Origin of the sequence: Parabacteroides sp. 20_3, assembly GCF_964238835.1 — a bacterium.
GTDB lineage: Bacteria > Bacteroidota > Bacteroidia > Bacteroidales > Tannerellaceae > Parabacteroides > Parabacteroides distasonis.
In genome coordinates, this window is sequence record NZ_CAXSNO010000001.1 from 576,715 (window position 1) to 692,057 (window position 115,343).

General features: G+C 46.7%; 91 protein-coding genes, 1 tRNA gene and 1 pseudogene (2 of these 93 only partly in view). 35 read left to right on the forward strand and 58 right to left on the reverse strand.

What is annotated here, in order from left to right; all coding sequences use genetic code 11:
• The 3 genes in view from ACESPU_RS02485 to ACESPU_RS02495 are tightly spaced (at most 44 nt apart) and all read right to left on the reverse strand, a layout consistent with a single transcriptional unit that may run on beyond the window.
• A protein-coding gene (locus tag ACESPU_RS02485) for a substrate-binding domain-containing protein (RefSeq protein WP_211737633.1) crosses the window boundary here: on the reverse strand, positions 1-1,805 show its 5' portion. Its footprint begins 931 nt before the window's first position; the window shows 1,805 of its 2,736 coding nt (coding positions 1-1,805); its start codon is at positions 1,803-1,805; the stop codon falls past the left edge of the window.
• A 44-nt stretch (positions 1,806-1,849) separates the two neighbouring features.
• A complete protein-coding gene (locus ACESPU_RS02490) occupies positions 1,850-2,758 on the reverse strand; it encodes a hypothetical protein (RefSeq protein WP_122267976.1) in 909 nt (302 codons plus the stop codon).
• Between the two features lie 5 nt (positions 2,759-2,763).
• Entirely contained in the window at positions 2,764-4,221 is a 1,458-nt protein-coding gene (locus ACESPU_RS02495) for an MBOAT family protein (protein ID WP_057326649.1), read from the reverse strand.
• A gap of 120 nt (positions 4,222-4,341) precedes the next feature.
• Here ACESPU_RS02495 and ACESPU_RS02500 point away from each other — a divergent pair, with 120 nt between their 5' ends.
• Positions 4,342-4,809 (forward strand): WbuC family cupin fold metalloprotein, encoded by a 468-nt coding sequence (locus tag ACESPU_RS02500; RefSeq protein WP_005855998.1) that lies wholly within the window; start codon positions 4,342-4,344, stop codon positions 4,807-4,809.
• 153 nt (positions 4,810-4,962) lie between these two features.
• Here the strand turns inward: ACESPU_RS02500 and ACESPU_RS02505 are convergent, their stop codons facing one another.
• The 4 genes from ACESPU_RS02505 to ACESPU_RS02520 are packed head-to-tail and all read right to left on the reverse strand — an operon-like array spanning position 4,963 to position 9,884.
• A complete protein-coding gene (locus ACESPU_RS02505) occupies positions 4,963-5,781 on the reverse strand; it encodes a peptidylprolyl isomerase (RefSeq protein ID WP_122144645.1) in 819 nt (272 codons plus the stop codon).
• 39 nt (positions 5,782-5,820) lie between these two features.
• Positions 5,821-7,665: a U32 family peptidase gene (locus ACESPU_RS02510; RefSeq protein ID WP_158532788.1), complete on the reverse strand. Its 1,845-nt coding sequence runs from the start codon at positions 7,663-7,665 to the stop codon at positions 5,821-5,823.
• Complete coding sequence (metA, locus tag ACESPU_RS02515; RefSeq protein ID WP_005855991.1) at positions 7,666-8,598, reverse strand: homoserine O-succinyltransferase; 933 nt, start codon at positions 8,596-8,598, stop codon at positions 7,666-7,668.
• 50 nt (positions 8,599-8,648) lie between these two features.
• The gene (locus tag ACESPU_RS02520) at positions 8,649-9,884 is read right to left on the reverse strand and encodes a 6-bladed beta-propeller (protein WP_005855989.1); all 1,236 of its coding nucleotides are present in this window, start codon (positions 9,882-9,884) and stop codon (positions 8,649-8,651) included.
• Between the two features lie 252 nt (positions 9,885-10,136).
• Here ACESPU_RS02520 and ACESPU_RS02525 point away from each other — a divergent pair, with 252 nt between their 5' ends.
• The 3 genes from ACESPU_RS02525 (at position 10,137) to ACESPU_RS02535 (ending at position 13,172) form a co-directional block, all read left to right on the forward strand.
• Entirely contained in the window at positions 10,137-10,436 is a 300-nt protein-coding gene (locus ACESPU_RS02525; protein ID WP_122144643.1) for a nucleotidyltransferase family protein, read from the forward strand.
• Positions 10,429-10,767 (forward strand): DUF86 domain-containing protein, encoded by a 339-nt coding sequence (locus ACESPU_RS02530; RefSeq protein ID WP_122144642.1) that lies wholly within the window; start codon positions 10,429-10,431, stop codon positions 10,765-10,767. Before ACESPU_RS02525 ends, ACESPU_RS02530 begins: the two co-directional genes overlap by 8 nt.
• A 140-nt stretch (positions 10,768-10,907) precedes the next feature.
• Positions 10,908-13,172, forward strand: a complete 2,265-nt coding sequence (locus ACESPU_RS02535) for a hypothetical protein (RefSeq protein WP_122144641.1) — start codon at positions 10,908-10,910, stop codon at positions 13,170-13,172.
• Positions 13,173-13,292: 120 nt separating this feature from the next.
• On the opposite strand, the gene ACESPU_RS02540 is transcribed toward ACESPU_RS02535, so the two are convergent.
• From ACESPU_RS02540 to ACESPU_RS02570, 7 genes are all read right to left on the reverse strand, one after another.
• Positions 13,293-14,672, reverse strand: a complete 1,380-nt coding sequence (locus tag ACESPU_RS02540) for an efflux transporter outer membrane subunit (RefSeq protein WP_008778263.1) — start codon at positions 14,670-14,672, stop codon at positions 13,293-13,295.
• Positions 14,669-17,833: an efflux RND transporter permease subunit gene (locus ACESPU_RS02545; RefSeq protein ID WP_158532789.1), complete on the reverse strand. Its 3,165-nt coding sequence runs from the start codon at positions 17,831-17,833 to the stop codon at positions 14,669-14,671. The genes ACESPU_RS02540 and ACESPU_RS02545 overlap by 4 nt, the downstream gene beginning before the upstream one ends.
• Positions 17,830-18,996, reverse strand: coding sequence for an efflux RND transporter periplasmic adaptor subunit (locus tag ACESPU_RS02550; RefSeq protein ID WP_008778262.1), 1,167 nt, complete (start codon positions 18,994-18,996; stop codon positions 17,830-17,832). Before ACESPU_RS02550 ends, ACESPU_RS02545 begins: the two co-directional genes overlap by 4 nt.
• A gap of 275 nt (positions 18,997-19,271) precedes the next feature.
• Positions 19,272-19,946: an RluA family pseudouridine synthase gene (locus tag ACESPU_RS02555; RefSeq protein WP_008780327.1), complete on the reverse strand. Its 675-nt coding sequence runs from the start codon at positions 19,944-19,946 to the stop codon at positions 19,272-19,274.
• Between the two features lies 1 nt (position 19,947).
• Positions 19,948-20,694: a 3-oxoacyl-[acyl-carrier-protein] reductase gene (gene fabG, locus ACESPU_RS02560; protein WP_005855977.1), complete on the reverse strand. Its 747-nt coding sequence runs from the start codon at positions 20,692-20,694 to the stop codon at positions 19,948-19,950.
• Positions 20,695-20,714: 20 nt separating this feature from the next.
• On the reverse strand, positions 20,715-21,659 hold the full coding sequence (locus ACESPU_RS02565) for a 3-oxoacyl-ACP synthase III family protein (RefSeq protein WP_005868085.1): 945 nt from the start codon (positions 21,657-21,659) through the stop codon (positions 20,715-20,717).
• Between the two features lie 17 nt (positions 21,660-21,676).
• Positions 21,677-22,270: a TetR/AcrR family transcriptional regulator gene (locus tag ACESPU_RS02570; protein WP_005855975.1), complete on the reverse strand. Its 594-nt coding sequence runs from the start codon at positions 22,268-22,270 to the stop codon at positions 21,677-21,679.
• A 150-nt stretch (positions 22,271-22,420) separates the two neighbouring features.
• On the opposite strand from ACESPU_RS02570, the gene ACESPU_RS02575 reads away from it, so the two are divergent.
• Positions 22,421-22,492, forward strand: a tRNA-Met gene (locus ACESPU_RS02575).
• Positions 22,493-22,688: 196 nt separating this feature from the next.
• Here the strand turns inward: ACESPU_RS02575 and ACESPU_RS02580 are convergent.
• The 13 genes from ACESPU_RS02580 to ACESPU_RS02640 all read right to left on the reverse strand — a co-directional run bounded on the left by ACESPU_RS02580 (position 22,689) and on the right by ACESPU_RS02640 (position 38,585).
• Entirely contained in the window at positions 22,689-24,548 is a 1,860-nt protein-coding gene (locus ACESPU_RS02580; RefSeq protein WP_373133114.1) for a ChbG/HpnK family deacetylase, read from the reverse strand.
• 27 nt (positions 24,549-24,575) lie between these two features.
• Positions 24,576-24,989: a PaaI family thioesterase gene (locus ACESPU_RS02585; RefSeq protein ID WP_005855973.1), complete on the reverse strand. Its 414-nt coding sequence runs from the start codon at positions 24,987-24,989 to the stop codon at positions 24,576-24,578.
• 10 nt (positions 24,990-24,999) lie between these two features.
• Complete coding sequence (gene xpt, locus ACESPU_RS02590; RefSeq protein ID WP_227793762.1) at positions 25,000-25,566, reverse strand: xanthine phosphoribosyltransferase; 567 nt, start codon at positions 25,564-25,566, stop codon at positions 25,000-25,002.
• 6 nt (positions 25,567-25,572) lie between these two features.
• The gene (locus ACESPU_RS02595; RefSeq protein ID WP_373133115.1) at positions 25,573-26,898 is read right to left on the reverse strand and encodes a nucleobase:cation symporter-2 family protein; all 1,326 of its coding nucleotides are present in this window, start codon (positions 26,896-26,898) and stop codon (positions 25,573-25,575) included.
• Between the two features lie 8 nt (positions 26,899-26,906).
• Positions 26,907-28,793, reverse strand: coding sequence for an endonuclease/exonuclease/phosphatase family protein (locus ACESPU_RS02600; RefSeq protein ID WP_373133116.1), 1,887 nt, complete (start codon positions 28,791-28,793; stop codon positions 26,907-26,909).
• A gap of 14 nt (positions 28,794-28,807) precedes the next feature.
• Entirely contained in the window at positions 28,808-29,830 is a 1,023-nt protein-coding gene (locus ACESPU_RS02605) for a low specificity L-threonine aldolase (RefSeq protein ID WP_005868076.1), read from the reverse strand.
• A 76-nt stretch (positions 29,831-29,906) separates the two neighbouring features.
• Entirely contained in the window at positions 29,907-30,221 is a 315-nt protein-coding gene (locus tag ACESPU_RS02610) for a type II toxin-antitoxin system RelE/ParE family toxin (protein ID WP_008778261.1), read from the reverse strand.
• A complete protein-coding gene (locus tag ACESPU_RS02615) occupies positions 30,203-30,439 on the reverse strand; it encodes a hypothetical protein (RefSeq protein WP_005868073.1) in 237 nt (78 codons plus the stop codon). The genes ACESPU_RS02610 and ACESPU_RS02615 overlap by 19 nt, the downstream gene beginning before the upstream one ends.
• A 68-nt stretch (positions 30,440-30,507) precedes the next feature.
• A complete protein-coding gene (locus tag ACESPU_RS02620) occupies positions 30,508-32,190 on the reverse strand; it encodes a hypothetical protein (RefSeq protein WP_373133117.1) in 1,683 nt (560 codons plus the stop codon).
• A 10-nt stretch (positions 32,191-32,200) separates the two neighbouring features.
• Positions 32,201-33,361 carry a DUF4249 domain-containing protein gene (locus ACESPU_RS02625; protein WP_373133118.1) on the reverse strand — a complete coding sequence of 387 codons (1,161 nt, stop codon included), beginning with the start codon at positions 33,359-33,361 and terminating at the stop codon, positions 32,201-32,203.
• 12 nt (positions 33,362-33,373) lie between these two features.
• Complete coding sequence (locus ACESPU_RS02630) at positions 33,374-36,127, reverse strand: TonB-dependent receptor domain-containing protein (protein WP_373133119.1); 2,754 nt, start codon at positions 36,125-36,127, stop codon at positions 33,374-33,376.
• The gene (locus tag ACESPU_RS02635) at positions 36,124-36,816 is read right to left on the reverse strand and encodes a hypothetical protein (protein WP_121960877.1); all 693 of its coding nucleotides are present in this window, start codon (positions 36,814-36,816) and stop codon (positions 36,124-36,126) included. The genes ACESPU_RS02630 and ACESPU_RS02635 overlap by 4 nt, the downstream gene beginning before the upstream one ends.
• Before the next feature lie 38 nt (positions 36,817-36,854).
• Complete coding sequence (locus tag ACESPU_RS02640) at positions 36,855-38,585, reverse strand: ATP-binding protein (RefSeq protein ID WP_121960878.1); 1,731 nt, start codon at positions 38,583-38,585, stop codon at positions 36,855-36,857.
• A 165-nt stretch (positions 38,586-38,750) separates the two neighbouring features.
• Between ACESPU_RS02640 and ACESPU_RS02645 the strand changes: the two genes are divergently transcribed.
• Positions 38,751-39,095 (forward strand): hypothetical protein, encoded by a 345-nt coding sequence (locus ACESPU_RS02645; protein WP_005855952.1) that lies wholly within the window; start codon positions 38,751-38,753, stop codon positions 39,093-39,095.
• 119 nt (positions 39,096-39,214) lie between these two features.
• On the forward strand, positions 39,215-41,386 hold the full coding sequence (locus ACESPU_RS02650; protein WP_158532796.1) for a BT4734/BF3469 family protein: 2,172 nt from the start codon (positions 39,215-39,217) through the stop codon (positions 41,384-41,386).
• A gap of 219 nt (positions 41,387-41,605) precedes the next feature.
• Here ACESPU_RS02650 and ACESPU_RS02655 read toward each other — a convergent pair whose 3' ends face one another.
• From ACESPU_RS02655 to ACESPU_RS02665, 3 genes are all read right to left on the reverse strand, one after another.
• A complete protein-coding gene (locus ACESPU_RS02655) occupies positions 41,606-42,268 on the reverse strand; it encodes a nucleotidyl transferase AbiEii/AbiGii toxin family protein (RefSeq protein ID WP_005868067.1) in 663 nt (220 codons plus the stop codon).
• Positions 42,223-42,549: a hypothetical protein gene (locus ACESPU_RS02660; RefSeq protein WP_005868066.1), complete on the reverse strand. Its 327-nt coding sequence runs from the start codon at positions 42,547-42,549 to the stop codon at positions 42,223-42,225. Before ACESPU_RS02660 ends, ACESPU_RS02655 begins: the two co-directional genes overlap by 46 nt.
• 177 nt (positions 42,550-42,726) lie before the next feature.
• Positions 42,727-42,948, reverse strand: a complete 222-nt coding sequence (locus ACESPU_RS02665; protein ID WP_158532797.1) for a DUF4248 domain-containing protein — start codon at positions 42,946-42,948, stop codon at positions 42,727-42,729.
• 141 nt (positions 42,949-43,089) lie between these two features.
• Between ACESPU_RS02665 and ACESPU_RS02670 the strand changes: the two genes are divergently transcribed.
• Positions 43,090-43,548, forward strand: coding sequence for a DNA-binding protein (locus ACESPU_RS02670; protein WP_195283890.1), 459 nt, complete (start codon positions 43,090-43,092; stop codon positions 43,546-43,548).
• A gap of 41 nt (positions 43,549-43,589) precedes the next feature.
• Complete coding sequence (locus ACESPU_RS02675) at positions 43,590-44,087, forward strand: glucosaminidase domain-containing protein (protein ID WP_005868062.1); 498 nt, start codon at positions 43,590-43,592, stop codon at positions 44,085-44,087.
• A gap of 377 nt (positions 44,088-44,464) precedes the next feature.
• Here ACESPU_RS02675 and ACESPU_RS02680 read toward each other — a convergent pair whose 3' ends face one another.
• From ACESPU_RS02680 to ACESPU_RS02720, 9 genes and pseudogenes are all read right to left on the reverse strand, one after another.
• Positions 44,465-45,412, reverse strand: coding sequence for a YhcG family protein (locus ACESPU_RS02680; protein WP_229036774.1), 948 nt, complete (start codon positions 45,410-45,412; stop codon positions 44,465-44,467).
• A 132-nt stretch (positions 45,413-45,544) separates the two neighbouring features.
• On the reverse strand, positions 45,545-45,772 hold the full coding sequence (locus ACESPU_RS02685; RefSeq protein ID WP_005868058.1) for a DUF3791 domain-containing protein: 228 nt from the start codon (positions 45,770-45,772) through the stop codon (positions 45,545-45,547).
• Between the two features lie 131 nt (positions 45,773-45,903).
• Positions 45,904-47,025: a DUF4249 domain-containing protein gene (locus ACESPU_RS02690; protein WP_005868056.1), complete on the reverse strand. Its 1,122-nt coding sequence runs from the start codon at positions 47,023-47,025 to the stop codon at positions 45,904-45,906.
• 179 nt (positions 47,026-47,204) lie between these two features.
• Positions 47,205-47,594 carry a hypothetical protein gene (locus tag ACESPU_RS02695; RefSeq protein ID WP_057326637.1) on the reverse strand — a complete coding sequence of 130 codons (390 nt, stop codon included), beginning with the start codon at positions 47,592-47,594 and terminating at the stop codon, positions 47,205-47,207.
• 110 nt (positions 47,595-47,704) lie between these two features.
• Positions 47,705-49,468: a RagB/SusD family nutrient uptake outer membrane protein gene (locus tag ACESPU_RS02700; RefSeq protein ID WP_005868052.1), complete on the reverse strand. Its 1,764-nt coding sequence runs from the start codon at positions 49,466-49,468 to the stop codon at positions 47,705-47,707.
• A 35-nt stretch (positions 49,469-49,503) separates the two neighbouring features.
• The gene (locus tag ACESPU_RS02705; protein ID WP_057326660.1) at positions 49,504-52,803 is read right to left on the reverse strand and encodes a TonB-dependent receptor; all 3,300 of its coding nucleotides are present in this window, start codon (positions 52,801-52,803) and stop codon (positions 49,504-49,506) included.
• A gap of 381 nt (positions 52,804-53,184) precedes the next feature.
• Positions 53,185-55,491, reverse strand: coding sequence for a beta-galactosidase (locus ACESPU_RS02710; protein ID WP_158532798.1), 2,307 nt, complete (start codon positions 55,489-55,491; stop codon positions 53,185-53,187).
• 120 nt (positions 55,492-55,611) lie between these two features.
• Positions 55,612-57,255: a diphosphate--fructose-6-phosphate 1-phosphotransferase gene (locus ACESPU_RS02715; RefSeq protein ID WP_005855923.1), complete on the reverse strand. Its 1,644-nt coding sequence runs from the start codon at positions 57,253-57,255 to the stop codon at positions 55,612-55,614.
• A 358-nt stretch (positions 57,256-57,613) separates the two neighbouring features.
• Positions 57,614-62,611, reverse strand: a pseudogene (locus ACESPU_RS02720) (DEAD/DEAH box helicase).
• 471 nt (positions 62,612-63,082) lie between these two features.
• On the opposite strand from ACESPU_RS02720, the gene ACESPU_RS02725 reads away from it, so the two are divergent.
• The 10 genes from ACESPU_RS02725 to ACESPU_RS02770 all read left to right on the forward strand — a co-directional run bounded on the left by ACESPU_RS02725 (position 63,083) and on the right by ACESPU_RS02770 (position 77,485).
• Positions 63,083-64,792: a helix-turn-helix domain-containing protein gene (locus tag ACESPU_RS02725; RefSeq protein WP_121962350.1), complete on the forward strand. Its 1,710-nt coding sequence runs from the start codon at positions 63,083-63,085 to the stop codon at positions 64,790-64,792.
• Positions 64,793-64,911: 119 nt separating this feature from the next.
• A complete protein-coding gene (locus ACESPU_RS02730) occupies positions 64,912-67,815 on the forward strand; it encodes a hypothetical protein (protein ID WP_057326635.1) in 2,904 nt (967 codons plus the stop codon).
• Between the two features lie 14 nt (positions 67,816-67,829).
• Positions 67,830-70,835 (forward strand): hypothetical protein, encoded by a 3,006-nt coding sequence (locus ACESPU_RS02735; protein WP_008780310.1) that lies wholly within the window; start codon positions 67,830-67,832, stop codon positions 70,833-70,835.
• 148 nt (positions 70,836-70,983) lie between these two features.
• Complete coding sequence (locus ACESPU_RS02740; RefSeq protein ID WP_008771781.1) at positions 70,984-72,108, forward strand: TlpA disulfide reductase family protein; 1,125 nt, start codon at positions 70,984-70,986, stop codon at positions 72,106-72,108.
• An 18-nt stretch (positions 72,109-72,126) separates the two neighbouring features.
• Positions 72,127-72,573 (forward strand): OsmC family protein, encoded by a 447-nt coding sequence (locus ACESPU_RS02745; RefSeq protein WP_005855911.1) that lies wholly within the window; start codon positions 72,127-72,129, stop codon positions 72,571-72,573.
• On the forward strand, positions 72,563-74,518 hold the full coding sequence (locus ACESPU_RS02750) for an alkyl/aryl-sulfatase (RefSeq protein WP_373133120.1): 1,956 nt from the start codon (positions 72,563-72,565) through the stop codon (positions 74,516-74,518). Before ACESPU_RS02745 ends, ACESPU_RS02750 begins: the two co-directional genes overlap by 11 nt.
• A gap of 124 nt (positions 74,519-74,642) precedes the next feature.
• Entirely contained in the window at positions 74,643-75,335 is a 693-nt protein-coding gene (locus tag ACESPU_RS02755; protein ID WP_005855907.1) for an iron-sulfur cluster assembly scaffold protein, read from the forward strand.
• Entirely contained in the window at positions 75,328-75,519 is a 192-nt protein-coding gene (locus ACESPU_RS02760; RefSeq protein WP_005855905.1) for a hypothetical protein, read from the forward strand. Before ACESPU_RS02755 ends, ACESPU_RS02760 begins: the two co-directional genes overlap by 8 nt.
• A gap of 9 nt (positions 75,520-75,528) precedes the next feature.
• Complete coding sequence (locus ACESPU_RS02765) at positions 75,529-76,530, forward strand: GGGtGRT protein (RefSeq protein WP_005855903.1); 1,002 nt, start codon at positions 75,529-75,531, stop codon at positions 76,528-76,530.
• A gap of 94 nt (positions 76,531-76,624) precedes the next feature.
• Positions 76,625-77,485, forward strand: a complete 861-nt coding sequence (locus ACESPU_RS02770) for a nitroreductase family protein (RefSeq protein ID WP_022191780.1) — start codon at positions 76,625-76,627, stop codon at positions 77,483-77,485.
• A gap of 137 nt (positions 77,486-77,622) precedes the next feature.
• Here the strand turns inward: ACESPU_RS02770 and ACESPU_RS02775 are convergent, their stop codons facing one another.
• Positions 77,623-77,799, reverse strand: coding sequence for a DUF4250 domain-containing protein (locus ACESPU_RS02775; protein ID WP_005855899.1), 177 nt, complete (start codon positions 77,797-77,799; stop codon positions 77,623-77,625).
• A 163-nt stretch (positions 77,800-77,962) separates the two neighbouring features.
• Between ACESPU_RS02775 and ACESPU_RS02780 the strand changes: the two genes are divergently transcribed.
• The 3 genes from ACESPU_RS02780 (at position 77,963) to ACESPU_RS02790 (ending at position 81,043) form a co-directional block, all read left to right on the forward strand.
• Positions 77,963-78,415, forward strand: coding sequence for a copper resistance protein NlpE (locus ACESPU_RS02780; RefSeq protein ID WP_008771778.1), 453 nt, complete (start codon positions 77,963-77,965; stop codon positions 78,413-78,415).
• Between the two features lie 301 nt (positions 78,416-78,716).
• Complete coding sequence (gene abc-f / locus ACESPU_RS02785; RefSeq protein ID WP_036613701.1) at positions 78,717-80,336, forward strand: ribosomal protection-like ABC-F family protein; 1,620 nt, start codon at positions 78,717-78,719, stop codon at positions 80,334-80,336.
• On the forward strand, positions 80,333-81,043 hold the full coding sequence (locus ACESPU_RS02790) for a phosphatase (RefSeq protein WP_211737609.1): 711 nt from the start codon (positions 80,333-80,335) through the stop codon (positions 81,041-81,043). Before abc-f ends, ACESPU_RS02790 begins: the two co-directional genes overlap by 4 nt.
• Positions 81,044-81,296: 253 nt before the next feature.
• Here the strand turns inward: ACESPU_RS02790 and ACESPU_RS02795 are convergent, their stop codons facing one another.
• A complete protein-coding gene (locus tag ACESPU_RS02795; protein ID WP_005868025.1) occupies positions 81,297-83,024 on the reverse strand; it encodes a tetratricopeptide repeat-containing serine protease family protein in 1,728 nt (575 codons plus the stop codon).
• A 125-nt stretch (positions 83,025-83,149) separates the two neighbouring features.
• Here ACESPU_RS02795 and ACESPU_RS02800 point away from each other — a divergent pair, with 125 nt between their 5' ends.
• The gene (locus ACESPU_RS02800) at positions 83,150-83,875 is read left to right on the forward strand and encodes an MBL fold metallo-hydrolase (RefSeq protein WP_121962376.1); all 726 of its coding nucleotides are present in this window, start codon (positions 83,150-83,152) and stop codon (positions 83,873-83,875) included.
• On the opposite strand, the gene ACESPU_RS02805 is transcribed toward ACESPU_RS02800, so the two are convergent.
• The 12 genes from ACESPU_RS02805 to ACESPU_RS02860 form a co-directional block, all read right to left on the reverse strand.
• Complete coding sequence (locus ACESPU_RS02805) at positions 83,867-85,075, reverse strand: ABC transporter permease (protein ID WP_005855888.1); 1,209 nt, start codon at positions 85,073-85,075, stop codon at positions 83,867-83,869. The two genes, ACESPU_RS02800 and ACESPU_RS02805, sit on opposite strands and share 9 nt — an antisense overlap.
• A complete protein-coding gene (locus tag ACESPU_RS02810; RefSeq protein WP_158532802.1) occupies positions 85,059-86,234 on the reverse strand; it encodes an ABC transporter permease in 1,176 nt (391 codons plus the stop codon). The genes ACESPU_RS02805 and ACESPU_RS02810 overlap by 17 nt, the downstream gene beginning before the upstream one ends.
• 125 nt (positions 86,235-86,359) lie before the next feature.
• Entirely contained in the window at positions 86,360-87,346 is a 987-nt protein-coding gene (locus ACESPU_RS02815) for an HlyD family secretion protein (protein ID WP_005868022.1), read from the reverse strand.
• Positions 87,347-87,380: 34 nt separating this feature from the next.
• Positions 87,381-88,823, reverse strand: a complete 1,443-nt coding sequence (locus tag ACESPU_RS02820; protein ID WP_034531167.1) for a TolC family protein — start codon at positions 88,821-88,823, stop codon at positions 87,381-87,383.
• A 61-nt stretch (positions 88,824-88,884) separates the two neighbouring features.
• Complete coding sequence (locus ACESPU_RS02825) at positions 88,885-90,084, reverse strand: MFS transporter (RefSeq protein WP_057318860.1); 1,200 nt, start codon at positions 90,082-90,084, stop codon at positions 88,885-88,887.
• 339 nt (positions 90,085-90,423) lie between these two features.
• Positions 90,424-90,963: an FHA domain-containing protein gene (locus tag ACESPU_RS02830; protein WP_005868017.1), complete on the reverse strand. Its 540-nt coding sequence runs from the start codon at positions 90,961-90,963 to the stop codon at positions 90,424-90,426.
• Between the two features lie 288 nt (positions 90,964-91,251).
• Positions 91,252-92,820 (reverse strand): PAS domain-containing sensor histidine kinase, encoded by a 1,569-nt coding sequence (locus ACESPU_RS02835; RefSeq protein WP_158532803.1) that lies wholly within the window; start codon positions 92,818-92,820, stop codon positions 91,252-91,254.
• A 141-nt stretch (positions 92,821-92,961) separates the two neighbouring features.
• Entirely contained in the window at positions 92,962-93,843 is an 882-nt protein-coding gene (locus ACESPU_RS02840; RefSeq protein WP_121960891.1) for a helix-turn-helix domain-containing protein, read from the reverse strand.
• 680 nt (positions 93,844-94,523) lie between these two features.
• Positions 94,524-95,213, reverse strand: coding sequence for a hypothetical protein (locus ACESPU_RS02845; protein WP_005868012.1), 690 nt, complete (start codon positions 95,211-95,213; stop codon positions 94,524-94,526).
• 19 nt (positions 95,214-95,232) lie between these two features.
• On the reverse strand, positions 95,233-96,195 hold the full coding sequence (locus ACESPU_RS02850) for a glycosyltransferase family 2 protein (protein ID WP_005868009.1): 963 nt from the start codon (positions 96,193-96,195) through the stop codon (positions 95,233-95,235).
• Between the two features lie 245 nt (positions 96,196-96,440).
• The gene (locus ACESPU_RS02855; RefSeq protein WP_005855867.1) at positions 96,441-97,316 is read right to left on the reverse strand and encodes an NAD kinase; all 876 of its coding nucleotides are present in this window, start codon (positions 97,314-97,316) and stop codon (positions 96,441-96,443) included.
• 15 nt (positions 97,317-97,331) lie between these two features.
• On the reverse strand, positions 97,332-97,991 hold the full coding sequence (locus ACESPU_RS02860; protein ID WP_057318866.1) for a CBS domain-containing protein: 660 nt from the start codon (positions 97,989-97,991) through the stop codon (positions 97,332-97,334).
• An 84-nt stretch (positions 97,992-98,075) separates the two neighbouring features.
• Here ACESPU_RS02860 and ACESPU_RS02865 point away from each other — a divergent pair, with 84 nt between their 5' ends.
• From ACESPU_RS02865 to ACESPU_RS02885, 5 genes are all read left to right on the forward strand, one after another.
• Positions 98,076-98,792 (forward strand): pyridoxine 5'-phosphate synthase, encoded by a 717-nt coding sequence (locus tag ACESPU_RS02865; RefSeq protein WP_008771766.1) that lies wholly within the window; start codon positions 98,076-98,078, stop codon positions 98,790-98,792.
• 49 nt (positions 98,793-98,841) lie between these two features.
• Positions 98,842-99,552 carry a MotA/TolQ/ExbB proton channel family protein gene (locus ACESPU_RS02870; protein WP_005855862.1) on the forward strand — a complete coding sequence of 237 codons (711 nt, stop codon included), beginning with the start codon at positions 98,842-98,844 and terminating at the stop codon, positions 99,550-99,552.
• A 91-nt stretch (positions 99,553-99,643) separates the two neighbouring features.
• The gene (locus ACESPU_RS02875; RefSeq protein ID WP_005855860.1) at positions 99,644-100,054 is read left to right on the forward strand and encodes a biopolymer transporter ExbD; all 411 of its coding nucleotides are present in this window, start codon (positions 99,644-99,646) and stop codon (positions 100,052-100,054) included.
• Between the two features lie 5 nt (positions 100,055-100,059).
• Positions 100,060-100,914: an energy transducer TonB gene (locus tag ACESPU_RS02880; protein WP_008771765.1), complete on the forward strand. Its 855-nt coding sequence runs from the start codon at positions 100,060-100,062 to the stop codon at positions 100,912-100,914.
• 9 nt (positions 100,915-100,923) lie between these two features.
• Positions 100,924-101,469, forward strand: a complete 546-nt coding sequence (locus ACESPU_RS02885; RefSeq protein WP_005855842.1) for a DJ-1 family glyoxalase III — start codon at positions 100,924-100,926, stop codon at positions 101,467-101,469.
• A gap of 127 nt (positions 101,470-101,596) precedes the next feature.
• On the opposite strand, the gene ACESPU_RS02890 is transcribed toward ACESPU_RS02885, so the two are convergent.
• The gene (locus ACESPU_RS02890; RefSeq protein WP_081024217.1) at positions 101,597-102,673 is read right to left on the reverse strand and encodes a linear amide C-N hydrolase; all 1,077 of its coding nucleotides are present in this window, start codon (positions 102,671-102,673) and stop codon (positions 101,597-101,599) included.
• Between the two features lie 99 nt (positions 102,674-102,772).
• Between ACESPU_RS02890 and ACESPU_RS02895 the strand changes: the two genes are divergently transcribed.
• Positions 102,773-103,705 (forward strand): DMT family transporter, encoded by a 933-nt coding sequence (locus ACESPU_RS02895; protein WP_005855838.1) that lies wholly within the window; start codon positions 102,773-102,775, stop codon positions 103,703-103,705.
• On the opposite strand, the gene ACESPU_RS02900 is transcribed toward ACESPU_RS02895, so the two are convergent.
• Positions 103,691-104,581 carry a 1,4-dihydroxy-2-naphthoate polyprenyltransferase gene (locus ACESPU_RS02900; RefSeq protein ID WP_008780291.1) on the reverse strand — a complete coding sequence of 297 codons (891 nt, stop codon included), beginning with the start codon at positions 104,579-104,581 and terminating at the stop codon, positions 103,691-103,693. The genes ACESPU_RS02895 and ACESPU_RS02900 overlap by 15 nt on opposite strands.
• Before the next feature lie 93 nt (positions 104,582-104,674).
• On the opposite strand from ACESPU_RS02900, the gene ACESPU_RS02905 reads away from it, so the two are divergent.
• Positions 104,675-105,076 carry a hypothetical protein gene (locus tag ACESPU_RS02905; RefSeq protein ID WP_005855834.1) on the forward strand — a complete coding sequence of 134 codons (402 nt, stop codon included), beginning with the start codon at positions 104,675-104,677 and terminating at the stop codon, positions 105,074-105,076.
• Between the two features lie 393 nt (positions 105,077-105,469).
• Positions 105,470-105,664 carry a hypothetical protein gene (locus ACESPU_RS02910; RefSeq protein ID WP_005855829.1) on the forward strand — a complete coding sequence of 65 codons (195 nt, stop codon included), beginning with the start codon at positions 105,470-105,472 and terminating at the stop codon, positions 105,662-105,664.
• A gap of 146 nt (positions 105,665-105,810) precedes the next feature.
• On the opposite strand, the gene ACESPU_RS02915 is transcribed toward ACESPU_RS02910, so the two are convergent.
• Entirely contained in the window at positions 105,811-107,175 is a 1,365-nt protein-coding gene (locus tag ACESPU_RS02915) for an MFS transporter (protein WP_005855828.1), read from the reverse strand.
• A gap of 126 nt (positions 107,176-107,301) precedes the next feature.
• Positions 107,302-108,315, reverse strand: a complete 1,014-nt coding sequence (locus ACESPU_RS02920) for a LacI family DNA-binding transcriptional regulator (protein ID WP_005855821.1) — start codon at positions 108,313-108,315, stop codon at positions 107,302-107,304.
• A 200-nt stretch (positions 108,316-108,515) separates the two neighbouring features.
• Between ACESPU_RS02920 and ACESPU_RS02925 the strand changes: the two genes are divergently transcribed.
• The 3 genes from ACESPU_RS02925 to ACESPU_RS02935 are packed head-to-tail and all read left to right on the forward strand — an operon-like array spanning position 108,516 to position 114,191.
• Positions 108,516-111,485: a TonB-dependent receptor gene (locus ACESPU_RS02925; RefSeq protein ID WP_011966504.1), complete on the forward strand. Its 2,970-nt coding sequence runs from the start codon at positions 108,516-108,518 to the stop codon at positions 111,483-111,485.
• Between the two features lie 20 nt (positions 111,486-111,505).
• On the forward strand, positions 111,506-113,053 hold the full coding sequence (locus tag ACESPU_RS02930; RefSeq protein WP_373133121.1) for a RagB/SusD family nutrient uptake outer membrane protein: 1,548 nt from the start codon (positions 111,506-111,508) through the stop codon (positions 113,051-113,053).
• 28 nt (positions 113,054-113,081) lie between these two features.
• Complete coding sequence (locus ACESPU_RS02935; RefSeq protein WP_373133122.1) at positions 113,082-114,191, forward strand: SusE domain-containing protein; 1,110 nt, start codon at positions 113,082-113,084, stop codon at positions 114,189-114,191.
• A 275-nt stretch (positions 114,192-114,466) separates the two neighbouring features.
• Here the strand turns inward: ACESPU_RS02935 and ACESPU_RS02940 are convergent, their stop codons facing one another.
• Positions 114,467-114,688, reverse strand: coding sequence for a winged helix-turn-helix domain-containing protein (locus ACESPU_RS02940; RefSeq protein WP_005855817.1), 222 nt, complete (start codon positions 114,686-114,688; stop codon positions 114,467-114,469).
• A 195-nt stretch (positions 114,689-114,883) separates the two neighbouring features.
• Here ACESPU_RS02940 and ACESPU_RS02945 point away from each other — a divergent pair, with 195 nt between their 5' ends.
• Positions 114,884-115,343, forward strand: the 5' portion of a protein-coding gene (locus ACESPU_RS02945) for an AraC family transcriptional regulator (protein ID WP_008778253.1). Its footprint extends 410 nt past the window's final position; only the first 460 of its 870 coding nucleotides appear in the window; it begins with the start codon at positions 114,884-114,886; its stop codon lies off the right edge, out of view.

Genomic DNA, 115,343 nt, shown 5'->3' on the forward strand with positions numbered 1-115,343 from the left:
ACGTGGATCGAGCCTTTATGCATAAGGACAAATTCCCGTGTCAGATGCAGTCCGATACCCGTTCCCGGAGCATAGCTTTGCCCGCTTGTAAAAAAGCGCTCGAATACGGAGGCTAGGTTTTCCGGGGGAATACCCTCTCCATTATCTTCCACCGATAAGACAACCTCCGTCTCCTCCTCCCGCAAACGAATCGTAATCTTCCCCTGCTCCGGGGTAAACTTAAAGGCGTTCGAAAGCAAGTTCGTTAATATCTTCTCCATCTTGTCCGTATCCACCCAAACAAAAAGAGAATCCATTTCATGCAGGAAGGTATAATCAATTCGCTTACTCTGGGCCAGATTATTAAAATAAGATTTCACCTCTTGGATTAAAAAGACCAAATCCATCTTAATAACCCGCAATCCCATCTTATTATTCTCTATCTTCCGGAAATCCAGCAATTGGTCGATCACACGTTTCAAGCGTTCCGCATTCTTCTTAACGATGCGGATATCATCCGCGAAAGCGCCTGCCGGGGCATCTTGCGCCATCTTGTTCAGAGGCCCGAGAATCAAGGTTAAAGGAGTCTTTATCTCGTGAGATACATTCGTAAAGAACTGCAATTTTTGTGCCGTGACTTGCTCGATACGCTGGTTCGCTACCGAGAGTTCCTCTTTCTGTTGTTGTACCAAACGATTTTTCTCATTCAACAAATGATTCTTCTGGCGCACTTTACGATTAATATAAACCGTGTAAATAGCGGAACCACCCAACAAAAGCGCCAATATCAAGATAATAATCAAGGAACTATAAAGAAAGTTATATTTCGAGAGCAATTGCGACAAATTCGCACGCTGTTTCTCGATCTGGCGTTGATATTCTACCAACCGGTCTGATTGTAAATAAAGGGTACCGGCGTTGGTCTTATCGATCATAGCGGTGCTTAATGCATACTTTTTCGTATAAGCTTGTCCGCTTAAGATCTGCCATGCTACCTTAATAGCCACCCCACCACCTGTCGGATAATAAAAAGAGGCATCCAACTTACCCTGCGCAACCGCCTCCACGCCTAAGCCTCCTCCCAAGAGTCCATCCACGCCTATAAATTCCACGTGCCCCACCAGCGACGAATCTCGCTCCTCAATCGCCTCACGGGCCCCTAAGGCCATCATATCATTATGAGCGAAAACGATATCGACATCCTCTATGGAATCCAGCTTCAAGACTTCCTCATAGGCATTCTTCCTGTACCAATACCCATCCAACTCCCGGATTTTCACATTCGGATCAATAGACATCGCATCGACAAAACCTTGATGTCTTTCTGTAGCGGAGGAAGAGCCTCTCCGTCCCCATATCTCTAAAATCGTTGTCTCCCCCTTGATCAAGGAGCTGATGTACATTCCGATCGAGCGACCGATCTCGTAATTATCCGCTCCAATATACGTCGTATATTCATCGCTATTAATTTTCCGGTCCAATATGATAGTGGGAATACCAGCCCTGTACGCCTCAACAGCGACAGGCGTAACAGGCTCGGTCTCATTCGACGATATAATCAGCAAATCCACCTTTTTCTTGATAAAACCTTTTATCTGGCTGATCTGAGTATCATTATCCTGACTAGCATCCATTACGACCAACTCGATCTCCGGATGATTTAAAGCCTCTACTTCCATATCACGTATCATGGATTGACGCCAAATATCCGTCATCGAGCATTGAGATACACCGATGACATATTTCTTTTCTTTTTTACCGGGCGAACAGGCAAAGCAAAGAATAAGGAATAGCCAAAGCAGGATATAAAGCGGGTTTCCTTTCATGTGGTATATTTAATTCGATCGTTTATTCTACAAATATACGAAAACTATTCCGAAATTACCCCCAAACAAGTCAAGGTATCTTTTAACAACGGGGTAAATCTATGGATACCGATTTCATTCAAATGATCAGCGTCCCTATAGCAAGAATCAGGTAACGGTACAGCCGTATAATTCAAATAAAAGACCGTTTTATCATCCACGTATTCCCGAGCCAAAGAATCCGTCAATTCTCGATAACTCGAAGGAACCCGTTCCATATATTCCGTGGAAACAGGGGCATTGTACAAAATAAGAGACAGATCCCGCTTCTTACATTCCTCTACGATTCGCCCCAACATCTCTTGTTGAAATGAGGATGGCAATAAATAAGCACCCTTATCATCATAGTAATGACGATCGATAATAACGTCTAGTGTTCCCCCGGTCGCCCCCGTGAAAATACGCTCGATCACATTCCTTTTAATCTCAGCTACGCAATTCTTGAACGGAACGCCAAACTCATACGAATACATGACCTCCTTACGGGTTACCGGCGAAACAGCCTCCTGTACCAAGGGTCGCAAATCCTCCCGCTCCTTTAGATGGGGATAAATAGACATATAGGCAGGAAACTCATCTTGATAGGAATCATCGGCCACGGTAAACGTGTGATAACCAAACCCCAATATCACGGTTTTCAAATGGGGAAGGTAAGGCGCTTTCAAGCATAAATCGATATAGGTATTGAAATAATTCTCACTGGATTTAGCGTCATTCCTCGATTTCCCCAGCATATCGGCGGATATCGAATGTAAAGGATGGGAATCTCCCAAAATCAATACCTCTACTTCCGGATCACTCTTGAGGCTGGGTACGCTTATATGAAAATAGGAGCGGATCAACAGACAACTAAGCAACCCTAAACATCCTACCACCCCTAAATACCGGAATATAGCTATAAAGAACCTTCTCATACTTATCAGAATTGAAAATAAATGAAACCTTGTGGATTACTGGCGTCGAAACCATAGATGATAATCAGCAATACCGTATAGATAACATACCGAACCGGAAGGCTCAGGTCCTCTATCATCAACCCATGCGCTTGTTTTCGGCCGATCCATTCCACAATGAACATAAGAGCCGTGAAAAAGAAACATTTCTTCAGCAGGAGTTGCCCGAATCCCAAGCCCACAAGTTGAGGAGCCGAGAATAATGAGGCATTGAACATCCGCTCGAGGTACACAGCCGCTTGAGATATATCTTCCGACCGGAACAGAATCCATCCCAATAAGACCAGTAGAAACGTAACTCCCATCTGTGTCAATTCCTTCACAGAGGGAAGGAAACTGTTTTCCGCCACGGAATCTCTATACCTCCTATTTTGACCCAACAATAGCAATGGCAGAAACAACAACGCATGATACGCTCCCCATGCCACAAACGTCCAGTTAGCCCCATGCCAGAATCCACTTACCAAGAAAATAACAAGGGTATTCCGGAAGCTCTTCCATTTTCCGGCCCGGCTCCCCCCTAGCGGTATATAGATATAATCCCGGAACCAAGTCGTCAACGATATATGCCAACGCCGCCAAAACTCCGCTATATCCCGAGAGAAATAAGGATACTTAAAGTTCTGCATAAGGTCTATGCCAAATAACCGGGCACAGCCGATCGCTATATCCGAGTATCCGGAAAAATCCCCGTAAATCTGTATCGTAAAGAAGAAAGCCCCCAGAAACAAGGTACTCCCATCCAACGTCTGGTAATTCTCAAACACACCGTTCACGAACAAAGCGCAGTTATCGGCAACCACCACTTTCTTGAAAAATCCCCAAAGCATCTGGCGTATACCATCCAACGCCAGATCACAATCGAAATTACGAGGCCGGAGAAACTGAGGCAACAAATGGGTAGCCCGTTCTATCGGGCCCGCCACTAATTGGGGGAAGAAACTGATATAAGCGAAGAATGCCACGATATCATGAGTCGCCTTGATTTTACCTTGGTAAACATCAATCGTATAGCTCAAAGCCTGAAACGTATAAAAGCTGATCCCGACAGGGAGCAAGATATTCAACGTCACGTAATCGGCATCCCAGCCCAATAGGTGAAGGACATTTACCAAATTCTCGGTAAAAAAATCAAAGTACTTAAATACACCCAAGATCGAAAGGTTCAGTAAAATATTACCGGCACTTATCCACTTTTGGACCGACCGGTTGCCAGCGCATTTCTCCAAATAGACTCCACTCAAGTAACTGCATAACGACGTAAACAGGATCAGCAGCAAAAAGCGCCAGTCCCACCATCCGTAGAACAGGTAACTAACAGCTACCACAAATAGATTTTGCCACCGCAAAGACTTGAAAGCAAACCAGTAACCAAAGAAAACCAATGGCAGGAATATAAGGAACTCTATGGAATTAAATAACATAAATATTTAATTTTCAGACTCAAGAATATGTATCATCAAGGCGCAAAGATACGCAATATCAAGCATTGACCAATAAATATTTCGTATATTCGTGGCTCAGAAATACAATAAGATACAGAGATGAAGATAATCAACGAACAATTACTCGACGAGACCCAGGCCAAAGCCTTGCAGTCTCCCCGCCTGCGAATGAACTATAATTTCCATGAGAGATTGGATGATCCGATCAATCGGTTACTGAATGCCATGGAGCCCGGTACGTATTTGCGTCCGCACCGGCATTTAAATCCGGCGAAGGACGAGATATTCTTGTTGCTACGTGGAAAGGTAGCGGTATTCTTGTTTGACGAGGAAGGGAATATCACGGAGAAAACGATACTGAATCCAAAGGAAGGCGCTTATGGAGCGGAGATCAAGGCCGGAACATGGCACGGGCTTCTGGTACTGGAATCCGGATCGGTTATTTATGAGATAAAGCAAGGGCCGTTCGCGCCGCTAGCACCGGAGAACCTAGCGCCTTGGAGCCCCGAGGCGGAAGATACGGAGGGAGTAAAGAAGTATCTGGAATGGCTCGAGAGCCAAATATGATCGATGATACTTTTAGTATAACAAGCTAGCGATCAGCCTCGTATAACAAGAGCTATCCGATGGTTTTAACAATGCCCATTGTAAAGACCTTACGATGCCCATTATAAGGAGCTTACAATGGGCATCGTTACCTCCTTATAATAGGCATTGTTATTATTTCTGGAAAACCTTCGTCGATTTAATCATCACGTCGTGTAAAGGACGATCGTTCTTATCCGTCTTTACCACGGAGATCTTCTCTACGATATCGAAGCCTTCCACTACCTCGCCAAAGATCGTTACCGAGCCATCCAGATGCGGAACGCCACCGATCGTCTTATAAATCTCACGCCGTTCGGCCGGGATCACTACCGGGCCTAATACCGCCAACGTATCTTCCACCAAGATGGACGCACGGGCATGTAACTCATTCTCCAAGGAATCGGCGGCCAAGGAAGGATCTTGCTTTTTCAGCTCATCCCGGAATTTATAGTACAACCAGTTGCGGCGGATCTCATTGATACGAGCCTCTTTCTCCGCAAGCTCCTTGTCGTCCAAGACTTTCCCTTGCACAAAACAGAACTGCGTACCGGCGGAGGCACGTTCCGGATTCACGGCATCGATCTCTTTCGCATCGATCAAAGCGCCTTTCTTATTAAAATGATTGGGTAATATCTCGGCGGGAACGGTATAACCACCATCGCCATCCCCATACAAGACGCCCGGCTCATGCGCTTTACTCTCCGGATCACCACCTTGCACGACAAACTCCTTGATAACACGGTGGAAAAGCATGCCCTCATACTCGTTCGACTGGCAGAGCTTTATGAAGTTATCCCGGTGAAGAGGCGTGTCGTCGTATAGCAGGACGGTGACGTCTCCCATCGTCGTCTTGATTTTCACATATACGGGTTTATTCGGGTCCAAAGGCTTATCCCCACAAGCTACCAACGTGAGCAAGAGCAGGAACAGCGAGAAAATTTGTCGTTTCATACCTGTTTTATTTATCGGATTAAGTAGTTACAAAGCCGGTTATTCCTCCGCATAGATCAACATCTGGCAATTCTTGCAGTCGAAGCGCAAACGCAAGAGCGTTTCCTTATAGCGCAGGAAGTAAGGCTCCTTATAGGGAGACTTCTGCTTCTGGTAAGTAGGGCACCATCCCATACTGTACCGCAGGCAATGTTTCGTGAACATCAAAGGAACATCCTTCCGGGGAGACAACTCGAAAGCGTCTTCCACGGCAGTCACGCCATGCGCCTTATAAAAGGCACCAGCCTTGCTATTGGAGACATTCCCTAAATAAGTCAGACGTTTCTCGGGGAAAGGGATTTCCGTTGCCTCGCCTACACACGGCTTTACCGGACGAGCCTCTTCCCTGCGGTAACGAATCCGCCGGGTAGAGATAAGCCTCTCCACCCCTTGCCTACGCATCTCGGCCAATAAAGAAGAAGGGACAAACCAGTTATCGGACATCGCCACGGTGACCTCCACCGCCTCAAAAGGCGTATTTCCCAACTTAGAGAGCTGGGTACGGATATTCTCCGCTTGATCCCGCCGGGCCGGTTCTTTCTCGAACGGCCGGGTAAGCATGATACGGGCTCCTGTCTCGTCTGTCATACTTAACGTGAAGCCAAAGGCGTTATCTTGAAATTCCATCCGGACAGAGAGCTTCCGCTCGGCGGATGGCTTGGATAGCAGTTTATCAAACTCTTGATCGAAATTCCGGTACAAAGGCATCTTCGGACGGATCGCCGGGCGATCCAGCGTAAAGATCCGGTTCGCCTCCACACGGTTTACCCGGAAGCCCTCCAACTCCCCTTTCTCATTGAAGAAGGTAAGCCCGTCGCCATTATTCAATTGTTTCAGTCCGGCGATCGTGAAAGAGTTTCCTTTCAGTTCCTTCACCGTACCCACCGGCTCCCCCAAGGACTTAGGCGTATCAAAGCTGGTGATATCCTTCGTGCGCTCCTTCCATAAGAAAGGCGTGAAACCCCGGTTGAAGCTTTTCTCCGCCACGGGCTCGAACGTGTAAGTGCTATGCCCGGCCGAGGCACGACGGTATTCCGGCCGACGGGCCAAGATAGCGTCCAGTTTCTTCCGGTACCAAGCCGTTACGTTTTTCACGTAAGATACATCCTTCAAACGACCCTCGATCTTCAAGGAAGAGACACCGGCATCCAACAACTCCTCCAAGTATTCGCCCCGGTTCATGTCCTTCAAGGATAAGAGATGCTTACCCGATACGATCTCCTTCCCGTCCGCGTCGATCAAGCTATAAGGCAGGCGGCAATACTGGGCGCATTCCCCCCGGTTGGCGCTTCGTCCGCTCAAGGCGGCACTCAGGTAACACTGGCCGCTATAGCTTACGCACAGCGCCCCGTGTACGAAGACCTCCAGAGGCACGGTCGTTCGCTCGGCGATCTCCCGTATCTGGTTCAGCGATAGCTCCCTCGCCAATACGACTTGCGTGAAACCTACCTCTTGCAGGAATCTCACCTTCTCCGGCGTACGGTTATCCGTTTGCGTACTGGCGTGCAAGGGGATAGGCGGAAGGTTCAACTGGGTGATACCCATGTCTTGAACGATCAAGGCATCCGCCCCGGCCTCGTAAAGTTGCCAGATCATTTGCTCGGCCTCTGCCAGCTCCTCTTCTTTCAAGATAGTGTTCAAGGCCACGTAAATACGAGCCGAATAGAGATGGGCGTAATCGCAAAGCTGCCGTATATCGTCCAGCGTATTACCAGCGGCGGCACGGGCTCCAAACTTCGGGGCACCGATATACACGGCATCGGCACCATGGTTAATCGCCTCCCTGCCGCAAATCAGATCCTTAGCGGGAGATAACAGTTCTATCGAACGGGGTTCTTTTCTCATTTACAAGCTTCCTAGTTTTTTGATATCTTCCCGGCGGAACGGGGTCTCTTGGTATACGTAATAGTTCAGCCAATTAGTGAACAGCAGGTTCGCGTGCCCCCGCCAACGTACCACCGGGCCTTGCGCCGGATCGTTGTTCCGGTAATAATTACGAGGCTTGTTGATGGGCAATCCCTTCCCCAAATCACGCATATACTCATCATTCAGCGTATAGGGCGAATACTCGGAATGGCCGGTGATGAAGAATTCCCGTCCGCCACGAGCCATCGCCATATAGACGCCGGATTCCTCGCTCTCGGACAATAAGGTGAGCTCGGGCACCTTCATGATATCCTCCCGGCGAATCTCGGTATGACGGCTATGAGGCACGAAGAACTCGTCATCGAACCCCCGGAAGATCGGAACAAACGGTTCCCGGAGCGAATGACGGAAGACACCGAACATCTTGGCCGGCAAATCATATTTAGGCACCCCATAGAAATGGTATAGCCCCGCTTGCGCCGCCCAGCAGATATAGAGCGTGGAGGTAACATGCGTACGGGCCCAATCGAATATCTGCGTGATCTCCTCCCAATAACTAACTTCCTCGAAAGGCATCTGCTCCACGGGAGCGCCCGTCACGATCATCCCGTCGTAGAAATCATCCGCCATCTCATCGAAATCCTTATAAAATTCCTGCATATGCTCGATGGGCGTATTCTTCGGCGTATGTCCCTTGATCTTCATGAAATCAAGTTCCACTTGCAGGGGTGTATTACTGAGGAGACGAACCAAGTCCGTCTCGGTCGTTATCTTAAGGGGCATCAAATTCAATACGACTACCCGAAGGGGGCGGATATCCTGCTCCGACGCACGCAAGGAATCCATCACGAAGATATGTTCCTTCTTCAGCAGCTCGATAGCCGGTAAGTTCTTTTGTAAATTTAATGGCATTTTCTATCTCTGATTATTATATGAGCGCAAAGATAATGAGAATTTTCTCATTATCGCTTATACTTCGCCACCATGATCACGGGGTTATCCTCCTCGTGCATACCCGCGGCGATCTCCTTCAGCTTGCCTTTGAGGTGTCCTTCTTGATAGGCCTCGACAAGTTCGGGGGTATTTATCCGCCACGTGAAGGCGATCTCGTCGTTATTGAAGACCGTGAGGTCGAAAATCTCGTCCACGAGATTGGCGATCGGTACTTCTTTCGTGAAATCATCGTTATACAGGACATACTCAGATACTTCCTTTGTCTCCCTATCGTACACCAAATCGGTTCTCATCAACCGATAGTAGGTATCCATCATCGCCAAGTTCAATTCTTTCTTTACGGTCTGCATAAAACAATAGCGATCCGTAACCACACCCGGGAAAAGAAATATCTCCGGGCTCATGGATTGAATAGAGGGAGTCCTTACGATAAAGGGCTTTAATCCATCAGCGGGCGAATAGGTGTAGACCGTATCGCAAGATGGCTCCGTAAGTAGCCAACGATCCCCGTAAGGGACGATACAAGGGTTATTAACCATACCTATGCCCTTTTCGTCGAACAATACTTGCGACACCTTTTTCTCAAAAGGAATCTTAATCTCCTCTACCACGCTCCCGTCTCGCTTGGATACTATCAAGAATATATTCCTAGGCTCAAGATCCTGATGATCTCTATTGAAATTACGCCCGCTACTAGCGTCTTGGCAGATAAAATGATCTCCGTCTAAATTGAAGATCGCTTTATAATAAACCCATGATTTCGTATCTTCGTCTTCTCCTTCCTTAAACAGGAAACTTCGTTTAAAATTCCCGAACAAGTCATAAGTCATTATCTTTCTTTGCTGCAGATTACCAACAAACATTTCTCCTTTCTCATCGTCCAGATAGATACCATTCGTCGCATAATACTCCTCGTTACCCTGTCCCCTCCGGTTAATCTTTCGTACCGCTTTTCCTTTCCGGTCATAAATAAAAATATTCCCATCAGCAGCAAACATATTCCGTACGATCATCACATCCTTCCCGATCGCCTGCAACCAGCCTAGCGTCACGAACTCGTCGGTAGTCTCCAACGGAATATATTCCACATCAAAAAGATCTTGCAAGATCAGTTCCTTTTTGGGATAATCTTTCGATACGTCCACCACGATAAGATCCTCTTTCTCTTGGGTAGAAGAGGTACCGCAACCAACCATACCTCCCGTTAATAAAAACATTCCCACCGCTATCAAGCTCTGTCTCATAATAGTCTTTTCTTTTAGTTTAAATTTAAGGATAAAGGCAAATAACATTCACTTTGCGCAATATAGGGAATTTTTAATGGCTACACAAAGATTTGTTCGAAAGAATTGGCTTCAGCCTCAGATAACCACGGCAACCGCACCCAAACCATATCCAGCCTCCTATCCTAATAGAATTTGCTCTTGATAGGTAGAGTAATGAGATTTTTCATTATATTTGGAGCGTTGAACAGATTAATAAAAGGATATATAGGCATGAACTTTCCCGGCAATTATCTTCCAGCGATCATCGCTTTATGTAAACGACATAAAGTAAAAAAGCTATTTGCTTTCGGCTCTGTCCTTACCAATCGCTTTAATGAGCAAAGCGACATAGATCTGGTAGTCGATTTTGACAAGACCAACGTAGATGATTACTTCTCTAATTTCTTTGACTTGAAATATGCCTTGGAGAGTCTTTTCGAAAGAGAAGTAGACTTGCTGGAAGAACAAGCGATCCATAATCCTTATCTCAAGGAAAATATTGATACCACAAAGATGTTAATCTATGGATAACTTCATCAAAAAGCATTTACAAGATATAGCTACGGCGATTGACGAGATCGAAAGTTTTTTCGATGATCAGCCCAAGCTATTTGAAAACTTCTGCAAAGACTTACGTCTTAGACGGGCAATAGAAAGAAATATCGAGATTATCGGAGAGGCCATGAACCGGATATTAAAAACGTCTCCGACAATAGCGATCACCAATTCCCGAAAGATAGTAGATGCCCGAAACTACATTATACATGGTTATGACAGTCTATCTGTTGATATTCTTTGGAGTATCGTTGTCAACCATCTGCCTTTATTAAGGCAAGAGGTTGATATTTTACTTGATACATAATTAAAAAATAAATAAAATATGCCCCGTAAGTCAATGGAATGTAATTATGTAAAGGCATCAACATGGCAGCGTCTTAGAAAAGTATAGGTAAGGATTATGTCATCAGATAAGATCTTGAACAGATTATAAGTATAAACGACATGGATATTAGCAATAATTTATTTCAAGCGCTGTTGAAGCAACAGGGGCTGATTGATTTTAGAAGAATTTCCATCCAAGCGGAAGGAGACGGAAAGTTTTTCTATGGATATTTCAAGGATGAACGCTTTCATGTCTGTGACGAAGAACTGAATGAGGTGGATTCCCGCGAATCGTTTCCGAATGACGCACAAACGATGTTGTTGATACAGGATGAAGAGTCTTATCATCTCCGCCAACAATACGATGCCTACAAAGAGGGCTATGAGTCGCCTTGGACAACCAAGCCAAACAACTGGGTGATCAACAGGGAAGGAGATAGGCTACTGAAAGATGTAAGCTATTACCAACCCCTCTCATCCCTTATACAAGTAGTTAAACGGCCTACACGACTGATGGATATCCCCATTGGCACTATTTACGAGTTTTGTAAAGACAACTTGCACTTAGCGGATAACGAAAAGGCGGAAGGACACTCTACCATCAAATGTAATTATAGAGACATCAAAGAGGGCAAGGACAACGTACTTATGAAGGGTAAACTCGAGAAGAGATGTACTTACCTGTTCGCTATGGATGACTTATATTTCTTCAATAAAGATTTCAGCCTCTGGGTCGTTAACAAAGATGGTAATACCGTATTCCTGCAAGCTTGCGAAGTTGTCTGGTATAGTAAATACGGGGTTAAAGTACTAAGCAAGAAAGAAGAGAGCGGAAGATCTGAATGGACGATTCATTCCCTTGACAGGGAAAAGGCCCACTCACGAAGTATGGGCAGAACGCCCAATGATTCTGATTACGAAATGCCTCGTGCGGAATATTTAGGTACGCCGGAGTATCTTCTCTCACATGCGGGCGACAAATACGTTTCAATCATAGACCCGAGTGGTAAAATCCTATTTTATAAATGCTTTTACAATGTAAGGATTACACGATTTGCCAACGACCTGATTACGCTGAGGGATGATAATCAGGACAAAGAGGTCTTGGATGTATATGGCAACAGCCTAGGCTACATAGCTCCTACAGGGCCACGTGGCTATATGGTGTTTAAACGAGAACTTAAACAGCCTGTGTACTTCAACGAGAAGGACAAGACGGCTCATCCATATGAATACGCAAGGGAACTGTATGGAGTACTTCAAATAATGCAGGGCGAGATAATTATACCGGCTATTTTTTCAAAGATCCAAATCCATAGCGGTATGAATGAAACGCTATTATCAATCGTGTCCATCTCGAATAGCGGCGAAGGGAAAGAACAGGTTTATCAAGGGTTATACGTGGGGCGACAACTGATCGTGCCGATCGGATGCGAGGATATAAAATTCATGGAATATGAGGAGCGAAGATATGAGTATCCGCATGATAAGATTAGAAAAAAAGGGAATTATATCCGTTACACCCGAAACGGGAAGCAGGGACTGGTTTATTACAATGGAATAGATATAGTGAACGGATGTGACGAGGCAGATATGCTATACCATGAAAACGGATGCCCCAATTGCGCCCTAGCCTCCCAAAGAGGGAAATACGCGTTCATCTACAGAGATAAATTAATAACCGGGTTTGTCTTCGATAAAATAGAGGCGGCACGCATTACTGGATGGCATGACTCAGACACACAATGGGCAAAGGTCTGGAAAGACGGACAATGCGCAATTTACCGAAACGAAGAGCCAATCATCGGCTATTATACGGACATAAAAGCGATCAAGACCAAGCTATTCTCTCTATCCGAGGAATCCTCTTACTCCAATGTACTATTTATCGTAACCGGAGAAGACGGGAAAAAGGGGCTGTACCGAATGGACGAAAAAGAAATACTTCCGTGCGTCTACGAATCCTTAAAGATCTCCGAAGAGGTTATATACGCCGACGGTCAGTATTTTGATGGCGATGGCTCTGTGGTGTTCGAATGTGAGGGCTATGACTTTCTGACTAAAGCAAAAGGAGGCTATGGCTCATCCTTATGCTACGCAAATCATGAGACCCTCGTATTCGTACAAACCGGGAGCGCAAAAATCCGGGAATATGAGCGTTATAACAACAAACAAACATATACCTTTGGATCTCTTGAGTTCGATTTCAAGAAAGAACGCTTTGTACCTATAGAAGAGGAAAAAACTGATAACGCCCCCGACTATCAAGAGAATGACAATGATTATGAACGTGACACCTATTATGCGCTTGGTGAAGACGATTATGCCAGATGGCGAGACCAAGGAGGGAACCTTGATGACATGATGGACGGCATGGGATACTAAACCTCAGTAATAGTCTACTAAACTCAATGGAACAGATCCCGTAAACCAGTGGAATACGAAGTGGATTCCACTGGTTTACGGGACCTGTTCCATTGAGATAGATTTCCCCGGGAGAGAGTATCAAAACCCTCCCCCTAAAGCCTTATACAGGTATACCACCGACAGCAACTCATCCAGCACGGCATTGTTCAAACCGATCTGGGCGTCCAGCAAACCACGCTGGGCATCCAATACGTCCATGTAGCTGATGACACCGTTGATGTATTGCAGTTGGGCGAGTTCCAGATATTTACTGGCGGAGGCTTCCAGATTCATGCGGGAAGCACGGATCTCCTTCACCTTGCGGACGGTCACGATAGCGTTGTTCACCTCCTTGAAAGCGCCTAATACGCTCTTCTCGTAACTATAGACCTCTTGCTCGTAACGAGCCTTCGCCGCTTTCACTTTCGCCTTGTTCTTCCCCATGGCGAAGATCGGCTGCAACAGGCTTCCGGCAATAAAACCTGCCGGACTCTTCAAGATACTGCTTAACTCATCGCTCTCGAAACCGTAATTACTTGTCAAACGGATCTTCGGGAATAAGTCCGTTTGCGCCACACCCACCTGAGCGTTCGCCGCCCGAAGCTTAAACTCCGCTTGACGCATATCCGGCCGGCGCTCCAGCAAAGAAGACGGTAAGCCGATCGGTAAGGCATCCGGCAGGTGTTGGTCGCTCAAGGAAAGGCCACGGGGGATATCATCCGTATACTCGCCCAACAACATGCTGAGGTCGCTTTCCTTGATCTTGATCTGACGCTCCAGCGAGGGGATCAAGGTCTCGGTACGGGCCAACTCCACTTGGGCTTGGTTGTAAGCCGTCTCGGAAGTAAGTCCGCCCTCATAGCGAAGCTTCGCCAAGCGGACACCCTCACGACGTGCGTCCAAGGTTTGTTGTACGATCGACAACTCTTGGTCCAAGGCGCAAAGTTGATAATAATTGGCGGCTACCTCGGCGATGATGGTCAATCGCAAGGCACGCTGCCCCTCCACGGTCTGCATATAGGAAGCGATGGTAGCCTCGTTCGCCCAGCGGAGGTTACCCCATAAATCCAATTCCCAAGACAAAGTCAACTTCGCCCCAAACTCCGGATCGGGCTTCGGATCATCCCCTCCATAGTTCAAGCGTTCCTTTTGCGCATAGATATTCGCACCCACCTCCGGCAGCATATTCGCGAAAGAGATCCGTTTGGCGGCAATCATCTCCTTCACCTTGGCGGCGGCGATCTTCATATCCTTATTATTATCCAGAGCCTTTTTGATCAAATCTTTCAAGGTCTCATCGGCGTAAAGGCTCTCCCAAGGGATATTCTCCACGGACGCCGTATCGGTCGTATCCGTATAAGCCTCGATCCGGTCCGGCAGGTTCAACTCCGGACGTGCGTACCGCTTTCCGATCTTGCAGGAAGAGAACGCCAGCATAGAAACGACGAAAGCGGCTATATAGAAATTCTTTGTCATCATAATTTTCCGTTTTTGTGTCTCTTTAAAATAGAGGTTACCACTTCTTTCTTTTGAGCGATACGTTCCATCCGCATCTTTCCCTTTATCTTATAGATCAAGACGAAGAAGAAGGGAACCAACACGATACCTACCGTAATCGCCACCAGCATACCGAAGAACACGCCCGTACCGATACTATGGCGGGAAGCTGAGCCCGGCCCGCTAGCCAACACCATCGGAAGCATACCCAACACGAAAGCCAACGAGGTCATCAAGATCGGGCGGAAACGCATCTGAGCGGCATGGATAGCGGCTTTCACCACATCTACCCCGTTATCTACCTGCACCTTGGCGAACTCAACGATCAAGATAGCGTTCTTCGCCGCCAAACCGATCAGGGTTACCAGACCGATCTGGAAATAGATATCGTTCTCCAACCCCGTCACCCAGATACCCAAGTAGGCACCCAACGTGGCGACCGGCAAGGAAAGCAATACGGCGATCGGCACGATCCAGCTCTCATACTGAGCCGCCAAGAACAAGAAGACAAACAAGAATACCAACGCCAAGACAAATCCCGTCTGCCCGCCGGCCTGTTTCTCCTGATAGGAAAGACCGCTCCACTCCAGACCGATATTCTCGGGCAAATGTTCCCTAGCGATCCGTTCCATCGCCGCCATCGCCTCGCCCGTACTATATCCCGGGGCGGCTACGGCGTTGATCGAGGCCGTGGTGAACATATTGAAACGCTTGATCGTTCCCGGACCGGTCGTATATTGGGTCGTACCCAAGGCGGTCAAGGGAACCATCGCCTCATCCTTGCTGCGCACGAAGAACAAGTCCAGATTATCCCGGGTAGCCCGGTAAGGCGCCTCCGCTTGGATATATACACGGTAAATACGGTTAAACATATTGAAGTCGTTCACGTACACGGAGCCTAGATAAGCCTTCATGGTCGAGAAGATATCGGACAAGGGGATGCCAAGGAACTTCGCCCGGTCACGATCCACGTCGAAATACAACTGCGGGATCTCGCTCTGCATAGCGGAAGACACACCTTGAAGCTCCGGCGCTCGCGAGGCGTAATACAGGAAGGTATCCGTGGCGCTTACCAGATTATCCCAGCTAGCGTCTCCCCTAGCCTCCAACTGCATTTCCAGACCACCGCTCTCGCCCAAGCCCGGGATGACCGGCGGACGGTTCACATACGACTTAGCCTCGGGGTAATAATAGAATTCCCGGCGGGCATCGGCCATCACGTCCTCTACCTTCATGCCGGAGGATTTACGCTCTTCCCACGGTTTCAGGATCACCGTCAGCGTGGCACGCCCTTGGTTCGTACCGACACGGGGACTGCTACCCGTTACGTTCTGCACGTAGGCCACGGCCGGATGATGGTCGAGGAACTCGATCGCACGGTCTGTCACGGCACGTGTACGCTCCAAGGTAGTACCCTCGGGCATCTCCAGCTCTACGGTGAAGAATCCTTGATCCTCCTCCGGGATAAAGCTGGTAGGCAACACCCGGTTCAAGACGAAGATAGCCACCAGTACCATCCCGAACCCTGCCAAGATACGGCGGGGATTAGCGATGGAGATACGCAACAACTTCGTATATTTCTTATTTCCTTTCGCCAACCACAGATTGATCTTACGGAAAATAAACGCTTTCTTCTTATGAGACGGACGCAAGATAATGGCGCACATCGCCGGGCTCAACGTCAAGGCCACTACCGTGGACAACAACACGGAAACTACGATCGTAACGGAGAACTGACGGTACAACTGCCCCGTGATACCTCCCAAGAAACTCACCGGCACGAACACGGCGGCCAATACCATGGAGGTAGCGATCAAGGCACCGGATAATTCCCGCATCGCCTTATGCGTAGCCTCACGGGCGGTCACACGCTCCTCGGCCATGATACGCTCCACGTTCTCCACCACCACGATAGCGTCGTCCACCACGATACCGATCGCCAAGATCAATCCCAGCAAGGTAAGCATATTCAACGAGAAGCCGAAGATCAACATGAAACCGAACGTTCCGATCAAGGAGATCGGGACAGCGATCGTCGGGATCAAGGCCGCACGCCAATTCTGCAACGAGAGGAACACCACGAGAACGACCAAGAAGAGGGCCTCGAACAAGGTCTTATACACCTCGTGCACGGATTGGGAGATATACTCCGTCATATCAAACGGGAAATTATACTCCAAGCCTTCCGGGAAGTTCTTGCTGATATCCTTCATCGCCTCTTTCACCTTCGTGGCGACCTCCAGTGCGTTCGCTCCCGGCAACATATAGATACCCAAGATAGCGGCATTCTTCCCGTTGATCCCACTCTCCGTAGAATACGAGGAAGCCTCCAGCGATACCCGAGCCACGTCGCTCATCCGGACGATCGAGCCATCCGGGTTCGCCCGCACCACGATATCCTCAAACTCCTTCACGGTGGACAAACGTCCCGGGGCCGTGATAGGCAAGGTGACATCCACGTCCAGCACAGGTTGCTTACCCAGCTCGCCCGCCGCCGATTCCCGGTTCTGGTCTTTCAAGGCATCCTGCAAGTCCTTTACCGTCAATCCCATATTCGCCAACCGATCCGGATATACCCAGATCTGCATACCGTAATAGCGGCTACCGATATTCGAAACACGGCCTACGCCCGGGATACGGCGCAATACGTCCAACACGTTGATTGTGGCGAAGTTACTCAGATAGATCTCGTCGAACTTCGGATCGTCGGACATCAAGCTCAAGGTCATCAGCTGGCTGGGTGCCTGCTTCTCGATCGTGATACCATTCTGGATCACCTCGGCGGGCAAACGGCTCTCGGCCAGTTTCACACGGTTCTGGATCTCGACAGCCGCCAAGTCCGCGTCGGCGGATACATCGAAGGTCACCGTAATATTCAAGCTACCCGAGTTCGAGCTACTACTTTGCATATAAATCATGCCGGGCGTACCGTTCAGCTCCTGCTCGATCGGGGTAGCGACCGCTTGAGACACCGTCAGGGCGCTCGCTCCCGGATACGTGGCGCTGATCTTCACCACGGGGGGCGTAATCTGCGGATACTGGTCCACAGGCAACAATGCCAATCCGATGATTCCGACAATCACGATCAGGATCGATAAGACGGTCGAAAAGACAGGACGGTCTATAAAGAATCCCGGTTTCATTGTTCTTCCTCCTCTCTAAGCGCTTGGATAGCCTTCTCGTCGCCGGCCTCTACCGCATGTACCTTCACGCCCGGTACCAATTTATGATAACCCTCTACCACCACTCGCTCGTTCTCGCCCAAGCCCCGTTCGATCACGACCTTGTTGCCGATCTCCGGGCCGGTCTGCACGAAACGCTTCTCGGCGATATCGTCCCTACGGATGATATAGATGAACGCACCTCCTTTCTCGATCGAGAGCGCTTTCCGGGGAACAACGATCGAACGCTCTCGGACATCCAGCAGGAGCTTCACTTTCGTGAACTGTCCGGGCAATAATTTCTGGTTCGGGTTGGATAGTTCCGCACGAACGCCAAACGTACCGGTCTTCGGGTCCACCAGCGGATCGGCGAAGTCCACGATACCTTTTACCGGGTATTCAGAGTCGTCCGCTAAGGTAACCGTCACGGTAGGCTGCCACGAACGGGTCGTATCCCGCTCGCCAAACTTCACGTTACGACGCTCGGCACGCAGGTAATCCAAGGCGGTCATCTTAAAATCGACCAATACCGTGTCGCTCTTCACGACAGCCGCCAATTTCGAATTGACACCCGGGCCCACCAAAGCGCCCACATCCACGAAACGCTCACTGATATACCCAGACAGCGGCGAGGTCACTACCGTATAGCTCAACTCCATCTCCGCTTGATCCAGATCCGCCTTGCTCATGGCGATATTCGCCTCGGCGTCTTCCAGAGCGGCCGTGGCGTTATCCAAATCCAGCTGGCTGGCGGCGTGTTGCTCGTACAACGGTTTCAGGCGTTCCACATCACGCCGGGCCTTGGCCGCTTGGGCTTGGCTTTTCTTCAGTTGGGCTTTCGCCTTCTCTACCCTAGCACGATATTTATCGGGATTAATCATAAACAGGGGCTCATTCTGCTTCACCCGTTTACCTTCCTCAAACAACATTTTCTCTAGGAATCCCTCCACACGGGCATGTACCTCGACAAAGCTGGCGGCACGGATACGTCCCACGTACTCACCATAAATCTGCACGTCTTCTTTTGAGGGTTTGTCTACGATCACGATGGGCAATTGCTGCTCTTCCTTATGGTGGCAACCCGTCATCGCTACTACAAGGGCTATCAAGATAACCTGTACTTTTGCCAATCTTTTCTTGCTCATTCTACCTATATAAATTACTTATGTCACATTTGTCATTTAAGAAAGAAAGAATCATTCCATTTTTCTCGAGGACATCGATAATTAACGTTACTTCACTTAATAACAAACCGTATAGCGTTTATGTTAACATTTATACTAAAATTAGGGCATATCCAACTGGGGAATAAATCCACAACCAGCCGGGAAAGTCTACACTTAAAAATAAAAATCCCTTCGAATGAAATGCTTTTTCCATCCGAAAGGATTTCACAGATACCAGATCTTCATCTATTATCTTATTGATCAACCGACAACGCTTTCCACAAATTATCGTCCGGTACGGGAGCGACAATTCGCACGTTCTCTTTTGAAACCGGATGGATAAACTCCGCACTACGTGCGTGCAAGCTAATGCCTCCATCCTTATTGGAACGATCGAAACCATATTTCAGATCTCCCTTGATCGGACATCCCATCTTCGCCAACTGACAGCGGATCTGATGGTGCCGCCCCGTCTTCAAATCGATCTCCAACAGATAATAATGATCCGAATGGGCGATCAATTTATAACGCAGGATGGCTTTCTTGGCATTCGGCCGCTCGGTATCGTAAGCGTAACTCTTATTTTGCTTCTCGTTCCGCACCAGCCAATCCACCAACTCACCCTCATCCTGCGGGGGACGGTTCTTGACGATCGCCCAATACGTCTTGCGCACCTCACCGACACGAAACATCTCGTTCAAGCGAGAGAGGGCCTTGCTCGTCTTGGCGAAAATCACGACCCCGCTCACCGGACGATCCAGACGGTGCGTGACACCGACAAAGACGTTACCGGGCTTGCAATACTTCTTCTTCAGCCATGCCTTCAGCATCTCCGAGAGAGGCTTATCGCCCGTCTTGTCGCCTTGCACGATCTCACGGCAGGTCTTATCTACCGCTATAATATGATTATCCTCGTAAATAACCTCCATATTACATGTTCATACCGCCGTCAACCTGAATAACCTGTCCGGATACATAAGAAGACATATCCGAAGCCAAGAAGGTAGCGATATTAGCCACATCCTCGACCGTTCCACCACGGCGCAAAGGAATCTTCTTGCACCACTCGGCACGTACCTCGTCAGACAGCTGAGCGGTCATATCCGTGATGATGAATCCCGGGGCGATAGCGTTCGCACGGATGCCACGAGAACCCAACTCCTGAGCGACAGACTTAGCCAAGCCGATCATACCGGCCTTGGAAGCGGAGTAGTTAGCTTGTCCGGCGTTACCATGGACACCTACGACAGAAGACATATTGATAATGCTACCCGCACGTTGCTTCATCATGACCGGGGTACAAGCGTGGATAAAGTTGAAAGCGGACTTCAAGTTCACGTTCAACACAGCGTCCCATTGTCCCTCGCTCATACGCATCATCAAGCCGTCTTTCGTGATACCGGCGTTGTTCACCAAGATATCGATACGTCCGAAATCCTTCACGATCTCGGCCACCACGTTATGAGTCTCTTCAAAGTTAGCGGCGTTAGAAGCGTATCCTTTCGCCTTCACGCCCAAGGCCTCGATCTCGGCCTGTGTAGCCAAGCCATTCTCATCGATCACTAGATCCGTGAAAGCGATGTTAGCGCCCTCTTGGGCGAACTTCAAGGCGATAGCCTTACCAATACCACGAGCGGCACCTGTTACGACAGCCACTTTACCTTCTAATAGTTTCATATTACTCAAATTTTTTAATATCAATGTTTAATCAAGCAAGCTCCCGTTGAATAGCCACCGCCGAATACCGTGATAGCGATCAAGTCGTCTTTCTTGAAATTCTTATCGTTCTGGGCATATACCAAGGCCGAGCTTACGGAACCCGTATTTCCCAGCTCCTCGATATTGTGCAAAAATTTCTCGTCCGGCAAGTTCAATTGCTTGGCGATATTCGCCATGATACGCATATTCGCCTGATGGCCGATGAAATAAGTAAGGTTATCCAGCGTATAACCGTTCTTCTCCAACAAATGAAGGACATTCTTAGGCATATAGGTACAAGCTTGGATAAATACGTCACGCCCCTCCGGCATCAAGATACCGCCGTCACGAGGACGCAAGTGAACCGCCTCCATCGCTTTCGACAAATGGCCGAGACCTTGCGTGTAGACCTCTACGATCTCAGCGTCGCCCTCACCGATCCGCTCCTTGGAGATAAAGAAAGCGGCAGCGGCATCACCCCATAAATGGCCCGCCTTCGGGTCTGTCTCATTATAATAAGCGGAGTTCTTATCAGCGGAAAGCACCAAAGCCTTGGAAGCCTTCCCCATGGCGAAATATCCCTCCACAACCTCCAAGGCGTTCAAGAAAGAAGAACAAGCCGAGGATAGATATAAAGCTTTCGCGTCAGCGATAGTATACTCATGTTGAACCGTATGCGCGGCCGTCGCAACCGTATCATAAGGAGAATACGAAGCGGAGACGATCAAGTCTACCTCCGTGATATCGTAAGGCAATTTGGGAAGAGCGTCCTTCACGGCCTCAAGGCTCATGGTATTGATATTCTCCCCCTCTTTCGCTTTCGAGCGGGTATGAATTCCCGTCCGTTGCTCAATCCACTCACTTGTCAACCCGCTCAATTCAAGAAAATGTTGGTTATCTACCCGTTCTTCAGGCACATAAAACCCTGTCGCATTAATAAACATTCCTTAGTGTCTTTGATTTACTTAATCTTTATTCCGTTGAATATTAAATTCATCACATTGTCTCTACGTTTAATCCGCTGGCTGATATTATCACCCATGATCCCCCGGATATAGGGCACCTCCAGCCCTTTCAAGGCATGATGGAGCACGAGGGCGGTAATGTCCGTGTCCGGCATGCTGAATATACCCTCCTTCACGCCATCGTCCAATATTCCCTTTATGATCTCCACTTCCCGAAGGTCGAAGCTCTTGCGTACCTTCTCCACCCGCCATATATCACGGAAGAAGGTAGCCCGCAACGTACCGTTCCGAAACACCAACGCCTTTACAGCGTCCAAGCGGCTATAGATAAACGTCAGCAGCTTCTCGTCCGCCGGCAGATCCTTGCTGGCCACGTCCACCAGCATCTTATGAAGCTGGTCCAGCTCCGACTCCACTACCGCCAAATAGATCTCGTTCTTACTTTTGAAATACGTATAAAGCGTACGTCTCCCCTTACGAGATGCCTGTGCAATATCGTTCATCGTTGTGTTATCAACCCCCATGCGGGCAAACAATTGTCTGGCCACATCCACCAACATGTCACGTGTTTTAGAAACTGTCATCGGCATTGTATTGCACATTTTGATTAAAACTGTGCGCAAAGTACTTAAAAAAGATCGTATCTACCAAGTATATTAAAAAAAACTTGCAATAAATTTGTTTTGTAAGAAAATATCCCTACCTTTGCACTCGCAATCAAGGAATGATAGCAACTATATCGCGGAGTGGAGCAGTGGTAGCTCGTTGGGCTCATAACCCAAAGGTCGTAAGTTCGAGTCTTGCCTCCGCAACTAAAAAAGCCTTCTGGTCATAGACCGGAAGGCTTTTCTTTTTTCGTAACCCAATGGTTTACGGGGTGGGGATCATTGAGTTTTTCCCGCAATCCATTGACTTACGTACCGTAAACCATTCGCTTACGCCCAACAAGTCACATAGGCTTACGTCCGGGGCCTCTTATTGGTTTCCCGGACGTAGGGCCTACATCTCCTATCTCAAGGCAGGCAAGATATATTTCCATATCAAGTCGATCTCGGCCTGCATATCGCCGATATTCGCGGTCATGGCGATTACCGCATCTTGCTCGGGCAATATAATAATGTATTGTCCATTGGCTCCATCAGCACGAACGGCGTTATGGCGGCAACGCCACATTTGGTAACCGTAGCCTTGTAACCAGTCGCTATCTTTCGGCTTCATCTTCAAGTTCTCCGGTCTCATACCGGCGGGCAAAGAGGCTATCTTGGAGGTAGTAGCTTCCTCTATCCAGCTTTCGGGGAGCAATTGCTTATCGTTCCATTTTCCCTTTTGCAGGAAAAACTGACCCATTTTCGCTAGATCCTCGGTCTTGAGATACAAACCCCAACCGCCGCAATTGATACCTTGGGGACTCTCTTCCCAAGTAGCGCCGACGATACCCAGCGGACGGAACAGGCGTGGATAGAGATAATTGATCACCTTCTCCCCCGTCACCTTCTGGATGATAGCGGAAAGCATATACGTGCCGAGGCTGTTGTATACGAAATAGGTTCCCGGTTTATGTACCAACGGCGCCGAGAGGAAGAGCTTTGCCCAATCGGCCTTCTCGTTCCCCTTCTGCCGTACTAAAGCGGTGGGATCGACATCATGGCCGGAGGACATGGTCAATAGGTGACGTATCTCCAGCTCTTTCAAGTAAGGGCTTACCTCGGCCGGTAATTGGTCGGGGAAGAAGGAGATCACCTTGTCCGTGACCTTCAATTTACCCTCCGCGACGGCAAAACCGATAGCCGTAGCCGTAAAGGTCTTGCTAACGGAGTTCAAGACATGCGGCGTATGGCGGTCGCCCTCACCCAGCCATTGCTCCTTTACGACCTTTCCATGCTGGAGGATCATGATACTATGCAAGTCTTGATCCGCCTTTTTCACCGCCCGCAGGTAATTGCCAAACGCCTTATCCAAGGCTTTCGAGGCTTCCGCACGAGGGAGTTCCTTGGTCAGGTCGTTATAGCTGATCAAGTCTATGTTCTTATCCTTCAAGGTTTGCTTCACCTTCGGACTGGTAAAAAGATCGGTCACGCCTTGACGGTCCATCGCCACGTTCTCGTAGCCGATATGCCCGACGGTTTTCATCTCCTCGTTATCCAAGGCCGGGTGATCCAAGAACATATAGCGTTTACCGGGTTCCAGCTTATCCAACATCCGGATGAAACTGGCTTCCTTCTCGGCCGGGGTCTTGGAGGCTCCATCATACCCGGAATAGGTGAAATCGTATTCCTGCATCGCCTCTACCCGATCCACGACCGGCAGATGATATTCCTCGGACAAGCGGCGCATCAGCTTCACCACCTCCGGATCGAAACCGGTCGATCCCATATGGCCGGAGATATGGCTGATCTGGGGAATGTTCTTCAAGGCCATCTCTATCTGGGCCCGGGCCTCCTGCTCGATCTCGGCCAAGCTCCATGTATTCTCCAGAATGGCCAGACCCGGGTAGGCGGGATTCGGAGACATCATCGGCAAAAAATAGCCATTGCTATCGGTCAAGCTGGGACAATGCGTCAGCGGACGCCATTTCACGTTATCCCATTCGCTGGTCAGCGTCAGGTGAAGCCCGACATCTATCCCCGGGTTCTCCCTCAACAGTCGGGCGGCCTCGGGGAACCACGAGGTGACAACCATAACCTCTATACAGGTCTCCACCCCATTCTTATACCCTTCCATACACGCTATATTGGCGGAACGGAACGACCCCATGTCATCCGCACGGATGATCAGGCGGGGATTCGTGGCAGGCTGGCTGAATGCCGGCCACGTAGCGGCGAACAACAGGCAGCCGCAAAGGATTCTTTTTACATTTGAAGTCTTCATGATATTGATAAATAAGTAACATCTTTTCTATACTTGGGGATGGACCACACAAAAGGTGCCGGAAGATTTGCTCACCAACTTATCGTCGCAATAAATCTCGCACTCACAAAAATGTATATTCCGTCCCGCCTTGATCACGGTACCCTTGGCGATCAGCTCATTGCCCCAAGCGGCCCGTAAGAAAGACATTTTCAACTCTGCCGTCAGCACGTCTTTCTCCAGCGGAGTCATCGTATAGGCGGCGAAACCGGCGATCGTATCCGCCAAAGCAGCCAAGACACCCCCATGCGTCACGCCGCTATATTGTCTCTGCTCGTCATGCAAGGGCATATGCGCCTCCACACGACCTTCCTCGATAACCGTGAAGTCGATCCCCAGAAAATTCACATAAGGATTCGTCTTCGCACGGTTAATCAACTTTTCTTTTATTCTCTCATCCATATCTTTTCCTTTAACGAACCGTTATCTTACAATCATCCAGATTATCGATAATGGCGAGGCTCTCCACACGTATGCCCTTTTCACGCAGCAGGTTCCCGCCATCTTGAAACGCCTTCTCTATAATAAAACCCATACCCTCGATCACGGCTCCCGATTGCTCCGCCAACTCGATCATTCCCATGGCGGCGTTTCCGTAAGCCAAGAAATCATCGATAAACAGGATATGATCCTCCGGAGTCAAGAAGTTATTGCTGATACATACCGTATAGTCACGATCCTTCGTGAAGGAATGGACCACGGTAGAGAGCATGTTCTCCATCGTCTTCGGTTTCTTCTTCTTTACGAAGACCACCGGCAGCTGCATGATATAACCTACCATAATGGCCGGGGCGATACCGCTCGCCTCGATGGTCACGATCTTGTTTATCTTACGATCTTGAAAACGACGGATAAATTCCTCGGCGATCTTATACATCAACATCGGGTCCATTTGATGATTGATAAAACTATCCACTTTAAGGATACCGCCGGGATAACAGCGGCCGTCTTGCAAGATGCGTTGCTTCAATAATTCCATAATTTGTTATTCTGTTTGATCTTCTTTTACACGTATAAATAAATTCGCCAGAATGGCCGTCAAGCCACCCGTCGTTATGCCGGAGGAGAAAATGCCACGGATCACTTGAGGAGCGGCCCCTAGAATATCCGGCATCAGCTCCACCCCCAACCCCAAGGACAAACTAACCGCCAACACCAACGTGGCCTTCCGGTTGATATCTTGGGCGGCGATAATACGGATACCTGCCGCCGCCACCGTACCGAACATCAGCAGGGTAGCCCCTCCCAGCACCGGATCGGGCATCAAGGAGAAGATAACGCCGACAACCGGGAATAATCCCAACAGGATCAGCATACCCGCTATATAATACCCCACGTACCGGCTGGCGACTCCCGTCAGCTGGATAATCCCGTTATTCTGGGCGAAGATAGAGTTCGGGAAAGAGTTGAAAATTCCGGAGATAAACGAGTTCACCCCATCCGCCAGCACCCCGCCGGAGACTCGCCTTAGGTAGCCTTCTCCCTCGATCGATTTTCCCGATATCATCGAGTTGGCGGTAATATCCCCCGTAGCCTCGATCGCCGTGATCAGATAGATCAATGCGATCGCCACGAATGAAGAGATATTAAAATCCAATCCATATTTGAAGGGAACCGGGATATTAAACCCTCTCAAACTCTGCGAGGAGACAGCCTCCATATCCACCATCCCCATGGCGAAAGCGATCGCATAACCGATACACAACCCCAGTACGATGGAACTCATCCGCAAATACTTGTTCTTACAACGATTGAAGAACAAGACACTCAACAAGACGCACACAGCTACTCCGACATTACGCAAACTACCGAACGTACCGTTATCCATAGCCGTATACCCCCCGCCGCAAGCGACCACTCCTACCTTGATCAAGCTCAAGCCGATGAGCAACACCACGATACCCGATACCAAGGGAGTAATCACCGAGCGCAGATATTTAAAAGTACGGCTCACGATCATCTCTACCGGAGAGGCGGCGATACAAACGCCGAAAATTAGGGGAAGCCCTCCCGCCAAACCAGCCGTGATAATCGGGCCGATAAACGAGAAGCTGGTTCCTTGGATACATAGCAGCCCCGACCCGACCGGTCCTAATTTACGACATTGAACGAATGTGGATACCCCGGAGGCGAACAGAGCCATGGAAACCAAGAAACCGGTCGTCTCCAGATCCAGTTTCAGCGCCCCGGCGATAATCAAGGGAGGTGTTATGATCGCCACGAAAATAGCCAGCAGATGCTGGATGGCGGCAAAAAGCGTCTCTTTCAAAGGCGGACGGTCATCGATCCCGTAAATCAAATCCGTATTCATCCTGTCTCTTATAGTTTCAAGTCTAATAAGGTCTCCCCTTTTGCGTTCAACACTCGTACACTCATCTCGTCTCCTTTCTTCCGCAATACCATCACCGTAGCCGAATCGAGCTTATACCCCCCGCCTACGATCACCGGGAAGTTATTTCCCAACGAGCCTTTCGGGTGGAAAGCGTATTGATGCGTATGGGCGGATATATTCACGTTGAAAGGGGCTTTCGCCAACAGGCTTCCCCAAAGCTCCGGACAAGGCTCATAGGCATCCCCGTTTCCGTAGATAGGGATATGGTTCAATAAAACCCGCTTCGAGGCTTGCTTAAACTCCTTGCCGTTCAATTCTTTCGAGAGGAAACTCACTTGATCTTTCCGGAGACCGGTGAAATCGTTCAGGCCATAATACACCCATGTGCTATCCGGTTTATCCTCGCCGCAATCCAGCATGACGAAACGGGTATCTCCCCAGCTGAACGCCCCATACGTCTTATCGCCCACATAGTCAAACAAGGCACGTAGGCCGATCGAGTAAGCGTTTCGGATCTCATGGTTGCCTCTAAGGAAGAAAGCGGGGACATGACTGGCGCCCACCTTCCCGCATAAATAAGCCAAATGATACAAAGCTTCTTTCTCATTGGCGGGATCGTCTATACAATCCCCGTTAAATACCACGAAATCATAAGGGATATCACGCACTTGCTCGTATAAAGCGTCTAGGGTCGGGATATGCTTATGCAGGTCGTTAAAGATCAAGGCCGTGAAATCCTTTTGGGATGCGGAAGGGACCTTGAAAGTGTAGAACGGGGATACCGCCGTCTCGCCAAACTCTTTCTTATAGGCTTGGTAAAGCATGATTTCCTGCGAGCATACCCGGTAGTAATAGGTTTGCCCCGGTCGTAGGTCCGTCAGCCGAATCTTATTATGCAAGCCGTTGCATATCACTTGACCGTCCACGATGGTGCGGGCCTTCTTCAAATTCAGCGTGTCCGTACCGTATTCTACCCAACTATACGTAGGGACACGGGTCTGCCACATCACCGTTATGCCGCCCTCCGTAGGATTTTGCAGATAGGGCGCCGCATAAAAGATCTCTTCCGGCCTGGCCTTCAAGCGAACCTCCGTTACGACCGGGCGATGATCCGATGCCACCGCCTCTTCGGGAACCCATGCGGACAAACGGGTAAAGGGCTGTCCATTCTTTACATAGCCCGCTATATAGTCCAAACAGCTATCCGGCGTGGAAGCCGGGAAGGTAGCCTGTTTAGGATTGCTCAACAGTAGAAAATCCTTGCTGATTTCCGTGATAAAGGGGGAATGCGCCGTAGCGTTCCAATCCCCGGCGATAAACAGGGGTTTATGTGCGGAAGCGGCTTCCCGCCGAAGGATCGGCAAGGAAAGCATCCGGTCTTCCGGCGTCAAGGAAAGGTGCGTGCAGCAGAAGATATATCTCTCGAACTCGACCCATAGCAAGACCCGTTCCTCCTCCCGTCCGGGAAGGGCTATATAGCGGTAGCTCACCGGCTTCTCCTTGCTCAGCATACCTACTCCGTATTTACCGCCATCAAAGTCGATGGCCGGGGCGTAGGTAGGGAACATCAGGGTGCGTTCTCCCAGTGTCCGGAGCACGTCGATCCCGCCGCTTCTTCCGGTCACGCTATCTACCTCCTGTACGGCGACTACATCGGGGGCTACCTTACGTATAGCCTCCGCTATACGCTCGAGGTCCGTCACCTCATCCATGCCCCTTCCGTTGCGGATATTATAGCTCATGATACGCAACGTATTCCGCTCGGCATCGCCGCTTTGCTGTGCCAATGCCTTATTTATGGGCAAACATCCGATCATAACGATCGCCCAAATAAACCATTTCCTCATAGGATTCGATCTAATGTTTATATTCATTTTATATCTATACCTTAACCGAATATCTCTTTCAATGACTGCTCGAACTCAGCGATATCCTCGCCGGAAGTATCCCAAGAGGTAACGAGACGGGCCTCGTTGATCTCCTCGTTCCACATATAGAAGAAATATTTATCTTGCAACTTCCTCAACGCCTCGGCAGGGATCGTGAAGAAGAGCTGGTTGGACTCGATCTTCTGCGTAAAATGAATCTCCGGGTATTGTCGTAGCACGTCCGCTAGCTTGGCGGCGCTGATATTCGCTTTCATGGCGTTCTCCAACCAGAGGTTATTTTCCAGATAAGGGATGAACTGGGCGGAGAGATAACGTAGCTTCGAGGCTAGCTGGGCGGATTGCTTCCGGTAAAATCGCAGGTTCTCCGTGATCTCCGGGCGGAACGAGACCACGGCCTCTCCCATCATCATACCGTTTTTCGTGCCTCCGAAGCTCAAGATATCCACGCCTGCGTCTACGGTCACTTGGCGCATCGTGCAATTCAGATAAGCGCAGGCGTTCGCCAAGCGTGCTCCGTCCATATGCAGATACATATCGTACGAATGTAAGAGATCGGCGATCGCTTTCACTTCCTCTATCGTATAGATCGTACCTAATTCCGATACTTGGGAGATATAAACGGCCTTGGGTTGCGAATGGTGGCAAACCCCGAAGTTCTTCAGATGGGGACGGATCAATTCCGGTGTCAGCTTACCGTCCGTCGTAGGGATCGTGACGATGGCGCAACCGGTCATCCGTGCGGGGGCTCCACATTCGTCTACGTTGATATGGGCGGTCTCGGCGCACAGGATGCTATTAAACGGACGGGTCACGGCTTGCAGGGCCACGGAGTTCGCCCCCGTCCCGTTAAACACGAAAAAAGGAGAAGCATCCTTGCCGAACACTTCTTGTATCTTACTCGTAGCGGCCTCTGTCCAAGGATCATCACCATATCCAACCGCATGATTATCATTTGCCTTGATGATCGCATCCATTACCCGGGGATGCACGCCGGAATTGTTGTCACTAGCGAAACTTCTCATCTTTAAATCTGATTTTTCGCCAAAAGTACGGATTTAAGATGAGAATGAGGATATCTTGAATTGTTTTTATTTCATATCAACGACGTTGACGGATGCACATCTCCAACCGCCCGGGACTTTGTCTGCAATCCCAAACAATCAAGACCTCTATTGTACAAGACTTGATTTCATAAAATAAGGCATAGTTACCAGATAGCACATAACGGATATTCTCATCCTCTGTCTTGATCCCCATACGAGGAGAAGAAAGGATTAAACGCATTATCGCCCTAAACTCTCCTAATAATTTAGTGCTGTACGTTTTACTCTTATTACGTTTATTATAATAGTCAAAAATTTCGGTCATATCATTCAAAGCTGATTGAGACCAAATCAACTTTCGTTTACCCATCGCTCCATATATCTATCCAGTCCTTCATCTTCAATAAAACGCCCCTCCGAGATATCTTCTCGCGCATGCTTTATGGCAACCTTTACTTCCGGCGAGAAGCGAAGGGCTTGCCTTTCCTCCATCCTATCAATCAAGCTCTTGATACGATGTAACAAATCATCATCATTTATGAGACTGAGCCGTTGTATCAATGATAATTTCAATTCCAATGTTCCCATAATCTTCAATCCGATTTAATTTCCCATAGTAAGGTTACAAAGATAAATAGAATAATCCATATCGCACGCTATTTTACCTGAAATTGTTCCGTCGCATAGAGGGCCTCGCCGGTTTGGGTCAGGCCTTCGATGGTGATGGTGAAATCACCGGTCAGGTCGGAGGTGGTAAAGGGGATGGATATAGAGGACTCGCCGGCTGTCCGGATATCGGGTCGCCAAAGTAAGGTATGGCGGAAATCCGGAACAGGAGATCGCTTCTCGGCCTCTGTCCGGTAAGCGGGCATATAGAAGATGCGCTGGGCTTGCGTGCCCTCATAATCAAAGAACTGGGTGGAGTTATCGACTACCAGACCCGGGTAATTATGCTCGTAAGAGGAGAAGGAGGCGATACCGTCGAATATCTGCCCACCGAATACGTACTTACCTTTATACACATCGATCTTCCGGATTTTTAGGGGATCGTACTTAAAAATGATCTCGTGATCGGTGATGGGGATACCATCCAATAAAACCAATGAGTTACCGATCGTATACCCGATCCGCTCCTCGGTCAGGACCGCCAACCGGCGAACCCCATCCATCTTACGGAAACGAAGGCCGGGGATAAACTCGATCACGACTTCCTCCATCGTCGTGAAACGGGTGTACTCATCTAAAAGATAACTCCAATCCGGTTGCCACTGGAACCAAGGCTTCTCCGCTTTTTCCCGAACCAAGGAATCAGACCGGTAAGCATGCAACACCTGTAGCCCCACGCTCCGCTTCACCAACTCATCTTGCCAAGCGGGATTCAATCTCAAGGCGGGAAGTTCCTTCTCCGGATGCGTAGCGTAAGGAGATTCGATGTCCACCCGGTAGCGAGAGGAGGAAGGGGATAAAGCCACCGTCACGATCTCGTGCGTCCCAGATATATGTTTCGTAAAGAAAGTCACCTCCCCGGCAGCGCCCAGTTGCCCCCCGAAAAGGCGGATCTCCCCCCCGGAAAAGCCCAATAAAGGCCTCACCGCCTCTTTAGACGAAGGTTCGCCCGTGGACAGATCGATCACTTTCCCCGTCAGGATCGGCCCCTCGTATTCCGCCAAGAATTTATGATCGGCAGGCGATGACCCCGTAGTAGGCATGCTTTGTTTCCAATCAACGATACCGCTCCGGGCGGAAGGTTTATACAAGTCGATCCCGGCGATAGAGACCGATAGAGTCTGTAGATCCGGGGGCAGGCCGTTTATCCGGATCTCCCCCCCTGAACGGGTATCATAGGTCATACGGTCCGGTGATACGGAAACTGGGCCCTCTCGCCTCGTAAAAGAGTAAGTGGGCAATAAAGTATCCGTCAGCAGGGCCTCGTTCGTCACGAAGGTGTTCACCACCGTCAGCGGCTTCTCAAAGAAGACCTCCTCCCCCTCGTTCCGCATATAACGGGTATAGGCAACCAGCCGGTAGTTTCCGGTCGGCAAGGTAGACGGCAATTGCAGGCAACCATTCCCTACCCCCTTCTCCAGCACGAGTCGGGCTTGCACGACCGCCGAGGCGCTATCCAGAAGCTCCACATATCCCACCTTGCTCACGTCGGACAACCGTTGGTCCAAATCCGTGGCAATGAATTTCATCCATACAAGCTCGCCCGACAGATAAAATTGCTTATCCGTTTGCAGATAAACCCGCTCTCGCAATTCCCCTGCGAGAACCGTTTGCCCCGCCCATAAGAGGCAGAGGAGCGACAAGATCCATTGTTTTATCATAGACTTCTTCATAGCAACTAAATTATAAATGACTGGTGGGCCACCAAGAGGGCTTCTGTTTCGAACCAAAACGGCCGCAATCCATACAACGTTTCAGCGCATACGTATTACTCGCCGCATTCATCGGATTATAGGAAACATATCCATAATCCGGATTATTATCATATTCCGATCCCTGTACGATCGTGCTTGCGCAGCCCGTAACCTCGGCCTCATATACCTTCTCTATCTCCGGAAAGAAACGCTTGAGGCGAGTCACTGTCGCTACTTCCACGAAACCGATCACCGGAACCTCCGGGTCCGTCACGCAACGGATATTCCCTTTCATCTCCGAAGGAATAGGGGCAAACAAGCTACCAGACTCCTCTATGTTCTTCTGCAAATTAAAATAGTAGTCGTAAGCCTCCCGGTGCAACGCATATTGTTCCACCTCCGCATGATACAACATCGAGAAACGGCGATCGCTGGGATGATACGAGGCGATACTTTTGTTAGCGATCACGTTCTGCGTCAGCCTATCGGAACTGCCCAGGGAGATCACCTTCGAGCTGTCCTTCCCCCAGCAATAATACCAATTATTCGATGTAAGTAAATCATATATTACGACCGTATTACCCATTTTCTCGGCAGCCATGAAGATCTCCGCCTTCACCTCCCAATTCTCCTTATACATCCAGCGGAAATAAGAGGATCGATCCGGGGCATTATGCGTAGACACACAGAGACGGACCTCCTCTCCCGGCCCCTTCTTCAGCAAGGAGAGAGAGTCGATCGGAGGCGTTATCTCCGGTCCCAGATAGTCCGACTCATACTCCAGCCCATCCAGCGAGATATGTAGCCGGTACCGGCTACCCGGGTCCAGCTCTCCCATATCCACCTTATACTCTCCCTTCCCGGAAGAATTAGCGCAAGTGAAAACAGCTCCATCCTCACGCTCCACCACCACCTTGGCATTATTCACGAACTCATCCTCCGTGAAATCGTCGGTCAGGGCCACGCTTCTCCGGAGCTTTATCGTAGTCTCGCCATTCGTGATGATACCATCCACGACCAACAAATCCCGTACCTGCTCCAAACCCTTCGGCTCGTAATCCGTGACACAGGCGGACAATAACAACAGCAAAGCCCCCAGCCACCAATGAAAGCCTTTTATAGAATCTTTTATCTTCGCTTCTTTCCTCATCTCAACTCCCCCCTAAAATTTAATATTATAAGAGACAAACGGGATAGGCACCCCGAATATCGCCATCTTATATCCCTTTAATTTCCCGTTCTCCGATATATAATACACCGAGTAGGCGTTCTTTCGCCCCGTCAGGTTATAGACTCCGAAAGAGATCGTGCTATGCGTGAGCAACGTCAGGTGGTGGCTCGGCTCGATGTTGAACGAGGCGTCCATCCGGAAAAAGTCCGGGATACGGTATTGATTACGGTCCGAATAGTAGACAAACTCCCCGCCCCCGTAATGATATTTGGAGACCGGCAAGGTGATCGGCCGTCCCGTGCTATAGTCGCAATTCAGCGAGAAGCTGAAACGATGCGTGAACTTATAGTTACCCACGAACTTCAAGTCGTGCGGCTTATCGAAATCGGCGGCGTACCAATCCCCCTTGTTCACGGGAGTGACGATCATCGGATCGTTCTGCCGCAGTTGCGTGCGAGAGTAGGTATAGCTTACCCAGCCGTTCAACTTCCCTTGCGTTTTCTTCACCATCAGCTCCACGCCATAGGCACGCCCCTCGGTCCTCAGCACGTCCGTCTCGATGTGGTGGTTCATCAGCAGCTCGGCGCCGTTCCGGTAATCTAGGTAATCCTTCATCGTCTTGTAATATCCCTCCAAGGAGACCTCGATCGTATTGTTCAAGAAATTCCGGTATAGCCCGGCGGCCACTTGCATACCCGTCTGCGGCTTGATGTTAGCGTCGCTCAACTTCCACGTATCCGTGGGCGACATGATGGTCGTATTGGATAGCTTATGGATATTCTGGCGCATCGTATTAAAGCCGGCCTTCACGGAGAAGTCCTCGGTAAAGGCATAACGGGAGGATACCCGGAACTCCGGCCCGTGGTAAGTCTTGAACGCCCCGGTCTTATCCACCGTACCCGTCACGGTAGCCAAGGAAGGCAGTTGGTCGTCGGCATAGAGATTATAGGTACGGGGCCCCAATACGTTAAACATGGAATAACGGACCCCCACGTTCAAGGAGAGTTGGGAGGTGATATCCCAACGATCGCCCACATAGATAGCGGACTCCACCGCTTTCTCCTTCTCCATCCGGTCCTCCTTCACCAACGACTCCCCACCATAGGGTAGGTATTTCCCCGGCTCCAAGCCGTAGAACAACGAGCTGGCGCCGAAATCCAGCGTATGCTTATCGCTCAGGTAATGCGTGAAGTCCATCTTCCCGTACATCTGGTCGATACGGAAAGCGAGGGAATAAGCGTTCACCGGGTTATCCGTATTACGGGTATTGTAGCCATAATGGTCGTAGCCGGCAGTGAGGACCCCCGTGAAACGATCCGAGAAGATATGCCTCCATTTCACCGAGGCGTTGGCGTTCTCGTAGGCATACCGCTCATCCACGTTAAAGCGGAAACGGTCGTGGCTATAGTAGCCATTCAGATAGAGGTTGTTCCGCTCGTCGAACTTATGGTTAATCGTGGCGTTCAGGTCGTAAAAACCGGCGTTGCCATCCTTATAGCCGCTCTTCTCGGGGAGTTTCTTCAAGATCCAGTCCGAGTAAGTGGTACGTCCACCCACGATAAAGGAGGTCTTCTCGGAGAAGAGAGGCCCCTCCAAGGTAAGGCGGCTGGTCAGCAAGCCGATGCTCGCCGATCCCTTGAACTCCTTCTTGTTACCCTCCCGGCTGTTGATGTCGAGCACGGAGGAGATACGTCCGCCATACTTGGCGGGGATGCTGCTCTTGTACAGCTCCATATCCTTCACCACGTCGGGGTTGAAGACGGAGAAGAAGCCGAACAGGTGGGTCGGGTTATAGACCGTCCCGTCGTTGAAGAGGATTAAGTTCTGGTCCGTCGCCCCACCCCTCACGTTAAAGCCGCTAGAGGCCTCGCCCACCGCCTTCACGCCGGGGAGCGACATGACTACCTTCATGATATCCACCTCGCCGAACGCCATCGGGATATTCTTTATATCCTTCACCTTCAAGCGTTCCACTCCCATCGTCGTATTCCGCACGTTGGCGATCTTCTCGGAGGAGATCGTGACCTCCTTCAAGGTGTAGACCTGTTCCTCCAGCTCTATATCCAGCTTGCCGTCGGAATGGAGCATGATCTGCCGCCGGGTATCCTTCATGCCCATGCCTTGTATGTACAGCTCGTGTCGTCCGGGAGGGAGGCGCAGCGTATAATAGCCATAAGCGTCGGTAGTAGCCCCGATCATCGGGTCCTTCACGAACACGGCCACGCCCACCATCGGCTCACCGGTCTTGAAATCGCTGATATTGCCGGTCACCGTGACCCGGTCCGCCGCCTTGCCCGAGGCGTCGCCGATCTCGTAGACCTTGTTCTCCGAGGTAGCCTTCTGCTGCTTCCGGCCCGCCATCAGGGAGATACCGGAGCCTTCCTCGTCGCCATCGCCCTCTCTCCGCTTCTCCCGCAGGAAGAAGTTCTCGGGCAGGGAGGTCATCAAGGTGTTATCTCTCAATACAAAGAAGGCGCCGCCATACGAGGATACTTGGAAGGGAGTCCCCTCCAACGCATGCCGCAACGCCACCAAGGGCTCTTCCTTCTCACTGTGTACGCTAACGACCATGGAGTCCGTCTCCAAGGGTTGCCGGTAGACGGGCTGTCCGGTCTGCCGCTCGATAGCGTCGAACACGACATTTAAGGTTACTTGCCGGAAATCCAGATCGACCGTCCGCTGCGCCCTCGCCGTCCAGCCGGACAGCAGGCACATTACCATACCGATATATAGGCTCTTTCTCATGGGATCTCGTTTAACTGTTCATACTGTCTCACCACGGCTACGATGGCTTCCTCGGGAGCGTGCTTGAAATCCAGCTTTCGCCGCTTGATATACCGGGCTAACTCCTTTTTCTTGGACTTGAAGACCTTCAACACGGAGCCCTTGCTCCTCACGGTATAGTAAACGCCCTCCTTCCGGATGTAGTATTTTACGGACTGATCGAAGGATTCATCGAGCTTCATATCTTTTATCGTCTTAGATAATATACAAGACCATTTCCCCAGTACGGTACACTTCCCTTCATACAACCGTAGGTAATAGCCTTCCGGCAGGTTGCCCGACCGCTCGTCCGGATACCTGTAGAAGATATCGTACCCATGAAACTCAGCGTAGTCTACCCGATCGCTCGGCAAGACGATATTATAGCGATTGTCCGGAGAGAGCAGTAATAACTCATTCTTGTACAGGTCTAAGCGCATTTTCACGTCCTTGTAGAGAATGCCTTCGAAGCTAAGATCCCCGGGTACGTATTTCTCGCTCTTCAAATAGGGGTGATTTCTTATCGAGGTGGGATATTTTAATTGCTCCTTCCCATGGTAGATCACGGCTTGGCCGGCGGCGGAAGAGACATAGTCATCCACCGCATCTTGTGCCCTAGCCGTAGCGATAGCCAACGCGCATACGCATAAAAACCCCAGAAGCTTTCTCATAAGATACAGATTTAAAGTTTCATGCCAAATATAGGCATTCAATCACAAGCCACCAAATCCCAGCCTTTAAATATCAGTGTTATCAGGCGAAGTTTCGTATTTCCCTTCGTCTCTCTCACTTTAGGATCTTCGGCATAACGTTTCAATTGCCCGGCAGCCTCAGTCCTCAGCGATTCTATCTCCGGGGTGGAGGCGTCACGACGGGCATATTTCACCTCTACGATATAACTATAGACGATCTCCGGTTGATGCAACAAATCGGGCATCATGTAGAAGTCCGCATATCCCTTATTCGCCTCATACTCCGGATGAATTATATAAGTACGGGTCAAGCCCAAGTAAGCCAACAAAAAGCCCTTTACGTGCGCCTCACCCTCGATAAACTCACGGATAGAGCTTTGTCGCTTCAATTCAGAGGCGAAGTACTCAAAGACAGGTTTCCAGTTTCCCTCGTAGGCCATGCTAGCCACGAGCATCCCCAGCCGATCCATCTCGAGGGAAAATAAATCGGCGCTCCGGTAAGCCTCCACCAAATAGGAGTACAACTGCTCACGAACCGTCAAGTTAGGGATCGCCAATAGGGTACTCCCCCATTTAGTACCCCGTATGGTAAGCAGCCCGAAATAATAGAGCAGGCTCTTAAAATTATCCGGTTTTGCCAGATCCTCGGCGGGGAAAGCCGTCTTGATGGTACCTACGGTCTCGCCATTCGTCACGATGTCTTGGATGATAGAGGCGTTCATGCCCATTTTCTTGTCCAAGCGAATCAAATGACGGAGCTTATTATAATCCGTACGGATGTTGTTATCGATCATGTTCTCCGGAACTTTTTTCAACGGAAGATAATGATTCAGGAAATACAGCACCATATCCGAGTTATACATCGGCTCGTGGAGCGAATCTCTCGAGAAACAGTAATTATCGTACCATGGCTTCATCACGCCGATCACCTCATCTACCTCTCCGGCCAGCATATCCACGTCTTTATAATAAGACAACATATCACGTACCTCCCGCTCGCTAAACCCGATAATCCCGTTAAACCGGGGATCGGTGCTCATATTGGCACCGATATTGAATCCACTTGTCACGTCATCCATGGTGACCGGAGAGACTCCCGTGATGAACATACGCTTGATCGGTCCGTTTCCCGTGGCACCTTCTTTCAGCTTATTAAAGAAATAGCGGAAGAACCCCGTGCCATGTGTCAATTTACGGTAATGCTCATTCCCCACATTGGCGAGTATGGCGTTCGTGAAATTATCATACTCATCGATGAACAGGTAGATCGGAAGATCCAGTAACGTAGCCTGCCCGATCAGGTAGTTCAATTTCTCGTCCGCGTTCTTGAGTCTTTTCAATTCACTGGCGAAACCGGGATTGAACATATGTCCGTAAAGCCCGGCGAAAAGATCGAAACGCATCGAGCAATTATCATTGAACGAGGCCAGCAATCGATCCGGGTCCGGATTCACGCCGGCGAAATTAAAATCGAGCACAAGGTATTTCCCTTGCTCCGCCGTAGGATGCGAACCGATATACAGCCCCTCGAAGATTTCCTTGAAACGATCCCGCCTATAGATATCGTAATACCATCTAAGCATGTTGATAAACAAAGACTTTCCAAAACGCCTCGGGCGGATCAAGAAGAAGAAATTGGCAGATTCCTCCAACCACTCGATATAATGAGTCTTATCCACATAATAATACGGCTCTTTCCTAATCCTCTCAAAATCCGTCAGTCCGTAAGGAATCTTCTTTATTATCATAGCGATCTTTGTTTTTATGAGTAATTACAAATATAAGCATATATATCCGGCAAAGCAACAACTTCCGAGGAATTATCACGCAGATAATGTACCTTTGCGACGTTTTTAACTTTAACAATTAATCATATATGAAAAAAAATCAGTTTCCGGGAAGCGGAAACAAGCGTGAGAAAGCTGCTGGATAGTTTGGAAAATGCCCAAAAGGCATGGGTGGACTTGAAAAAAGACGCGAAAGGGGCGCATAAGTTGTTTAAAGACTACCAGCCGGAGGAGGATCTGGTTAAACGGGAGAAGATCATCTACACGGGCTCCGTGAAAGACTTCGTGCGGCTGACGCTGCCCATCCTCGATGACCAACGTTTCCGGGTGAACGGGCAGACGAACCGGGAAGCCATGATACGGGCGCTGGACGAGGTGTTCGAGATACACCCCAACGGCTGCCCGGAGCCAAGGAGCTTCCGGAGCATCCTCTCGACGGCGCAGGAGGAATACGGGAAAGCGCATGAATAAGAAGCTTCCCGTTTTTCACAACAAAAGTTAAAACTTGGGAGGCGTCCCAAAGCGCCTCCCTACCTTAGCGGCATCAAGCCAGAGACACTGGCTCTTTTTTTATCACTTAAAAACATAGTATGATAAACACGTCATTATTCGCCCTTTTCGGACGATACAAGGGAGACGCCTCGCTAGCGGGCGTACTGGAAAACATCCAAAGAGGAACGTACAAGCAGTTCATCGACGAGACGCGGGAGGCGCTAGCGTCGGGCGATAAGGAACTGGCCGCCAAACTAAAGAAAAAACTGCCCGCTTTCACCCCACAGGCCACCTACTCCGGGAAACGCCTCGACCCTCACATCACCCGCTATAACCAATTGGTGGTACTCGACATCGACCACGTAGGGGAACGGGAGCTGGAGCGTATCACCCCGCTCGCCACGGAAGCGCCCTACACCGTGGCGTATTTCCGCAGTCCCAGCGGCGACGGGGCGAAACTCATCGCCTACGCCGCCACGGACGAGACCGCCACGCTGGGTAATCACCGGAGGGTCTACGAAGCCATGAGCCGTTGGTACGCCGCCCGGCTCGGCGTGGAGCTGGATACCTCGGGCAGCGACATCGGGCGGCTTTGCTTCGTATCGGACGATCCCGCCCTATACCTCTCGCCTGCCTACCGCCCTTGGCTGGAGGGTACCGGCGAGCTACCGGAGGGCCTCGCCCCGCTACCCCTTACTTGGAAGGAGGAGGTTAGCGAGACGGCTCCCGGGGCGAAGGAAAGGAAGGTGGCCTCGCCACTGGAGAAGGCACGCCGGACCGCCGAGCGGAAAGGCGCCTACGCCGAGGGCAACCGCAATAACTTCATCTTCGTCATGGCCGCACGGGCGAACCGGCTGGGCGTGAAGCGGGCCGAGATGGAGGCTTACGCCGATACCGCCTTCGCCGACTTGCCGGCGGAGGAGCGCCTCGCCGCCATCGAGAGCGCCTACAGCCACGTGGAGGAGCACGCCGCCGAGACGAGCGCCGCCACCTCCCGGAAAAAGGGCGGGGGCCCGCTGGACGTGGTCGCCGTGGAGAATTATATATCCGAGCGTTTCCTCACCCGCAAGAACGGCGTGAGGGGGTACGTGGAGGTGGCCTCGAAGAAAAAGCGGAACGGTCAAAAGCCGGTCTTCAAGCCGGTGACCGACTACTGGGTGAACTCGCTCTGGCGGAGTCTCCTGAAGGACGGCCACTACTGCTCGCATAACGACATCCGGGCCATACTGATGTCGGACTTCAGCGAGACGTTCCACCCTTTCCGCTCGTATTTCGAGGGGCTGGCCCCGTGGGACGGGGTGACGGACTGGATCGGGCAGCTGGCCGATACCGTGGACACCACCCGGCCCGCCTTCTGGCGGGGTTGCCTCAAGCGCTGGCTTATCGCGCAAGTGGCCGGCTCCATGGAGCTAGGCGTGGAAAACCATACCATCCTGCTGCTGGCCGGCGGGCAGGGGCTGGGCAAGACCTCGTGGCTGCGGAACCTCGTGCCGCCCGAGTTGCGGGACTATCTTTTCACGGGCAATGTCAATCCGTATAGCAAGGGTTTCCCGCAGATGATGGTGGACTGCCTCTTGATCGTCATCGACGAGATGTCCGGCCAGAGCTACGCCGATCTGAACCGCCTCAAGGCGCTCACCTCCACCGGGGTCATCTACCTGCGCCGCCCGTACGGACACTATGCCGAGACGCAGATACGCCACGCCTCCTTCGCCGCCACGGTGAACGACTTGCAATCGCTGCCGGACGATAACGAGTCTCGCCGCTTCCTCTGCTTCGAGGCCACACGGATCGATTACCAGTCGCCCGTGCGACACGCCGACATCTACGCCCAAGCCCTCGCCCTCTTCCGCCGGGGCGAGAAATACTGGTTCTCCGGCGAAGACATCCGAAAGATCAACGAGAACAACGAGACCTTCCGCCAGCGAAGCCCCGAGGAGGAATTGTTCTTCACCTATTTCCGCAAACCGGAGCGTTTTGACACGCCACAGTATCTTACGGCGAGCGATATTATGACGAAACTAAGTGTATTTACACGTATCACGCCGACACGTTCCAATATAGTTACGTTGAGCAAGGTGCTGAAAAAACACGGTTTTAAGCTCACGACAATACGTGGAAAACGCCTATTTGAGGTCGTAGAGATCACTCCGGAACAGGTAAAAGACAATTTTTTGAGCACCCCGGAAGAAAAGGGAACGAAGAAGGAAGATGAAAAGAATCATACTGATAACCAAAACAATACAGCGAATCCTAAACTTCCATTTTAAAGCAGGGGGTGCGCAGGGGTGCGCAAAAAAGAGTGGTTGGAAAAACATTTTAGAAATAAATAAATTTGTATCACACACAGCAGTGTGACACAAATTTACATTTACCAGAAAAGTTTTAGGAAAACACGTAAAGATGCGCACCCTTGCGCACCCCGCTATGTTTCAGCGAAGCTCATAAAGCTCCTCAAAAAGAGTTATGGATATCCTTTCTATTACAAATCAAGACCTTTTTCCCTTCAGAGGAAATGGGAACGAATCAAAGACCTTATCTTGATTTCTAGTCATATCAACCAATCTCCTCTCAATTGCTCTCCAATCGTATTTGCCATTCAGCATAACGATATCCTCATCGAAATCTATATCCTCAAAATAAGTAATGGCCTTGAAGGGCCTGATGACATTTGCCCCCGGAAATTTACGCTCATACATTCCCAACATGGAATTGAAAGGGAAACGGGTGGAGAGGAAAGCGATGTCGATGAAATCCTTTAGCCGTGACCCATCGTCGGCGATGGCAGAGAGCTTCATGGCAATAATATCCTGCATGCTGTACAATCTTATACCGTACTCGATATATGGCTTTTCAAGATACTCATAAGAGTGGGTAATGCAGTCAATCTTTATTCCGTCTATGGAACCTTTCAAGGTGTTCCTCTCCATAAAGCCGGTACGGAATCCATATTTATCCATAAGAAATCTCTCCAATTCCGCCGCATCAAACGGTTTCGGAGTGAAAAGATCTAAATCCACACTTCTCCTATGTCCTAAATACAGGGCTAAAGAAGTTCCTCCCGCCAGATTAAAACGGGTCATCGCATTTTCCGCTTCCAGCTTTTTCAGGAGTTCAAGTGTTTTTCCCGAGACAACTTCCGTGTGTAACATTTTAGTTCCTCCTTTTCAAGATTAAAGACAATACAAACAAAATTCATGTCTCGTGGAGATAAGCTTGGGAGTTCTTTTATTATTTCCCGGAATCCCTCTATACCTCCATATAAATTGAATGCGGCATAAAAATCCTTCAACCATCCTCTTTCAATGACACGCTGTACCACAATCTTCCGGGATTTCCACCAGTCAAAATGTGACAGGTCATACTCCCAAAGCAAGGAGGGAGAGATTGAAGAGTCTCCTGTATATGTCTTATATTCATCAAATATAGTCATTTTCCATCCTTTTTATAATATACAAATCTACTGTATTTTACTGGGGTATACAATTTCCATGCGCTTTTTATTGAGACACGGCTCGGAAACCAATGAGATACGGTCGCTAAGTCAATGGAATCCGTCTTGCGTTCCATTGACTTAGCGCCCCTATTCCACCCGGATACCATCCGGCTCTCACGGCTCGCCGAGCGACTCGATGATGGCCCGCACCATGGCGGGCGAATAGACCCGCTCGCCCTCGTGATAACCCAGCGAGAGGAGGCGACCGGGCAGGCCGGGATAGATCGTTATCCAATGTTGCAGCTTGCGGTGGGCCGAGCGGGGATGCAGATCGGGCAGGTAGGCCTCGGCCAGCTCCATCCGCCCGTATGCTCGTATCTTGAATGTCGTTTCCATATCCTAAAGATAGTGAATCTCCGGCATATATCCATCATTTTCCGGAGAAATAATTCACCCGAAATCACCCTAAGTCACCCAAAGCGACAAAGCCCCCACGCCCTGCCGTATCTTTGTATCAACATTAAAAAACAACACATTATGATCCGCTACAAGAAGTATCAAAACAAGAACGAGAAGAACGTGACAACCTTCAACAAGTGGTACGCCCGTGCCGTATGCGAGGAGACGGTAGACATCGCCGCCTTGGCCGAGCACATGTCCACCCACAACACCCCCTTCTCCACCGGCGCCATCCACGGCATGCTGAAGGACATGGTGAATTGTATCAAGGAGCTGCTGATGGACGGCAAGAACGTGAAGATAGACGACCTCGGCATCTTCAGCGTGGGTATCCGCTCGAAGGGGGCCGTCACGCCGGAGGATTTCTCCACGCAAGGCAATATCATCGGCGTACGCCTCCGTGCCCGTGCCACGGGCAATCTCTCCAGCGCCTCGCTTAAGCTGACGGCCAAGCTCCGCGAGTACACCGAGTACTCGAACGGAGAGGTGACCCCGGGAGGTGGCGGGAGCGATTCCGAGAGCCCGGACGAGATTTAGGGAATTGAAAATTGAGAATTGAAAATTGAAAATTAAGTGGTATGGAGATTTCTGTTTTTATACGTGAATACGCTCCGCTGGCCGGGGAGGCCGGGCGGGCGTTCCGGATCGATCCGGTGGTGATCTTGGCGCAGGCAGCCATCGAGACGGGTTGGGGCGAGAGTACGCTCTGCCGGGAGTATCATAACTTTTTCGGCATCACGGCCTACGGGCTGCCCAACGTATGGTGGACCGGCCGGTGGACGGAGCTGTCGCCCCGCTCGCTACGTTTCCGGATCTACCCGGACGATAAGTGCTCGTTCATGGATTACTGCCGCCTGCTTCGCTCGGCCTATCCCCGGGCGGCCGACATGAGCGCCAATCCTACGGCCTTCGCCAAGGAGATCGCCTACAGCCCCTACATCAGCGAGGTGAACGGCGACAACCGGGAAGCCTATCGTAAGCTGATCGTCCAGCTTTGCCGAAAAATCAGCTCGCAACTATCAATCGTTAATCAAAAGGGCGGGCAGATGCCGTCCCTATCATCAACTGTCAACTAAAATGAAATACCTTGAACTCATCCTCCGTTGCCTCACGGCGCTCCTCCGGGTCATCTTCCCGCAGCATCCCCCTGTTCCCGAAACGACAGACGCTACCGGCGCTGCTCCTTCTCCTGCTAGCCCTCCTCTCCCTCCTCATGCGGGAGACGGAGGTGACGCTAGCGGCGATCGGCGCCTCGCTGACGCTCTTCCGCCACGACGGCACCCCTCCTCCCCACCGCCCCCCGGGGCGGACTGGCTGGGTATCTCCGGCTACACCCTCCTTATAGCGGGGTGCGCAGGGTGCCTCTTGAAGTACTGGGGCTATTAGGGGAAATGGGAATATCAAAGATTAAGTTCTTTTACCGGGCACGAGTTACGTACCCGGTAAAATAGTGTCATATATCTTTCGTTTGTCGTAATTCGGAATAATGCTCCCTTGCGATTGATATCGCTCGCCTCAATTTTTCGGAAAGCACTTTCTTATCGGGTAGTTTTGTGTAATATTGCGCTACCTTTATCGGACTATCTTCGTCAAGCATTAGATATTCGATATGCTCTGTATTGCCTTCCGAACAAAGAATTAACCCGATTGGAGATTCTTCACCTTCTTTTCGCTCGTTCTTGTTCAAATAGCGAAGATATAGTAACATTTGCCCTTCGTATTCGGGCTTGAACTTCCCCAATTTGAGATCGATCGCTATCAGACGCTTTAAGCCACGATGGAAGAACAGCAAATCAATATAGTAATCAACCGCATCTACGGTAATCCGCTTTTGACGGTCAAGGAAAGCAAAATCTGTCCCCATTTCCTTAATGAAAAGCTGTATTTGGGAAAGAATTGCCATTTCGAGATCTTTCTCCGAGAATATATCAGGAAGCCCAAGCATATCAAGAAAGTAACTGCTGCGAAATATAAGGTCGGGCAATAGCTGGTTGTTTTCCTTTATCTCGTTCAGCTCTTTGCGTATCATATCTTCGGGTTTACGGCTAATGGCTGTACGCTCATAAAGTTGACAATCTATTTTTTCATCAAGTGTGCGAGTATCCCAATGCTCCATTCTGCACATTTCCACATAGAACGAGCGAGCTAGCTCATCTTTTACTCCCATAAGCGAACGAAGATGAGTCCAAGTCAATTGGCTACGCACCGCGTATCCAATCTCGTCTTCTGAAAAAAGATACGCACTGCGTACACAATGTTTGAGTTTACCATATCCCCATCCGCTTCCATATTTTACAGTTAGCCGGGTAGCCAATTTTTTGATGACTTGTTTACCATATTCGGCACGCTGATTGTATAGTATATCTTCCTTAATACGTTTGCCTACATACCAATTCGTCATACATATCTCAGTATTCAAATAGGTAGCTACTTTACACGTACTCCATCTATAATGCCACATACATCATTATACAATAGTTCTTCCGATGTGGCTAAATTCAAAATATCATCTGCCATAATAAAAATAAATTAATCATCCCACAGCCCCTCCTTGGCGTTTCATGTACATAGTCATTGATTCCAACGCATCGATGAATCTCAACGTATGCATAATGTCATAATGCTCGTCAACCAAACATATGCCACCATATCGTTTGACATAACGATAGACCTGTGGTATACTTAGCCCATTCCGCTCGGCAAAATGACTGATAAGCGACATCAGATATTCCGCCTTATCCCTCAATATATCACTATTCATACCGATTCTCAATTATACGTTTTTACAAATATAGGTATTTTCCATAAACCCGCTTCTAAAAAGCCATCGGTAAATTTTGATCGAATATATATCTTTTATACCTAATCCCAAGCATATATCCACCTCAATAATCAATAATGATCCGTAGGCCACCAAGAGGGTTTATTCTTGGTACCTCGCCCATCATGGGTACAGTCTACACAGCGAAAAGGAGCATAAATATTTGGAGTGGTTGGTGATCCACTATAAATGTAATAGGTATAACCATCTGGTGCTATTCCTGTTAAGATATTTTTCGCACAGTCATAAGAAGTTTCATAGAAATCTCTTAGTTCCGGCATAAAGCGTTTCATAATCGTTGTATTAGTTACATCCACATAGCCTATCACCCATTCTTTAGGATCTGATACGCAAGATATATTACCTCTTCTTTCCGAAGGAATTGGAGAGAAAATACTCCCAGCCTGTTCTATGTTCCTTTGTAAATTCACAAAATAGTCATACGCTTCTTTACGTATACGGTTTTGCTTAACGTCTATATAATAAAGCATTGTCAATTTATCATGATCACGGGGGATCTCTATCAATTTTCTCTTATAGATAAGATTTACAGTCAGTTTATTTGTCGATTCCAATAACATCGCCTTAGAACTATCACGTCCCCAGCAATAATAAGTATTTTTAGATGTATGCTTCTGAAATAAAGTGAATTTATCATCTAAAAAACCAGCGTTTGCAAATAGATCTACATGGAATTCCCATATCTCCTGATAAGTCCATTTATAATAAGTTGGCTCTACCTTGTTATCATGTGTAGTTACGCAGATATATACAGGAGTTTCTGATGCTGAACTTTCAACAGATATACTATCGATCACCGGAGTATCTAGAGGATTCAAATATTCCGATTTATATTCTTTATTATTCCAATTTATTGATAATCTATATTTATACGCAGGATTTAACTCTCCCATCGGTATTGTATAAACTCCATCTTTACTCACGTTCAACGTTTCAAAAACAGCTCCTTTATCTGATTCAACAAAAACATTCGCATCCGTTATCGACTCCCCTTCCTCAAACTCATCCAACATCCTTACGCTATGGCTCAATCGTATCCGAGTCGTATCATTAGTTATAAAACCATCCACTACCAGCAAACCACCTATTTGGTTCACAATATCAGGCTCATAATCGGAGATACAACCCATGAGTGTTAGTAACCCTGTTATGTACATATATAATCTTTTCATATATACACTTTCTTTGGTTGGGAAAATTCATTAATCTATTGATAAAAAATCATATCAATAAGGCTTATAACAACAAAACTTTAAGTTCTAAAATCATCCTTTTAAATTATAAAGGGACAATTAAGTTTTTATCAGAAATCTTAATCGTCCCTCTTAATTTCAGATATTTTAATATACCATTACCTTATATTTATATAAGTTGTCCCAGCGCCAACCCACGTATTACCATCATAAATATCGCATACTAAACGAGCGCCACCAACTGCATAAAAACTAACCGAACAATGATTTGTCCAAGGTGTTATATAAGCTTGCGGTGCTCGTATACTCCATTCCAATCTAGCACCCGGTATTAAAGGGCTATATTCCAGATGATACTCTTCTTGGGCATAACCCCCATTTAGTGTTACGTTAATAGGGCCTGATATAGTAGCAACTATCCCATTTGCCGCATTAGCTTGTAATATAGACTCTTCTATATTTTCTTTGTCCACGTCAATATTAGTTTGCTGAGCATACATAAACTGCATTGATAATAATGCAAGCATAATAAACAGAACTTTCTTCATGGCTCTAAAAATTTAAATTAATAAATACATATACAACTACAAACTTACTTCAAGCAAGAAATAGGATACTTGCAAATCAAGTATCCTATTCTCAATTCGAAATAAATATTTTATTTCCAAGCATCCGGCTGAACCAAATAAGGTTTGCCGTTCTCGTCGTTACCCATGGTCAATACTTGGTCATCAGGAACAGGAAGCATAGTCTTTGCCGCAGGAAGCACAGAGGCTGCCGCAAATTTCGGAATATATTGCTTTTCGTAATTGATATAAGCGCTCAACTCTGAGGACATTACATCACCACCCCAACGAACCAAGTCGAACCAACGCTCACCTTCCATCGCCAACTCAAGCTTACGCTCCATACGGATCGCTTTGATACAAACATCTTTGCTTGTGAAAGCCGCATGAGATGTAGGATATTCAGCGACCTTATAGTTTGCGGCCGCTTGACCGTTTTCTAACTTAATAATATTCACATCCAAAGCTGCACGTCTACGAACATCGTTTACTTGTGTCATCGCCTCAGATAATTGACCAGCGTCAGCTAAAGCTTCAGCGTACAACAATTTAATGTCACGCACACTAAGATATTGCATATTCATAGCAGAACCCGGTGCCCAACCATTAAATAAGTTCTTCATGCCAGCGGCCTCTTCCGCCTTACTAAACACGTGTTTCTTCGGCATAAAGATACCACCATTTACAGGATTACGAACCCAGTCATCCTTAGGCATACCCCAATCTTTGTAAGGGATTCCATAACGACCTACAGCAAAATCCAAACGAGGGTCTACCGCAATACTATTATCTGTTACGACAAATGGCTCATTTGTTCCCGTACCTTTTCTTGAAACAGTCGCTTTATTTCTATATTCACCATTCAAATAAGGTAAACCTTGCGCGTCCACTTGGAAAGAGTTCACTAATTCGAAAGAAGGTTGATAGAAACCACAGCATCCACCGGGACCTGAGTTATGCGGATAATTCAGACAGAAAGGAGCACCACCAGTGTTTTCGTCAGCAGCAGAATATTGAACAGAGAAAATAGCCTCTTTACCATTCTCAGTCAGCGCATTGAAGTTGTTATCCAGATCGTCCTCCAATCCATAAGCTGCCCCACTACTGGTTGTACCATTATTCACGACATCAGCTAAAACAGTTTTCGCGGCAGCGATGTCTCCTTTATGCATTAAGATTTTACCTTTTAATGCTTTCGCAGCCCAAACATTCGCACGACCAACTTCAGTCTGAGTTTCCGGAAGATTAGCGATCGCATCGTCAATATCCTTCAGTACATTATCATAAATATTAATATCATTATGTACTTTAGGATCATTCTCCGTATAGGTCTCATCAACCCAAGGAATAAATGGACCAAACACACGAATTCCCTCAAAATAAGCCAATGCACGCAAGAACTTCAACTCACCATAGCGGCTTTTACGATCGGTATCGCTCATACCCGGCATACCTTCAGCGCCTTGCCAAGCTTGAAGAGCTAAGTTCACTCGTTTAGCCATTACATAAACCCACGCCCACTTCTGCGCTATATAGCCATTAGTAGACAGAGTATTATACATCTCTATCTCATTCACCACGGATTGGTCACCCGGGTCGGAACCTTTATTGGCGTCACCACCATAAATACCACCCCATACCCAGTTAAATGGAGATGCTTGATAAGGATCATAACCATCCACCGGAACAGCCAAGCCTGCATAGGCACTAACAGTTAACAATTCCACACCCGTTGGATTGGCTAGAGCGTCCGGTGTCAATGCTCCCTGAGGTTCTTTCCCCAAGAAGTCATCGCCGCAAGAACTAAATGAAAGCGCAGCAAGACAGCCTATCGCCAAAATATATTTACTTTTCATAACGATTCTTTAAATTAAATTAAAACATACACACCTTAGAACGCAAAGTTTACACCAAACAAGAAACGTCTTGTTGAAGGCCAACCGCCCATATCAATACCTCTCTTCAAGTCAGCACCGACACCGTTGTCATCCACATCTTTCATTTCCGCATTTGTATACTCGGGATCCAAACCATCATACCCTGTAATGGTGAATAAGTTCTCCGCTTGCACATAAATACGTAAATTAGAGATTGTAGCCTTCTTCATCAACTCCTTCGGAAATGTATAACCGAGAACCAAATTCTTCAATTTCACGAAAGAAGCATTTTCTACATAGTATGAGCTAGAGTTTGTTCCGGAATAGGTATCAAGATAATCCAAAACAGGTAAGACTGCTTTGCTATTGTCAGCACCCGGTTTCCAAGACAAATCTCTCATGCGAGAAGATTTATTACCCTCGAATAACCAGAAATCAGTAAAGTATTTCGTATTGTTGAACAAATCATTTCCGATCGTTGAGTAGAAAAATGCCGTCAAATCCCAGTTTTTCCACGTTACAGTAGCGTTCAAACCGGCGATCAAGTCAGGATGAGGAGAACCGATAAAGGTGCGGTCATTTCCATCCAACTTACCATTTCCATCTGTATCAGCGAATTTAAACTTACCGACCCAAGCCTTAGCGTCCTCCGCACTTTTCACTTCTTGTCCCAAAGGAGGTAACGCAAGTACTTCATCTACGTTCTCATAGAATCCATTCACCTTATATCCATAGAACTCAGAGATAGCATGTCCCTTTGTCGTACGAGTTACATTACCCGAGATACGTGTACCAGCTCCCCACATTGAAGCATCATCAGCCTCAGAGATCTTAACAACCTCATTCTTATAATGAGATAGGTTCAAAGAGAAATCCCATGACCAATCGCCCTTACTGTCTCGATAGTTGAAGTTGAAGTCAACACCCGTATTCTTCATATCACCAAAGTTGATGTACGGTTTTGAAGATTCACCAGCCAAAGCGGAATATTGAGCCGCAATCAACATATCTGTCGTTTTCTTATAGTACCACTCCAATCCGGCACCGAATTTGCCGTTCAAGAATGTTCCATCCAAACCGACATTAAACATTTGGGTGGTCTCCCATTTCGTATCCTCGTTACCAAATTTATCCAAACGATAACCTAAAGAGGTAGAGGTATTAGAACCCGTAAAGTCATAGTTTGTTTTCTTTGGCAATGTTCTATATTCGTAGGCGAAGTTCGTAATACGAGGCACTTCTGAGTTACCGGTAACACCAAAGCCAAAACGAAGCTTCAAGTCATCTAACCAGTCTTTTGTTTTCTCCATAAAAGCCTCTTCAGAGATACGCCAACCAGCAGAGATAGAAGGGAATACACCGTAACGATTATTCTCCGAGAAACGAGAGACACCATCACGACGGATAATACCTGTCAACAGATACTTATTATTATAAGCGTAATCTACACGCCCAAACAGACCAAACAAGGCAAATTCACCTTTATATTTTGATTCTGCGATACGTTGTGCGTTATTCTCACCCATATTCAACTCCCAAGTATTCGTATTATCCTCGTACAAATAATTGTAACGACGACCTTTCAGCGTACGTCCCAAACCATCACGAATAGCCTCGGTACCAAGCAAGACAGTCAATTTATGAACCTCATTGAATGTCTTGTCGTAAGTCAAAGTATTAGTCCAAACCCAACGATAATTAAAATCAGATTGCTCTTCAAAATTGTTTTGGCCCATTGACTCAGAAAACTCAGGGTTCTTCTTTTCCATACGATAATAATAACCATTCGTATAGTCCAAACCGAAATTCGTTCTAAAAGTTAATCCCTTGATAATATCGGCCTCTGCCCATAGGTTACCAAATACGCGGTTATGTGTATAGTAATTATCCTTATTTCTCTTTTGATTGGCAACCGGGTTCTGGAAGTTACCCGTTCCAGCGAATTTTGAACCGGCAAAATTACCTGCGATATCATATACCGGTACATAAGGAGAAGCACGATAAGTCCAAGAATATGGATTACTCTCAGCGCCGCTAGAGTTCAAACCATTATCTTTCGTAAACGCATAAGTTAAATTCTCTCCTACCCGTAACCAATCACGAACATTGAAAGAGGTGTTAGCACGTACTTGATATCTCTGGTAGTAAGAATCAATAACCGTACCATCTTGCTTGAAGTAATTCGCACTTAAATTATATTGTCCCTTTTCAGTACCACCAGATAAGCCAACTTGATGATTTTGAATCATAGCCGCACGGTCTACCTCATCCCACCAATTTGTGTCAGAGAACGGCGCATAAGTCGTACCCGGGTAATTATAATCGCCGGGATTAATATCCGTACGACCACCCGCACCAGCTTGCGTCAAATAATTAGGAATAGAAGGACGTTCACCTGTTCCGAATTGCACGTGTGAAGGAAGTTCATTGGAACCTAACAATGCATAGTTACTAGCCTTTGCGTCCCATTCCAAGTTCACACGATCCATAGAATTCAAAACGTCATAGCGCTTGCCTGTTTTCTGAACACCGACATATCCATCATAAGTCAATTTAGGTTGACCAGACCGGGTACCTTTCTTCGTCGTAATCAAGATAACACCATTGGCCGCCTGCGCACCATAGATAGCGGCGGAGGAGGCATCCTTCAATACCTGCATACTCTCGATATCGTTCGGGTTCAAGGAGCTTAAATCTTGGTTACGTGTTGATACGCCATCAATTACGTACAACGGACCATTATCATTAACCGTATTGATACCACGAATACGAACCATAGACTGGGAACCGGGGGAACCTGACTGACCGATATATACACCGGCAGCCTTACCTTGCAACTGCTGGGTAGCGGAAGATCCGGAAGATGCCAAAAGGTCTTTCGTATCGACTACCGCCACGGAGCCTGTGATATCTTTCTTCTGCTGCGTACCGTAACCTACTACTACGACCTCATCAAGGTTTTGCGTATCTTCTTTCAATGTCACATTTACCACTTCTCCCGAAGCAGGAATTTGCTGAGATACATAACCAATGTAGGAAACGACTAAAATGGAGTTGGGCTCAACTTCCAAGGAATACTTACCGTCAAGGTCGGTAATCGTACCGTTTGTAGTACCTTTTACTACAACATTTACACCCAAAAGGGGTTCACCCTTTGCGTCAGTTACCGTACCGGTAACTTTCTTAGCTTGTTGGGAGATGGACACATTCGCGTTAGACGCGTGGATTGGAGGGGTTACACCCGCACCGACCATAAGGAAACAAAGTGCCAAACCCAGCCCGCTTTTAACAAAAGCCAACTGTTTGTTCATCATAACACAAAAATAGGTTAACATTAATAATTATATCCACTCTTCGGATACGGGTACAAATATAAATTATTATTCTTAATAAACAACAATAGTATGCATATTTTTTTCACATTCCCTTGAACTTGCGGATATGTGTTCGTACAAATAGCTATTATAGACCCAATAAGGCTTATTCTTGTTAACAAAAAGACACCTTCACAAGAATCAACAATATGTTAAAAACCGCATAAAAAAATACAATCTATTCCTAATTTTTCCGAAGACTTTTAAACCTTATTATCAATCTACAGCACGGTAAACGAGTCTCTTGGGCCATATAAAACAAAAGAGGACGCCGTTTTACCGACATCCTCCTAAGCTCTTATCGCATTAGATCCATAAGCCTTACCGGCTGCCGGCTATCGATTTACTCACGATATTCGTTACGGCCTCTTGCATCTTCTCGATGACGCCGCTGTTTTCCATCCCGTATTCGGAGGCGATCGTCTCCAGATTCGGGGAACCGATCCAAACCTTGCCGTCCGCATCTTCCCAAACGGAGATACGTAGCGGCAGCTCCAAAGAGATAGATGGATCTTGCTGCATCAATAAAGTCCCGACTTTCGGTGAGCCGAAGACGATCACCTTATTCGGAGGCAGCTTCATCCCTACCTCGCTAGCGTTTCGCCCATGATCGAACACGGCGAACACGGAACCTCCTTGAGACTTGATAATCTCCTCGATCCGCCGCATCGTCTCATCCACGCTAAACGGGCTTACCGCTTTATCCATCAAACGATTCTTTTTCTCCATGGCTGTAATTTTCTTTAGTTTTGTCAAGACAGGAGTCTTGACCGTCCGTACGCTCGACTTCCGGTCATTATTCAGCTGCTCATAAATAACGATTTTATTCTCTCCTTTGTTCAGCCATACGCCCGGTATGTAAAGCGTTTGCTGAGGGCCGGCGTACCAATAGCGACCGATATTGATACCATTGATGAAAATAATGCCCTTTCCCCAATCCTCCATATCGATAAACGTATCGCCGGTATCGGACAGGTGGAAGGTTCCCTCGTAGAGAACCGGCTTATTCCCTAACGCCGCTACCTCGGGCGAGCCATTCTTATAGACATAAGGTTCGCCGGAGGCCAAAGCCGGCATCCGGTCCATCGGGAGCTTGTACATCTTCCAGTCCGATATCTCGCTGCCGTTAATCTTGACCGGGCTGATGATCCCCTTCGTATTGCGGACGATCTCCTCGCCATAATTGATACGCCCCATGTTCTCCACCAAGATGTCCAAGGTAGCGTTGAACGGGATATCGATCTCCATCGCATATTGGTTGAAACAACGGTTTAACTCGCCGACACGCTCGCCATCCACGTAGATCGTAGCGTAATCACGCAAGCCCGGTATCTCCAGACGGCCTTTCAGGGGTTGGTTGAAATGGGTTGAGTACAAGACGTAGCCGTATCCTTGGTTCAATTGCTCGAACGTGAGAGGTGTCGGAGACGCTACCGGTTCCCCTTCTTTCGCCAAGGCCAACACATCGGCTACCTTCGTCAAGGAGATCGACGGGATCTCGATCAGCGGTATAGGGGCCGGAGCCTCGGGGACGTCATAGGTGACGTATTTCCGGATCACGTTGCGGATCGAGTCGAACTTCGGGGTCACCCAACCCGCCTCACTGATCGGGGCGTCGTAGTCGTAGCTGGTCAAGTCCGGCTGGATATCATGCTTCTTGTCGTAATTGGCGCCACTGGTGAAGCCGAAATTCGTACCGCCATGAACCATATAGAAATTGAAAGAGACATCGTTTTGGAGGTACGTCTCCGTCTGCCTCGCTATGCCGGAATCGCTTATATCGGGGAATGGTTCCGCCCAGTGCATCAGCCAACCGGGATAAAACTCGGCTACCATATACGGGCCTACTCCCCCGTGATACTCGTTCACCACCTTTTTCAAGTTCTCCACGTTGCTCTCCCCGTTCGCCGTAGGCAACGCTCCCGGGGTGGAACCGCCCTCGAACAACCAGCTTCCGTCCGAGGTGAACAGAGGCACGTTGAAACCGGCGTCCGCCAATTGCCGCTTGATCTTGGCGTTGTAGCGGCGATGCTCCTCCAAGGGGATATCCTTACGTTGCGCCACGTAAGAGCCGAACTCGTTCTCGGCCTGCACCATGATGATAGGGCCGCCTTTCGACACCTGCAAGTCGCCGACCTGCTCGTAAAGCTTATCGATATAAAGCTTCGTGCGTTTCAAGAACTCCGGGTTATCCCGGCGGATCTCCATGCCCGGTATATTCTGCAACCACCACGGATAACCGCCGAACTCCCACTCGGCGCATACGTACGGGCCGGGACGGAGGATCACCATCAATCCCTCCTCTCCCGCTATCCGGATATACTCGGCCAGATTCTTGTCTCCCTCGAAATCCCATTTACCCGGTTCCGTCTCGTGCAGGTTCCAGAAGACATAGGTAGCGACCGTATTCAAGCCCATCGCTCGCATCATCCGAAGGCGATGCCGCCAATATTGGTGGGGGATACGAGGATAATGCATCTCACCCGAGAGGATCGGGGTTACCTTCCCGTTTACATAAAAATGACCGTCCTTGATCTCGAACGTACGTTTCTCCTTGGCGAACGAGCCGACAGGTATCAGCATCAAAAGGAGCAATAGATAGGCGATTTTCTTGTTCATGGAATCCATGTGTTATAAAGATTTATTTTTAGGTTTAAGATCTCGTGGCAAATGTATGTAAATAAAAAGAGGATGCCAAATAAATGACATCCTCTCTAGCTTATATATTATATAATGTATAAGTCTGTATTAAGCTTGCTCCAACTGCAAAGTCTTAGTCGGCTGGTCGCAAACCTCCGTCGGGCCGAAGTACTGGATCGGACCCGGGTATACGTAGCTAGTAGTCAAAGCCCACTCGTCACGGTTTGCGGCGAATGCCTTGAAAGGAGCGCCGTCAAGCTTAACCAAAGCCTTCTGGATAACCGGCTTCATCTCGCCATGACGTTTCTCCATGTTCATCATCATAGTAACAGGGATACCACCGGCGATCCATTGATCAGCGGGAGCGGTCGTGTTACGTACGGAAGACATATAACCTGTCTTACCGGCGGCGATCAAGCAAGATGCCGTGTAACCCAAAGAGTAGCAGTAGTCCGCATCGTAGTTAGACGGAGCGGCGCAACGACCCTCGTAACCGAAGAAGTGGTGTTGTGCGGCGAACTTGCCTACGTACTTGCCCTCGGCCTTCCACTCAGCCAATTTCTTGCCAACCATCTCGGACAATAACTTCTCGGTCTCGATCAAAGAAACCTGTACGTTTCCGTGCGGGTCACGGTCCAAAGACAGCTGACGAGCTACGCCCTCCGGAAGAGAAGCGTACAGATCAGAGTTCTCCTTCGTCAACTTGCTGATGATATAAGCACGTTGCTCGCTCTTCTTGATCATCTTGAACTCAGCATCGTGCTTAGCCAAGAAGTCGTTCAACTCGGCAATCAAGCGTTTCATAGCCGGAACGAACTCGATCAAGCCCTCAGGGATCAATACCGTACCGAAGTTGTTACCCTCAGCGGCACGCTTAGCCACGATACCAGCCACGTAAGTAACGATATCGTCCAAAGACATATTCTTCTCCTCAACCTCCTCGGAGATGATACAAACGTTCGGTTGAGTCTGCAAAGCGCACTCCAAAGCGATATGAGAAGCGGAGCGACCCATCAATTTGATGAAGTGCCAGTATTTCTGAGCGGAGTTACAGTCACGTTGGATGTTACCGATTACCTCGGAGTAAACCTTACAAGCCGTGTCGAAACCGAAAGAGGTCTCGATCTGGGCGTTCTTCAAGTCACCGTCGATCGTCTTCGGGCAACCGATTACCTGTACGCCGGCGCCGATAGCCTTGTAATACTCGGCCAATACGCAAGCGTTCGTGTTAGAATCGTCACCACCGATAATAACCAAAGCCTTGATATCAAGTTCCTTCAAGATCTGAAGACCTTTATCGAATTGCTCTTTCGTCTCTAATTTCGTACGACCGGAACCGATCATATCGAAGCCACCCGTGTTACGGTACTCGTCGATAATATCAGCCGTCAATTCCATATATTTATGATCGATCAAACCGCCCGGGCCCAAGATGAAACCATACAGACGAGAATCTGCGTTGTGAGCCTTGATACCGTCGAACAAACCAGCGATCACGTTGTGACCACCGGGAGCCTGACCACCGGAAAGGATCACACCAACGTTCATGACAGGCATAGCCTTCTCCTCGTTACTCTTCTCGAATGTAACGATCGGCATTCCGTAAGTGTTCGGGAACAATTTCTTGATTTCTTCCTGATCGGCTACTGATTGAGTATACTCGCCGTCAACGGCTTTCACTGCACCTTTCAACGCAGCGGGTACCTTCGGTTGGTAAGCTGCTCTTGCGATTTGTAATGCACTCTTTGTCATTTCTTAATTGATTTATTTAGAAATTATTTGATACGTGTTCAAAAGTGACGCGAATATAAGGAAAAAAATCCGTATTAATAAAAAGACAGGGGGATATGTTCATTGAAAAATCACCCTAAAATTGGTTCCGAAGGAATGATTAACACTTTACAAGCCGATTTCCTAAAACAGGTCTGACAATATAGATCAACTCCTTCATCGTCCGCCCCAAATACATAATACTTTATCGTATAAACACACCTTTTTAGCTCCTTTACATAAAGACTTTATATGCATGCAAGCTTTATCCCTAGGTGTATCTCTAGATTATAAAATAATAAATATCAATTCCTCACAAGAAGCCCCTTTTACTATTTCCTTATTCCAACTTTAAATCCGGTAACTTTTTGACTATCTCCATGGTTTGTACGCTCACGTTGATTACGGAGAGTAGCAAGTCCAAGATATAACGGGGGTTATCATGCTCACGGCTCCAGTCATTCGGATCGTTCTTGATCAAGCTACTTGGATCGGTTTTCACTTGATAGCGCTCCATGATCCATTCGATAGCGGATTTACCGTTCACGATGTATTCATACGCCTCATCGGGTATGTTCTCTATACGAATCGAGCTGTTGTAGATAATCGTATCCTTTTGCCCCTTTTTCGGGAATCGCATTTTCTCTACCTCATAGTATTTATAATCCACCTTGACCGCATATAGATCCGTAGTTCCGGCAATCATACGACCATCCGGGGCCTCCTCCTTTTGCCTGTCGCCAATGACAGTCACGCCCTCATACGCAGGTATTTCCTCATAATTCAGATGCAGATTAGCCAGTTGCTTACCCGCATAGGAGAAATCGAGGAAAGCGTCTATATCTTCCACGATCGGGATACGTGGTAAGGATTTCTTCAGATCGGCCGCGAAGGCTTCCCGGTATTTCGGGGAATGAAGCAAGCCATACACATAGTAGAAGATGGTTTCTTTCGTGATCTTCCGGGCATTACCGAAACGGGTACGGACTTCTTTCAGTATCCAGTCGGTGATTCCGTCTCGACGGATGTAATCATCGTTTGATTCGGTATCGAATAAGGACAAGGTTTGCTGCTTGTTCTTGTTTTCTTCGTACCAGTAGAGAGGGAAGCATTGAGTTCCTGCATCCAAACAATTCAAATCTGGGATACAATTTGTAATAAGAGTGCTATTATTTTTTGTTCCCCCAAGACCACTAACACAAATCACTAAATTCTGATGAATAGAAGTCGGGAACATATTAAAAATAGGTCCTACATCATTTAGAACAGTCTTATCAAAATACAAATTTTGCTTTGAAAATGGACGATACAACCCTATAGAGGCATATTTAACATCATAAAAATGCTCTCTATTTTTTTCTACATCTTGTCTATAAGCTCTACTCCAACTTATTTTTAATGGGTCATTGTCAATAAAACTCACAACATCAATATTCGGATTATACCTTTTATATTCTTGATATTTTAATCTTTACTCATTATAGAACTCATTTGATCGTCTCATTGACTCAAGCATTTTTTGTCTCGAATAGTTATAAGCCCATGAATCGCGAGAAGAACCTATGCCTCTTGCATAAACAGCATTAAATAGAGTTAGCTTATTAGCTTTATTATCCTTATCACCCAAAAGTATCAAAGAATCAAACACATCCCCTCTCTGATTAATCCAATCCCCTTTCTCATTCGGAGCAACAATCTCCCATTGTAATTTACTAGAATCAACGGAATCAAACTCACTTATCTTTTTAAGCTTCTGCTCACGAGATAAATAATCACCAATATCATGATAATAAATCGTCGCTTTCCCTTTCTTTTTCGGGTTCTTTATTAAGAAGGTGATTGATATAGGCGTACGAGAACCTGAACCAAATATTTTACCGCCTTCTTTACGAGACAACTCACCACTCGTACGTTGGTTTCCCCTTAAATTAAACACATATACACTCGAATATTCATCCTCAAGACATTTCCTAAATCCTTCTTGAGCATTTCCATCAATCCAAGCCCCATTACTAATGAAAGCTACCACACCCCCATCCTTGCAATCCGCAATACGATCACTCGCCCAACGAAACGCCTTAATATAACTATCATAAAGAGAGTTCTTATTAGTCGCTTGAGCGGCTTTGGCATACGTCTCGGCAATCCGTTTATCCAAATGAGCGTAACTCAAATTCTGCGCATTATCATTCGCCGATTTCTGTCCGACCGAGTACGGAGGATTACCCATTATAACCCGTACCGGAGCTTTCTTTTGCTTATCCACATTCGCCGCATTCTCGGGAAACCAAGTCTGATCCAAGACATTCTCCTCGTTCTCGGTTGTATGGAAAGTGTCCGTTAAGCAAATGCCCTCGAACGGCAAATAAGTATCTCGCTTTACGAGACTATGAAAGACGCTCTCGATATTGACATCAGCGATATAATAAGCGAGCAAGACCAACTCATTGCAATGAATCTCATTCTTATATTTACGTTCCAGATCTTCCGGACGGATCAAACCGCTTTGTAACAAACGGGTAATGAAAGTACCCGTCCCCGTGAAAGGATCTAAGATATGTACATTCTCATCCGAAAGGCTGCAATCAAATTCCTTGCGCAAGATATCGTCAACGGAATGAATAATAAAATCCACGCATTCCACGGGTGTATAAACGATACCCAGCTTATCCACGGTCTTCGGGAAAGCACCCTTGAAGAACTTCTCATACAGATTTTTGATAAGCATCTGCTTTCCTTCCAGATTGTCAATATCGCCCACGTTCATGCGCACGTTCTCATAGAATTTATTCAATACCTCCGTATCCTTTTCCATGGCCTCGCTCTCCAGTAGCTCCAACATACGTTGCATACTACGGCTGACCGCATTATTCTTGACAAACTGATAGTCCTTAAACAAGGCATCGAATACCGGACGTGTAATCATATGCTGCGCCAGCATCTCCACCGCTTGTCCCTCGTCAATGGAAGGGTTCAAGTTCTTTTGCAAGCCATTCAAGAATTCAACGAAAGCCTCTTTGTGTAATCCCTCTTTCACGACACGGGCGATGCGCTCTATAAATTTCTGGGCGATCAAACCGATCTCCCTCGCCCAGTTCTCCCAATACAGGCGATCTCCGACCTTCTCGACCATCTTCGCGTAGATCCCATCTTGCAAAGAACCGAAACGAAGTTCCAACTGGCGAGCGATTTCCTCATTACTTAGCTCGGTCGCCCCCGTCTGTTGATCCTGCGGATCGGGCATCCAATCCTTCCCGTGCATCCGGCCCGAGCCTTGCGGTATCCCGGCGACAACCACCTTGGGAGGCTTCACCTTATTCAAATGTATCTTATTGACCGTAGCGTTAAACTCATCGTCGTGGGCACGCAAGGCATTCAAGATTTTCCAGACCACGGAAAAACGCTCGTTATCCTCCATCGCCTTCTCCGGCTCCACATCCGCCGGAACGACTACCGGGACAATGATATAACCATATTTCTTCTCATCCGTAGCCCCCTTGTGGAACGTACGCATCACACGCCCCACGCTCTGCACGACATCCACCTCGCTATTACGGGCGGCTACAAAAAGAACAGCGTCCAAAGCCGGCACATCCACCCCTTCGGACAAGCAACGCACGTTCGATAGAATACGGCACTCGTTCGGATTGCCGGTCTCCTCCTTCAGCCAAGCGATCTTCTCCTCCCGTGTAGCGGCATTCATCGCCCCGTCGATATGTTGAACCTCGATATCCACGACCTCTTCCCGTGCTTCCTCCGACAAGGATTCCTTATATTTTCTCACCATCGTAGGCATCACGGCGGCAAACCCCTTGGAAGAGATACCACTCCCCCGCTCACTCGGATTAATTGTCGAGCAAAACGCCACGGCCCGCCGCATTAATACCGGGTCCGCCTCCTTCGTAACCCCCTTATCTCCTTTTATGCGTTTGGACAAGCCATTGATGCAACCGATCAGCTTACTGGCGTCATCCATCTTTATTTCCTTTTGTTGTTTATCCTTGACATCCTCTAGGATAGAATCCGGGATATCATCCTCGCTAATCGTCAGCACCAATACCTTATAGTCCGTCAGCAGTCCCTCACGCACGGCACGTCCGAATCCGATCCGGAAAAACTCCTCGCCATAATAGTCCGGGTTATTCATGCTCCACAACACTAAATCCTTGTCTTTAGCCGTCGCCTTGGCATTGTCATTATAATAACGTGGAGTAGCCGTCATGTAAAGACGCTTTTTCCCTCGGATCAAGTCATTGTTATGTATTTTAGTAAAATGACTCTCATCACGACCTTTTTGCTTAAAACCGGTTGTCCGATGCGCCTCGTCGCAAACGATATAATCGAATATGCCATAAGACGGATCAGCCTCCAATAGCGCTCGCTGCGCCTCGGCCAAGACATCTATACTTTGATAGGTCGAGAATACGACAACCAGTCCGTCCGTATCCTTATAGCCTAATAATTGCCGTTTTATCGAGTTGATATTTGTCGTGGCGGGCAATGGGTTATCGATGATACTCGTCTCGTCATTATCGAAATCGTTCCTTTTGGAAGCCTTGGAATCCGAGCAAATACAAACAGCCTTCATCCTGTACTTCGTATCTGTCATCCAAGCATTCAGCGATTGTCCTAAAAGAGCGATACTGGGGACCATGAATAAAATCAGTCCCTTGCCCCCGGTCTCTTGCTCTATGATCTCCAAGGAGGTGTACGTTTTTCCCGTTCCACAAGCCATGATTAGTTTTCCCCGGTCATGTACCCTGAAATATTCATGAGCCGCTTTCATCGCTTCCAACTGATGCTTGCGAGGCTGTTTACCTTCCCGTAAAGCCGCTTTTCCCGTATCCCCTTTCAAGAGTTTATCCCAATCAACCGGAGAAGCCTCCAACTCATGCATATTGATACGAGTCACCGGAATGTCTTGACCTTTCAACGTCTCTTCCGCATTCGCTCCCCAGCGCAAGGTGGTAGAAACCCAGATCAGGTTACTGAAATACGTGGTCTTCAAGGTTAAATCATCTATAAACGCACGATGAGCGGTGGATATAAAGGAGTCTACGACCGCCTTGCTGATGATGGCCTTCTCATCATAGCATTTACACTGGATGGCCCAATAATCACCCAAATCAGTTTTCGCCACCAAGTCTATACCTAGATCTTTCCCTCCGAAATCCTTTTTCCCCGGAAATTCCTCCCAAAGCCAAACCTCCTGTAGTTTATCCGCATAGCGGGGGTCCGTTTGGAACCATTTCTTTATCAGTTTCTCAAACTTCGCTCCTTTTTCTCTTTCGGTAAAAGATTCGGTACGGAATCTTTGAAGTACTTCTTTAAATGTCATTGTCTCGATCATCCGTTGTTTAGTCCTCAAAAGTACATAAAACTCCACTTATTTCAATAAATTGGACAGATTTTCATTGGAGACATAGTCAACCTTCAACAAGAAGAGGGTGTGTCACCATGAAGTGAACACGAGAAAACAGGTAGCTTATTGTATATTTTACTTGGCTGTTTTTTTACCCGGTCGTGTCTTTCCAAAAACACGTACGTAATTTTCAAGAAACACGTACATGTTTTTTCGAAAACATGTACGTGTTTTACTCAAATCTCTATCATAATTTATATCCGTCTAATTATAAGCAAGTTATAAATTATTTCAAACAAATGCTTTATTGTATTTTTTTAATCCGTTTACTCTGTAGGCTACTTCGATGGCACAATAGAGTAAACTATTCATCAATTTGCACCTAATTATCACAAAAGACTTCGTATATTTACATCTTCTATTAACGTTAGTTAATCACAAGATTCGATGCGAAAAAGCCCTCTTGCACTCCTATTATCGCTTATCTGCTTGATCTCGTCTCATAACGAGATACAAGGTCAAGGACATCCCCCCACAGATTCCTTACGGCAATTGGCTGCCACCTGTGAGGGTAAAGAAAAGCATGATCTACTGATGCGTATAGCCATGTCCACCAACGATATCGCCGACTGGGACGCTACGCTCAACGACGCTATCGACCGGTGCGATACTCCGGCTATCTGTCAATCAAGATTGAATCGTATACAATGCCTCTTTAATTTCTACTCCGTGGATTCGGCTATCATCGAGGCGCAGGAAAGCCTTCCTTTTATATTGGATGCCAAGCAATACAGTTTCTACTTCTCCACCTATAATACTTATATATCCGGATTGTTCAAGCAAAGACGGTTCGACGAGGCCCGTGAGGAAGCCACAACCATGTTCGAGACGGCGCAACAGGTTAAACAACCGGTAGGCATGACGATGGCCTTGCAGGTACAAGGCAGCATGTATTATAAACTCGGCTTATACGACCAAGCCCTCACCTCGCTGGAAAAAGGGATCGCTATATGCCCCACTTACGAGAATGGCGAGAACCAAGTACTCTACATCTCGGCCGTTCTTTACGAATGGCTCTTCATGACCGCCCTGAAGGTGAACGACACGGAACGCATATCCCGTTACGCCGACAGCTATGCCGCCCTTGTCAAATGGAGGGACGAGCATGGGAAAGTGGATCCTACCGGACATTATCCTGTCACCTCCCGCTCTCTCCAAGCCTTCTCTTTCCTAAAGAAAGGGCAAATAAAAGAGGCGAGACGATTGTTGGATGAGGCAGTCCGGTTTATTCATCCCCAAATCCCGGCCAACGCCTATGAGCATTTTTACGAAGCCCGCCGAGAATTACGGGAAATGACAGGAGATTACCAAGGGGCTATCAAGGATATGGATATCCTGTTAGCTGCTCATGAGGGCGACCTATCTTTCTATATGGACGATTTGTTGAAGAAAGCGGAACTTCTGGCTCATTCCGGAGATCCCCGGTCCTGTATATCTCTCTATCATACGTATATACAGGCGAAAGACTCGGTAAACCGGTTGGATATCGCCTCTCGGATGGATCAACTACGGACTATTTACGAGGTAGACCGGCTCAACCAAGAGAGGCAATACGCAAGGAACTGGATGTTCGCCGCCTTTACCGGTTGCTTGCTCCTTGTCCTTTTGCTAGCGGGATATATCATTTATTCCCAATGTCTAAAAGCAAAGAACCAAGTGCTTTACAGACGTATACAGGAACAGATCCGGCAGGAGAATAAGGCGGTGGAAACCATTAAGCAAATACCCGAGAACGATCTTTCCCGGGAATTACGTTTATTCATAAACTTGAACGAGTTATTGAAAAAAGAAAAACTATACACCGATCCCACCTTGAACCGGGATGATCTGGCACAATGTTTGGGGACCAACCGTACCTACTTGATGGAAGCCGTACGTACTTACGGCGGGAATATGACCGTCCGCGAATATATTTATGATTTTCGCCTAAAGCATGCCGCCGAACTGCTCTCCTCTCCCTCCGCCCTCTCGATCGATCAAATCTGCTATGACTCCGGGTTCGCTTCCCGCTCGGTATTTTACCGCCTTTTCCGACAGAGCTATGGCCTGTCTCCTAACGAATATCGAAAACTTGCGGAGAAAGAAAAAGAAAATTAAAATACTATATTTCAAAAACTTGCGCCACACGGACAAATGTTTTGCGCCACACGGACAGCTTTTAGGATTACTATTCGCATATTGAAGCAATATCTGTTAATCCTAAAAACAAGCTATATATGAAGACAAATTATTTTTTTCTCCTTTTCTTTCTTTTGATTCTGATGGGATGTTCGGATGACAAAAACATTCCGGATATCCCGGCCTCCACAGAGGACACCTATGAAGGAGTACACGATCTGATCAGTTTCACGAAAGAAACCGAAGATTTCACGTATGGAGACCTGACTTTCCACATCAAGACTCCCGACGGGAACATTATCCAACGGAAAGCCAAGCACCGGCGATTATCCGGGACTTCCCTATTCACTATGGAAAAAGGGCTGAAGGAGGGTAAATACCAGCTACTATATATGGAATATACCATCCAATCGGATTGCCCGGACATTGACGGGCGGAATGGGGAGTTCGGCATGGGGTGCTACATTACCGTCAGTGAGAATGGGATCTCCACCGAAACCAACCGTGACGAGCGAATCGGCCTGTATGGGAACGGTACGCCGGAAGATCCGTACCGGATAACCTCTGCCGATGATTTGGCGAAGATACAAGAAGCGATCCTCAACTTCCACAACAATGGTAACCTTGTTAATTCCTCCACCTGCTTCGAACAACAAAATGACATTAGCATGGCCAACTATAATGACCAATGCGGCTGGGAGGGCAACTGGTACCAGATCGGATTATCAGCCAGTTATCCTTTCACGGGCTATTATGACGGCAACGGCTATACGATCCGGGATTTGAAAATGTTAGATAAAAACGCCGTGGGCGCTAGTTTGTTCGGCTTCGTAAATCAAGCCATCATCTCGAATCTCACCATCGAGAAAGCCACCATAACCGGCTATGGAGCGCTATCGGCTATCGTAGGAGCCGTTACCACCAAGGGGGGAAGCATCAATAAGACATTTATAAAAGGGTGCGTAGTAAAAAAATCCACCATCGAAAGCCGTAGCGATGGCGTAGTCACGGACGGCATGGCCATAGGCGGGATCGCCGGCATGGTAGATCCGAACGTAAATCTCTGGATAGATTCCTGCTCAGTAGAGGATTGCACTATAAACGGGGCGATCGCCGTAGGAGGAATCCTTGGCGGAGGAACAGTGTACTCAATGACACAAATCACGAACTCCCACAACCGGAATACCAAGGTAACCGCATCTTACAATTGTGCCGGAGGAATCGTTGGGTACGCCGATACGCTCTATGTATATTCATGCAGCAATAATGGCACTATCAAAGGTGCCGCATCCACAACCGTTCCTCCCGGAAACCTTCCTGCCAATTCTATATATAATGTAGGAGCGGGCGGGATCGCCGGAGGAAGCGGATTGAGCACCATCATTTCCAGCCGAAACAGCGGGACGGTGCAAGGAAGCAGGGGCGTAGGGGGAATTATCGGAAGCACACTGGTAACTACCCAGCCGAAAACTTATTATAATAACACGTTTATCGGTTTTTGCTCGAACTCGGGGAATATAAACGGCGACAGTTATATAGGAGGATTATGCGGTGAGGCGCAACTTGGCGCTTATAAATCGTATAATGAGGGTATGATCGAGGCTAATTCATCCTTCGCTGGTGGAATTTTAGGATTCGCTCCCTTGGCCTCCATCACCAATACGGCGAATTTCAATAAAGTAATCGCCTCCTCTTATAGCGGAGGAATAGCCGGTTCCATCCTTGCCGGCTCGTTGGGTATTAACACGAATCTGGGGGAAGTAGCCTCCTACCATGAATATGCCGGTGGTATGATAGGAAGGGCAGGGAATACGCTTGCCATGAACTATTGTTCCAATTTCGCGCCGATATCAGGCTCCTCATACCTCGGTGGTATGATCGGCGAGGTAGGCGACGCAAAGAAATGGACGATCATGGATGGCGTATCCTTGGGGTTTGCCACATTCGAGCTGGCGTCTACTCTTGTCGGATTTGTCCCTTTCGCTAAAATCGTGGGAGAAAGCGGAGAAATCCTTGTTAACTGCGCCCTTACAGTACTTAGCCTCGTCTTAAATGATATCGATATTTTATCAGAAGGTTTTAGCGTATTCGGGCTTATTTCACACGGTCATCCGGAGATTATAGAAACAGAGAGGCTGAAAGGTGTCATTACCCATGATATCGCCATGTTGGAATCAGACATGGACACGAAACTGGCCAATAAAATAGATAACCTATCGTTCGCAAGCATCAAACTGAGGAGCAAAGATATGACAAATAGGTTCATGTCTAATCGAAAGGCATTAACAGAATGGTTTGAAAGTGGGGCAAACCACCAGATTTATAGTGACGCGATGAATTATAAGAGAGGGTTGCTCTCCAAACAGATCCTTAAAAGCAAAAAAAACGAAGAAGTTCTACATACGGTTGTCAGTGGTGTTTGTTGCGCGGTCAATTCAGCCTTGCTTTTTGTTACAGTTATCACTTTCCCCGAAGGTGTTCCCGCTGTAGCCTTGATGGGAGGTGCGCTAGCGTTAGTCAGTTTCGGCAATTCGGTTTCGGCCACTCTTGATGATTTCGTGGAAAACTCCGTCGTTATCACACAATGCTTGAACGCCGGAGAGATTGGCCAATATAGCAGCGGAGGCTTGGTAGGCCAACTTCAGCAAAGCTGCCTTATCTCCGATTGTATAAATATGGGACGCTCAAATAAAAGAGCCAATGCCCTAATTGGAGTTGTCAATCCAAACGTAAGGGTAGGCAGGAACTTGAATGTCGGGGAGAATTGGTATCTTTTCGCACCTCCCGCATCCGTTTCTTATTTTGGGAATTACTGCATGCTGGGCACTGTAGAGCAACCGAATCCTGTGATTATGAACATATTCAGCTTACAAGACTTAAAGTCGGAAAAGACCTTTACTGGATGGGACTTTGATGTAAAATGGGAAATACCATCCAACGAAACAGGCAGCTTTCCGATCCCTAAGAAATCCGAGATGCAATTTGATAAACCTAATTTATAAATAAACGAACAAACATGAAAACATACACTAAAACAATATGGAATATATGCGCATGCATGCTTATCATCTTGCTCGGCGGATGCGCAGACGATGACATCATACGAAACGACTGCGGATCGACCTTGCAAGAGACAGAATCTCATCTAATAAGCACGTTCTCCTTGCCGGAAGGCAAAACTCCCATACAAGATACGAGAGAACAGATCTTTTTCCAGTTGAGATCGCTGAGCGATAACTCCATACAGCTCATGGAAGGTAAGATCCGGAAAAACGCGGGGATTCTTTCCTGTGAAATGTTTATCCCCAATAATCTGGTATTAGAAGATGGAGACTATATACTTTGGTTAAAATTCGATGAAGAAGGCAGCGTCTATCCACTAAGCTATCATCTGACATTCCGTGACAAGATGGTCAGTATGGTACGTGATACTAAATATATTTACGAGATGCTGAATGGCGAAGGTACGGAAGAAAATCCTTATCTGATTACTTCCACCAACGATTTCGCCTATCTCGTGTCTCAATTAGCCACGTACGACAGTAATTACGGATACGGGCAATTCTTCAAGCAAATAGCCGACATCAAAGCTCCTATCCCCAATTGCCTGTATCAAGGCAACGCTTATAAAAGCGCCCCGTTCGCGGGAAACTACGACGGTGATTCCCATAAGATACTAAACCTAACCTATCTCGGGACGAACGGCGGAGAGCAAAGCGACGCAATCGGGCTTTTCTCCATTTTACACGACGGGGCAGTGATCCGGAATCTTGATATAGAAGGAGCGGATATAGAGTATCCGGGGAATTGTTGCGGATTGCTTGCGGGAGTAGCTAACGGAAATATACGAATCGAGAATATAACCTTAAACGGGAATATCAAGTCCACGAAGGATAAGGTTGGCGGTTTAATAGGCTATATCGAGGGCAACGCCCAGTCGTTGGCACAAATCAGTATCCGGAATGTGCGATTGGGCGTCTCATTCTCGGAATCCGGCAGCTCTTATATCGGAGCGTTGATCGGCTGGGCCGAGAACGCTTCCATTCAAGTGGAGGATATCAGTAGCGACGGGATTTTCAAAAACTTGAGAGGGAATAATCATGTGGCCGGTCTGATCGGGAAATTATATGGTCAAATCGATGCCAGAAAAATTAAGCTGCAACATACCACCTTAAACGATTTCCCGATATCCGGAAACCAGAACGTAGGCGGATTGATCGGTGAGGCATTCTTACAGGCGGCATCCAATTTCAAAGACATAACCATCGACATGCCGATCAAAGGTAGCTCCTATGTCGGCGGATTGATCGGTCAGATCCGGTCGGAAACCCCTACCAATATCCTCATCGCCATCGAGAACTTCCAGTTGTCCAATCCGGCAAATCGGTCTCAAATCCAAGGGGGTAGTTATGTGGGTGGAATGATCGGATATTCCCACAAAACACACGCTAACGCATTTACGATAGAGCTTAAAGGGGAATCCTTGTTTCATGCCTCGATAACCGGGCAGTCTGTTATAGGAGGTATTTTCGGTTCTTTAGATGATACCCAAATACAATTTACCCCGGCCTCACGATTGTATATGGATAATGAATCCCTTGAAGCTTCTTCAGGGATTTGTGGCACTTTAGCCGGAGCCTTATCTTACCAAGAACCGGGGAAAGAAATTCTTTTGGATCCGGAAATATTGGTGATTAATCCCAACATCAAAATAAAAGGAGGAAATAACGTAGGAGGAATCATCGGAAAATTATATAATGGGACGTTGACAGGAACCTATACCCCCGAATTCAGTACCACGAACGTAATCGTGAGCAAGATTCCACGACCTATTTTCCCGGGTAACATAAATTCGGAAAAACCCTATCGAGAAAATGCCGCTTCTATTGGAGGAATTGTCGGATATGCCGATAAATCTACTCTCAGAAGACTCTTCACGCAACCTTCCATTTACGGCAGAAGTACAGTCGGAGGAATCATCGGATATGCGAGCGATACTCAAATATCAGATTGCGGCGTGAAAACAGAAACATTTAATAATGGGAATAATAGCGCCATTATGGTAGGAGGAATTATCGGACAAGCATCGTGCTCATCCCACTGTGAGTTTTCCAATCTAGTAAATTACAGTAATATCTCCTCAGGATCCAATTATATCGGAGGCATTTTCGGGAGTATGGTAGCGGGAACTAGCGTAAAGATCAATAAAGTCGTGAATTTAGGTAAGATATCAGCCACAAATAACGTAGGCGGTATCATAGGGAAAACTTCAGGAAAAGACATAGAGGTTTATGACGCAGCTAATTTCGGCGTAATCCAAGGTATCGCAGGAGATAAAGAATGCGGAGTGGGCGGTATAGCCGGTGCCGCCGAGGATGCCATTACAATTTATAAATCCGTTAACCACGGAAATATCACCATAAACAGGAATGCCAAGTATTATGGAGCAGGAGGTATCTTGGGGTATGTGAAGCAAGGGGGAGCACATGTCCGTTACTGCTGTAACCGGGCAAATATAGACTATCCGAAAGATAAAGAAGACAGCCATGGCATTGGAGGTATCGTGGGTAGCATAGAAAAGGCTAACGATAACGACGACAGTTACGTACTGGATTGCTACAATATGGGAGAAATCAACGGACAGCAAAAAGCGACCAGCACGCTTGGTACCGACTACCGGGGAGGGATCGTAGGAAACCTCGGAAGCCACGGGAGATGTTACCGGGCCGTGAACGGGGGTTATGTCCGCTTTGGAAACGCAGGTGTCGGATACGGCAACAAGAAGAACCTGACACATATCTATATCTCGCCCGGTACAGGCAAAGACTTTGGGGCAACGTCTATCCCTCTACCAATCAGAGAAGATAAAAATATTTACCAAGGATTCGACTTCACGGGAGATCATGATCCAAACCGGCAACCGGTCTGGGTTCTGGGTGGCACATATAGCTCGGAGAATAAAATGCTACCCTACTTGCATTCAGGAAAATGTTATTTCCAATTCGCAAAATATGCCCCATAAAATACACCCTCTTTAATACACTCTATATATATCCATACCGGGCGCGAACTATTCATCGGTTTGCGTCCGGTTTTCACAAAAGACTTCGTATATTCGCGAAGTCAATATTCCATATTTTAATACATTACTTACATAACACAAATACAAAATGAAAAAGTATCTTACTCTTGCCGCATCAGCTCTGCTCCTAGCCGCATGCAGCGAAAAACCGGGTTACGAGATCAACGGTACCGTAGCGAACACCGATCTAAACGGAAAATACGTTTACCTGTATGAATATGGCGTACAAGACGCCGCCCCAATGGATAGCGCATTGGTGCAGAACGGCACGTTCACGTTCAAGGGAACACAGAACGCCCCTGCCTTACGCAAGCTTGCCTTCGCCGAGGATGTCGTGGAACCCAAACGTGCCGCTTCCGGCGAGAACGCTCCTTTTACAAGCGTATTCGTACTGGAGAACGGTAAATTACAGGCTGTTCTTGACGAGGCCGCTTCCGCCGTTTCCGGAACACCGGAGAATGACGGCCTGAAAGCCCTGCAAGCACAAATGAAGACTTTGCGTGCGGATCTGGAGAAGCTTTCCGCCGACATGAAATCAGAGGATAAGGAAGTCGTAAGCGCCGCCGAGAAGAAATATGACGAGATCGACCAAAAGGTAACCGATGCCGTCAAGACTTACATATTGAATAATACGACCAAGCAATCCGCCGCCAAGTTATTATACGATTTCCGTTACAGCTTGGACGAGGCGGCCCAGAACGAGATTATCGCCAAGGCGGACTCCGCTTTCAAGGCCGTTCCGAACATCGATAAGCTCATGGCTCACCTAGATGTACTGAAAACCGTAGCCGTAGGCAAGAAGTTCGTGGACTTCGAGATGGCCGACCCGAACGGTAAGACGCACAAGTTATCCGAGTTCGTAGGCAATGGCAAGAACATCGTGTTGATCGATTTTTGGGCAAGCTGGTGTCCTCCTTGCCGCCGGGATATGCCGAATTTGGTAGCCGCTTACAAGAAATACAAGAACAAAGGTTTCGAGATAGTTGGCATCTCCTTGGATAGCAAGGCTGACGCATGGGCGAAAGGCGTAAAGGACCTGAATATCACATGGACCCAACTCTCCGACTTGCAAGGCTGGAAAAACTCCGGTGCTCAACTATACGGGGTAAACAGCATCCCTCACACCGTATTGGTGGATAAGGACGGAACGATCATCGCCAAGAACCTACATGGCGAGGAGATCGACGCTAAACTTCAAGAAATATTGAAATAATAATAACAATAACACGATATGTCCGCCCAAATCACGTTAAACTGGACGAAGGACTCGACTTTCGAGACCTTGCTGGACGGCCATAAGGTTACGATCGACACAACTGCCGAGAACGGGGGTAATAATGAAGGCCCCCGTCCCAAGGCTTTAATGCTGGTCGCCTTGGCCGGATGCAGCGCAATGGACGTAATCTCCCTTTTCCTTAAAATGAGAGTACGTTTCGACAAAATCTCTATCGACGTAACCGCAGAGACTTCGGATACGATCCCGATGGTATATACCGCATTCCACGCTACATACCATATCGACGGGAACATCGGGGACGCCGCCAAAATAGAGAAAGCGATTCGCCTTTCACAGGAAAAATACTGTGGCGTAGGACTTATGATGAAAAAGATAGGCCCGATTACCTACGATATCTTACTGAACGGCGAACCGCTTAAACCACAAAAACATGAAGATTAGAAAACAGTTCTTACTTTTATTTATCTCTACCAGTCACTTGTTCGTATATGCGCAAAACACGGAACCTTCAATGTTTACGAAAGAGGCTAACGAACAAGTGGTGAAATCACTCCCATTTGAAAACAAACAAGATTTTGAAGACGCTACCCGTGGCTTTATCGCCACGATAGACGAACCTTCCATTATCGACGAGACAGGAAAAGAGGTGTATGGATTAACTGTCTGGGATTTCCTGCGTCAAGAGGCTCCGGCATCCGCCAACCCTAGTCTTTGGCGACAAGGGCAACTCAACCGCATACACGGCTTATTTGAGGTATTACCCGGTAAAATATACCAGATACGAGGATTCGACCTCGCAAATATGACGTTTATCCGTAGTGATAACGGTTGGATCGTCATAGATGTATTGCTCTCGAAAGAGACGGCCCTAGCAGGTTATAATCTTCTGAAGAAACATGTAGAAGATCTTCCGGTCAAGGCGGTTATCTATACGCATCCTCATGTGGACCATTTCGCGGGAATAGACGCTATATTGGAGAACGCCCCCAATAAGCCCGAAGCGATCGAGATCATTGGCCCCAAGGGTTTCTTTGAAGATGCCGTCAGCGAGAACCTGATGGCGGGTGTAGCCATGGGGCGAAGAGCTACCTATATGTATGGCCGCAGTCTACCTAAAAATGAGAAAGGAAATATAGGTACTGGTTTAGGACAAACTACCGCGGCAGGAACTACGGGCTTGGTCCCTCCTACCCGTGAGATATCCGAGGAGGGCGAGACTTTACGAATTGATGGTGTCGAGATCGTATTCATGTCCGTACCCGGCGCCGAGGCTCCCTCGGAAATCATGATGTACTTCCCTGGGATGAAAGCTTTCTGCGTAGCCGAGGAAATCAACCGTACCCTGCACAACCTGCTGACCTTACGAGGGGCGAAGGTCCGGAACGGCCAATTATGGAGCAAATATATCGACCGGGCGATCACGGAGTGCGGCGATCAGGTAGAGGTATCCTTCTCTACCCACCATTGGCCGACTTGGGGCAATAAGAACATCGTCGCTTACTGGGAAAAGCAGCGGGATCTATATCGCTACTTACACGACCAGACACTTCACCTCGCCAATCAAGGATATACACCTCGAGAAATAGCAGAGATGATTAAATTACCAAGCTCTATCGCCAACGAGTTCGCCAACCGGGGATATTATGGAACCGTTAGCCATAATGTAAAAGCCCAATATCAAATGTATTTCGGCTGGTTCGACGGCATCCCCGCCCATCTGAACCCACTCCCGCCGGTAGAAGAAGGTAAAAAATACGTAGAGGCTATCGGAGGAGAGGACGAGATAATGAAAAAGGCACGAGAGGCATACAATCAAGGAGAATACCGTTGGACGGCTACTTTGCTGAACCATCTCGTTTTCGCTAATCCAAAGCATAAACCCGCCCGCCAATTACTTGCGGACACGTACGCTCAATTGGGCTACCAAGCGGAAAGCGGTCCGTGGCGTAATTTCTACCTGACCGGAGCTATGGAACTGACCGAAGGCATCGCTGGTAAAGGCAAGGCCAACTCAAACCGGGCACGTATGTCCCAGAACCTAAGTCCCGAAATGCTATTCGATTTGCTCGCTATCCAAATAAATGGAGAAAAAGCGGCCGATAAAGACTTAATAATAAATATTATCTTAACCGATACGAACGAACAGGCCACCTTGATCTTAAAGAACGGCGCCTTATCGAACCGTATCGGCAGGCTCCATCCGGCCCCTACCGTAACTTTGGAAGGAGACAAACAAGTCATCTACGCAAGTCTCATGCAGCCGGAGAATATAGCGGCAAATCTGCAAGCCCATAAGTTATCGGTAACCGGGAAACTTGAAAGCCTAAAAGAGCTATTCTCCACTTTTGAGGCTCCGGACGCTTATTTTAATATCATCGAGCCTTAAACCTTTCCCGCCTCTTGCATGGCTGGATTAAAAAATTTATCTTTGTGCGATCTTTAGAGAAAGCGATATTACTATAAAATTAGCATAAAGTTTTATTACACTTTAATATAATAAATTAGCGATTATGATTTATTCACATGAAGTTCAACACATGTGTGTTGTAAAGAAGGGAGCTAACCACCAGTGCGCTCCGATTCCTGAAGAAGGAAAGTGGGTTAGAGCAACTCAGATCACTGATATCTCTGGTTTGACTCACGGTATCGGTTGGTGCGCGCCGAAACAAGGTGGATGTAAGCTGACATTAAACGTTAAAGAAGGAATCATCCAAGAGGCTCTTGTAGAGACAATCGGTTGTTCCGGTATGACTCACTCAGCGGCTATGGCTTCTGAGATCCTTCCGGGTAAAACTCTTTTGGAAGCATTGAACACAGACCTTGTTTGTGACGCTATCAACACCGCTATGCGCGAGTTGTTCTTGCAGATCGTCTACGGTCGTACACAGTCCGCTTTCTCAGAGGGAGGTCTGCCTGTAGGCGCTGGCTTGGAAGACCTTGGTAAAGGTTTGCGTAGCCAAGTGGGTACGATGTTCGGTACATTGGCTAAAGGTCCCCGCTACTTGGAGATGGCCGAGGGATATTGCACGCGCATGGCATTAGACGCTGATGACGAAGTAATCGGTTATGAATTCATCCACTTGGGTAAATTCATGGATATGGTTAAGAAGGGTATGGACGCTAACGAGGCACTGGAAAAGGCGAAAGGCTCTTACGGTCGTTTCAAAGAAGCTGTAAAATATATCGATCCTCGTAATGAATAAGAAAACATTTACACGTGTCCTCATCGGGCTGAGTGTTATCACGGCTGTGGCTACGCTTATCACGTATTTCGTGATGAAGCCGGAGAAACCGTGGTTGGCGTTTTACGTGGCTTGTTGTGGCGGTGTATTGGTTTTCAACTTTCTGATATCTTTATTCCTAGTAAATAAGAATTTTAAAAAGTAAAAAAATAATATGGCTTTATTTGAAAGTTATGACCGTCGTATTGATCATATCAACGCGGTATTAAACGAATATGGTATCAACGGTATCGAAGACGCAAAGGCTATCTGCGATGCTAAAGGTATCGACCCTTATACAATGTGTAAGGAAACTCAACCGATTTGTTTCGAGAACGCTTGCTGGGCTTACGTAGTAGGTGCCGCTATCGCTATCAAGAAAGGTTGTACGAACGCTGCCGAGGCTGCCGAGGCTATCGGTATCGGTTTGCAGGCATTCTGTATCGCTGGTTCTGTTGCGGATGACCGTAAGGTGGGTATCGGCCACGGTAACTTGGCCGCTCGTTTGCTTCGCGAGGAGACTAAGTGTTTCGCTTTCTTGGCTGGCCACGAGTCTTTCGCCGCAGCTGAGGGTGCTATCAAGATCGCCGAGATGGCAAACAAGGTTCGTAAAGAGCCTTTGCGTGTTATCTTGAACGGTTTAGGTAAGGATGCCGCTAAGATCATCTCTCGTATCAACGGTTTCACGTATGTACAGACTCAGTTCGACTACATGACAGGTGAGGTGAACGTTATCGAGGAGAAAGCTTACTCTAACGGTCTTCGTGCGAAAGTTAAGTGCTACGGCGCTGACGACGTTCGCGAGGGTGTGGCTATCATGCGTAAGGAAGGTGTTGACGTATCTATCACGGGTAACTCTACGAACCCGACTCGTTTCCAACACCCGGTAGCCGGTACTTATAAGAAAGAATGTATGGAGAACGGTCACCCGTATTTCTCTGTTGCTTCTGGTGGTGGTACGGGCCGTACTTTGCACCCGGACAACATGGCCGCTGGTCCTGCTTCTTATGGTATGACGGACACAATGGGCCGTATGCACGGTGACGCTCAGTTCGCTGGTTCTTCTTCCGTACCTGCTCACGTAGAAATGATGGGATTCCTAGGTATGGGTAACAACCCGATGGTAGGTGCTACGGTTGCCGTAGCGGTTGCTATCGAGGAAGCTATGAAGAAGTAATCAACTAAACAATAAAATAATTGTTTATATATAGACTCCTGTAATCTTGATGGTTGCAGGAGTTTTTATTTTACTTATCAAAAGGAGGAAAAGGATGACACTAAACATAGACCAAGAGAGTTGCATCAAATGCGGGAAATGCGTACGGGTATGCCCTTCGGATATATTCACGCAAGAAAGGGCCGGAGAGACGATCGGGCTGGTACGTGTGGAAAGCTGCATCGTTTGCGGGCATTGCGTGGACGTATGTCCGACGGGCTCCGTGTCGCACAGCGAATTCCCGCCGGAGAAAACGCATACGATCGATTACAGCCAAATGCCTACGCCGGAGCAGGTGATGTTGCTGATCAAGTCACGCCGTTCCAACCGGACATTGACCTCGAGGCCCGTCCCCAAGGAGATGCTGGACAAGATCGTGGAGGCCGCTCATTCTGCGCCGACGGCGACAAACTCCCAAAGCCTCTCGTTCACCGTCGTCACCGATCCGCAAAAGCTACGGCAGGTGAGCGATTATACGATAGGCGTGTTCGACTCCTTGGCGAAGCTATTATTGAATCCCGTCGTGAAATGTGTGGTCAAGCCGTTTATGAAGGATGTCTATAAATACGTACCGGTATTCAATCGGTTGAAAGAGGAACACAAGGCGGGTAAAGATCCGATTCTCCGGAAAGCCACCGCCCTGCTACTGATCCATACACCGAAGTCCAACCGATTCGGAAGTGAGGACGCTAACCTCGCTTATCAAAACGCCTCCTTGATGGCGCAATCGCTTGGGGTAAGCCAGATCTATATGGGCTTTGTACTCACTGCCATCCGGCAGGAAGGAAAAGATACGCTCGCCAAGACGCTAGGGATCGACGGCAAGATACAAGCGATCATGGCGCTCGGCATACCGGCTTTCAAATACCCGAAGTATACGGACCGGAAAGAGATCGTCAAGAACTATATCGAGTGAGACTTGATGGAGACAACCTTATCGACCGGGGTATGCGATCCATTGGATTACGCATCGTAAGTCAATGGATTACGATACGTAAGTCATTGACTTATGGTTCGAATCTCATAGGTTTACCGGGCTAGGATCACTCCCAATCACCAGAACTTATTATGCTCCGGGCTGTATTCAAAACCAGCGTCTTTAAGTTTTGTAAGAAGGGATTTCTTGTTCACTTGCAAATCCTCGCATAAATCGTCGAGGGAAGAATAATTGTCACGAAGTTTCATATTGATGAAGCTGAATAGCATCATCGGATCGTTTGGTAATGACATAATCTTACGAATAAAAATGTTATCTATGTTTTACAACACAAAGATAATGCTTTTTCGCCAGATGGAACCCAGGCACGATCCTTATTATTTGAATATCGGTTCGCAACAAAACAATCCACAAACTGGTTTTAAATAACGAGAACTTATAATTCAATTGAATGACATGAAAAAATATGTATTAGTAGTAGCGGTAGCCGCAGCCCTATTCAGCTGTAGCGGCAACCCAAAGGCAGACGCCACGCAAACAGACAAGAACAAGCAGGAAACCGCCCAAGTACCGGATATGCACAACGCAGAGACCTCCTTGGATTACTGGGGCGTTTACGAAGGGACATTACCAGCCGCCAGCTCGCCGGGTATTAAAACGACCTTGACATTGAACAAGGATAAAACCTTTACCCTCCGCTCCGAATATATTGACGAGAAAGACGGTATTTTTAATGATAAGGGAACTTACACGCTGGATGGTAACGTCTTGACAACGAAACAAGAAGGGGGAGACATCACGTATTATAAGGTAGAGGAAGGCCAACTGAAAATGCTGGACCAGCAGAAGCAACCCATCACGGGCGACTTAGCCAAGTTCTATATCCTTAAGCAAACAAAGAAATTCTAGGCTTTATCCCCATAAGTATATACTTTCAAGGGCAAAAGCATACCCTTTTGTACATGAAAGTATATACTCATTTGCCTAAACCCAAAACTATTCCTACCTTTGCGTCCCTATATAACTATATAATTACTCCAATGAGAATAGCCGCTTAATTTATCTCAAGATGTCGTTCTTTCCATCCGGAAAGCCCTCTACTTCGTACAGGGCCGATTTCGTGGCGACATACTCGAGGCTATCGCGAAACCGATCATCATCGGTATTTCTTATCCATTTTAGTATCTCACATTTTAAATCAGTTCACACTATGAGTATCGTAGCGCAAAAAATCACGTATATACATCCGGACAACCAAGTCTTATTCAAGGGGATCGACTTAACGATCAACAAGGGGCAAAAGGTAGCCTTAGTCGGGAACAACGGATCGGGAAAATCCACCTTCCTCCGTATCTTGGCTGGAACCTTGCAAGCGCAGGAAGGGGAGATTATCTATCCGACCCCACCCTATTACGTACCCCAGCATTTCGGGCAATATGATAACCTGACGGTGGCCCAGGCCCTACGTATCGACGGCAAACTAGAAGCCTTGCGGGCGATTACCGAGGGCGACGCCTCCCTCTCTAATTTCAATACGCTGGCGGATGACTGGACGATCGAGGAACGGAGCCTCGCCGCCCTGCACGCTTGGGGTTTGGAGCATATCCTCCTCTCCCAACCGATGCGCACATTAAGTGGCGGCGAGAAAACCAAGGTTTTCCTCTCCGGAATCGAGATCCACCAACCCTCGATCCTACTATTGGATGAGCCGACTAACCATCTGGATAAGCGTAGCCGGGAGAAGTTATACGATTTCATCACGTCTTGCCGTATCACCTTGTTGGTCGTCAGCCACGATCGTACCTTATTGAACCTATTAGCTTCCATAGCGGAATTATCCGTCGGGGGGATCACCCTTTACGGGGGTAATTATGATTTCTACAAGGGACAAAAAGAACAGGAACAGGCTTCCATGCAAGAGAAACTGGAAGCGAAGGAGAAAGAGCTTCGCAGGGTCAGGAAAACCGCCCGTGAGGTAGCCGAGCGAAAACAAAAGCATGAATCCCGGGGAGAGAAGCAAAGCGTCCGGAAAGGAATCCCCCGGATCATGATGGGCGGATTGAAGGAGAACGCCGAGAAAAGCGCCTCCAAACTAAAAGAGGTTCACGAGGACAAGATGGAGAACCTTGCCAACGAGCTAAAGCAAATGCGCTCCTCCCTACCCGACCTTCAAGGCATGAAACTGGATTTCAGCGCATCCGGCTTACACGAAGGCAAGATATTGGTTACCGCCAAGGAGATCAATTTCGGTTACGCCGAGGCCGGCGATCTATGGCCCTCCCCGATGAGCTTCCAGATCAAGAGTGGGGAACGGTGGCTGATACAAGGCGATAACGGTTCAGGCAAGACGACTTTGCTGAAGTTGATTACCGGCCAGTTACCGCCTCGTAGCGGTTCCTTGATCCGTGCGGATTTCTCCTCTATCTATATCGACCAAGAGTACTCGATCGTCCGGAACGACCGGACGGTGTACGAGCAAGCGCAAGCCTTCAACGAGCGTCATTTCCAAGAGCACGAGATCAAGACCTTGCTAAACCGTTTCCTCTTCCCGCACGACACGTGGGAGAAGAGCTGCGGGAAGCTGAGCGGAGGCGAGAAAATGAGGTTGGCTTTCTGCTGCCTGATGATCAGCAACCAGACTCCGGACCTGTTTATCCTAGATGAGCCGACCAATAATCTCGACATCCAAAGCATCGAGATTATCACCTCCATGGTCCGTGCGTACAGGGGCACGATCTTGCTGATCTCGCACGACGCTTATTTTATTCGGGAATTGGGTATCCACCAAATAATAACTACCTTCGCGGGTAGGTTAAAGACGAATTTATGAAGACGTTACTTGACGTGCATACCCATACGGTAGCCAGTGGGCATGCCTTTAGCACCCTGCAAGAAATGGCAGCGGCCGCCTCCGAGAAAGGACTGAAGTTACTAGGTATAACAGAGCATGCCCCCGGCATACCGGGGACATGCTCCCCGATTTACTTCCGCAACCTGCACGTGGTTCCCCGCCGGATATACGGTGTCGAGTTATTGCTCGGGGCGGAATTGAACATCATCGACTATAAGGGCACGATCGATCTGGGCGAGGAGTACTTCCCGATGCTGGATATCCGGATAGCGGGCATCCACTCGCTTTGTTACAAACCGGGAACGGTCGAGCAGAACACGGAGGCGATGATCGGGGCGATCCGCAACCCGCATATCCACATCATCAGCCACCCGGGAGACGGCACGGCCGAGGTGGATTTCGAGCCTATCGTATTAGCGTCCAAAGAGCATCACACGTTGCTGGAGATCAACAACAGCTCTCTCAACCCGGTCCGCAAGAAACTCACCGCCCGGGATAATAACCTCACGATCTTGCGCCTATGCAAGAAATACGAGGTTCCTGTGATTTTAGGGAGCGACGCGCATATCTCTTTCGATATAGCCCGGTACGATCATATCTACGAGTTATTGCAAGAGACACGATTTCCGGAGGAATTGATATTGAACGACAAGGTAGAGGCGTTCAAGAAGTTCATAGGGAGATAAGCGGTGCCTTACATCCGGGGCAGATACATTCCTGCAACCGCGCAGATACATTCCTGCAGCGGGGTAGATACGGACGTGCAGCCGTGCAGATACGCACCTGCAGCCGTGTAGATACGTATCTGCAACCGGACAGATACGGACGTGCAACCGGGTAGATATGTACCTGCAACCGTGTAGATACGTACCTACAACCGGACAGATACGGACGTGCAACCGGGTAGATACGGACGTGCGTACCCGCCCGGGTGCATCTTTACTTACAATGTTCCTTTATTAATTTGTCCACGACAGGATCACCCAACTCCTTCGCCTTGTTGAAAGCCTCGCACGCTTCCGCCTTCTTACCCTGACGGACGTAGCAGATGCCTCGCAAACGATAGCAAGAGGCGAAATCCGGAGCGATCCGCAAGGCATTCTCTAAGCTCCTCAACGCCTGATCATAGTTTTCCATACGGATATATACGGACGCTTCCTCCGCCGGATAAGTCGGGTCGCCCGGATTCAAGCGGATCGCGGATTGGATATCGGCCAAGGCGCCGGGGAAATCGTTCATGCGGAACTTCGCTTGCTCGCGGTAATAGAAGAAGCGGTCGCCGACCTGTCCTTTCAAGAGATTGTAGTATAAATCATAATCGTCCACGGCCTCCTTGTATTGCATCAGTTTCAAGCGGAGATCCACCCGTTCCAAGATATAGGGAGCGGCCTCGTTCGTTGGCGGGTTCCCGCATTTGGCGATGGCGCTATCCAGCAAGGCGATGATATCCCCGAAGTTAGCGCCCCGGATATTCGCCTTCGCCTTCGCCGCCCAATACCAAGAGGTAGAAGATGCCATATCGCTATCGTTCACCTTCATATAATCATCGAACGCCTGCTCGAAATCTCCTTTATAAAAATGGATGTCCCCTTCCAATTGGCGATAGACCGGCAAGTCCTCCTCCCCGATCGCTTTTTGTATCGCCTCGGTAGCGGCATCGACGGTCCACTGCTCCTTATTCAAGGTCGTATCCGCGGCGGCCACGCCGTAGATCAGCTTGGCTCGGTTGAACCAGATATCCCCTTTCCGCTCGCTGAAGCGGGAAGCCGTGTTTATATCTTCCAACGCCTTATCCAGATAAGCCCCCTGCTCGGCCTCCGTAGGAGCCAGATCCGCACGGTGGTAAGCGTAATGATTGGCACGGTTCAAATACCCGTCGGGAGAATCCGGGAAAGTGGCGATAAAATCATTCAAGGTAGCCAGATACGTCTTCGGGTCTTGCGAGTTTGCCATCAAGTATAAGGAGACCTGCGCTTGGCTTGCGTCCGACGGCCACGCCTTCCGGATACCAATCCGGCTATAGGTGGAATTAAAAGCGTCCGCCGACTGAATCGTCAAGCTATTCGCGTATCCCGCCGAGACCGCGTAGGAATCTTCCTTCTTCCCCGACGCGTCTTCCTGCGCCAAGCCGAACACCTCGCCGTCCGCCGTCAATACAGGAGCGTTTACCTGCCCGCTCTCCAGCGCCATCGACAATTTATAATAGCTGAACGGCTCCTTCAACTTACTGACCTCCGAGACCGGTCCTTCCCCGAACTTCGTGATCTTACCGGTCGAGTAAGGCATCAGATAAGCGATAACTCCTTGCGAGATCGGCTCACGGGCGATCGGCAAGAACACAGCTTTCTTCGGAACCTCTACCTTGAACTTGATCACGTCATATAATTCATCAGCCCCCAAGATGCGGCTTACCGGATATTCTTTACCGTCGGCGTCGGTCACGGTCGCCCTCGCCGCGTCCTTAAACAAGGAATAGCCGGACAACGCCTCACCGGTCTCGGTAATGAAAAATCCCGTACCAGACGCTTTCTTCTGGTTATCTTTTCCATAAGTAGTGACGGTAACCACCGCCTTTCGTTGCTTATCCATCCATTTGGGCGCTTTCTTTTGCGCCGCCACCCAAAATACTTGGCAACAAATCGTAATCAACAGAACAATTCTTCTCATTTCGTTTTCATGTTATCAGAATATACGTCGCAAATGTAAATATTTATACCGGATAGGCGAACAAATTAGGGAATTAATCTATTATGAGTATATTCGCGGAAACACTTATAAAAAACCGCGAGATTATGAGACTAAAATCATGTATGCTTATGTGTAGTTTATTCATGGCGAGCTTAGCCTCCGCTAGTAACTTCGCCTCGGATTCTTTCAAGACCAAGAGCGGAAAAGAACTGATCATCACGTTCATCAAGCACGGCAGCCTGATGCTTACGTACGACAATCATTCGATACAGGTAGATCCTGTCTCCGAATACGCCGATTATACGACTTTCCCGAAAGCCGATATCATCTTGATTACCCACGAGCATGGCGACCATCTGGACCCGAAAGCGATACAAGCCGTCGAGAAAAGCGGTACGGAAATCATCGCCAACGAGAACAGCCAAAAGAAACTGGGAAAAGGGAAGGTCCTAAAAAACGGCGATACGGATACCTCCATCAGCTATATGAAGATAGAGGCCGTCCCCGCCTATAACACCACGCCCGGCCGGGATAAATATCACCCCCGCCACCGGGATAATGGCTATATCCTCACGTTCGACGAACTAAGAGTCTATATAGCCGGCGATACGGAAGACATCCCGGAGATGAAAGACCTGAAAGACATCGATATCGCTTTCCTTCCCATCAACCAGCCTTATACCATGACCATCCCGCAAGCGGCGAAAGCGGCCAAGATGTTCTCGCCTAAAATCCTATACCCTTACCATTACGGGGATACGAAGATCGGCGAGTTGAAAGATGCCTTGAAAGGTAGCGGTATCGACGTGAGGATACGGGAGCTACAATGACGACAAGGCACGGCTCGCCTTTAAGATATTCCGCCGGTACACCCAGCAAGCCAAGAGGAAATAAACGACACATTGCACCCACAACGTCACGTACTCCACACCGACTTGCTCAATCGACGCTCCCATCGAGTTGAGCTGTACATAGGCCAGCGTAGCGGGAGCCGCCGGAATGATATAATGGGCCATTTGCCAATACCAAGGCATCAATTCCAAGGGATAAGAGACTCCGGAAAGGAAGATCAAGCCTACCGAGAAGAAGGCGATCATCAATAACGGAGCCTCCGAGTCCGTAAAGAAATAAGAGGCGGCCAGCCCAAAGAAGCTGGTAGCCAGCAAGAAAGGTATCAGCAGGATCAAGGTGTTCAGATAATTACCGATATCCGGCAGGCCAAACAATAGCGGTATCAAGCCCAACAAGAACAAAGCGAAAATCGTATACAATACGCAATACACAAAGGTCTTGCTGATTATCACCCTAGCGATCCGGCCAAAGGATAATCCCTCGGAGGCGAAACGAACGATGGTACCCGAATCCCGCTCTTCCCCGCTTATCATACCGATCACCATCAACAAGGTCTGGAACATAATGACGATCAATACCGCCGGGATCAAATAGGTTCCATATCCTTCCGTAAAATTATACAACGCCGTCCCGACCACTGATATGGGTTGCGCCGAAACGATCTTGGAAGCGTCTTGCTGGGGCAAGAACACCAACATCTCCGGACGATACCGATCGTTCAACGCCAACATGGCACCGCTGGAAGCCTCCTGCATCGCCATATAATATAGGAAGGCGCTTGTCGTCTGGTACATGATAAACAGGGACTCATTCCCTCGTGCCACCCGGGTCTCGAAATCAGAGGGAAGATACAAGATACCTACGGCATCCCCCTCCTTCATCCACTCCTGCGCCTCGGCGTAATCCAAACCATCGGCGATTACCGAGACTTGCGGAGTGGCGTTCAGCAAACGGATGTACTCCCGGCTCAAGTCGGTCTTTGAGTCATCGACGACTACCACCGGGGCGTTACGCACCAGATCCGGGGCATACATATAATTATACAGCAGGCCATAGAGAAATATACCTCCTACCAAGACGAGCAAGATAGCGTAGCTCGTGGAGATCGTCTTAAACTCGTCCTTGACCAAGGAAGCGATATCCGCCAAGGTTCCTTTCATATTATCGGATGTTCTCATATTTATGACTTAAAATAGCGGTTTTCAAATGTGGCAATAGTGCCAATGCCAATAACATAAACGCAAACAACGAACTTACGTTTACCCATGTATAAGGGAATCCGTAATCGCCATACAATAAGTTCTGGTTGATCTCCACGAAATGCCGTACCGGAAACAGGTACGAGGCGAAATGTACGGGAGCGTACATGGAATCGACCGGGAAAGTAACGCCGCATAAAGTAGCCCCCAGCGAACCGACCATCGACACCACGCTAATCACGATCGCTATAGCGGGAAACAACGAGAACAGGAATACCGCCAACGCTTGCGTAGCGACCACGAATAAGATCGCCGTCAAGTTCAATGGCCAGAAACCGCAAGCGAAAGGAATATGCATGACCCCGAACATGATATAGTTAGCGAAGACGCTCATGATACAAAAGATAATCGTATAAGGGAGCAGTTTGCCCACCACCGCCACGAACATGTTCATCCGTGCCGCCTCCAGCCACCCACCGCCTGTCCGGAACTTGATCTCGCTACCGATAGCGTACACCGTAACCAGCAAAATGATCACTTGGAAAAAGACAAAGAAAAAAGGATTGCTCAGATAAACGGAATAATCCAGATCCGGGTTGAACAGCGGGTGGCTACTGGATCGTACCGGTAATAGGAAGGTGGTTATCTGATTCTCCCCCAGCCCCATCGCCGTAGCTTGCACAACCACCGGGGCGAGCGAAAGCGTACGCAGCAGGGTCTCGAAGGCCCCACGTACCTCACCGCCCACGCTCAACAAGGCATAGTGGTAATAATACGATAAAGTAGCGTCACGCCCCGCCGTGGCATCCGCCTCAAACTGATTGGGGATCACTAAATAACCGTAGATTTCTTTTGCTTGGGTAGCATGGCGAGCGGTCTCTTGGTCCGTATAATGCCGGGTTACCCGGAAAGTCGGTACCGCCTCTACCTGCCGGATGACCTCCCGAGACATGGAGGTGTTGTCTTGGTCCACTACCGCTATCGGTATGTTCTCCATCTGCCCGCTTCCGAAAATCGTAGACATGAAGAATATACAGAACAAAGGCAACACGATACACACCCCGAAATATAATCTCCGGGAAACCATGCGATCCAGTTCCCGACGTAAAACCATATAGAAAGGACTCTTCTTTAGCATAGCGACAATAAATTATTTAGTTGTAGAGACGGGGCGTGCCCCGTCTCCCACCGTCCGACAGTAACTTTAAATACTATTTCGAGGGGATGAGACGGAGCACGCTCCGTCTCTACAACTGGATAGTATCAAGGGAGTTGATAGAGTACGGACATACCGGGACGCAATCCCTCCACCTTCTCCACCGGTAAGGCATGTATCTCGAAGGTCCGCAAGTCATAGCTACCTGTCTGCTTGGTAGATTTCCAAGTAGCGAAACTGCCCAACGGACTGATATAATTGATCTTGAACTCAATATCCTTCTTATCGATCGCCGGTACATCGGCGACAAACGTTCCTCCCATCTTAAATAAAGGCAAACGATCCTCACGTACGTTCAATACCACATGCACGTCATCTAATACGACTAAGTTCATGATTGGCATCCCGGCCCCAACCAACTCTCCCCGTTTCGGGAAAATAGCTGAGATTTGTCCGGATTCCGGAGCCGTCAACCGAGCGTCCTGTAAGAGAGCCGCCACCTCCTCCACGGTTCCTTGCGCCGCCGTCACCAACGAGCGGGCGCTCTCCTTATCTTGTATCTGCGCCCCGTCTACCGCCATTTGATATTGGCTATAAGCGGCACGTTCGGCGGCCTCAGCCGCTTTATACATGGCCTCCACCTCATCTTTACGCTGTGAGGTTACCACGCTATCTTTATACAAGGCATTCACCCGATCATAGGTAATCTTCGCCAATTGTAAATCCGATTTGGATTTATTCCACAATTGTTGCAAGGAAGCGATGATTTGCTTTCGTGTACCCTCATCCACTTTCTGGTGCTGATACTTCGCTATGTTCTCCATGGCGTTCACCTGTTGATATTTAGCCAACGCCTCCGGACTATTGATGACTACCAAGGTATCGCCTTGGCGTACATTCTGTCCCTCTTTTACCAGAAAGGTATCGATACGCCCCGGTAACTTACCGGAGATACGTATTTCCGTTGCCTCGATCTGCCCTTGCAAGATCACCGGCTTCTTTTTCAACAAGATCATCCCGATCAACGAGACAACTATAACAATCGCCAAGACTGCGACGAAGGCCACACTCAAATATCTCTTAGTTTTATCCATAACTCCTAAATTTTCAATTTTCAATTCTCAATTTTCAATTCCCCAAAAGCTCCTCGGTCTTTCCCTCCATCTTGTATTGGTGGAACTGCTCCGGCGTACCGCAGACAGACAGCAGATTAATCAAGGCTACATCATACTGATAATAAGCCAAAAGAAAAGCGGTCTTCACCTTCGCCAGCATAACCTCAGCATCGACTACCTCCGTAGAAGTAGCCATTCCCTCTTGGAAAGATTTCTTCCGCACCCGGACCAGTTCCCGGCTCATCTCGATCGTCGTATCCAAAGCTTTTACATTGTCCAAGGCATTTTGTAGCTGGCTGTAGAATTTATCGATACCGACCTCCAGATCCGTAATCGCCTTCTCCTTACCCAAACGAAGCGACTGACTAGCGATCTTTGCCTGCCGGATGGTTTTCTCCCGGTTCAAGCCATCAAAAATATTCCACGTAAAACCAACTCCTACCATCGTACGAGGCAACAAATATTTATCCAGTCCATCAGCGTACAAAGTCTGTTTGCCGAATAAAGCGATATTCGGGACATAAGCGGACCGGCCGATCTTTAGTTGATTATCGGCTACAACCTGCTGCAATTTCAATTGATTGACTATATAATTATTCATCGGAACCAGATCCTTGAAGTATTGGGCCGGAGGAAGCGCCTCATTAATAAATAAAGGAGTCGTGGTACGTACGTCGCTCCCCTCCTCCATATTAATCAAGCTTTTAAACGCCTGTTGGGCGACCGCTAAATCCTTACGGGCCGATTCCAGTTCTCGTTTCGCCTCGTCCATACTCACCTGAGCGAACAGACGCTCGGCCCGATTGATCATCCCGTTTTGCTCTAATTTAAGGGCTTGGTCATAATGGGTTTTCAAAGAATTGTACACTTCTGTTTTTACGTCCACCACGCTTTGTCCCAAACGAAGCCCGAAATAAGCCTCGATCAATAAGGATTGTTGGTTAGCATCCACTTGGCTCCTATTCACCTCCGCTATAGAGACCATCGTCTTTCCGATCTTGTTCGCATAGATACGTTTTCCTCCCGTGAAAACAGGCCACGTCACCGTAGCGTCTATAGAAGTGATGTTTTGGGAGATCAGCGGAAGCGAGAAAGTACCTTGCCCGATCTTATCCAATACCGACATGATCAACTCATTATCCGGGATATAATTATGGACAAACTCCTTCGCCGGTTCCGTATATTTACTCAGCGACTGCCGTACCTCTATCGGATTCGACATATGTACGAAAGCACCCGCGGCGTTCACCGACGGATACCAAAAAGCGTTTAGCTTTTGATGCTCATTCCGAGCCCATTCCACTTCTTTCCCGGCTATTTTCAAGCTTTTATTTTCCTTATGAAGCAGGTCGAGAGATTGTTCCAAGCTTAAATCCACATCGTTCCCTTGGCTCCATGAAGCGCATGGAAGAAGATACAGCAAAAGAATACTGTAAGATACTATATTACTCACCATAAACTCATTTAGTAATTGACGTTCAGTTGGAGTAATAACAGCGAAAAAGGGAGGATTGTTTTTACTTCTTTTTCAAGTTGGGAAGGAACCAAGTAACCAGTCCTAAAAGAGGCATGAAGCCACATACGTTGTAGACAGCCTCTATTCCATAATGATCCGCCATATTTCCTAATACGGCCGAGGCTATACCCGCCACACCGAAAGCAAATCCAAAGAAAAGTCCCGAGATAAGACCTAATTTATAAGGAAGCAACTCTTGCGCATACAACAAAATAGCCGGGAACGCCGATGATAAGACCAAACCCACGCAAAAACTAAGCACGATCGTCCAAGCGAATCCCACATGCGGCATCAACAAGCTAAATGGGGCTGCCCCTAGAATCGATCCCCAAATCACATATTTCCGTCCTATCTTATCACCGATAGGACCACCCGCCAAGGTTCCCATGGCCGTAGCGATCAGGAAGACGAACAAACAGATCTGCGAAGTCTGTACACTCACCCCGAATTTATGGATCAAGTAAAAGGTATAGTAGCTATTCAAACTAGCCATATAGATATATTTAGAGAAAATCAAGGTCAGCAATATCGAGATCGAAAAGACTGTTTTTCCCAAAGAAAGAGGCATCTCCACATGCGTCTCACCCGACTTCTTCTGCCATTTCACCCGACTCAAATACGCCTTATACCAACGGCAGATAGGAATCATCACCAAAATAGCGACGAATGCCAGTATAGAAAACAAAGCGATATGAGTCCGTCCATAAGGCGCCACCAATAAAGCAACCAGTAGCGGACCTAACGATCCGCCCAAATTACCACCCACTTGAAAAAGCGATTGTGCCAATCCCCTACGCCCTCCCGACGCTAGCGAGGTAATCCGGGACGCTTCCGGATGCAAAACCGAAGACCCGATACCTATCAAGAATACGGAGATCAAGACCCAATGGAGCGTAGAGGAAAAAGCGAGATTCAACAAGCCGACCAACGTAAAACTCATACCAATAGGTAACGACCAAGCCACGGGACGCTTATCAAAAACCAAACCGGTTATAGGCTGGAAAACAGAAGCGGATAATTGATAAACAAGCGTAATCAACCCGATTTGGGCGAAGCTCAACGCTAAATCATCCTTGAAAAGTGGATAAACCGCCGAGATAACGGATTGCAACGAATCATTCAAACAATGCGTAACGCTTAACGCCACCAATACCCGGAATGCTGTTTTATTTACCGGCTGCTGTTTAGGAACCTGCTCCATGACTGTCCATATTTCTATTTAACCTCATGCTCATTAACATTTTAAAAACCACACAAAAAGTTAGCTAATTTCTAGAAAAACAAACCCTAAGAGCCTATTTTAACCATAGTTAATACAACTATTCTTTCGGTTCTTTTCATTTCTTTATGTTAATCGGCTTAATCTTAATACCTATGAGCCTTGTTTTCTCAGTGATACTTCAGAGCTGTATCCCGGAATGAGCATATATCTTATAACTCACTCCCAAAACAAACGCCAAAATCCCTTATCTGCCATCATTCCGACCCGAAGTTAAAGATCGAGATCATAAACGGGAACAGCCTCTGAAGTTTTTTATATTTATTCCTCTTCTTCTCCCTCGTTCGCCGAATGTAAGATAAAAGTAGTAGCGCCAATCGTTACGATCGAACCTTCCCCGATACGTACTTGTTCTTTTTTACCGACCAATACATTTTTCACAAAAGTCCCGGTCAAGCTAGGAAAGTCACGCACCATATAAACGAACTTGCCATTAGTGTCTTTCTTTACATTAATCACACAATGCTTACGCCCCATACTTGGATCGCTCGTGATAATAGGGACATCTACACCTTCCGTATCCTTATTACGGCGACCAATCACATTATCTCCCATCACTAATGGTAGATCTTGCTTAAAAGCAAAACCATTCTCGATAATGGTAATATAACCACAAGAGAAATCCGGTTCCTTCACCTCTTTTTCCTCACCGGTAGCCGTCTTCACCACCTTTCGGCCCAATTTAATCTTAAATTGCGCTCCACACTGCGGACAGACGAAGGCTAATACCTTCCCTTCCGGATATTTGGTCTCATCAAAAGACAACTGATTATCACATTTTGGACAGAATACTCTTTTCATACACTTAAATACAGGATCTAGTATTACAAACGGAGCGCAAATTTACGAAAAAACCTTCAGCTACACTCCTAAAATCTCATGGTTATGATTTTTTGAAACAAAAAAGGCTATCCATCACGGACAGCCAATCTCAATTGTTAACCTTAAATCTAATACCATGAAAAACACAGTGCAAATATAGAGGTTTTATGTTATGTAGCATAATGTTTTATTTGCAAATCTCATTTACTTAACCAGATTTAACAAAACCATGCTTTAAAACATATCCGTAAAATAATATATATTCCCTTAGAACTTAGGTTCATTCTCTTTAATCTCCTTCAAAGGCAAGGTAAACCAAAAAGTGGAACCTACTCCCAATGTAGATTCTACCCCGATTCGTCCCCCTAGTTTCTCGATAATATTTTTGCAAATCGCCAATCCTAATCCGGTACCTTGTTTGCAAGCGTTCAACTTAACAAAGCGATCGAATATAGTTCTACAATCCTCCTCCGAGATTCCCATTCCCGTATCCGAGACCGAAACTCGTATTTCATCATTCGATACCTTATAGGCTAATTTGATCTCACCTTCCGAAGTAAACTTAATCGCATTTGTCAAGAAATTAGAAATAACCTGTACGACTCGTTTCGGATCTGAGAAAACAGTCACGGGTTGTGAGCCCCGATCGAAAACAAATCGAACGTTTTTCGGAATCTTCAAGGCATGTACCGCATAGGTTTCCTCACAGATCTCCTTAAAATCAAAATTTCTCTTCGTAATGTCAAAGGTTCCCGCCTCAATCTTTGAGAAATCAAGGATATCCTCAATCAATTGCAGAAGCAATTCACTATTCTTGTCAATGATATCCACATAAAACTCTCGTTCCTCCTCCTCTATCTCCTTGGTCTCTGCCAGTATATTCGCGAAACCAACAATAGCATTTAAAGGCGTACGGATCTCATGACTCATATTCGCCAAGAACATAGACTTAAGCCGATTCGCCTCTTTAGCCTTAGCTAACTCATATTCTTTTCGTTGACGCTCTCGTTCCACCCAGCGCAATTTATCTTGCATGGCGATCTCATCCGTTATGTCCATCAAGTAATAAAGGATTTTCGCTGGTCTTCCCGCCTCATCATATTTATAAGGGTACGCATACGCTCTCACCCAAACATATTGCCCCTCAAAAAGCTGTCGGTATTGAATACTATATTCACCGATCTCACCCGTAACAATCTTTTCAAAGCCTTGTACAAGTACCCTTTCCCGATCTTCCGGATGTACGATCTCACAAAAATCTTTTTTCGTTGTCAAGTTACTTGCTCTCAATCTGGATTTATTACCTAAAACACGTAAATCCAGATCGATATGCATCTTATCGGTTTTAACATCATATTCCCACAGCAAGGAATCACTGCAACGCATAACCGTTTTCAACTTCGTGAACAGTTCCTCTACTTTCTCCGACTTTTGATATTCTTCCGTCTCATCCGTAAACATTAGTACATATCCACAGATATCTTCAGCCTCTCCTTTCAACGGCACACATTTAATAGACAGACGTAAATTTGTACCTTCCTTTTTTGGGTCTATGTTATAGTACTCATTCGTTTGTATATTATCAAATTCATAATTACAATCGAACACAACCATTTCTCCCTGTTTCAGACGAGCGATCTTGTCCTCTGGAAAATTAGGATTCTCGAAAAGATTTATTCCCATAATATCCTTCCGGCTTATAGCGAACAAATTCTCGTCCGTCCTATTGAGATCCACTAGCTGCCCCCTCCCGTCATAAACTTCAATTCCAACAGGTAATTTCTGGAATAGGGCATTAAAGCTCATTTCCTCTAGCATTTTATTACATTGTCCCATCGTCATATTAAATTATAACCACTAATTCCCTACTTTAAATCAATCAAGCAATCTCCTCTGTTATTTATACAACAAATGAACGATAATAACGATTGCAGCAGAAGTTTAAAGTTATAGAAATAATATGAAAATCAAACATAATCATGTTGAGAATATATGTTTTCGATATTGAGAAAGAGTCATTCCCGTCCGTTGACGAAAAAAGCGATTCAATGTCGATTGAGACGGAAAATTAGTCAATATAGCGATCTCCTGTATATTTAATCGAGAGTCACGTAGCAACGACTTTACCTCTAACACTATATAGATAGATAAAAACTCCTTGGCTGAAATGCCACACCTTTCATTCATGATCGCACTTAAATAAGTTGTCGTTATATTCAATTTATCCGCATAAAATCCGACATTCTTGTGATTCTTGAAATTCTCTGCCACGAGACTACAGAAATCATAGATCAATTGCTCTTTTCTCAAACTAGTCCTGAAAGGGATTTTCTTACGCACTTTCACATAATAGTCGTAAACATCCATGTAAAAAATCCCCAAGTAACATATAATCCGCTCCCTCAGAAGCCCATTACCCCGATACCGCTCAAGCTCATTCTCTATCAATTTGCAAAATGATTGAAAACGCTCAATACCATTATTATCCTCTATATTATAGTAAAAATGATCCTTCACGAAAAAATGAAATCCCGGATCAAAATGACGTAAGGAACTTAATACATCCCCATGTAGTACATGTGGTATGATGATAAACTTCGCCGAGAAGTCCTCACTCACGTTCCGCATTGAGCATAACTGTCTCGGAAATAAGAAAATCAATTCATTCTTATTCCATACATGCTTATTTTCAAGCAAATGAATGATCGCACTACCTCTATTACATACTGCTATTATCCCGTAATCCAAAAAAGAAGGCTCTGAAGTCAATGGACTATCTTCAATCTGTTCCGTAATAATAAAGTCTTTTTCTAATCCGCCTAAAAAACGATCACATGTATTATACCTATTCTCTTGCATATACTCTTATAAATTAAGGGAATACGAAATCTTACCTCCAACAACAATCAACAGAATAATATTATATTTTGTTCTGTCCGTTAAGGTCCCAAGTATATTCGTTTGATATTTTTCTTTCCTTACCCCCTCTTCTATTAGCCATCAAACCTTATATATCAATTGGTGCTAACAGCTAACCAAGGAAATCATAAAAAAACACAAGACAAAATTATATAATAAAAAATTGACTATTAAATGCATACCTAAACTAAAAGCGTACAAAAACACATCAATTGTATACAAAATCGAAACAGACAAAGAATAACCGAAAAAGATCATAAAAATACAGTTAGCTTCATTGACAAAGTAAGTTAACTGAAACACCAAAGCAAGTCAACTTACTTTGCCGATGAAATTAGCTTACTTTGAAAGTATGGATGTTACCCTCGGAAAGGGGCGCTTAAGCAGTGTTCTCAAAAATTCGTGTATTCATGCCTCTATACAAAAAAAGGCTATCCGTCACGGACAGCCAATCTCAATTGTTAACCTTAAATCTAATACCATGAAAAACACAGTGCAAATATAGGCGGTTTTATGTTATGTAGCATACTGAATTATTTGCAAAATTCTTTCACTTAACTCGATTTAACGAAATCATGCCCTAAAACATAGTTATTAACAAGAAAACTATTCGTTCAGATCTAATAGCTTCCCAAGAAATCGTCGAGGGAACGAGTATCATCATCTGGCATCAATTCTTTTTTCAAACGAAATTTGCGTTTATAGATAGCATCCTTCGTCACATTCAAGACTGACATCAGCTCCGCCGAAGTTAGCCGCAATTTGATCAAGCAACAAAAACGAATGGCATCCTCCGTCAAATCCGGATAAGCGACACGTAAACGACTTATAAAATCATCATAAAGAGTATTTACGATCTCGATCAAGTTTCTCCAATCTGAATCCGGCAATATCGTTTCCGATTTAGAAAGTATCTTCAGCTTCTTGAACGTATCCAACTGTTCCAGCAAACACTTCGCCAAACGCTCCTTTTCCTTGATCAAGGATTCCACGTCACGATGCGCTTTCCACTGAGCCGCATGCTGGTATTCCTTCAAACATTTCTCCTTCGCTTCCAATTGCTCCTTGATGTGCGACATCTCACGACTATAACGTTGTATCAAGATTTCATTTTTATCCACAAGACTCGCTATTTCTCTCAGTTCTTTCTCCTTTTTTGTCTTATAAAGGTGATAACGCAAAAAAGATAACAGAAGCAGGGTAAAAGCGACGATGATTAAAATGATCAGATAATAAATATCTACATAGAAATGCTCCGGCTCCTTTAGAACCGAGCTTATGGCAGTAGATGTGTGCAGCGCAAACTTCATATAAATAGTATTTATTATCTTAATACTTCTTTCTTAGAATTCCCTCTCTCCAAATCGCTTCCAAAAAGCCTGTCCCATATCCGATCAATTGGACAAAAGCCGCTATGATAGATAACAACGCAACGATTCCGTTCTTATTTCTCACTAAAGCGTCAAAAAAGATCAGCGAAATATAAAATAACAATAGCCCCCATACCTTTGGAACGAAAAAAGCGGAAATACATACCCCCAGCAGACCTACCACAAATAAGGCCGGCAGGCAATGTACCCATTTCAATGATTCCGGGTACTTCTGGTACAAGATAATCCTAGCGTACCCCGAATGCCATACTTGCCGGAAAAACTGGACGAAATTTGTTCTTCGCTTATGATAGACCCAAGCGCCCGGAAAATAACGGCATTTATAGCCTGCCGCAAAAATCCGGATACTAAAATCTATATCCTCTCCATAACGCATATCAGAGAAACCACCCAAGGCTTCATACACCTCTTTCCGCATTCCCATATTAAAACTCCGGGGATAGAATGCATCTAAATGCCTCCGGCTTCCTCGGATCCCTCCTGTCGTAAAAAAAGAAGTCATCGAGTAATTGACCGCTTTCTGTATAGCGGAAAAAGAAGAATGCGCCCTGTCAGCACCACCAAAGGCATCCACCTTATAACGCATTAAGGACTCGTGTACTTGTTCCAGATAGCTGGCCGGAACGATACAATCCGAATCCAAGACAATCACGATCTCTCCTTCCGCATAACGTACCCCTTGATTGCGAGCCAAGCCTGGACCTGAATTCTCTATATAGAAATAGCGAATCCTCAAGCGGTTATTATAGGCATTGACTATGGGCTCACAAGGTATAGAAGAACCGTCGTCCACTACGATAACCTCAAAATGTACATATGTCTGCCGGGTAAGGCTGTTTAATAAATCGTCTATCTCCTCCGGACGATTGTAGACAGGAATAATAATTGAAAATACTTCCATTAAGCTAGATTTAATCTGCCGACAAAAGTAAAGAGTTAAAAAGCGTGTGTCAAAAAAGGGCACTGGACAAATAGAGGACATAGCTGGACATCGAATACCCCCTATTTTTTACCCCATAATAGAAAAACTGGACAAAATCCATAAGATACGCTCAGTTTATCCATACGGAAAAGTCTATTTATCAACAGCTTACAAAATACAATACTATCCGCTACTATTTGGACAAAGACTGGACGCACACAATATTATTTCATTCGCACATCTGCCCCCCACATTAATTTTTCCCGAAGCGTCTGATAAAAAGTATGGTTATAGCGTTTGATGACTTTCGTCGTATAATCGGCCTTGCTCATCTTTAATTCGATACCTGCCGGGAATATTTCCGAACGTCCATCCAAAGAGATCAGAAAATATTTATTCCGGCTCTCTACCCGAAGCGTTATTATATCTGAATCCGGAATCACCAACGGACGCACGTTCAAGGAATGCGGAGCGACCGGACTCAAGACAATGCTATTACTTTGTGGGACGATAATCGGCCCATTTACGCTCATCGAATAGGCTGTGGAACCGGTAGGTGTAGCCACTACCAAACCATCCGCCTGATAGGAAGTCAGATATTCCCCATTCAAGAATGTATGAATCGTAATCATCGAGGAACTATCACGCTTCAGCACGGCGATCTCGTTCAAGGCGTAATTATATCCGCGAAACGCACGGTCTTCCGTATATAAACGCAAGAGGGTTCGTTCCTCTACCTTATAGTAATTCTTAAAAATCTCGTCCAGCGTATCCTCAACCTCATTACTGCTGACATCCGCAAGGAAGCCTAGCCGTCCGGTATTAATACCTAAAATAGGAATATCTTGTTTATTTACCCGGGCCGCCGTACGAAGGAACGTACCATCTCCTCCCACGCTAAGCGCTATATCCAGATCAAACTCATCACCCACTAATAGCCCGCTCACCACTGGCTCAAAACCAAAAGCATCTGTAAGGAATGTATAAAAAGGGCTGTCCACATAAATATCAGCCTCTTGTTCACGAAGCTTCTCAAACAAGCGTTTAATCAGATTCTGTCTCTCGATCTGATATTCACTTCCAAATATTCCAACTTTCATTCTACGCTCCTTACTTTACATATTCATATAATGTAATAACTCATTCATCCGCTGCTGCAACATATCATCCACCATCCCCTTCTCCATAAAATGATAAAGCACCGTATAATTGAAACGCTCGAAACTACGGATCACGGGAGAGGCATCTTCCAAATCAATCTTAAGGGTTATAAGCAGACGGCCCGTATCTTTATCTTGATGGGATAACAAATTAAGGACATGGGCATTATTCGCCTCTACCAAACGGGCGATATCCGTTAATGAATAATCCTGTGGCATCATTTCCAATACGATCACGCTTCCAGCCGCCTCCGCATTACATAGCTCGGATAAAGCATCTACCAAACGATCCCGGGTAATCGCCCCCAAATAAGTTCCGTCCACGGAAACCACAGGCAACAGGCTCAATCCATATCGGGTTATCATTGCCAACGCTTCATGTAAATGTCCATTTTCCGAAATCGCCGGAGCGAATAAAACCGGCTCACCGATCGTAGCCGAAGGATCCGGCATCGCCAATAAGTCTTTTTCCGACACTAAACACTGGTATGCGTTATCACTCAATAACGGAAGATGCTTGAGTTTAAAATCCTCCATTAACGCCAACGCATATTCCGCTGTGTCAAAACTTTTTAACACCGGAATTTCCTTTGTTATGAAATCTTTCACCAACATTATTCTGTTAATTCCCTAAATCCTGCTAAATTTGCCGATACTTTTGTGCAAATGTAATGAAAGAAAAAAGATATACGATATACAATGACAAATTTAAGTGTAAACATTAACAAGGTTGCTACTATTCGTAATGCGAGAGGTGGCAATATGCCAAACGTGCTGAAAGTAGCGCAAGACTGTGAATTATTCGGGGCACAAGGAATTACGGTTCATCCCCGTCCGGATGAACGACACATACGCTATAGCGATGTTTATGGACTAAAACCTCTTATCCGGACAGAATTTAACATAGAAGGTTATCCTTGTGATAAATTCATCGACTTGGTATTGAAGGTAAAACCGACCCAAGTCACACTGGTTCCGGACGCTCCGGATGCCATCACGTCGAACTCAGGTTGGAACGTAAAGGACAATTTCGATTACTTAAGCGAATTGGTAGACACTTTTACCTCACAAGGAATCCGTACATCCATCTTCGTCGGAACAGACTTGGCGAATATCGAACTAGCGGCGAAAACAGGTACAGACCGTATTGAGCTATATACGGAACCTTATGCGACCTTTTATCCGGAAGATCGTGACAAAGCGATCGCTCCTTTTGTAGAGGCCGCTCAATTAGCTAAAAACTTAGGATTAGGCGTAAATGCCGGACACGACTTGAGCTTAGAAAATCTGGCTTTCTTCAACAAGAATATCCCTTGGCTGGAGGAGGTTTCTATCGGCCATGCCTTGATTTGTGATGCGCTCTATCATGGTTTGCAAGAGACGATCGCTTTATACAAGGCATGCTTGAATAATTGAGAATGGAGAAGAATTGAATATTGAAAATTATAACCTATAATTCAAAACGATGAGTATTTTACTTTCACTACAGGCCGTAGGCTCTCAGGCGGCAGATCAAATGCCGGATTTAACGGCTGTAACCCTTCCTACGGAAGCGGAAATCAATGTGATAGACCTTGCCTTTAAGGGAGGTTGGATTATGGTGGTATTGTTACTGCTCTCTCTGATGGCTATTTATATTTTTGTTCAACGTCTGATCATCATTCGCCGTGCGGGAAAAGAAGACGAGACGTTCATGAATCGTATTAAGGACTATATCCATGAAGGAAAAGTGGACTCGGCTCTCAATTTATGCCGGAGCACCAACACACCTTCCGCCCGTATGATCGAGAAAGGCATTACCCGTTTGGGCCGTCCGATGAACGATGTGCTCGTAGCGATCGAGAATGTAGGAAATTTGGAGATCGCTAAACTGGAAAAAGGTTTCCCCTTGATCGCGACGACCGCTGCCGGCGCTCCCATGCTTGGTTTCCTTGGGACAGTAACCGGTATGGTACGTGCTTTCTTCGATATGGCAAACGCAGGCACCAATGTTGATGTCTCCTTATTATCCGGTGGTATCTATGAGGCCTTGGTAACAACTGTTGGTGGTCTGGTTGTTGGTATTATTACATTGTTCGCGTACAACTATCTGGTATCTCAAGTAGATAACGTCGTGAACAAGATGGAGGCTCGTACGATGGAATTCATGGATTTATTAAATGAACCGGCTAATTAATTGAAAATGGAGAATTGAAAATTGAAGATGAGCCAACTCTCCTCTATTTAATTTTCAATTCTCCATTTTCAATTTTCAATTATAAAAAATTATGGCTCTAAAAAGAAGAACAAAGGTAAACGAAGCGTTCAGCATGGCCTCTATGACCGACGTCATATTCCTCTTGCTGATCTTCTTCATGGTTACCTCTACCGTAGTAATCCCAAACGCCATCAAGGTTACCTTGCCGCAAGCGCAAAAGCAGACAGCGGCGAAACCTCTTACGAGGGTAACGATAGACGCAAACTTGAATTACTACGTGGCATTTGGAAAACAAAAAGAGGTACAGGTCTCATTTGATGAGATCACTCCTTTCTTGCAAGATAGTTACGCGAAGGAACCGGAGATGTTCGTCGCCTTATATGCCGACGAGACCGTGCCTTACAAAGAGATTGTAAAGATACTGAATATAGCGAACGAGAATAAATTCAAGATGGTGCTTGCCACCCGTCCGCAGAAATAACAGATATGAGACTGAATAAGGATGACATATACAGTTTGATCGGTACCGTTGCTTTTCACGGTGTCATTCTACTGATACTTTGGTTTACCGTATTGAAAACCGAGGTACCGGATGAAGACGGGGGTGTACTCGTTAATTTCGGGAATGTAGATGCCGCCGCCGGAATGTTCGAGCCTAAGTATACCGGGCAAGAACCGCCTCAGGAAACGACCACTCCCCCTCCTCCCGTACCGGAGCCGCAAGTGGAAACGCCCAAGCAGGAACTCATCACTCAAGATATCGAGGAAAGCGTAGCCCTTGAGGACGCTAAAAAGAAGAAAGAGGAAGAGAAACGCAAGAAACAAGAGGCTGAGAAGAAACGGAAAGAAGAGGAGGAGAAAGAACGTATCCGCCGGGAAGAAGCCGAGAAGAAACGTCTGGCCGAGGAACGCCGCAAGAAGGAACAAGCCATTAGCAACAAGGTGGCCGGAGCTTTTGGTATGGGAAACGCCGAGGGTAACAGCCAAGGTGACGCTGAAAGCGGAACCGGTAACCAAGGAAGTCCGTTCGGTAACTCTGATCATGGGGCGAATGAAGGCGTAGGCGGTTACGGATCATTTAATTTGAACGGCCGTTCCATTGGTGCCGGAGGTCTCCCTCGTCCCGCTTACACGATCCAAGAAGAAGGTCGTATTGTTATCAATATAACCGTAGATCCGAAAGGCAATGTTATATTTGCCGAGGTAGGTCGGGGAACTAATATCGACAACGCCTCCATGCGTAAAAGCGCTTTGGACGCAGCTCGAAAGGCGAAGTTCAACAGTATCAGTGGCGCTAATAACCAGAGTGGTACTATTACTTACGTGTACAAATTTAAATAATTGAATCTTATGAAGAAAGCGATCGTATTCTTAGCGAATGGCTTCGAGGAAATGGAAGCCACGGGAACCGTAGACATTTTGCGTCGCGGAGGTATAGACACGAAAACAGTCTCCATCACCGACGACCGTAAAGTGATTGGTGCTCACAATATGGAATATACGGCTGACGCCACATTTACCGAAATCGATCTTTCGGATGCTGATGCCTTGATCTTACCCGGAGGCATGCCCGGAGCATCCAACTTAAACAATTCGGAACCGGTGAAAGAAGCCTTATTACAACAATACCGTGAAGGACGTATCGTAGCGGCTATCTGCGCAGCTCCGATGGTATTAGGCGGTCTAGGTTTGTTAAAAGGTCGCAAAGCCACTTGTTATCCCGGGTTCGAACCGAAATTGATTGGTGCCACCGTAACAGGCGAGGCTGTCGAGGTAGATGGAAATGTAGTAACCGGTAGAGGACCGGGCTTGGTATTCAATTTTGGCCTAGCTTTAGTATCTGTACTAAAAGGTGATGCGGTTGCGGAGGAAGTTGCGGCCGGATTACTATTATAAGATTTAGATCATCAATCGAAACCCAATAGAATAGGGAACGTAATCCATTGAGTTATGTTTCCTATTCCATTGAGTTTTATCACCTATCCTATTGACTTACGAGATATCCCCCAAAGAGCTCACTGCCCTATTCTATTTTGATCGTTTCAACCGCTTGTCGCTTCGTCCCATCCATGGATACCGCACGATAACGAACCGTGGAGAAATCAATGGAACGTAAATCTATATTCCGAATAACGCTATTGTACATCGTACGGTAATAAATCACATGGTTTCGCATATCCGTAACCGAAGTCCATTGAGTAGCGCTCGGTATATCGCAAGGTACTTGCCCTAATGGGAATTCGATCCCTACGGGAATATCAAAATTATTCAATATCTGGAAACACTGGAAGACCGTTTCCAATGCGGTTTCTTGTTGTGGGGCCGAAGCTTGGTAAAAAGCCGCACGAACGAAACGTGACGGTGGAGTTACGTCGCCCGGAATCCCAAGGAAACCGCTTCCCGCACCAAATGAAGACAACTCGATATTTCCTAATTGTTGATTGGGGGCCGTACCCGGGAAAAGATTAACATAATTATTCAGGTTCGTCAGATGCCACTCGAAACTGGGAGAATTAGTCAGAACTCCTAACGTATTCTCATAGAAGTGTAGCTCACCCTTAATAATCTCAAGAACCAGTTGACGTCCCGACGGCTCGGCAAACCGCCAATGAACGGTAGACGCACGGGGATCTATATTGATAACATGCACTTTCTTAACAGCCTCTTTCACCTCCTCTACATTTGAACATTCCCCCAACAACCAAGACACTAATTGCAGATCAGAGATACTTTTATCCCGAACTGCGGCATTATATTTCTCATATTCACCGTACTTTGGAAAATAAAACAATCCAGCCGATAACCCAACCTCATTGAGTCCTTCAGCGATAAATTCCTTTTGCTCCACTGCCAAGCCCACATATCCATAACGTGCCGTGAAAGTCATTCCATCAACCCCATTCGGAGTATACGATCGTTCGGTGTATCCTCTTGGAACCACGACATACTGGCTGTTCAAATTACTTCCACCCCATTCTATCGTACGTGCTACAATAGTCGTACTGTCCTTGCTTTTTAAGGTAATACCGGTGCAAGCCTCTGCAGCGGAAGGATTAATAAGCAAGCCGGCAATCGCAAATAAAATAAAGAAATATCTCATAAACATCATTTTTGATAAAAACAAGCGACAGGAGAAGGTTGTTTTCAAGATTTCAAGACTTTTTCGTATGTTTGCGGTCATTTTATCCAAAAGTATAATATGAATAATAATCTAAAAGGTTTCGCTTATGGAATAGCGACTTCTGTTACATTCGGTTTAATCCCTTTGTTTACATTGCCTCTTATGGAGAAGGGTATGCGGTTTGATTCGATATTGTTCTATCGTTTCTTATTCGCGGCCATCGCCTTATCGGGTATGCTTCTAGCGAAAAAGGAATCTTTCAGAACAGAGATGCGAAACCTACCGATATTGATTTTATTGGGTGCTTTTTATACAGGCTCGGCAATGTTCCTGTTTTGGGGCTATAATTTTATGGCGGCGGGAATCGCCACGACTCTACATTTCACCTATCCGATATTCGTAACCCTATTCATGCTGTTTGTATTCAAAGAAAAAACATCATGGATTACGCTCTTGGCGATTGGGCTCGCTATTTGTGGAGTAGCCCGTCTATCCATTGATGGAGGAGAGATGCGATTAAACGGGCTAGGCGTAATCATCGTATTACTTTCCGCCGTCGCTTATGCCCTCTATATCGTCACCGTCAATAAATCGAGGGTACATGATATGCCGGGACGAAAACTTACGTTCTATGTATTTATCGTCAGTACCTCTTTATTTTTCATAAAAGCACAGGCAGGAACAGGAATCCAACCCATTCCAGACCTGCCCTCTTTTATTAACCTCGTCTTATTAGCCTTCTTGCCAACCGTAGTATCTAACATTACATTGGTACAAGCCGTACACCATATCGGTTCCACCCTAACTTCCGTACTGGGAGCAACAGAACCCGTGACAGCCGTCTGCGTAGGTGTTTTAGTCTTTGGAGAGCCTTTCACCCCTCACCTCGCTTTAGGAATCTTACTGATTATCGTAGCGGTTACATTGATTATCCTGTCCAAATACATACAGAAAAATCTCCATGAGGCCAAGCGATTGTTCAAAGCACGGCACATCTTAAGAACCAAATAACAATACAACTGAAAGCAACACGGCATAGATAAATACATTCCGTGCCGTATGCCCTAAAGTTCTATTAAGCTCACGGCCTTGATACTGTTTCATCTCCAGCCATGTGGCGGCAAACAGCACGCTAAAAGCCGCGAATAAACAAACAAGCCAAGGTGAGGCATCCATCAATAAAGGCAGCGTGATCAAAAAAGCCAATATACCGTTCAGCAAATAAGTTACCAACCCGAACGTACGCCCGAATAGCACAATCGTAGTCCGTTTACGAGCCGCCTTATCTTGCTCATAATCCCGGTAATTATTCACGATCAAAATATTAGCGGACAACAGCCCCAATGACAACGAAAGCAAGAATGACAATAAGGAAAACGATAATGCTTGTACATAATACGTAAAACAAACCGGAATAATCCCATAAAACAATACGACACACACATCCCCCAGCCCGTTATAAGCCAAAGGAAATGGCCCTGCTGAATAAGCCAAGACACAAATCGCAATAGCAATTCCTACACCGATGAGCTCCCAGCCGGCAAAGAACAACAAGAAACAGCCACATAGACAAGAAAGCCCCAACGTGATAAAAGTCCCCCATAGCATTGCCTTAGGAGTTATCCAACCGGAAGCCACCGCTCGCTCCGGGCCTAACCGGTCCTCCTTATCCGCCCCCTTCTTAAAATCAAAATAATCATTGGCAAAATTACTGGCTATCTGGGCAAGTAAAGCCACCAAAACACAAAGGATCGCCGGAGCCAATTTAAATACTCCATCCCTGTAAGCCAGCGCACACCCAACTAATACCGGACTAAATGATGCCGGCAACGTTTTCGGACGTGCCGCCTCTAACCAAGCTTGAATTCTCGATCTGTTATTCTCCATTCTATTGTTTTATTCTTAAAATAACTACAAAAATAAAAAACAAATAACATATACTGTTGTTATTATCTAAAGAAATACTTGTATATTTGCGCCATGAAGAATTTTCTATTCATATTAGGTCTGTTGATTAGCTTCATGCTGTTTGCTCCCGAAGAAGGAACAAAGAGTATGGATGAGGTTATGTCTGCGACTAAAGAGGCCGTTATGAAAGAAAAAAACACGGCAGATGCCCAACGTCGTTTCGAAGTATTAAGTAACGAGCTGAAAAGCAGTAACTGCTTAACTCCCCGCAGGATTTCACAAACGGCAAACAACACTATCGAAATACGGATATGGAAAAATATGGAGAAATCCCTTCAAGACATGCGTTTGAGAGGAGTAAATCAACTTCATAGAGTATCTCAACATATATCCACTTATCAGATCATAAATTTATCCACACTTCTGTGTCGTATGGGAGAGCATGTCTTTGCCCTACGAAAACTCATTATTTAGTTTTTAATTGTTTCATATTTGTATCTTTCGGTAAGTCATTGATATGTCTTATCGGTAGGAATATTGCATTTATTAAATCAATATTTCCGGGAAGTTATTGCCCATTTACATTATTATAAACAATTAAAAATTACAATTATGACAACTAATAAATCAGGTAAAATACGTATATATCTTTATGTTCTTCTAACAATCGCAGGTTGTGTATTCGCATGCAGTTCTATCATCCCTAACGACTATATTAAATTAGTAGTAGTTATGGGTACTCTATGTGTTGGTCTATATGGCATAATGAAAGGACTGAGTAGTACCGGGATGTCATCGGAAGAGGAAGTCTTGGAAAAAGAATAATAAAATACAACAATTATCGAATCCTAAAAAAATAAGAAGATCATGAGAATAAATAAGGATTTGGCTGATGCAATCATGATGGTTTCATTTATCGTATTGGTATTAGTCGGAACTACAACATTTGACAATGAGGTTACTAAAAACGTAACCATGGGATCCCTCGGTGTGATTACGGTAGCGATGTTAGTTCTTCGCGTCATAGGATCACGCCAAAAGGAAGAGGAAGAAGCCTTTTAGTAGTTAGTCCATTGGTTTCCTGTTGTTGTCCCGGGGTGACCCGGGATTATCTGAGATACGTTTTTCTACCTACATTATAATAACTTGCTGTTTGACTTGGGTATAGCGTTTTTACGCTTGACAACAGGAAACCGGACTTATATACCTTACACTTTTCTACTGAACTTTTTCTCTTTGACAAGACTAACTGCGGCGGCGGCGAAAAACAAGAAAACACCTCCCGTTAACAAAGCGAACACGGCATGCCCATGATAAACATTACGTACAATCCATCCATGAATGATTCCATTCGTGATCTGAGGTATCGTTATAAAGAAATTAAATATACCCATATAAGTACCCATCTTATCAGCGGGAAGACTATCGGAAAGAATAGCATAAGGCATCGCCAATATACTTGCCCACGCTATACCGATGCCAATCATAGAAAAGACCATCATTCCTGTGTTATTCAACAAATAGAGAGAAACCAACCCTGCCCCTCCTAGGCATAAACAGAGGGCATGAGTCATTTTCCGACCTAAATGACGGGCAATCGGGATCAATAATAAAGCGAATAACATCGCCACAAAATTATAGATACTGAATAACTCACCTACCTTATCGCCAGCCATCGCATATTCGGCGGAAGCAGGATCTGTTGCCCCATATACATGTTCAGCGATAGCAGGCGTAGAATAAACCCACATGGAATACAAGGCAAACCAAGCGAAAAACTGGCATAAACCTAACTGTAACATTATTTTAGGCATATGAAAGATATCATGCATGATCTCCATAAAACCATTGCTATCCCGCCTTTTTTCAATGACCTCACCACCGGAAAGCCGAAACTCAGCCATCTCTTCTGGGGAATATTCCTTTGTCTTAAAAATTGTCCATAATACGCTCGCTAATAAAATCGCCGCACCGGCATAAAAGGCGAATTTAACATTATCGGCAACCTCACCAGCAACCGCCGTATTAGATAAACCAAACACCTTATTCATAATACTCGGCAACAAGGAACCAACGACAGCACCGATGCCGATCAAGAAAGTCTGGATCGAGAAGCCAGTCGTATGCTGCTCATCGGGTAGCATATCCCCTACCAAGGCACGGAAAGGCTCCATCGTTACATTGATGGAAGCATCCATGATCATCAACATACCCGCACCAATCAATACGGGAGATAAAATAGCCGTCTCTGTACCGGGTGACAAGAACAATCCCGCATTCGGCATCAATATCAAGGCAATCGTCGTAAAGATAGCTCCTACCAGAAAAAACGGACGCCGACGTCCTAAACGGCACCATGTTTGGTCGGAATAATGACCAATGATAGGTTGTATGATCATACCTGTCAGCGGAGCCGCTAACCAAAATAAGGATAGTTGCTCTACATCCGCTCCATAGGTTTGAAGTATTCTACTTGAATTTGCGTTCTGAAGGGCGAAACCGAATTGAATGCCCAAGAAACCGAAAGTTAGATTCCAAATTTGCCAAAAACTCAAAAATGGTTTTGTTTTCATGAGAATTATGTTTTTAAGGTATTTATTTGTTTGGTGACAAACATACGGAATTATTCCGAAACAGGACGTCGTCCCTATTCAAATTCATGCAAAGAAGTAAAGCAAACGTTTTCGGAAGCCACTTTTTTAACGGGTAGACTGTCTCACCACCAGATTTGTCTTGATAATCTTGCTCACGATACGATCCCCGTCACGCACGCCATTCAAACGTTCTATCAGCAAACGCATAGCGATAGCTCCCAACTCATAACCATGTTGATCCACGGAGGTCAGCAGGGGATCGCTAACTTCCGCTAAGCTATTATTCGTAAACCCACAAATCGAAACCTCATCGGGTATCCTCAATCCCTTGGCCTTTACAACATTCAGCACCCCAATAGCGGTCTCATCATTTACGGCGAAGAACGCATCCGGACGATTGGGCAACGACAATAATTCCGGGGTCAACCGAAGCGCCTCGGTATAATTATCACAAATCTTGATTAACTCTTTATCTACCGGTAATCCATTTTTACGCAAAGCATCCTCATACCCCATCCTACGATTATTAGAGATCGCTAAATGAGAAGGAGATCCGAAAAAGGCGATTCGCCGGCAACCGCTACGAATCAAGTATTCAACAGCGGAGCAAACCCCGGCATAATCATCAACGACCACCCGGTCTGTCAAGATCCCCGTGCATATACGATCGAAAAACACCATGGGTATATCGCTATCGATTAGTTCTTGGAAATGATTGTAGATCGTCGTCGTTTTAGCGACAGAAGCCAAGACACCGCAAACACGTGCTTCCAATAAAGCTTGCGCACCTTTTACTTCTTTCTCATAATTCTCATTACTTTGACAAATAATAACACGATACCCTCCCTTTTCCGCCTCATCTTCTATACCGGATAAAACAGAAGAAAAGAAATAATGTACGATCTGCGGTAAAATAACACCGATTGTTTTCGTATTATTTGTCCGTAAACTCAAGGCTAAGGCATTGGGCTTATATTTATGTTCACGAGCGTAAGCATTCACTATATTCTTGGTTTCTTGACTGATATCCGGATGATCAGCCAAGGAACGAGAGACTGTTGACGGGGAAATATGCAAGGCTTTCGCTATATCCTTTATCGTGATTTGACGCTTTTTCATGGTTCTCTTTTTTATAAAATCAAAGATATGTATTTAGGTCATACAATGCAAACGTTTGCGAGAACGTTTGCGTAAATTTATAGGGGTATCGACAAACATTTTAACAACATGAGAGGTTTGATAAACATACATTTGCATTCATATACTATGGCTAAAATTCAATAAATATAATAGAGTATTAATCTTAAACTGTCTAATGCATGAAACAAAAAATGTATTCTTGCGACGCAAGAGTAATCTTATCTATCTTGATAGGATTGTTTCTCTCCTGCAATGTTTTCGCACAAGACGTCACGATCAAAGGCAACGTGAAAGACGCGAAAGGTGAACCCATCATCGGGGCTAGTATCCTTGAAAAAGGAACTACGAATGGAACTGTTACCGATTTCGACGGTAACTTTATGCTCTCGGCGCCTAAAGGAAGTACGATCGGTATTTCTTACATAGGCTACAAATCACAAGACATTATCAACCAAGGACAAAGTAATTTAATTGTCGTATTACAAGAAGATACGGAAGTATTGGACGAGATTGTCGTAATCGGTTATGGTACGGTGAAGAAAGATGACGCTACCGGTTCCGTGACGGCCATTAAGCCAGATAAGATGAACCGGGGTTTGACCACTACCGCAACCGATATGATCAACGGTAAAATCGCCGGTGTAAATATCACGACTGACGGTGGAGCTCCGGGTTCGGGAGCCAGTATCCGCATCCGTGGTGGTTCTTCCTTATCGGCCAGCAACAACCCGCTGATCGTTATCGATGGACTTCCGATCGACAATGACGGTATCAAAGGGGTATCCAACCCGTTGAGTACGATCAACCCGAACGATATCGCAACATTCACCGTATTAAAAGATGCATCCGCCACAGCGATCTATGGTTCGCGTGCCTCTAACGGTGTGATTCTTATCACCACTAAGAAAGGTGAGAAAGGCTCCCGCCCACGGGTTACGTACGATGGAAACGTTTCTATCAGCACGAAGACCAAATCAATCGATGTTATGGGAGCTGACGAATATCGTAATTTCGTAACGGATCGTTTTGGGGCGGAATCAAGCGCCGTTAAGTTATTAGGAAAAGAAAATACGGATTGGCAGAAAGAGATCTTCCGTACAGCAGTGGGAACCGATCATAATATCACGGTGTCCGGAGGCTTGAATAATATGCCTTATCGTGTATCCGTCGGATATACAAACCAAAATGGTATATTGAAAACCTCTAAGTTCGAACGTTATACTGGATCTGTAAACCTAGCTCCCAGTTTCTTCGAAGATCATTTAAATATTAACTTCAACGCCAAGGGAATGATCTCAAATAATCGTTTCGCCGATACGGGAGCTATCGGAGCGGCAATCGCATTCGACCCGACTCAACCAGTCATGAACGGCAACAGTAAATACGGAGGTTATTTCGCTTGGGAAAATGCCGGTGAATTTATCTCAATCGCTACAAAAAACCCGGTAGCGATGCTTCAACAGAAAAAAGAAGAGGCTAATTCTAAAAACTTGGTCGGTAATATCCAAGTTGATTATAAATTCCATTTCCTTCCCGAATTACGTGCAAACTTGAATTTAGGTATGGATATGGCTACCGGTACGCAAGACATTTACTATCCGAAAGAATCTCCATTAGGTTACGTGGATAACGGCAAAACAGGTTATGAGACAATCGACAAATACAATCACCTATTGGATTTTTATTTGCAATACGCTAAGGATTTCAATGAAAAGCATCATTTTGATATCATGGCTGGTTACTCTTGGCAACATTTCCATCGTTCCACAGAGAACGCATACAATAACTTGAACGGAGATAACCCGACTTCTTATATTTTCAAGACAGAAAGTTATTTGATCTCTTTCTTCGGACGTGTCAATTATTCATTCATGAATCGCTATCTTATCACCGCTACCTTACGTAACGATGGCACTTCCCGCTTCTCTAAAGACAACCGTTGGGGATTGTTCCCTTCCGTGGCTTTAGGATGGAAGATCAAGGAAGAGGGCTTTATGAAAGACGTGGACGCTGTATCGGATTTAAAACTACGCTTGGGTTATGGTATTACTGGTCAACAGGATATCTCGCAAGGAGACTACCCGTATATGGCGACTTATTTCGCAGGACAAGACGGAGCCTACTATCAATTTGGCGACCAATTTGTTCCTATCGCCCGTCCCGACGGTTACAACCCGAACTTGAAATGGGAGGAGACTACTACTTGGAACGCCGGATTCGACTTCGGATTCTTAGATAACCGTATCACTTCATCCTTGGATTATTATTACAGGGAAACTAAGGACTTGATCAATGTGATCGACGTACCTGCCGGAACAAACTTCAAGAACCGTATCGTCAGCAATATCGGTTCTTTGAGAAATCAAGGTGTTGAGTTCTCCATCAACGCTAAAGCGATCTCAACCTCTGATTGGAAATGGGACCTAGGCTTTAATGTCGCTTGGAACAACAACGAGATTACGAAGCTAACCGCACAGGATGACGCCTCATCCATCGTATTGACAGGAACCGTAGAAGGTGGTACCGGGACCATGATACAGGCACAAGGCGTGAATCACCCGGCGAACTCATTCTATGTATACGAGCAGGTATATGATCAACAGGGAAATCCGATCGAAGGATTATACGTGGACCGCAACGGAGATGGCGTGATCAATGACGAGGACCGTTATTTCTGCCATAAACCGGCGGCCGATGTAACGATGGGCTTTACTTCTAAATTGGTATGGAAAGCATGGGATTTCAGTTTCTCACTTCGTTCCAACCTCGGGAACTATGTATATAATAATGTAGCCTCATCCAATGCGGCATTAAGTGAAGGTAGTATTAACAATAAAGGCTATCTATCCAACCGTCCGCTATCCGCTTTCGATACGAATTTCCAGAACATGAACGTATTGTCCGATTATTATGTACAAAACGCATCCTTCTTACGCTGCGATAATATCACGTTGGGTTACTCTTTCAACAAATTATTCGGCGTATTGGGCGGACGTATCTACGGAACCGTACAGAATCCTTTTGTTATCACGAAATATAAAGGATTGGATCCGGAGGTAGCGAACGCAGCTGATAAGACCTTCGGTATCGATAAGAACGTATATCCTCGCCCATTGGTAGGTATACTCGGTGTAAGTCTTAACTTCTAATTTTAAATCAGGATATCTATATGAATACGAAATTCTTTAAATATATAATACCGGCTTTATCGCTGGTTTTCAGCGTAAACTTCATCTCTTGCCTAGGTGATCTCGATGTTACGCCTATCGATCCGAACCTAAACGTAGAGTTCGATCAGAACGCCAATTTCGCCAAGATCTATGCGGGATTAGCCATCACAGGAAATAAAGGCCCCGACGGACAAGGAGATATCGCCGACACGGATGAGGGAGCGTCGGGTTTGATGCGTATGCTATTCAACCTGAATGAGCTTCCTACGGACGAGGCGATTTGCGCTTGGTCTGGCGACGTGGATGTATATCCCTTGAACTTCGCTAAGTTTACCGCCTCGAACGGTGTGGTATTGAATATGTTCAACCGTCTGTACATCCAAATCGCTCAGTGTAATAACTTCTTAATACAGACAGAGGGCAAGGATGACGAGGAAAGTCTTACACAGCGTGCTGAAGTTCGTTTTATCCGTGCCTTGGATTATTATTATTTGATTGATTTATATGGCAATGTCCCGTTCGTTGATGAGAACACGGGTATCGGTACCTATGTTCCCGAACGGATTACCCGGGCGAATCTCTATACCTATATAGAGAAAGAGTTGAAAGAAATCGAGCCACAAATGAAGGCTCCCCGTGCAAATGTATATGGACGTGCCGATCAAGCCGCCGTATGGATGCTACTTTCCCGCTTATATCTGAACGCAGAAGTATATACAGGTATCCCTCAATGGTCTACCGCCGCTGAATACGCAAAGAAAGTCATGGACGCCGGTTTCTCTCTGGCTCCTAATTATGGAGATAATTTCCTTGCAGATAACAACACCTCTCCCGAGATGATCCTGCCGATTTGTTATGATGGCGTACAGACTCGCTCTTGGTCCGGATTGTTCTTTATCGCCAGCTTTATCAGTGGTGACATGAACGCACTGGATGATTTCGGGACTAAAGAAGCATGGGGTGGTAACCGTGCCCGCATGGCATTGGTGAAAAAGTTCGCTTCTGATGGAGACTTATCGAAAACAGCTGATACACGTGCCTCTTTCTGGACTACAGACCGTACATTCGAGATCAATAAGCCGACCGAGTTTACAGAAGGTTATTCTGTAACTAAATTCAAGAATATCACGAAATCCGGACAAATCGGTCACGATCCGAATCAGCAGTTCCCGGATATGGATTTCCCATTGTTCCGTTTAGCCGAGGCTAATCTGACCTTCGCCGAAGCCACATTACGGGCAGGAGGCGATAAACAAGCCGCTTTAAGCGCTATTAACCAGCTACGGAAAAGAGCGAAAGCCACGGAAATTACGGCAACCGATCTTACTTTGGATTTTGTGCTTGATGAGAAGGCCCGTGAGTTCTATTTTGAGGCGCAACGCCGTACGGATTTGATCCGCTACAATAAGTTCACCTCCAATTATACTTGGGATTGGAAAGGCGAGACAGCGGGAGGTACTTCAATCTCCAGTCACTTCTCATTGTTACCGATTCCTTCGACCCAACTCGTGGCAAACAGTAACTTGAAACAAAATCCGGGTTATTAATCGTAAAACCTATTAATAAGTAACAATTATGAATAAAGTCAATATATTATCCATCGTGTTTGCGGGCATCTGTGCTTTTTCTGCCTGCACGGACGATAAAGATCCGGTTATCAATGACCTAAAGGACTCAGAAGGTAATAATATATCTTTTACCCTCAATGCTCCGAATAACAGTTCATATACTTTAATGCCGGAAAATGCCAGTAGTATCATCGATATTTTTACCTGTGAACAACCGGATTACGGTTTTGCGGCAGGTGTAACGTATACCGTACAAGTCTGTGAAGGAGGAACTGAATTCGAGAAATTCGAGTCGCTGCCGACTACCGGTTCCGGCGAAAAAGTCTTGATCAAGACATTCGAGCTGAATGATGCCATGAACAATTTGGGAATGGTTAATCCTACCGTAGCTTATAATGTGGACTTCCGTCTTAAAGCATTTATTAACGACAGTGTTCCCGAACTTTATTCGAACACGGTAAACATGGTGATCACTCCATATAGTGGCGCCCGTACCCAAGTTTATTTCGTGGGCGACATATTCGACAACGGATGGAACAATAACGACCCATCGATGCGTATATTCGCCGACGACGATGTTAATAATATGTTATTCACTTACACGGGCTTCGTAAAAGCCGGTAGCGCATTCAAGATCATTCAAACCCCGGGTGATTGGGGCATTCAATGGGGTTACGACAGCGACGGAGCATTAAGCAATGACGGCGGTAGCGGTAATATCGAAGGCTTCACGCAGGATGGCTATTATACGATCACGTTAGACTTGGCTGGTAACAAATACAGCATCGAACCTTATACCGGAGCGACAACCGAATACAAACAAATCTCCCTGATTGGAGACTTCAATGATTGGGGTGGTGATCTAGATTTACAACAGGCTAGTTACGACAAGCACATCTGGATCGGCGAGAAAATAGAGATTCCGTCCGATGGCGGTTTGAAATTACGTGCGGATCATGACTGGGCCGTAAGCTTCGGTGGCAGCAATAGTTTATGGAACGATAAACAAGGACAATTCGCCAAATTTGACGGAGGTGATAATGTAAAGGTTTCCGCCGGTACCTATTTTATCAAGTTTAATGACTTAACGAAACATATCATTCTACTAGCCGAATAAGGCATTACTTAAATTACCATCCTTTACTTGATTTAAAAGTCAAGTAAAGGTGGTAATAAATAAAAGTAACGCTTGTGTTTATGAATTATGTCTCAAAAGATATGTTTTAGAACATGATTTTGTTAAATCACGTTAAGTAAATGAGATTTCCAAACTATTCGTTATGCTACATAACATAAAACCTATATATTTGCACTGTGTTTTTCATGGTATTAGATTTAAGGTTAACAATGAAGATTGGCTGTCCGTGATGGATAGCCTTTTTTTGTTTCCTTCTAATAGTACATATTGGATTTGATGCCATTGCTGACATACAACAAACCATTCTTTCTCGTGATATAAATATTGTTTTCTCTAGCCAACCAGCCAATAGCCAAGGCTAGGTCCTCAATACTTAAAGACAATTTACGGCTTAACTCTTGCGTAGATATTTCATTTACCTCGTTTAGCGCATGCCACACTTTTCCTGCGTTTAGTCCAATTCTTCCTTTTTCCATAATCAAAATACTTTTCTAGTAAACGAACTATATTCTTTTTGTTTCCTCTTTCCTACGATTAGTAGTCATTTGTAAAGTTCGCCCTTAAATTTTAGGGAATCAATATCCATTCTTTCGTTTCTATGTTCTATTTTTATTATCTTGAATAATAAGTATTTATTAATTCCTATATTTGAGACGAATTACCGATTAGATATGGAAAAGGAAATGCTCACATTCGATATCACGAACGATTTTATCGTCGGAGATCGTATCACAAAAGAGACGCTAAACAAATACAGCAAGCTGCCTCATAAGATAAAGGCAGGTTTGTTTCTCCTTTGTGTAGAAGGTTCCGTGCAGGCTTCTATCAATCTAGCGAAGTATACGATTAACAAATATGATTTCGTGACCTTAGTGCCCAGCAATTTTATCCAGTTCCATGAAATATCGGACGACGCACGTTTCTATTTCGCCGGATTCTCTTCGGAGTTTATGACAAACATCAATTTTATTAAATCAACCATGAGCTTTCTTCCCGTTATCACGGAACATCCGATCATGCCGCTGGAAGAATCTGTAGCTCAATTATATATTGACGGATACCGTTTATTGATACGTGCGCAATCCTTATCCCCGTCTTATTCTATGGTAAATAAAAACCTAGTCATCGCTT

Bases quoted from the DNA above. Each gene is read 5' to 3' on its own strand.
- ACESPU_RS02490 (WP_122267976.1), bottom strand. From the start codon at position 2,758: ATGAGAAGGTTCTTTATAGCTATATTCCGGTATTTAGGGGTGGTAGGA.
- ACESPU_RS02495 (WP_057326649.1), bottom strand. From the start codon at position 4,221: ATGTTATTTAATTCCATAGAGTTCCTTATATTCCTGCCATTGGTTTTC.
- ACESPU_RS02500 (WP_005855998.1), top strand. From the start codon at position 4,342: ATGAAGATAATCAACGAACAATTACTCGACGAGACCCAGGCCAAAGCC.
- ACESPU_RS02505 (WP_122144645.1), bottom strand. From the start codon at position 5,781: ATGAAACGACAAATTTTCTCGCTGTTCCTGCTCTTGCTCACGTTGGTA.
- ACESPU_RS02510 (WP_158532788.1), bottom strand. From the start codon at position 7,665: ATGAGAAAAGAACCCCGTTCGATAGAACTGTTATCTCCCGCTAAGGAT.
- metA (WP_005855991.1), bottom strand. From the start codon at position 8,598: ATGCCATTAAATTTACAAAAGAACTTACCGGCTATCGAGCTGCTGAAG.
- ACESPU_RS02520 (WP_005855989.1), bottom strand. From the start codon at position 9,884: ATGAGACAGAGCTTGATAGCGGTGGGAATGTTTTTATTAACGGGAGGT.
- ACESPU_RS02525 (WP_122144643.1), top strand. From the start codon at position 10,137: ATGAACTTTCCCGGCAATTATCTTCCAGCGATCATCGCTTTATGTAAA.
- ACESPU_RS02530 (WP_122144642.1), top strand. From the start codon at position 10,429: ATGGATAACTTCATCAAAAAGCATTTACAAGATATAGCTACGGCGATT.
- ACESPU_RS02535 (WP_122144641.1), top strand. From the start codon at position 10,908: ATGGATATTAGCAATAATTTATTTCAAGCGCTGTTGAAGCAACAGGGG.
- ACESPU_RS02540 (WP_008778263.1), bottom strand. From the start codon at position 14,672: ATGATGACAAAGAATTTCTATATAGCCGCTTTCGTCGTTTCTATGCTG.
- ACESPU_RS02545 (WP_158532789.1), bottom strand. From the start codon at position 17,833: ATGAAACCGGGATTCTTTATAGACCGTCCTGTCTTTTCGACCGTCTTA.
- ACESPU_RS02550 (WP_008778262.1), bottom strand. From the start codon at position 18,996: ATGAGCAAGAAAAGATTGGCAAAAGTACAGGTTATCTTGATAGCCCTT.
- ACESPU_RS02555 (WP_008780327.1), bottom strand. From the start codon at position 19,946: ATGGAGGTTATTTACGAGGATAATCATATTATAGCGGTAGATAAGACC.
- fabG (WP_005855977.1), bottom strand. From the start codon at position 20,694: ATGAAACTATTAGAAGGTAAAGTGGCTGTCGTAACAGGTGCCGCTCGT.
- ACESPU_RS02565 (WP_005868085.1), bottom strand. From the start codon at position 21,659: ATGTTTATTAATGCGACAGGGTTTTATGTGCCTGAAGAACGGGTAGAT.
- ACESPU_RS02570 (WP_005855975.1), bottom strand. From the start codon at position 22,270: ATGCCGATGACAGTTTCTAAAACACGTGACATGTTGGTGGATGTGGCC.
- ACESPU_RS02580 (WP_373133114.1), bottom strand. From the start codon at position 24,548: ATGAAGACTTCAAATGTAAAAAGAATCCTTTGCGGCTGCCTGTTGTTC.
- ACESPU_RS02585 (WP_005855973.1), bottom strand. From the start codon at position 24,989: ATGGATGAGAGAATAAAAGAAAAGTTGATTAACCGTGCGAAGACGAAT.
- xpt (WP_227793762.1), bottom strand. From the start codon at position 25,566: ATGGAATTATTGAAGCAACGCATCTTGCAAGACGGCCGCTGTTATCCC.
- ACESPU_RS02595 (WP_373133115.1), bottom strand. From the start codon at position 26,898: ATGAATACGGATTTGATTTACGGGATCGATGACCGTCCGCCTTTGAAA.
- ACESPU_RS02600 (WP_373133116.1), bottom strand. From the start codon at position 28,793: ATGAATATAAACATTAGATCGAATCCTATGAGGAAATGGTTTATTTGG.
- ACESPU_RS02605 (WP_005868076.1), bottom strand. From the start codon at position 29,830: ATGAGAAGTTTCGCTAGTGACAACAATTCCGGCGTGCATCCCCGGGTA.
- ACESPU_RS02610 (WP_008778261.1), bottom strand. From the start codon at position 30,221: ATGGGTAAACGAAAGTTGATTTGGTCTCAATCAGCTTTGAATGATATG.
- ACESPU_RS02615 (WP_005868073.1), bottom strand. From the start codon at position 30,439: ATGGGAACATTGGAATTGAAATTATCATTGATACAACGGCTCAGTCTC.
- ACESPU_RS02620 (WP_373133117.1), bottom strand. From the start codon at position 32,190: ATGAAGAAGTCTATGATAAAACAATGGATCTTGTCGCTCCTCTGCCTC.
- ACESPU_RS02625 (WP_373133118.1), bottom strand. From the start codon at position 33,361: ATGAGGAAAGAAGCGAAGATAAAAGATTCTATAAAAGGCTTTCATTGG.
- ACESPU_RS02630 (WP_373133119.1), bottom strand. From the start codon at position 36,127: ATGAGAAAGAGCCTATATATCGGTATGGTAATGTGCCTGCTGTCCGGC.
- ACESPU_RS02635 (WP_121960877.1), bottom strand. From the start codon at position 36,816: ATGAGAAAGCTTCTGGGGTTTTTATGCGTATGCGCGTTGGCTATCGCT.
- ACESPU_RS02640 (WP_121960878.1), bottom strand. From the start codon at position 38,585: ATGATAATAAAGAAGATTCCTTACGGACTGACGGATTTTGAGAGGATT.
- ACESPU_RS02650 (WP_158532796.1), top strand. From the start codon at position 39,215: ATGATAAACACGTCATTATTCGCCCTTTTCGGACGATACAAGGGAGAC.
- ACESPU_RS02655 (WP_005868067.1), bottom strand. From the start codon at position 42,268: ATGTTACACACGGAAGTTGTCTCGGGAAAAACACTTGAACTCCTGAAA.
- ACESPU_RS02660 (WP_005868066.1), bottom strand. From the start codon at position 42,549: ATGACTATATTTGATGAATATAAGACATATACAGGAGACTCTTCAATC.
- ACESPU_RS02665 (WP_158532797.1), bottom strand. From the start codon at position 42,948: ATGGAAACGACATTCAAGATACGAGCATACGGGCGGATGGAGCTGGCC.
- ACESPU_RS02670 (WP_195283890.1), top strand. From the start codon at position 43,090: ATGATCCGCTACAAGAAGTATCAAAACAAGAACGAGAAGAACGTGACA.
- ACESPU_RS02675 (WP_005868062.1), top strand. From the start codon at position 43,590: ATGGAGATTTCTGTTTTTATACGTGAATACGCTCCGCTGGCCGGGGAG.
- ACESPU_RS02680 (WP_229036774.1), bottom strand. From the start codon at position 45,412: ATGACGAATTGGTATGTAGGCAAACGTATTAAGGAAGATATACTATAC.
- ACESPU_RS02685 (WP_005868058.1), bottom strand. From the start codon at position 45,772: ATGAATAGTGATATATTGAGGGATAAGGCGGAATATCTGATGTCGCTT.
- ACESPU_RS02690 (WP_005868056.1), bottom strand. From the start codon at position 47,025: ATGAAAAGATTATATATGTACATAACAGGGTTACTAACACTCATGGGT.
- ACESPU_RS02695 (WP_057326637.1), bottom strand. From the start codon at position 47,594: ATGAAGAAAGTTCTGTTTATTATGCTTGCATTATTATCAATGCAGTTT.
- ACESPU_RS02700 (WP_005868052.1), bottom strand. From the start codon at position 49,468: ATGAAAAGTAAATATATTTTGGCGATAGGCTGTCTTGCTGCGCTTTCA.
- ACESPU_RS02705 (WP_057326660.1), bottom strand. From the start codon at position 52,803: ATGATGAACAAACAGTTGGCTTTTGTTAAAAGCGGGCTGGGTTTGGCA.
- ACESPU_RS02710 (WP_158532798.1), bottom strand. From the start codon at position 55,491: ATGGATTCCATGAACAAGAAAATCGCCTATCTATTGCTCCTTTTGATG.
- ACESPU_RS02715 (WP_005855923.1), bottom strand. From the start codon at position 57,255: ATGACAAAGAGTGCATTACAAATCGCAAGAGCAGCTTACCAACCGAAG.
- ACESPU_RS02725 (WP_121962350.1), top strand. From the start codon at position 63,083: ATGCGAAAAAGCCCTCTTGCACTCCTATTATCGCTTATCTGCTTGATC.
- ACESPU_RS02730 (WP_057326635.1), top strand. From the start codon at position 64,912: ATGAAGACAAATTATTTTTTTCTCCTTTTCTTTCTTTTGATTCTGATG.
- ACESPU_RS02735 (WP_008780310.1), top strand. From the start codon at position 67,830: ATGAAAACATACACTAAAACAATATGGAATATATGCGCATGCATGCTT.
- ACESPU_RS02740 (WP_008771781.1), top strand. From the start codon at position 70,984: ATGAAAAAGTATCTTACTCTTGCCGCATCAGCTCTGCTCCTAGCCGCA.
- ACESPU_RS02745 (WP_005855911.1), top strand. From the start codon at position 72,127: ATGTCCGCCCAAATCACGTTAAACTGGACGAAGGACTCGACTTTCGAG.
- ACESPU_RS02750 (WP_373133120.1), top strand. From the start codon at position 72,563: ATGAAGATTAGAAAACAGTTCTTACTTTTATTTATCTCTACCAGTCAC.
- ACESPU_RS02755 (WP_005855907.1), top strand. From the start codon at position 74,643: ATGATTTATTCACATGAAGTTCAACACATGTGTGTTGTAAAGAAGGGA.
- ACESPU_RS02760 (WP_005855905.1), top strand. From the start codon at position 75,328: ATGAATAAGAAAACATTTACACGTGTCCTCATCGGGCTGAGTGTTATC.
- ACESPU_RS02765 (WP_005855903.1), top strand. From the start codon at position 75,529: ATGGCTTTATTTGAAAGTTATGACCGTCGTATTGATCATATCAACGCG.
- ACESPU_RS02770 (WP_022191780.1), top strand. From the start codon at position 76,625: ATGACACTAAACATAGACCAAGAGAGTTGCATCAAATGCGGGAAATGC.
- ACESPU_RS02775 (WP_005855899.1), bottom strand. From the start codon at position 77,799: ATGTCATTACCAAACGATCCGATGATGCTATTCAGCTTCATCAATATG.
- ACESPU_RS02780 (WP_008771778.1), top strand. From the start codon at position 77,963: ATGAAAAAATATGTATTAGTAGTAGCGGTAGCCGCAGCCCTATTCAGC.
- abc-f (WP_036613701.1), top strand. From the start codon at position 78,717: ATGAGTATCGTAGCGCAAAAAATCACGTATATACATCCGGACAACCAA.
- ACESPU_RS02790 (WP_211737609.1), top strand. From the start codon at position 80,333: ATGAAGACGTTACTTGACGTGCATACCCATACGGTAGCCAGTGGGCAT.
- ACESPU_RS02795 (WP_005868025.1), bottom strand. From the start codon at position 83,024: ATGAGAAGAATTGTTCTGTTGATTACGATTTGTTGCCAAGTATTTTGG.
- ACESPU_RS02800 (WP_121962376.1), top strand. From the start codon at position 83,150: ATGAGACTAAAATCATGTATGCTTATGTGTAGTTTATTCATGGCGAGC.
- ACESPU_RS02805 (WP_005855888.1), bottom strand. From the start codon at position 85,075: ATGAGAACATCCGATAATATGAAAGGAACCTTGGCGGATATCGCTTCC.
- ACESPU_RS02810 (WP_158532802.1), bottom strand. From the start codon at position 86,234: ATGCTAAAGAAGAGTCCTTTCTATATGGTTTTACGTCGGGAACTGGAT.
- ACESPU_RS02815 (WP_005868022.1), bottom strand. From the start codon at position 87,346: ATGGATAAAACTAAGAGATATTTGAGTGTGGCCTTCGTCGCAGTCTTG.
- ACESPU_RS02820 (WP_034531167.1), bottom strand. From the start codon at position 88,823: ATGGTGAGTAATATAGTATCTTACAGTATTCTTTTGCTGTATCTTCTT.
- ACESPU_RS02825 (WP_057318860.1), bottom strand. From the start codon at position 90,084: ATGGAGCAGGTTCCTAAACAGCAGCCGGTAAATAAAACAGCATTCCGG.
- ACESPU_RS02830 (WP_005868017.1), bottom strand. From the start codon at position 90,963: ATGAAAAGAGTATTCTGTCCAAAATGTGATAATCAGTTGTCTTTTGAT.
- ACESPU_RS02835 (WP_158532803.1), bottom strand. From the start codon at position 92,820: ATGGGACAATGTAATAAAATGCTAGAGGAAATGAGCTTTAATGCCCTA.
- ACESPU_RS02840 (WP_121960891.1), bottom strand. From the start codon at position 93,843: ATGCAAGAGAATAGGTATAATACATGTGATCGTTTTTTAGGCGGATTA.
- ACESPU_RS02845 (WP_005868012.1), bottom strand. From the start codon at position 95,213: ATGAAGTTTGCGCTGCACACATCTACTGCCATAAGCTCGGTTCTAAAG.
- ACESPU_RS02850 (WP_005868009.1), bottom strand. From the start codon at position 96,195: ATGGAAGTATTTTCAATTATTATTCCTGTCTACAATCGTCCGGAGGAG.
- ACESPU_RS02855 (WP_005855867.1), bottom strand. From the start codon at position 97,316: ATGAAAGTTGGAATATTTGGAAGTGAATATCAGATCGAGAGACAGAAT.
- ACESPU_RS02860 (WP_057318866.1), bottom strand. From the start codon at position 97,991: ATGTTGGTGAAAGATTTCATAACAAAGGAAATTCCGGTGTTAAAAAGT.
- ACESPU_RS02865 (WP_008771766.1), top strand. From the start codon at position 98,076: ATGACAAATTTAAGTGTAAACATTAACAAGGTTGCTACTATTCGTAAT.
- ACESPU_RS02870 (WP_005855862.1), top strand. From the start codon at position 98,842: ATGAGTATTTTACTTTCACTACAGGCCGTAGGCTCTCAGGCGGCAGAT.
- ACESPU_RS02875 (WP_005855860.1), top strand. From the start codon at position 99,644: ATGGCTCTAAAAAGAAGAACAAAGGTAAACGAAGCGTTCAGCATGGCC.
- ACESPU_RS02880 (WP_008771765.1), top strand. From the start codon at position 100,060: ATGAGACTGAATAAGGATGACATATACAGTTTGATCGGTACCGTTGCT.
- ACESPU_RS02885 (WP_005855842.1), top strand. From the start codon at position 100,924: ATGAAGAAAGCGATCGTATTCTTAGCGAATGGCTTCGAGGAAATGGAA.
- ACESPU_RS02890 (WP_081024217.1), bottom strand. From the start codon at position 102,673: ATGAGATATTTCTTTATTTTATTTGCGATTGCCGGCTTGCTTATTAAT.
- ACESPU_RS02895 (WP_005855838.1), top strand. From the start codon at position 102,773: ATGAATAATAATCTAAAAGGTTTCGCTTATGGAATAGCGACTTCTGTT.
- ACESPU_RS02900 (WP_008780291.1), bottom strand. From the start codon at position 104,581: ATGGAGAATAACAGATCGAGAATTCAAGCTTGGTTAGAGGCGGCACGT.
- ACESPU_RS02905 (WP_005855834.1), top strand. From the start codon at position 104,675: ATGAAGAATTTTCTATTCATATTAGGTCTGTTGATTAGCTTCATGCTG.
- ACESPU_RS02910 (WP_005855829.1), top strand. From the start codon at position 105,470: ATGAGAATAAATAAGGATTTGGCTGATGCAATCATGATGGTTTCATTT.
- ACESPU_RS02915 (WP_005855828.1), bottom strand. From the start codon at position 107,175: ATGAAAACAAAACCATTTTTGAGTTTTTGGCAAATTTGGAATCTAACT.
- ACESPU_RS02920 (WP_005855821.1), bottom strand. From the start codon at position 108,315: ATGAAAAAGCGTCAAATCACGATAAAGGATATAGCGAAAGCCTTGCAT.
- ACESPU_RS02925 (WP_011966504.1), top strand. From the start codon at position 108,516: ATGAAACAAAAAATGTATTCTTGCGACGCAAGAGTAATCTTATCTATC.
- ACESPU_RS02930 (WP_373133121.1), top strand. From the start codon at position 111,506: ATGAATACGAAATTCTTTAAATATATAATACCGGCTTTATCGCTGGTT.
- ACESPU_RS02935 (WP_373133122.1), top strand. From the start codon at position 113,082: ATGAATAAAGTCAATATATTATCCATCGTGTTTGCGGGCATCTGTGCT.
- ACESPU_RS02940 (WP_005855817.1), bottom strand. From the start codon at position 114,688: ATGGAAAAAGGAAGAATTGGACTAAACGCAGGAAAAGTGTGGCATGCG.